The sequence below is a fragment of the Bradyrhizobium sp. NBAIM14 genome (assembly GCF_020193895.1).
Lineage (GTDB): Bacteria > Pseudomonadota > Alphaproteobacteria > Rhizobiales > Xanthobacteraceae > Bradyrhizobium > Bradyrhizobium yuanmingense.
The window spans coordinates 164,912-277,671 of the sequence record NZ_JADYVQ010000007.1; the positions used below are offsets into that span (position 1 = coordinate 164,912).

General features: G+C 63.6%; 104 protein-coding genes, 1 tRNA gene and 1 pseudogene (1 of these 106 cut by a window edge). 37 read left to right on the plus strand and 69 right to left on the minus strand.

All coding sequences use genetic code 11. The features are described 5' to 3' along the window. On the plus strand, positions 1-47 hold the final stretch of the coding sequence (locus I6F28_RS19480; protein ID WP_225140538.1) for an LLM class flavin-dependent oxidoreductase. It extends 961 nt beyond the left edge of the window; the window shows 47 of its 1,008 coding nt (coding positions 962-1,008); its start codon lies off the left edge, out of view; it ends in the stop codon at positions 45-47. A 48-nt stretch (positions 48-95) separates the two neighbouring features. Here I6F28_RS19480 and I6F28_RS19485 read toward each other — a convergent pair whose 3' ends face one another. Genes I6F28_RS19485 through I6F28_RS19510 form a run of 6 tightly spaced genes read right to left on the minus strand, consistent with a single transcriptional unit; the run spans position 96 to position 4,711 of the window. Further along, a complete protein-coding gene (locus tag I6F28_RS19485) occupies positions 96-971 on the minus strand; it encodes an amidohydrolase family protein (protein ID WP_225140539.1) in 876 nt (291 codons plus the stop codon). A gap of 12 nt (positions 972-983) precedes the next feature. Then, on the minus strand, positions 984-1,379 hold the full coding sequence (locus tag I6F28_RS19490) for a RidA family protein (protein WP_225140540.1): 396 nt from the start codon (positions 1,377-1,379) through the stop codon (positions 984-986). A 25-nt stretch (positions 1,380-1,404) separates the two neighbouring features. Then, positions 1,405-2,208, minus strand: coding sequence for a 2-oxo-hept-4-ene-1,7-dioate hydratase (hpaH, locus tag I6F28_RS19495; protein WP_225140541.1), 804 nt, complete (start codon positions 2,206-2,208; stop codon positions 1,405-1,407). 3 nt (positions 2,209-2,211) lie between these two features. After that, a complete protein-coding gene (locus tag I6F28_RS19500; protein WP_036026966.1) occupies positions 2,212-3,072 on the minus strand; it encodes a fumarylacetoacetate hydrolase family protein in 861 nt (286 codons plus the stop codon). A 52-nt stretch (positions 3,073-3,124) separates the two neighbouring features. Then, a complete protein-coding gene (locus I6F28_RS19505) occupies positions 3,125-3,742 on the minus strand; it encodes a flavin reductase family protein (protein ID WP_036026965.1) in 618 nt (205 codons plus the stop codon). 3 nt (positions 3,743-3,745) lie between these two features. Beyond that, positions 3,746-4,711 carry a Bug family tripartite tricarboxylate transporter substrate binding protein gene (locus I6F28_RS19510; RefSeq protein ID WP_036014388.1) on the minus strand — a complete coding sequence of 322 codons (966 nt, stop codon included), beginning with the start codon at positions 4,709-4,711 and terminating at the stop codon, positions 3,746-3,748. A gap of 129 nt (positions 4,712-4,840) precedes the next feature. On the opposite strand from I6F28_RS19510, the gene I6F28_RS19515 reads away from it, so the two are divergent. The 4 genes from I6F28_RS19515 to I6F28_RS19530 all read left to right on the plus strand — a co-directional run bounded on the left by I6F28_RS19515 (position 4,841) and on the right by I6F28_RS19530 (position 8,633). Beyond that, entirely contained in the window at positions 4,841-5,641 is an 801-nt protein-coding gene (locus I6F28_RS19515) for an IclR family transcriptional regulator (RefSeq protein WP_036026964.1), read from the plus strand. A gap of 278 nt (positions 5,642-5,919) precedes the next feature. Then, positions 5,920-7,215 (plus strand): O-acetylhomoserine aminocarboxypropyltransferase, encoded by a 1,296-nt coding sequence (locus I6F28_RS19520; protein WP_036014390.1) that lies wholly within the window; start codon positions 5,920-5,922, stop codon positions 7,213-7,215. A gap of 4 nt (positions 7,216-7,219) precedes the next feature. After that, the gene (locus I6F28_RS19525; RefSeq protein ID WP_225140542.1) at positions 7,220-8,002 is read left to right on the plus strand and encodes an alpha/beta fold hydrolase; all 783 of its coding nucleotides are present in this window, start codon (positions 7,220-7,222) and stop codon (positions 8,000-8,002) included. Positions 8,003-8,129: 127 nt separating this feature from the next. Then, on the plus strand, positions 8,130-8,633 hold the full coding sequence (locus tag I6F28_RS19530; protein ID WP_225140543.1) for a DUF6496 domain-containing protein: 504 nt from the start codon (positions 8,130-8,132) through the stop codon (positions 8,631-8,633). 14 nt (positions 8,634-8,647) lie between these two features. Here the strand turns inward: I6F28_RS19530 and I6F28_RS19535 are convergent, their stop codons facing one another. Together I6F28_RS19535 and I6F28_RS19540 are read right to left on the minus strand one after the other, a co-directional pair. Next, the gene (locus tag I6F28_RS19535; RefSeq protein WP_225140544.1) at positions 8,648-9,601 is read right to left on the minus strand and encodes an aliphatic sulfonate ABC transporter substrate-binding protein; all 954 of its coding nucleotides are present in this window, start codon (positions 9,599-9,601) and stop codon (positions 8,648-8,650) included. Between the two features lie 22 nt (positions 9,602-9,623). Further along, a complete protein-coding gene (locus I6F28_RS19540; RefSeq protein ID WP_109145393.1) occupies positions 9,624-9,845 on the minus strand; it encodes a hypothetical protein in 222 nt (73 codons plus the stop codon). Between the two features lie 392 nt (positions 9,846-10,237). Between I6F28_RS19540 and I6F28_RS19545 the strand changes: the two genes are divergently transcribed. Beyond that, the gene (locus tag I6F28_RS19545) at positions 10,238-10,969 is read left to right on the plus strand and encodes an SDR family NAD(P)-dependent oxidoreductase (protein WP_109145989.1); all 732 of its coding nucleotides are present in this window, start codon (positions 10,238-10,240) and stop codon (positions 10,967-10,969) included. 184 nt (positions 10,970-11,153) lie between these two features. On the opposite strand, the gene I6F28_RS19550 is transcribed toward I6F28_RS19545, so the two are convergent. From I6F28_RS19550 to phnG, 9 genes are read right to left on the minus strand one after another with little or no spacing between them, the layout of a single operon-like run. Next, positions 11,154-11,765, minus strand: a complete 612-nt coding sequence (locus I6F28_RS19550) for a pyridoxamine 5'-phosphate oxidase family protein (protein WP_225140545.1) — start codon at positions 11,763-11,765, stop codon at positions 11,154-11,156. A gap of 28 nt (positions 11,766-11,793) precedes the next feature. Beyond that, complete coding sequence (gene phnN, locus I6F28_RS19555; protein ID WP_225140546.1) at positions 11,794-12,390, minus strand: phosphonate metabolism protein/1,5-bisphosphokinase (PRPP-forming) PhnN; 597 nt, start codon at positions 12,388-12,390, stop codon at positions 11,794-11,796. After that, positions 12,387-13,535 (minus strand): alpha-D-ribose 1-methylphosphonate 5-triphosphate diphosphatase, encoded by a 1,149-nt coding sequence (locus tag I6F28_RS19560; RefSeq protein ID WP_225140547.1) that lies wholly within the window; start codon positions 13,533-13,535, stop codon positions 12,387-12,389. Before I6F28_RS19560 ends, phnN begins: the two co-directional genes overlap by 4 nt. 12 nt (positions 13,536-13,547) lie before the next feature. Next, positions 13,548-14,246 (minus strand): phosphonate C-P lyase system protein PhnL, encoded by a 699-nt coding sequence (gene phnL, locus I6F28_RS19565; RefSeq protein WP_193760573.1) that lies wholly within the window; start codon positions 14,244-14,246, stop codon positions 13,548-13,550. 22 nt (positions 14,247-14,268) lie between these two features. Further along, a complete protein-coding gene (gene phnK / locus I6F28_RS19570) occupies positions 14,269-15,066 on the minus strand; it encodes a phosphonate C-P lyase system protein PhnK (RefSeq protein ID WP_036014398.1) in 798 nt (265 codons plus the stop codon). Continuing rightward, positions 15,059-15,955, minus strand: coding sequence for an alpha-D-ribose 1-methylphosphonate 5-phosphate C-P-lyase PhnJ (locus I6F28_RS19575; protein WP_225140548.1), 897 nt, complete (start codon positions 15,953-15,955; stop codon positions 15,059-15,061). The genes phnK and I6F28_RS19575 overlap by 8 nt, the downstream gene beginning before the upstream one ends. After that, the gene (locus I6F28_RS19580) at positions 15,952-17,055 is read right to left on the minus strand and encodes a carbon-phosphorus lyase complex subunit (RefSeq protein ID WP_225140549.1); all 1,104 of its coding nucleotides are present in this window, start codon (positions 17,053-17,055) and stop codon (positions 15,952-15,954) included. The genes I6F28_RS19575 and I6F28_RS19580 overlap by 4 nt, the downstream gene beginning before the upstream one ends. A gap of 4 nt (positions 17,056-17,059) precedes the next feature. After that, entirely contained in the window at positions 17,060-17,668 is a 609-nt protein-coding gene (phnH, locus tag I6F28_RS19585; protein ID WP_225140550.1) for a phosphonate C-P lyase system protein PhnH, read from the minus strand. Positions 17,669-17,672: 4 nt separating this feature from the next. Then, positions 17,673-18,137: a phosphonate C-P lyase system protein PhnG gene (phnG, locus tag I6F28_RS19590; protein ID WP_225113388.1), complete on the minus strand. Its 465-nt coding sequence runs from the start codon at positions 18,135-18,137 to the stop codon at positions 17,673-17,675. Positions 18,138-18,256: 119 nt separating this feature from the next. On the opposite strand from phnG, the gene phnF reads away from it, so the two are divergent. Then, positions 18,257-18,988, plus strand: coding sequence for a phosphonate metabolism transcriptional regulator PhnF (gene phnF, locus I6F28_RS19595; protein ID WP_109145402.1), 732 nt, complete (start codon positions 18,257-18,259; stop codon positions 18,986-18,988). A 136-nt stretch (positions 18,989-19,124) separates the two neighbouring features. On the opposite strand, the gene phnE (I6F28_RS19600) is transcribed toward phnF, so the two are convergent. The 4 genes from phnE (I6F28_RS19600) to phnC form a co-directional block, all read right to left on the minus strand. Continuing rightward, entirely contained in the window at positions 19,125-19,979 is an 855-nt protein-coding gene (phnE, locus tag I6F28_RS19600; protein ID WP_225140551.1) for a phosphonate ABC transporter, permease protein PhnE, read from the minus strand. Then, complete coding sequence (phnE, locus tag I6F28_RS19605) at positions 19,976-20,863, minus strand: phosphonate ABC transporter, permease protein PhnE (RefSeq protein WP_225127160.1); 888 nt, start codon at positions 20,861-20,863, stop codon at positions 19,976-19,978. The genes phnE (I6F28_RS19600) and phnE (I6F28_RS19605) overlap by 4 nt, the downstream gene beginning before the upstream one ends. Positions 20,864-20,930: 67 nt before the next feature. Continuing rightward, positions 20,931-21,839, minus strand: coding sequence for a phosphonate ABC transporter substrate-binding protein (phnD, locus tag I6F28_RS19610; RefSeq protein WP_109145405.1), 909 nt, complete (start codon positions 21,837-21,839; stop codon positions 20,931-20,933). 75 nt (positions 21,840-21,914) lie between these two features. Further along, complete coding sequence (phnC, locus tag I6F28_RS19615) at positions 21,915-22,730, minus strand: phosphonate ABC transporter ATP-binding protein (protein WP_225140552.1); 816 nt, start codon at positions 22,728-22,730, stop codon at positions 21,915-21,917. A gap of 174 nt (positions 22,731-22,904) precedes the next feature. On the opposite strand from phnC, the gene I6F28_RS19620 reads away from it, so the two are divergent. The 3 genes from I6F28_RS19620 to I6F28_RS19630 are packed head-to-tail and all read left to right on the plus strand — an operon-like array spanning position 22,905 to position 25,480. Next, positions 22,905-23,573: an LbetaH domain-containing protein gene (locus tag I6F28_RS19620; RefSeq protein WP_036026920.1), complete on the plus strand. Its 669-nt coding sequence runs from the start codon at positions 22,905-22,907 to the stop codon at positions 23,571-23,573. Continuing rightward, positions 23,570-24,763 (plus strand): alpha-D-ribose 1-methylphosphonate 5-triphosphate diphosphatase, encoded by a 1,194-nt coding sequence (locus I6F28_RS19625; protein WP_225140553.1) that lies wholly within the window; start codon positions 23,570-23,572, stop codon positions 24,761-24,763. Before I6F28_RS19620 ends, I6F28_RS19625 begins: the two co-directional genes overlap by 4 nt. A gap of 18 nt (positions 24,764-24,781) precedes the next feature. Continuing rightward, entirely contained in the window at positions 24,782-25,480 is a 699-nt protein-coding gene (locus I6F28_RS19630) for a DUF1045 domain-containing protein (protein ID WP_225140554.1), read from the plus strand. A 3-nt stretch (positions 25,481-25,483) separates the two neighbouring features. On the opposite strand, the gene I6F28_RS19635 is transcribed toward I6F28_RS19630, so the two are convergent. The 14 genes from I6F28_RS19635 to I6F28_RS19700 all read right to left on the minus strand — a co-directional run bounded on the left by I6F28_RS19635 (position 25,484) and on the right by I6F28_RS19700 (position 44,087). Then, entirely contained in the window at positions 25,484-26,077 is a 594-nt protein-coding gene (locus I6F28_RS19635) for a hypothetical protein (RefSeq protein WP_225140654.1), read from the minus strand. 83 nt (positions 26,078-26,160) lie between these two features. Further along, positions 26,161-27,561, minus strand: coding sequence for a selenium-binding protein SBP56-related protein (locus I6F28_RS19640; protein ID WP_225133966.1), 1,401 nt, complete (start codon positions 27,559-27,561; stop codon positions 26,161-26,163). A 356-nt stretch (positions 27,562-27,917) separates the two neighbouring features. Then, positions 27,918-28,856, minus strand: a complete 939-nt coding sequence (locus tag I6F28_RS19645; RefSeq protein WP_036026912.1) for a dihydrodipicolinate synthase family protein — start codon at positions 28,854-28,856, stop codon at positions 27,918-27,920. A gap of 125 nt (positions 28,857-28,981) precedes the next feature. Continuing rightward, positions 28,982-31,063, minus strand: coding sequence for a methyl-accepting chemotaxis protein (locus I6F28_RS19650; protein WP_225140555.1), 2,082 nt, complete (start codon positions 31,061-31,063; stop codon positions 28,982-28,984). A 111-nt stretch (positions 31,064-31,174) separates the two neighbouring features. Next, entirely contained in the window at positions 31,175-31,945 is a 771-nt protein-coding gene (locus I6F28_RS19655; RefSeq protein ID WP_036026870.1) for an enoyl-CoA hydratase, read from the minus strand. A 14-nt stretch (positions 31,946-31,959) separates the two neighbouring features. Then, positions 31,960-32,409, minus strand: coding sequence for a MarR family winged helix-turn-helix transcriptional regulator (locus tag I6F28_RS19660; protein ID WP_036026867.1), 450 nt, complete (start codon positions 32,407-32,409; stop codon positions 31,960-31,962). A 49-nt stretch (positions 32,410-32,458) separates the two neighbouring features. Beyond that, entirely contained in the window at positions 32,459-34,120 is a 1,662-nt protein-coding gene (locus tag I6F28_RS19665) for a tannase/feruloyl esterase family alpha/beta hydrolase (protein WP_225140556.1), read from the minus strand. A 92-nt stretch (positions 34,121-34,212) separates the two neighbouring features. Then, the gene (locus I6F28_RS19670) at positions 34,213-35,667 is read right to left on the minus strand and encodes a GntP family permease (RefSeq protein WP_225140557.1); all 1,455 of its coding nucleotides are present in this window, start codon (positions 35,665-35,667) and stop codon (positions 34,213-34,215) included. Between the two features lie 3 nt (positions 35,668-35,670). Beyond that, positions 35,671-36,690 carry a patatin-like phospholipase family protein gene (locus I6F28_RS19675; RefSeq protein WP_225140558.1) on the minus strand — a complete coding sequence of 340 codons (1,020 nt, stop codon included), beginning with the start codon at positions 36,688-36,690 and terminating at the stop codon, positions 35,671-35,673. Between the two features lie 108 nt (positions 36,691-36,798). Then, positions 36,799-38,043: a phosphoglycerate dehydrogenase gene (serA, locus tag I6F28_RS19680; RefSeq protein ID WP_036026910.1), complete on the minus strand. Its 1,245-nt coding sequence runs from the start codon at positions 38,041-38,043 to the stop codon at positions 36,799-36,801. A 125-nt stretch (positions 38,044-38,168) separates the two neighbouring features. After that, entirely contained in the window at positions 38,169-39,401 is a 1,233-nt protein-coding gene (locus I6F28_RS19685; RefSeq protein ID WP_225140559.1) for a rhodanese-like domain-containing protein, read from the minus strand. Between the two features lie 76 nt (positions 39,402-39,477). Continuing rightward, entirely contained in the window at positions 39,478-40,674 is a 1,197-nt protein-coding gene (locus I6F28_RS19690) for a PepSY-associated TM helix domain-containing protein (RefSeq protein ID WP_225140560.1), read from the minus strand. A gap of 2 nt (positions 40,675-40,676) precedes the next feature. Then, entirely contained in the window at positions 40,677-43,010 is a 2,334-nt protein-coding gene (locus I6F28_RS19695) for a TonB-dependent siderophore receptor (protein ID WP_225140561.1), read from the minus strand. Positions 43,011-43,202: 192 nt separating this feature from the next. Beyond that, on the minus strand, positions 43,203-44,087 hold the full coding sequence (locus I6F28_RS19700; protein ID WP_225140562.1) for a dihydrodipicolinate synthase family protein: 885 nt from the start codon (positions 44,085-44,087) through the stop codon (positions 43,203-43,205). A 165-nt stretch (positions 44,088-44,252) separates the two neighbouring features. On the opposite strand from I6F28_RS19700, the gene I6F28_RS19705 reads away from it, so the two are divergent. Then, positions 44,253-45,665, plus strand: coding sequence for an FAD-binding oxidoreductase (locus tag I6F28_RS19705; protein WP_225140563.1), 1,413 nt, complete (start codon positions 44,253-44,255; stop codon positions 45,663-45,665). A 7-nt stretch (positions 45,666-45,672) separates the two neighbouring features. Continuing rightward, positions 45,673-46,337: pseudogene (locus I6F28_RS19710) on the plus strand (GntR family transcriptional regulator). A 6-nt stretch (positions 46,338-46,343) separates the two neighbouring features. Here I6F28_RS19710 and I6F28_RS19715 read toward each other — a convergent pair. The 6 genes from I6F28_RS19715 to I6F28_RS19740 all read right to left on the minus strand — a co-directional run bounded on the left by I6F28_RS19715 (position 46,344) and on the right by I6F28_RS19740 (position 52,093). After that, positions 46,344-46,481, minus strand: a complete 138-nt coding sequence (locus I6F28_RS19715; protein ID WP_162130853.1) for a hypothetical protein — start codon at positions 46,479-46,481, stop codon at positions 46,344-46,346. Positions 46,482-46,641: 160 nt separating this feature from the next. Beyond that, positions 46,642-48,207: an ABC transporter substrate-binding protein gene (locus I6F28_RS19720; RefSeq protein ID WP_225140564.1), complete on the minus strand. Its 1,566-nt coding sequence runs from the start codon at positions 48,205-48,207 to the stop codon at positions 46,642-46,644. Between the two features lie 25 nt (positions 48,208-48,232). Next, positions 48,233-49,261 carry an ABC transporter ATP-binding protein gene (locus I6F28_RS19725; protein WP_225140565.1) on the minus strand — a complete coding sequence of 343 codons (1,029 nt, stop codon included), beginning with the start codon at positions 49,259-49,261 and terminating at the stop codon, positions 48,233-48,235. Beyond that, a complete protein-coding gene (locus tag I6F28_RS19730; RefSeq protein ID WP_225140566.1) occupies positions 49,258-50,247 on the minus strand; it encodes an ABC transporter ATP-binding protein in 990 nt (329 codons plus the stop codon). Before I6F28_RS19730 ends, I6F28_RS19725 begins: the two co-directional genes overlap by 4 nt. Beyond that, positions 50,244-51,152 (minus strand): ABC transporter permease, encoded by a 909-nt coding sequence (locus I6F28_RS19735; RefSeq protein WP_225140567.1) that lies wholly within the window; start codon positions 51,150-51,152, stop codon positions 50,244-50,246. The genes I6F28_RS19730 and I6F28_RS19735 overlap by 4 nt, the downstream gene beginning before the upstream one ends. Continuing rightward, positions 51,152-52,093, minus strand: coding sequence for an ABC transporter permease (locus I6F28_RS19740; RefSeq protein ID WP_036014490.1), 942 nt, complete (start codon positions 52,091-52,093; stop codon positions 51,152-51,154). Before I6F28_RS19740 ends, I6F28_RS19735 begins: the two co-directional genes overlap by 1 nt. 202 nt (positions 52,094-52,295) lie before the next feature. Here I6F28_RS19740 and I6F28_RS19745 point away from each other — a divergent pair, with 202 nt between their 5' ends. The 5 genes from I6F28_RS19745 (at position 52,296) to I6F28_RS19765 (ending at position 59,007) form a co-directional block, all read left to right on the plus strand. Beyond that, positions 52,296-53,330 (plus strand): LacI family DNA-binding transcriptional regulator, encoded by a 1,035-nt coding sequence (locus I6F28_RS19745; RefSeq protein WP_225140568.1) that lies wholly within the window; start codon positions 52,296-52,298, stop codon positions 53,328-53,330. Between the two features lie 2 nt (positions 53,331-53,332). Further along, positions 53,333-54,745 (plus strand): amidase, encoded by a 1,413-nt coding sequence (locus I6F28_RS19750; RefSeq protein WP_225140569.1) that lies wholly within the window; start codon positions 53,333-53,335, stop codon positions 54,743-54,745. 84 nt (positions 54,746-54,829) lie between these two features. Continuing rightward, on the plus strand, positions 54,830-56,851 hold the full coding sequence (locus tag I6F28_RS19755; RefSeq protein ID WP_225140570.1) for a YgiQ family radical SAM protein: 2,022 nt from the start codon (positions 54,830-54,832) through the stop codon (positions 56,849-56,851). A 355-nt stretch (positions 56,852-57,206) separates the two neighbouring features. Next, the gene (locus I6F28_RS19760; protein WP_225140571.1) at positions 57,207-57,749 is read left to right on the plus strand and encodes a DUF3325 family protein; all 543 of its coding nucleotides are present in this window, start codon (positions 57,207-57,209) and stop codon (positions 57,747-57,749) included. Between the two features lie 304 nt (positions 57,750-58,053). Then, on the plus strand, positions 58,054-59,007 hold the full coding sequence (locus I6F28_RS19765; protein ID WP_225140572.1) for a tetratricopeptide repeat protein: 954 nt from the start codon (positions 58,054-58,056) through the stop codon (positions 59,005-59,007). 1,039 nt (positions 59,008-60,046) lie between these two features. Here I6F28_RS19765 and I6F28_RS19770 read toward each other — a convergent pair. Next, positions 60,047-60,400 carry a hypothetical protein gene (locus tag I6F28_RS19770; RefSeq protein WP_157786011.1) on the minus strand — a complete coding sequence of 118 codons (354 nt, stop codon included), beginning with the start codon at positions 60,398-60,400 and terminating at the stop codon, positions 60,047-60,049. Between the two features lie 1,508 nt (positions 60,401-61,908). Here I6F28_RS19770 and I6F28_RS19775 point away from each other — a divergent pair. From I6F28_RS19775 to I6F28_RS19785, 3 genes are all read left to right on the plus strand, one after another. Further along, on the plus strand, positions 61,909-62,904 hold the full coding sequence (locus I6F28_RS19775; RefSeq protein ID WP_057028272.1) for a methyltransferase: 996 nt from the start codon (positions 61,909-61,911) through the stop codon (positions 62,902-62,904). Positions 62,905-63,224: 320 nt separating this feature from the next. Next, positions 63,225-64,223, plus strand: coding sequence for a glycosyltransferase (locus I6F28_RS19780; protein WP_225140573.1), 999 nt, complete (start codon positions 63,225-63,227; stop codon positions 64,221-64,223). Positions 64,224-64,576: 353 nt separating this feature from the next. Next, positions 64,577-65,623 carry a lysozyme family protein gene (locus I6F28_RS19785; RefSeq protein ID WP_225140574.1) on the plus strand — a complete coding sequence of 349 codons (1,047 nt, stop codon included), beginning with the start codon at positions 64,577-64,579 and terminating at the stop codon, positions 65,621-65,623. 100 nt (positions 65,624-65,723) lie between these two features. On the opposite strand, the gene I6F28_RS19790 is transcribed toward I6F28_RS19785, so the two are convergent. Both I6F28_RS19790 and I6F28_RS19795 read right to left on the minus strand, forming a co-directional pair. Continuing rightward, positions 65,724-66,425 (minus strand): formylglycine-generating enzyme family protein, encoded by a 702-nt coding sequence (locus I6F28_RS19790; RefSeq protein WP_036014475.1) that lies wholly within the window; start codon positions 66,423-66,425, stop codon positions 65,724-65,726. 72 nt (positions 66,426-66,497) lie between these two features. Further along, a complete protein-coding gene (locus I6F28_RS19795; protein WP_036041701.1) occupies positions 66,498-67,616 on the minus strand; it encodes an aldo/keto reductase in 1,119 nt (372 codons plus the stop codon). A gap of 194 nt (positions 67,617-67,810) precedes the next feature. Between I6F28_RS19795 and I6F28_RS19800 the strand changes: the two genes are divergently transcribed. Continuing rightward, a complete protein-coding gene (locus I6F28_RS19800) occupies positions 67,811-68,686 on the plus strand; it encodes an AraC family transcriptional regulator (RefSeq protein WP_225140575.1) in 876 nt (291 codons plus the stop codon). A 171-nt stretch (positions 68,687-68,857) separates the two neighbouring features. Here I6F28_RS19800 and I6F28_RS19805 read toward each other — a convergent pair whose 3' ends face one another. Continuing rightward, on the minus strand, positions 68,858-69,151 hold the full coding sequence (locus I6F28_RS19805; RefSeq protein WP_036014479.1) for an NIPSNAP family protein: 294 nt from the start codon (positions 69,149-69,151) through the stop codon (positions 68,858-68,860). 239 nt (positions 69,152-69,390) lie between these two features. On the opposite strand from I6F28_RS19805, the gene I6F28_RS19810 reads away from it, so the two are divergent. From I6F28_RS19810 to I6F28_RS19840, 7 genes are all read left to right on the plus strand, one after another. Next, entirely contained in the window at positions 69,391-71,484 is a 2,094-nt protein-coding gene (locus I6F28_RS19810; protein ID WP_225140576.1) for a LuxR C-terminal-related transcriptional regulator, read from the plus strand. Positions 71,485-71,672: 188 nt separating this feature from the next. Then, positions 71,673-72,536 (plus strand): L,D-transpeptidase, encoded by an 864-nt coding sequence (locus I6F28_RS19815; RefSeq protein WP_225140578.1) that lies wholly within the window; start codon positions 71,673-71,675, stop codon positions 72,534-72,536. A gap of 286 nt (positions 72,537-72,822) precedes the next feature. Further along, the gene (locus I6F28_RS19820) at positions 72,823-73,239 is read left to right on the plus strand and encodes a hypothetical protein (RefSeq protein ID WP_225140580.1); all 417 of its coding nucleotides are present in this window, start codon (positions 72,823-72,825) and stop codon (positions 73,237-73,239) included. Positions 73,240-73,293: 54 nt separating this feature from the next. Continuing rightward, on the plus strand, positions 73,294-74,316 hold the full coding sequence (locus tag I6F28_RS19825; RefSeq protein ID WP_225140581.1) for an LLM class flavin-dependent oxidoreductase: 1,023 nt from the start codon (positions 73,294-73,296) through the stop codon (positions 74,314-74,316). A 159-nt stretch (positions 74,317-74,475) separates the two neighbouring features. Further along, positions 74,476-74,874: a DUF2846 domain-containing protein gene (locus I6F28_RS19830; RefSeq protein WP_225114314.1), complete on the plus strand. Its 399-nt coding sequence runs from the start codon at positions 74,476-74,478 to the stop codon at positions 74,872-74,874. Positions 74,875-74,902: 28 nt separating this feature from the next. Then, entirely contained in the window at positions 74,903-75,976 is a 1,074-nt protein-coding gene (locus I6F28_RS19835) for a M48 family metallopeptidase (protein ID WP_050995992.1), read from the plus strand. Between the two features lie 153 nt (positions 75,977-76,129). Further along, positions 76,130-76,528: a VOC family protein gene (locus I6F28_RS19840; protein WP_225126981.1), complete on the plus strand. Its 399-nt coding sequence runs from the start codon at positions 76,130-76,132 to the stop codon at positions 76,526-76,528. A 27-nt stretch (positions 76,529-76,555) separates the two neighbouring features. On the opposite strand, the gene I6F28_RS19845 is transcribed toward I6F28_RS19840, so the two are convergent. After that, complete coding sequence (locus tag I6F28_RS19845) at positions 76,556-77,875, minus strand: aminotransferase class V-fold PLP-dependent enzyme (RefSeq protein WP_225140583.1); 1,320 nt, start codon at positions 77,873-77,875, stop codon at positions 76,556-76,558. Between the two features lie 491 nt (positions 77,876-78,366). Here I6F28_RS19845 and I6F28_RS19850 point away from each other — a divergent pair, with 491 nt between their 5' ends. From I6F28_RS19850 to I6F28_RS19860, 3 genes are all read left to right on the plus strand, one after another. After that, a complete protein-coding gene (locus I6F28_RS19850; RefSeq protein WP_036026829.1) occupies positions 78,367-78,711 on the plus strand; it encodes a DUF1236 domain-containing protein in 345 nt (114 codons plus the stop codon). Between the two features lie 72 nt (positions 78,712-78,783). Next, complete coding sequence (locus I6F28_RS19855; RefSeq protein ID WP_225140585.1) at positions 78,784-79,176, plus strand: hypothetical protein; 393 nt, start codon at positions 78,784-78,786, stop codon at positions 79,174-79,176. 206 nt (positions 79,177-79,382) lie between these two features. Beyond that, positions 79,383-79,883, plus strand: a complete 501-nt coding sequence (locus I6F28_RS19860) for a hypothetical protein (RefSeq protein WP_225140587.1) — start codon at positions 79,383-79,385, stop codon at positions 79,881-79,883. A gap of 112 nt (positions 79,884-79,995) precedes the next feature. On the opposite strand, the gene I6F28_RS19865 is transcribed toward I6F28_RS19860, so the two are convergent. Continuing rightward, positions 79,996-80,274, minus strand: coding sequence for a hypothetical protein (locus I6F28_RS19865; RefSeq protein WP_192893365.1), 279 nt, complete (start codon positions 80,272-80,274; stop codon positions 79,996-79,998). 42 nt (positions 80,275-80,316) lie between these two features. On the opposite strand from I6F28_RS19865, the gene I6F28_RS19870 reads away from it, so the two are divergent. Beyond that, positions 80,317-80,745, plus strand: coding sequence for a hypothetical protein (locus tag I6F28_RS19870; RefSeq protein ID WP_036026530.1), 429 nt, complete (start codon positions 80,317-80,319; stop codon positions 80,743-80,745). An 87-nt stretch (positions 80,746-80,832) separates the two neighbouring features. On the opposite strand, the gene I6F28_RS19875 is transcribed toward I6F28_RS19870, so the two are convergent. The 7 genes from I6F28_RS19875 to I6F28_RS19905 form a co-directional block, all read right to left on the minus strand. Next, complete coding sequence (locus I6F28_RS19875; RefSeq protein WP_225114321.1) at positions 80,833-81,291, minus strand: hypothetical protein; 459 nt, start codon at positions 81,289-81,291, stop codon at positions 80,833-80,835. Between the two features lie 10 nt (positions 81,292-81,301). Next, the gene (locus I6F28_RS19880) at positions 81,302-81,520 is read right to left on the minus strand and encodes a hypothetical protein (protein ID WP_036026528.1); all 219 of its coding nucleotides are present in this window, start codon (positions 81,518-81,520) and stop codon (positions 81,302-81,304) included. Positions 81,521-81,625: 105 nt separating this feature from the next. After that, the gene (locus I6F28_RS19885; RefSeq protein ID WP_225140589.1) at positions 81,626-83,185 is read right to left on the minus strand and encodes a hypothetical protein; all 1,560 of its coding nucleotides are present in this window, start codon (positions 83,183-83,185) and stop codon (positions 81,626-81,628) included. A 56-nt stretch (positions 83,186-83,241) separates the two neighbouring features. Then, positions 83,242-84,405 (minus strand): glycoside hydrolase family 5 protein, encoded by a 1,164-nt coding sequence (locus I6F28_RS19890; protein WP_225140591.1) that lies wholly within the window; start codon positions 84,403-84,405, stop codon positions 83,242-83,244. Positions 84,406-84,407: 2 nt separating this feature from the next. Continuing rightward, a complete protein-coding gene (locus I6F28_RS19895) occupies positions 84,408-86,552 on the minus strand; it encodes a GumC family protein (protein ID WP_225140592.1) in 2,145 nt (714 codons plus the stop codon). A gap of 201 nt (positions 86,553-86,753) precedes the next feature. Next, positions 86,754-88,364: a gamma-glutamyltransferase family protein gene (locus I6F28_RS19900; protein ID WP_225140593.1), complete on the minus strand. Its 1,611-nt coding sequence runs from the start codon at positions 88,362-88,364 to the stop codon at positions 86,754-86,756. 20 nt (positions 88,365-88,384) lie between these two features. After that, positions 88,385-89,695 carry an aspartate aminotransferase family protein gene (locus I6F28_RS19905; RefSeq protein WP_225140594.1) on the minus strand — a complete coding sequence of 437 codons (1,311 nt, stop codon included), beginning with the start codon at positions 89,693-89,695 and terminating at the stop codon, positions 88,385-88,387. Positions 89,696-89,796: 101 nt separating this feature from the next. Here I6F28_RS19905 and I6F28_RS19910 point away from each other — a divergent pair, with 101 nt between their 5' ends. Beyond that, complete coding sequence (locus I6F28_RS19910; RefSeq protein WP_225140655.1) at positions 89,797-90,660, plus strand: LysR family transcriptional regulator; 864 nt, start codon at positions 89,797-89,799, stop codon at positions 90,658-90,660. 30 nt (positions 90,661-90,690) lie between these two features. Here the strand turns inward: I6F28_RS19910 and I6F28_RS19915 are convergent, their stop codons facing one another. Together I6F28_RS19915 and I6F28_RS19920 are read right to left on the minus strand one after the other, a co-directional pair. Beyond that, on the minus strand, positions 90,691-91,734 hold the full coding sequence (locus I6F28_RS19915) for a zinc-binding dehydrogenase (protein WP_225140595.1): 1,044 nt from the start codon (positions 91,732-91,734) through the stop codon (positions 90,691-90,693). Positions 91,735-91,749: 15 nt separating this feature from the next. Beyond that, positions 91,750-92,415 (minus strand): class I SAM-dependent methyltransferase, encoded by a 666-nt coding sequence (locus tag I6F28_RS19920; RefSeq protein ID WP_036014038.1) that lies wholly within the window; start codon positions 92,413-92,415, stop codon positions 91,750-91,752. A gap of 275 nt (positions 92,416-92,690) precedes the next feature. Between I6F28_RS19920 and I6F28_RS19925 the strand changes: the two genes are divergently transcribed. Together I6F28_RS19925 and I6F28_RS19930 are read left to right on the plus strand one after the other, a co-directional pair. Further along, on the plus strand, positions 92,691-93,017 hold the full coding sequence (locus I6F28_RS19925; RefSeq protein ID WP_036014049.1) for a hypothetical protein: 327 nt from the start codon (positions 92,691-92,693) through the stop codon (positions 93,015-93,017). A gap of 184 nt (positions 93,018-93,201) precedes the next feature. After that, positions 93,202-93,993, plus strand: a complete 792-nt coding sequence (locus tag I6F28_RS19930; RefSeq protein WP_225140596.1) for a phytanoyl-CoA dioxygenase family protein — start codon at positions 93,202-93,204, stop codon at positions 93,991-93,993. 90 nt (positions 93,994-94,083) lie between these two features. Here the strand turns inward: I6F28_RS19930 and I6F28_RS19935 are convergent, their stop codons facing one another. From I6F28_RS19935 to I6F28_RS19970, 8 genes are all read right to left on the minus strand, one after another. Further along, positions 94,084-94,725: a hypothetical protein gene (locus I6F28_RS19935; protein WP_225140597.1), complete on the minus strand. Its 642-nt coding sequence runs from the start codon at positions 94,723-94,725 to the stop codon at positions 94,084-94,086. A gap of 101 nt (positions 94,726-94,826) precedes the next feature. Beyond that, the gene (locus I6F28_RS19940; RefSeq protein ID WP_225140598.1) at positions 94,827-95,729 is read right to left on the minus strand and encodes a hypothetical protein; all 903 of its coding nucleotides are present in this window, start codon (positions 95,727-95,729) and stop codon (positions 94,827-94,829) included. A 59-nt stretch (positions 95,730-95,788) separates the two neighbouring features. Further along, positions 95,789-97,654, minus strand: coding sequence for a tetratricopeptide repeat protein (locus I6F28_RS19945; protein WP_225140599.1), 1,866 nt, complete (start codon positions 97,652-97,654; stop codon positions 95,789-95,791). A gap of 237 nt (positions 97,655-97,891) precedes the next feature. Next, positions 97,892-98,248, minus strand: a complete 357-nt coding sequence (gene queD / locus I6F28_RS19950) for a 6-carboxytetrahydropterin synthase QueD (RefSeq protein WP_225140600.1) — start codon at positions 98,246-98,248, stop codon at positions 97,892-97,894. A gap of 236 nt (positions 98,249-98,484) precedes the next feature. After that, positions 98,485-102,285 (minus strand): hypothetical protein, encoded by a 3,801-nt coding sequence (locus tag I6F28_RS19955; RefSeq protein ID WP_225140602.1) that lies wholly within the window; start codon positions 102,283-102,285, stop codon positions 98,485-98,487. A 174-nt stretch (positions 102,286-102,459) separates the two neighbouring features. Continuing rightward, positions 102,460-103,419 carry a hypothetical protein gene (locus I6F28_RS19960; protein ID WP_225140604.1) on the minus strand — a complete coding sequence of 320 codons (960 nt, stop codon included), beginning with the start codon at positions 103,417-103,419 and terminating at the stop codon, positions 102,460-102,462. Positions 103,420-103,532: 113 nt separating this feature from the next. Beyond that, positions 103,533-103,985, minus strand: coding sequence for a very short patch repair endonuclease (locus I6F28_RS19965; protein ID WP_225140606.1), 453 nt, complete (start codon positions 103,983-103,985; stop codon positions 103,533-103,535). Further along, positions 103,982-105,223 (minus strand): DNA cytosine methyltransferase, encoded by a 1,242-nt coding sequence (locus I6F28_RS19970; protein WP_225140608.1) that lies wholly within the window; start codon positions 105,221-105,223, stop codon positions 103,982-103,984. The genes I6F28_RS19965 and I6F28_RS19970 overlap by 4 nt, the downstream gene beginning before the upstream one ends. Positions 105,224-105,551: 328 nt before the next feature. Here I6F28_RS19970 and I6F28_RS19975 point away from each other — a divergent pair, with 328 nt between their 5' ends. After that, positions 105,552-106,175 carry a tyrosine-type recombinase/integrase gene (locus I6F28_RS19975; protein WP_225140610.1) on the plus strand — a complete coding sequence of 208 codons (624 nt, stop codon included), beginning with the start codon at positions 105,552-105,554 and terminating at the stop codon, positions 106,173-106,175. 119 nt (positions 106,176-106,294) lie between these two features. On the opposite strand, the gene I6F28_RS19980 is transcribed toward I6F28_RS19975, so the two are convergent. From I6F28_RS19980 to I6F28_RS19990, 3 genes are all read right to left on the minus strand, one after another. Continuing rightward, positions 106,295-108,226 (minus strand): DEAD/DEAH box helicase family protein, encoded by a 1,932-nt coding sequence (locus tag I6F28_RS19980; RefSeq protein WP_225140612.1) that lies wholly within the window; start codon positions 108,224-108,226, stop codon positions 106,295-106,297. 557 nt (positions 108,227-108,783) lie between these two features. Next, entirely contained in the window at positions 108,784-109,206 is a 423-nt protein-coding gene (locus I6F28_RS19985; protein ID WP_225140614.1) for a hypothetical protein, read from the minus strand. A gap of 154 nt (positions 109,207-109,360) precedes the next feature. Beyond that, entirely contained in the window at positions 109,361-109,558 is a 198-nt protein-coding gene (locus I6F28_RS19990) for a hypothetical protein (RefSeq protein WP_225140615.1), read from the minus strand. 203 nt (positions 109,559-109,761) lie between these two features. On the opposite strand from I6F28_RS19990, the gene I6F28_RS37810 reads away from it, so the two are divergent. Then, the gene (locus I6F28_RS37810) at positions 109,762-110,580 is read left to right on the plus strand and encodes a transposase (RefSeq protein ID WP_225140626.1); all 819 of its coding nucleotides are present in this window, start codon (positions 109,762-109,764) and stop codon (positions 110,578-110,580) included. A 46-nt stretch (positions 110,581-110,626) separates the two neighbouring features. Here I6F28_RS37810 and I6F28_RS20000 read toward each other — a convergent pair whose 3' ends face one another. Both I6F28_RS20000 and I6F28_RS20005 read right to left on the minus strand, forming a co-directional pair. After that, positions 110,627-112,510, minus strand: coding sequence for a site-specific integrase (locus I6F28_RS20000; RefSeq protein WP_225140627.1), 1,884 nt, complete (start codon positions 112,508-112,510; stop codon positions 110,627-110,629). Positions 112,511-112,596: 86 nt separating this feature from the next. Next, a tRNA-OTHER gene (locus I6F28_RS20005) sits at positions 112,597-112,678 on the minus strand. Positions 112,679-112,760: the final 82 nt, after the last annotated feature.

Below are 112,760 nucleotides of genomic sequence, written 5' to 3' on the forward strand. Positions count from 1 at the left end.
TCGCCGCGGAGGTGCGGGATAGGCTCGCGAAGCAGCCGGTGGGGTGAGGCGCAATCGCGCCCCGAGCGAGCTGCTCAGCCCAATCCTCTCATGCCCTAATCCGCAAAGCCGAACAGCTTGGCCGGATTGTGCACCAGGATCTTCTCCAGCTCCGCCTGGTCGGGCGCGTAACGGTACATCAGCTCTAACAGATCGGCATCGTTCGGCGGCTGCTTCACCGAGACCGGATGCGGCCAGTCGCTGGCCCAGACGCAGCGATCGGGAGCGGCCTCGATATAGGCGCGCGCGATCGGGATCACGTCGTCGTAAGGCGCGCCGGTCTTCGAGGTTTTCTCGCCGAGCGAGAGCATGACCCAGAAATTGCCCTTGGCGAGCAGCTCCAGCATCTTGCGCAGATTCGGATCGTTCCTGCCGGCCTCGGGGTCAGGCCGCGCCATGTGGTCGATCAGCACGGGCACGTCGAGGTTCTCGTATTTGGCGACGCTCGAGACGATGCCGTCCTTCTCCGGCTGGATCTTGACGTACCAGCCGAGCTCGCGGATGCGGGCGATGGCACGGGCGAAATCGGCATCCGACAACACGGCGCCGAGCTCCTGGCGGAAGCTGAAGCGCGCGCCGCGCACCCCTGCGTCGTGCAGCTTGGCGAGATAGGCATCGTTCGCTTCCGCGAACACCAGCGCATTGGCGCAGCCGCGATAGTTCGGGCCCATCGCGGCAAGGCCGTCGAGCACGACGGCGTGGTCGGCGCCGTAGGTCGTGGTCTGCACGATGATGCCGCGCTCGATGCCGAGCGTCTTGTGCATGCGCAGCGCCGCTTCCCAGGTCGCGGTCGGCATCCGATAGGCGGCGCCGGGACGCTCAGGATATTTCTCGATCGGACCCAGCACGTGAAACTGGCTGTCGATGGTCTTCGGCGGCGGCGCCTTGCTTGGGCGGCGCGGGTTGGGGTCGAACGGCAGATAGGTCGGCATGCGAGCGCTCCTTCAGTCGATCACGGCGGTGAAGTCGCACTGCACCAGCGCGCCGCCATCCATGTTGTCCATCGGCAGCGCGTGGCGCGCGGGGCGCGAATGCTCGTCCGGAAACATCTTCAGCCACTCGACATTGAGAGGGCCGCGGTTGCCGCGGTCCTTCAGCCACACCGTCATCTTGATGATGTCGGAGGTCGAGCCGCCAGCTGCCTCCACCGTCGCCTTCATATGCGCGAACATGTTGGCGCATTGGGCATCCAGGCTTTCGGGCATCGCATTGGTCGCGGGATCGCGGCCGAGGATGACGCCCGACATCACGAGATTACCGATGCGGCAGGCGTTCGGAATCGGGTTGACGTGCTTGAAGCCGCCGATGTGGACGCTCCTGCGCCGCGTTTGACCACTCATGGTGCGCTCCCTGCTCGTTATTGCTTCAGACGAATTGGCACGACACCGAGCCGAAGGCGCCGTAGTCGGCATGGAAAGTGTCTCCGCGGCGGATGTCGACGGGCCGCGTGAACGATCCCGCCAGCACGACCTCGCCGGCTTTGAGATGCTCGTCATGCGGTGAGAGGCGGTTGGCGAGCCAGGCGATGCCGTTGGCGGGGTGATTGAGCACGCCAGCGGCAAGCCCGGTCTCCTCGACCTCGCCGTTGCGGAACAGCAAGGCGCCGATCCAGCGCAGGTCCGCATCCATCGGGCGGATCGGCCGGCCGCCGAGCACCAGCGCGGCATTGGCCGCGTTGTCCGAGATCGTGTCCATCACCTTGCGGGTCCTGCCCGTCTCGGGGTCGACGCGGTGCATGCGCGTCTCCAGGATCTCCAGCGCAGGCGTGACGTAGTCGGTGGCGTTGAGCACGTCGAAAATGGTGCAATCGGGCCCGCGCAGCGGCGCCTTCAGCACGAAGGCGAGCTCGACCTCGATGCGCGGCGCGTGGAAGCGGTCGAACGGAACAGGCGTGGCATCGGGGTAAAACATGTCGGCGAACAGCACGCCGTAATCGGGCTCGTTGATGCCGACCGCGTTCTGCATCGCCTTCGAGGTCAGGCCGATCTTGTGGCCCTTGATGATGCGGCCGCGGCCGAGCTGAAGCTTGGTCCAGGCGCGCTGGACCGCGTAGGCATCCTCGATGCTGAACTCCGGATATTCTTTCGTGAACATCGGGATCAGCGTCTTGGTGCGCTCGGCTTCGTCGAGGCGCGCGGCGAGGCGTTCGATCGTGGCAATGTCCAGCATCGTTTACTGCTCCGCCGCCACGGTGTTGCGCAGCACGCCGATGCGGCTGGACTCGACCTCGACGACGTCGCCGTCCCTGAGCCAGCGTGGCGGATCGAACCGGGCGCCCGCGCCGGTCGGTGTGCCCGTCACGATCATGTCGCCAGGCTTGAGGGTCGCGAAGGTCGAGAGATAGGAAATCAGGAAATCGAACGGGAACATCAGCCGTTCCGTCGTGTCCTGCTGCCGCACCTCGCCGTTGACGCGCGTAGTGATGTCGTGAGGCCCGCGCGGATCGAGCTCGTCAGACGTCACGATCCACGGGCCGATGCTGCCGGAGCGATCAAAATTCTTGCCCTGCGTGACGTTGAACTTGCCGTGGCGCAGCCAATCGCGGATCGTGCCCTCGTTGCACAGTGTCATGCCGAAGATGTGCGACCACGCTTTTTCGCGCGGAATGTGGCGGCCGCCCTGCCCGACCACGATGACGAGCTCGCCTTCATAGTCGAGCTGGTCCGAAACCTTCGGCTTCTCGATCGGCTGGCCGGAGCCCGTCATCGAGGACATGCTGCGCACGAACAGGCTGGGATATTTGGGCAGGTCGGAATTGTCTTTATACTCCGCATTGCGCTCGGCGTAATTGACGCCGATGCACCAGAGCTTCTCCGGCGCCAGCACCGGCGGCAACAGGACGAGCTTGTCCAGCGCATGGTCCGGCTTTTGCCCCGCGACGGCCTCCTGCGCTTCGGCGAGTGCGTTGGCCGCGATCAGCGCCTTGACGTCCGAATAGTCGCGGCCGATGCGCCTGGTCAGATCGACCACGCCGCCGTCCACGGCCGCGCCGTAGCGCGCCTCGCCGTCCAGCAGATAGCTCAGCAGTCGCATTGTATGTCCTCCGATGATCTTGGGGCGGCGGCCGGCGATGAGGCCCGCACGCTCAGTCTTTCGACTTGGGAGTCTGGAACACGCTGCCCAGCGTCACGATCTCGCCGAGGCGGGCGTAGCGCGGCCCGCCGATGCGCGCGATCGGGTCGAGCGCCCTGGTCTCGACCTTACCGTCGTTGACGAGACCGTCGCGCAAATGGAACAGCACGACCTCGCCGACGATGAGCCGGCTCTTGGCGTCACCGAATTCGAGGCACTGCCGGAATCGGCACTCCATCGCGACCGGCGCGGCGGCAAGCCGCGGCACCTTGATGCGCTCGCTCGCGAGCGTCTCCAGGCCGAGATGCTCGACCTCGCTGATTTCAGGCGGATGCTCGACGGAGCTGTCGTGCACCGCATTCATCAGCGGCGTATCCGCGATGTGGATCACATATTCCTCGGTATCGAGGATGTTGTGCGCGGTGTCCTTGTAGTCGGCGCCCTTGCGGCCCACGCTGATGGCGAGCATCGGCGGCTTCTGCGAGACGAAGGTGAAGGCGCTGAACGGAGCGAGATTGAGCACGCCCGTAGCTGACAAGCTCGTCACCCAGGCGATCGGGCGCGGCACCACGATACCGGTCATCAGGCGGTAGATGCGCTCGGCGCCGAGCTCGGTCGGATCGATCCGCATCGATCAGTCCGCCCTGATATTGGCCTTGCGCACCACCGGAATCCACTTGGCGTCCTCGCGCTCGAGATAGGCCCTGAATTCGGCCGGCGTCATCGGCGTGGCTTCGCCGCCGAGCTTTTCGAACTTGTCGACCACGGCGGGGTCTTTGAGAATCGCGACCAGCGTCTCGTGCAGCTTCTCGACGATGGGCGCAGGCGTGCCAGCGGGCGCGAACAGGCCGGTGAAGGTCTGGCCGTCGAAGTCCTTGTAGCCGAGCTCGGCGAAGGTCGGCACGTCGGGCAGCGACTTCAATCGATGCGGTGAGGTGACGGCGAGCGCGCGGAACAGGCCGGCCTTGATGTGCTGGAGGCTGACCGTGAGCTGGTCGAAGGCGAACTGCACCTGACCGCCCAGGAGATCGTTGATGGCCGGCGCATTGCCGCGGTAATGCGCCGTGACCCATTGCAGGCCGAGATTCGACTGCATCAGCTCGCTGAGCAGATGGTTGGTGGTGCCGGGACCGGGCGAGGCCATGGTCAGCTTGCCGGGCTCGCGCTTGGCGAGGTCGAGAAACTCCTTGAGCGTGGTCGCCTGCACCGAGGGATGAACCTCGAGCACCAGCGGCGTCATCGAGATCGTCGAGATCGGGAGAAAGTCCTTCTTCCAATTATAGGCGTCGCGCTTGTTGATCTCGGTCGCGAACAGCACCGGGCCGTTGGCGCCGACGAACAGCGTGTAGCCGTCGGGCGCCGACTTGGCGAAGGCTTCGCCCGCGATCATGCCGCCGGCGCCGGCCTTGTTCTCGATGACGAAGGGTTGGCCGAGCTTCTCCTGGAGCTTGTCGGCGACGATGCGCGCGGCGCTGTCGACATTGCCGCCGGCGGGATAGGGCACGATCAGCTTGACGTTGCGCGCCGGCCATTGCTGGCCGGAGGCGGGTCCCGCCAACATTGCGGCTGCTGCAGCGATGGCAATCCAGATTAATCTCATGTTAACCTCCCGGCGGCGCTTCCAATTCCATATCGGGCGCAGACTTTCGTGCATGGCATCCCGATCGAAGCGCAATCTCCAGATGCGCGCTTGCCCTGTCGAGCGAATTGTGGCGTTCTTGTCCATATTATGGACAAACGACGCGCAACGAAATCCACCCGCAGCGCCGTGGAGCCGCGACATGGCGCGCAGGCGATCCGGCGCGCGCTCGCGGTGCTGCGCATCCTGGCCGCAGGGCGCGAGGACGGTGTGCCATTGGCAGAGGTGGTCCGCACGACCGGGCTCACCCGCCCCACCGTGCATCGCATCGTCCACGTGCTGATCGAGGAAGGCATCGTCGAGCGGCACGGCCGGAGCGGCCGCTACGCGATCGGCAACCAGGTACCGGAACTGGCGCTGGCGCGTCCGCGGCCATCGCGGCTCTTGGTCGCCGCAAATCCGTCGCTGCAGCGCGCGTCCGCCGCGATCGGCGACACGCTGTTCCTGACGGTGCGCACCGGCAACGACACGCTCTGCGTCGATCGCCGGATCGGCGTCTACCCGATCCAGGTGCTGTCGATCGAGGTCGGCGCACGCCGGCCGCTCGGCGTCTCCAGCGCCGGCGTTGCCATTCTCGCCGCAATGCCGGCGCAGGAGGCGCGAAAGATCGTCGCGGCGAACGAGAAGCGGTTCGAGGCCTACCGGACCGACGTCGCGACCGTGCTCGGCGAGGTCACCGCCGCCAGGCGGCTGGGATATGGCATGAGAGAGATCGGACTGGTGCAGGGGACGAAATCGATCTCGACCTGGATCAAGACGCCGGACGGGCAACCGGCTGCAGCGATGACGGTCTCCGCCGTTCGCACGAGGCTCGGGCCAAGGCGCGAGCAGGAGGTCGCGGAGATCCTGCTGCGGGAGGCGCGGATGATCGAGCAGGCGATCGGGGGGTGAAGCGCGGACGGCGCCTCTTCGCCTCTCCCCGCTTGCGGGGAGAGGCCGGAATTTGCGCAGCAAATTCCGGGTGAGGGGGAGCCTCCGCGAGTCCAGCTGCCACCATCTTCGTGGAGAGAGCCCCTCACCCCAACCCTCTCCCCGTAAGAACGGGGCGAGGGAGCGCACCGCCGGCGCGGCTGGAGCTCGCTTCAAACCCAGCGCTGTCAATGGGCTGACGTACCGCTCCGTTTTGTGGCACAACGGCCGCCATCGCCGACCGATCAACGAGGCCACGCATGCCCGCGCCGAAACCGCCTGCCTTCGAGACCCTGAGCCTGCATGCGGGCCAGCATCCGGATCCCACGACCGGCGCCCGGGCGGTGCCGATCTACCAGACCACGTCCTACGTGTTCCAGGATTCCGATCACGCCGCCGCGCTGTTCAATCTGGAGCGCGCCGGCCACATCTATACGCGCATCTCCAATCCGACCACCGGCGTGCTGGAGGAGCGGCTTGCGGCGCTGGAAGGCGGAGTCGGCGCGATCTGCACGGCGAGCGGCCAGGCGGCGCTGCACCTCGCCATCGCCACGCTGCTCAATGCCGGCGACCACATCGTGGCGTCGAGCTCGCTCTATGGCGGCACCATCAATTTGTTGGCGCACACGCTGCCCCGCTTCGGCATCACCACGACGTTTGTGAAACCACGCGATCTCGACGCATTCCGCGCGGCGATCAAACCGAACACGAAGCTCGTGATCGGCGAGACCATCGGCAACCCCGGCCTCGAGGTGCTCGACATCCCGAAGGTTGCGGCGATCGCGCATGAGGCCAAGATTCCGCTTCTGATCGACAACACCTTCGCCACGCCCTATCTCAGCCGTCCGATCGAGCTCGGCGCCGACATCGTGATGCATTCGGCGACCAAATGGATCGGCGGCCACGGCATCGCGATCGGCGGCGCCATCGTCGACGGCGGCCGCTTCGACTGGCGCTCCTCCGGCAAGTTCGGCGTGCTGACCGAGCCCTATGGCGGCTATCACGGCATCGTCTTCGACGAGCAGTTCGGCACCGCCGCCTTCATCATGCGCGCCCGCACCGAAGGCCTGCGCGATTTCGGCGCCTGCCTGTCGCCGACCAACGCGTTCCAGCTGCTCCAGGGCGTCGAGACGCTCGGCGTGCGCATGGACCGGCATATGCAGAACACGCATCTGGTGCTGGAGGCGCTGAAGTCCAACAAGGCCGTGGACTGGGTGCTGCACCCGTCGCTCGAGGATCATACGGACTACCAGCTTGCCAAGACGCTGCTGCCGCGCGGTGCCGGCTCGATCGTCTCCTTCGGCATCAAGGGCGGCCGGCCTGCCGGACGCAAGTTCATCGAGAGCTTACGCATGATCAGCCATCTCGCCAATGTCGGCGACGCCAAGACGCTGGTGATCCATCCGGCCTCGACCACGCATCAGCAGATGGACGCCGAGCAGCTCAAGGCGGCCGGCATCGGCGAAGAGCTGGTGCGGCTCTCGGTCGGCATCGAGACCGCAAGCGACATCATCGACGACCTCAACCAAGCGCTGCGCATCTCGCAAAAGGCCTGACACCATGAAGCTCTCCGTCAACGGCACCGATGTGTTTGTCGCAACCGGTGGCCGCGACTTCGACAAGTCCCTGCCCGCGGTCGTCTTCATCCACGGCGCCGGCTTCGACCATTCGACCTGGGCATTGCATACGCGCTGGTTCGCCCATCACGGCTTTGCCGTGCTGGCGCCCGACCTGCCCGGCCACGGCCGCTCTACTGGGCCTTCGCTCGGCAGCATCGCCGAGATGGCCGACTGGACGGCGGCGCTGCTCGATGCGGCGGGCGCCGCAAAGGCGCATCTGATCGGTCACTCCATGGGCTCGCTGATCTCGCTGGAGACCGCCGCGCGACATCCCGACAAGGTGTCAGCGCTGAGCCTGATCGGCACCGCCGCGACCATGACGGTGGGTCCGGATCTGTTGAAAGCCGCCGAAGCCAACTCGCAGGATGCCAACGACATGGTCTCGATCTGGGGCCTCGGCTTCAACGCGGAGCTCGGCGGCAGCCTGGCGCCGGGCCTGTGGATGCATGGCGGCGCGCAGGCGGTGCTCAGGGCATGCGAGCCGGGCGTGCTGTTCAGGGATCTGTCGGCCTGCAACTCCTATACGAATGCGCTTGCCGCTGCGGCGACCGTGAAGGTGCCGACGACGCTCATCCTCGGCGAGCGGGACATGATGACGCCGGCGAAGGCCGGCAAGGCGCTCGCCACGGCGATCCCGCATGCAAAGACCGTCGTGGTGCCCGGCGCCGGCCACATGATCATGGCCGAGCGGCCGGACGAGCTGCTGGCGGCGCTGAGGAACTAAAGTTGTCTACGCATGATCTTTCCGGAAAACCGCTTCGCACTTTTCCGGATCATGCTTTAGGCGGATCAATCTTCCGTCTTGCGCGTTGCGGTCAGACATCCCTCTCACTCAAGAAGGGAACTGGACCATGCCGAGACAGGAAGTCATTCGCAAAGCCAGGCAAGACAAGCGCGCCGGCAAGTCGGCCAGCACGCAGGCCGGCGAATTCGTCAAGGACGAGATCGACAGGATCCGGAAAGGCAAGCACGGCGCACGCTCGACCAAGCAGGCCATCGCGATCGGCCTCTCCGAAGCGCGTCGCGCCGGTGTCGATCTGCCGCCGCCGCGCAAAGGGCGCACCAAGAAGGCGACGCGCCGCAGCGCCAAATATGCCTATGAGGTCGGCCAGGGCAAGCGCACGTCGAAGCGGAGGCCGAAAGTATCGCGCGCTGTCGAGCGTGTTCTCAAGAAGGAACCGCGCTCGACCGCGTCGCGCAGTGCGCTGTCGAAACAGGCCAAAGAAGCCGCAAGCCGCCGACCCGCAGCATCCCGTTCAGCCGCCGCGCGCAAGGCAAGCCACACCAAGGGTGCCAAGGTCCGCTCCGCCGCCGGCAAGAAGGCGGCACGCACCCGCGCGCGCCGCCGGAGTTGATCAGTTGCGCCGGTTCAGGAGCCTGGATTCCATTTCCAGACGATGTCGGAGACGCTGACGGGCTTCGGGATCAGGCCGAGCCTTGCAAAACGGTCGGCGACCGCCTGCTGGCTTGCGATGATCTCGGCATCCAGCGGCACCACGCGGAAGTTTGAGCGACCCACGAAGCGCCTGACGGCCTCGATGTCGACGCCGGTCGCGTCCGCCTGGGCTTTGGCGACGTCCTCGTGGTGCTCGTTGGCCCAGACGCCTTCAGAGGCGAAGGTGGTGTTGAGCTTCGCCACCAGCGAAGGGTATTTATCAACGAAATCCGTGTTGGCGATGTAGAACGCATTCGGCTTGTGCACGTCCTTGTCGAAAGCGATGACCCGCGCCTTTTCCTTCAGCTCGGCGAGCGCGAGATAGGGATCCCAGATCGACCAGGCATCGACCGAGCCCTTGACGAAGGCGGCGGTCGCATCGGCGGGCGCGAGCGGCGCCGGCGTGATGTCGGACCAGGACAGGCCGGCCTTTTCGAGCGTGGCAACCAATAGATTATGCGCGCTCGATCCCTTGCCGAAGGCGACGCGCTTGCCCTTGAGATCGGCCAGCGTCTTGATGGCCGAGTCCTTCGGCACGATGATCGCCTGGGTGTTGCCTTCCGATTTCACCGCGGCGGCGTAGCGGATCTTGGCGCCGCCGGCCTGCGCGAAGATCGGCGGGGAGTCGCCGACATAACCGAAATCGACGCTGCCGACATTGATGGCCTCCAGCAGCGGCGGACCGAACTGGAAGTCGACCCACTTGATCTCGATGCCGAGCGGCTTGAAGGCGTTCTCGAGCGTCTGGCGCTGGCGCACCGCCGGGAAGAAGCCGCCCTTCTGCGTGCCGATGCGGATTTCGGCCGGCTTGTCCTCGGCGTGAGCGGGTGCAGCAAGGGCGGTTGCAAGCAGGAGCGTCGTTGCCAGAATGTGTCGTCGGGTGATCATGACGCGGGTCCTTTCGGTGGGATCAGTTGGGGAAGAGTTGCGAGCTTGCGCGCCCGCTCCGCGCGGAGAAGACGGCACGGGCGGCACGCTCGGCCTCACGGGCCGAACGGAACTGGCGGCCTTCGAGGCTGTCGAACAGGCGCTCGGAGGAGAAGAAGCGGAAGCCACGCTCGTCGCGCGTGATGATGCCGGCGGCGCGATCCTGGATCTCGATGATGTAAGCGTTCGACTGGGGCTGGGACATGACTGCTCGTCCGCCGGAAATTCGGCGTTCCTGTCTTGGGATTTCGATGTGAGGTGCTGCTAGGAGACGGTCAGCAACAACAACAGGCGCCCGTTGCCGCCGAGAAACAGCGCCGCGTCATGCACGCATGCATGTCGTTCTGATTGCGCTGGTGATCGGTTTTCATCGTGCGGCTTCAGGCTCGAGGAGCAGTTTCGATGGCTCGAATATCAAGCGATCGGCACGATTGGTCAATGAAATGGCTATCCATATTTGGGGCGCGCGCGCTCGGGCGCTTCTCCCACCGCAAGCATTGACAGACGGATTCATCTCGCGATGAGTTCAACGCGCGCGAAAGGCAGGCATGCTACGCTCGACGCATCACAAGGCCCTTGATTTGGGAGGTTCCAGGCATGGCGGATGCTTTGAGGGGGCGCACGGCGCTCGTCACCGGCGGCTCGCGCGGAATTGGCGCGGCCGTCTGTCGCGCGCTGGCCGACTCAGGCGCGGCAGTGGCGATCAATTGCCGCGAGAGAATTGGCCAGGCTGAACAACTCGCAGGCGAGATCGGCAAGCAGGGCGGCCGCGCCATCGTGGTCGCCGCCGATGTCTCGCAGCGCGAGGCCGTGGCCGATATGGTCGAGCGCGTCACCGCCGGGCTCGGGCCGATCGACATCCTGGTCAACAATGCCGGTATCGCCATCACGCGCGGCGTCGACGATCTCACCGAGGACGATTTCGATCGCACCATCCTGGTCAATCTGAAATCCGCCTTCCTGTGCACGCAGGCCGTGCTGCCATCGATGCGCGCGCGGACATGGGGCCGCATCGTCAACATCTCCTCGGGTGCAGCGCGCGGTGCCGGCTCGATCGGGCCGCACTACAATGCGTCCAAGGCCGGCATGGAGGGCCTGACGCGCGGCTATGCGGCGCGGCTCGTAAAGGAGGGTATCACCGTCAACGCGGTGGCGCCGTCGCTGATCGAGACCGACATGATGAGCGGCCAGCCCGCACTCGTCGGCCGCATCCCGCTCGGCCGCTTCGGCACGGCGGATGAAGTAGCCAAGGCCGTGATGCTACTGATCGACAATGCCTACATGACCGGACAGACCATCGCGCTGAGCGGCGGGATGGCGTTTAATTGAGGGCACTGTCATTCATAGCAGGCTCCCTCTTCCTTCTCCCCTTGTGGGAGAAGGTGGCGCGAAGCGCCGGATGAGGGGTTCTCGCCGCACACTACTCTCATTGTGAGGAAAGATACCCCTCGCCCGTCTCGCCGCTGACGCGGCGATCCACCCTCTCCCACAAGGGGAGAGGGGAAGAAAGAACTCACCACATCGTCGCGGCGGCGCGCTCGGGCCAGATGCGGTCGTATTCCGCGCCGCCGACTTTGTTGTCGCTCATCTCCGCAAGAATCTGCCCCGGTGTCGGCAGCGTCTTCGGATTGACGCGCTTGTCGGGATTCCAGAGGTCGGAGCGAACGATGGCGCGGGCGCACTGGAAGTAGATTTCGTCAACGTTCATCACCATGACGCTGCGCGGCGCCTTGCCCTCGACCTTGAACGAGGCCAGCAGCTCCGGATCGATCGACAGATGCGCGCGGCCGTTGGCCCGCACCGCATTGCCCGAGCCGGGGATCAGGAACATCAGCGACACGCGCGGGTCGCGCACGATATTGCGCAAGGAATCGACCCGGTTGTTGCCGCGGCGGTCGGGCAGCATCAGCGTCTTGGGGTCGTGGATGCGGACAAAGCCGGGCAGATCGCCGCGCGGCGAGCAGTCGATGCCTTCGGGCCCGATGGTGGCGAGCGCGGCGAACGGCGCCTTCTCGATGAAGATGCGGTAGAGCGGGGTGACGTGGTCGGCAACTTTGACGGTCGAGGCATCGTTCGTGACGCCGTAGATGGCCTCCAGCTGCTCGACCGTTTCAATCACCGTCATTCCACTCTCTCCGTGTTATTGCCCGCAACTAATCTTGCCAGCCTTGATTCCTGATCACGCGCACGAGCTGGCGGCTGTGATAGTCGGCGCTTCCGGCATTGAGGATGGTGACATCGGCGTGTGCCGAGGCGTCATCGACGCTGCGCGACAGCCGCTCGGCGATGTTGCCATCGCTTGTCCGGGCGCGCGCGGCAAGCCGCTGCGCCAATACGTCCGGCGGCGCCGTGATCGCGACCACCACGACGTTGGCATAGGCGCGGCGCAAGGCAGCGATCACGGTGCGTGAGACGTTGGCAACGATGGTGCGGCCCGCGCGGACGTCGTCGCTGATCTCGAGCGGCAGTGCATAGGAATGCCCATGCGCCTCCCAGTGCACGGCAAAGTCGCCGTGCTCGCACGCGCGGCGGAATTCGTCGGGACTGACTGCGATATTGTCTTCATCGGCCGAGGACGCACGCGTCACGATGCGGCGCGGGAAGACGATGTCGGGATCGTCGCTGCAAGCCGCCTGGGCCAGCCGCAGCAAGGTATCCTTGCCGGCGCCGCTGGGGCCGACCACGAGCACGAGCCGGCCGGGGCCGATCGCACCCGTCTCGCCTTCGCCCGTGGCCGCCATCTCGCTCATGCGACGCGGTGTCCTTCGCGCCAGACGCTGCGGACCACGGGAACGTGGCCTGCGACATGGACGCGGATCAGATCGGCGCGCTTGCCGGTCGCGACCTCGCCGCGGTCGGTGAGGCCGACCGCTTCGGCGGGCGCTTTCGTCACGGTGCGGACCGCGGCCGGAAGGCTGATCGCGGGCACATGCTCGGGCAATTGCAACGCGGCCATCAAAAGGCTCGACGGGATGTAGTCCGACGACAGGATGTCGAGCAGGCCCTCGCGGGCGAGATCGACCGCGGCGATGTTGCCGGAGTGCGAGCCGCCGCGCACCACGTTCGGCGCGCCCATCAGGATGTCGATGCCGGCCTGGTGCAGGCCGCGCGCGGCCTCCAGCGTGGTCGGGAATTCCGCGACGGAGACGCGGTCGCGCACGGCGTCCGCGACGTTCTCCTCGGTGGTGTCGTCGTGGCTCGCTAGCGGAATGTTGTACTGATGCGCCAGCGCTACGATCTCGCGCATGTTGGCCGCGGCATAGAGCCTTTGATATTCGAACCGCTTTGCGAACAGCTCGTCGAGCTCGGCATCGGTCTTGCCGCCGCCCTTGCCGCGATAATAGTCGCGCAGCTTGACCTCGTCGCGAAACTGGCGCTGGCCCGGCGTGTGGTCCATCAGCGACATCAGCTTGACGTCGGGACGGTCGATCAGCTCCTTGGCCTCCTCGACCACGCTTGGCATCGGGATCTCGCAGCGCAGATGCAGGAAGTGATCGGCGCGCAGCAGGTTGGCCTCGCGCGCGGTGGTGATCGCGGCGGCGAGCACGCCGGCGCGGCCATCGACCTCCTCGGCGCCGTCCTCGCGCCAGACCCGGAGCGAATCCAACACGGTGGTGATGCCCGAGGTCGCGAGCTGGCCGTCATAGGAGATGACGGCGGCGACAGGATTCCAGAACACTTTTGGCCGCGGTACGTAATGCGCCTCGAGATGGTCGGTGTGGAGTTCGATCAGGCCGGGCATGATCAGATCGCCGCCGGCATCCTCGGCACCCGCGGGCGCCCTCCCCTCGCCGATCTCCGCAATGCGGCCGTCGGCAAGCGCGAGCCAGCCCTGTTCGATCACCCGGTCAGCCAGCACGATCCTGGCGTTGGCGATCACGGATTCCTTCTTCATTTCCCCATTCCTTCAGGCCGCGGCGGCAAAGCCGGTGACGTCGACGATGCGGTCGGCAATCAAATGACGGATTTCGTCGTCATGGACAATGGCGACCATGGCGACGCCCTGACGTTTCTTTTCAGCGACCAGCTCGACCACCACGGCGCGATTGGCCGCATCGAGCGAGGCGGTCGGCTCGTCCAGCAGCAGGATCGGCAGCTCCGAGATGAAGCCACGGGCGATGTTCACGCGCTGCTGCTCGCCGCCGGAGAAGGTCGCGGGGGGAAGCTGCCAGAGCCGCTCGGGGATGTTGAGACGATGCAGCAGCTCGCCGGCGCGCGCCTGTGCCTCAGTCCGGCTCATGCCATTCGCGATCAGCGGCTCCGCGACGACGTCGATGGTGGCGACGCGCGGCACCGCGCGCAGGAACTGGCTGACATAGCCGATGGTGGAGCGGCGGATGTTGAGCACCTGGCGTGGCTCGGCGGTGGCAAGATCGACCACTTTGCCGCGATGGCGGATGCCGATGCAGCCGCTATCGCAGCGATAATTGCCGAAGATCATCTTCAGGATGGACGACTTGCCGGCGCCCGACGGCCCCGACAGCACGACGCACTCGCCTGGATTGACCTGGAAGGTCACGCCACGCACGACAGGCAGCTCGATGCCGCCCTGCAGGTGCATCGTAAAGGTCTTGCCGGCGTCAGTGATGTCGATCATGGCGGTCATTGGAAAGCTCATATCGTAAAGTTCATGGCGGCAGGATCGAGGAGACGAGGAGCTGGGTATAGGGCTCGCGCGGGTCGTCGAGCACCTGGTCCGTGAGACCGGTCTCGATGACGCGGCCGCCTTTCATCACCATCACGCGGTGCGACAAGAGGCGCGCCACCGCGAGATCGTGGGTGACGATGATGACGGCGAGGTTCAGCTCGGCGACGAGGCTGCGCAAGAGATCGAGCAGGCGCGCCTGCACCGATACGTCAAGGCCGCCGGTCGGCTCGTCCATGAACACGAGCCGCGGCTCGGTAACGAGGTTGCGGGCGATCTGGAGGCGCTGGCGCATGCCGCCGGAATAGGTGCGCGGCGCATCGTCGATGCGCGCGACGTCGATCTCGACGCGCGTCAGCCAATCCGACGCGGTCTCACGGATTCGGCCGTAGTGATTCCACCCCACCGCCATCAGCCGCTCGCCGACATTGGCGCCGGCAGAGACCGCCATGCGCAGGCCCTGCGCGGGGTCTTGATGCACAAAGCCCCAATCGGTGCGGAACAGGAAGCGGCGCTCGGCCTCGCCGAGCGTCGTGAGATCGCGGGTGACGCCATCACGCATCCGATAGGACACATGGCCTGCACTCGGCGCGAGCTGGCCCGACAGCATTTGCAGCAGCGTCGACTTGCCCGAGCCGGATTCGCCGACGATCGCCAGCACCTCGCCGGGATAGAGCGAGAACGACACGTCGCGACAGGCATTGATGCGGCCGAACGACTTGCTGAGGGATTTTGCGACCAGCAGCGGCTCGTCGTTCTCGACCAGATTCTGATCAGCCATTCGCGGCCTCCTGCGCCTTATCCTTGTACGGCGCGGCACTGAGGCTGCCGTGATGGCCGGCGGCCTGGCGGCCCTCGCAATAATCGGTATCCGAGCAGACGAACATGCGCCCGCCCTTGTCGTCGGTCACGATCTCGTCGAGATAGGAATTCTCCGCGCCACAGAGCGCGCAGGGCGCGTTGAAGCGGTAGGGCTCGAACGGGTGATCCTCGAAATCGAGCGACACCACCTGGGTGTAGGGCGGGATGGCGTAGATGCGCTTCTCGCGGCCGGCGCCGAACAATTGCAGCGCCGGGGAATTGTCCATCTTGGGATTGTCGAACTTCGGCGTCGGCGACGGGTCCATCACGTAGCGCGCGTTGACCTTGACCGGATAGGCATAGGCGGTGGCGATGTGGCCGAAACGGGCGATGTCCTCGTAGAGCTTCACATGCATCAGGCCGTATTCGGCTAGCGCGTGCATGCGCCGCGTCTCGGTCTCGCGCGGCTCGAGGAAGCGCAACGGCTCGGGGATCGGCACCTGATAGACCAGCACCTGGTTCTCGTTCAGCACCGTCTCGGGGATGCGGTGACGGGTCTGGATCACGGTTGCCTCGTCCGTCGCCGTCGTGGTCGCAACGCCCGCGGTCTTGGCGAAGAATTTGCGGATCGAGATCGCGTTGGTGGTGTCGTCCGAGCCCTGGTCGATCACCTTCAGCACGTCCTGAGGCCCAAGGATCGCGGCGGTGACCTGCACGCCGCCGGTGCCCCAGCCATACGGCATCGGCATTTCGCGACTGGCGAACGGCACCTGATAGCCGGGGATGGCGATCGCCTTGAGGATCGCGCGGCGGATCATGCGCTTGGTCTGCTCGTCGAGATAGGCGAAGTTGTAGGCGGGCGCGTTCATTCCGCGGCCTCCTTCATGGCATCGGGCGCATTGGCATCGGCAAACTCTTGCCGCAACTTTCGGAGCAGGCCGAGCTCGGACTGGAAGTCGACATAGTGCGGCAGCTTTAGGTGCTCGACGAAGCCGGTCGCCTGGACATTGTCCGAATGCGACATCACGAACTCCTCGTCCTGCGCCGGGGCCAGCGCCTCCTCGCCGAGCTCACGGGCGCGCAGCGCGCGATCGACCAGCGCCATCGACATGGTTTTGCGCTCGCTCTGGCCGAAGGCGAGGCCATAGCCGCGGGTGAAGCACGGCGCCTCGGTCGCGGAGCCCTTGAACTGGTTGACCATCTGGCACTCGGTCAGCTCGATCGCCCCGAGCGGCACGGCAAAGCCGACATCTTCCGCGACAAATTCGACCTCGACCTCGCCGAAACGGATCTCGCCGACGAAGGGATGGTTGCGGCCGTAGCCGCGCTGGGTGGAATAGCCCATCGCGAGCAGAAAGCCTTCGTCACCACGCGCGAGGTTTTGCAGGCGCAAATCACGGTCCGCGGGGAAATTCAGCGGCTCGCGGGTGAGATCGCCGACGCTGGCGCCGTCCTCGGCTTCCGGCGATGCTTCGATCAGCCCGTCGCGGCCGAGAATGTCTGTCACGCGCGGCGTCGGCGCGGTGGAGGCTTCGGCCGCAGCCGGCCTCTCCGGCACAAAACCTTGGGCGAGCGATGGATCGAGCAGGCGGTGCGTGTAGTCGAAGGTCGGCCCCAGGATCTGGCCGCCGGGAATGTCCTTGAAGGTCGCCGACACCCGCCGCTGCACCCGCATGGTGCCGGTGTCGACGGGCTCGCTGGCACCGAAGCGCGGCAGCGTGGCGCGGAAGGCGCGAACCAGGAAGATCGCCTCGATCAAATCGCCGCGCGCCTGCTTGATCGCAAGCGACGCGAGCTCGCGGTCATAGAGCGAGCCTTCGCTCATGACGCGATCGACGGCCAGGCCGAGCTGCTCCGAGATCTGGTCGAGCGTGATTTCCGCAACGCTCTGGTCGCCGCGCCGCTTATGCGCGAGCAGGCGATGGGCGTTCTCGATGGCGCGTTCGCCGCCTTTGACTGCGACATACATGCTTCTAGCTTCCCTTGCTCACGATTCGCGTTGTGCGGGGGATCGCGACCACAGCGTCATCGGCGACCAGCACCACATCGATGCCGCGCGGAAACAGCGCCTCGTTGATATGCAGGCGCTCGAACAGGTCGAAAGGCTTGATCGACGCCTGCAGCGTGGCGACACCGTCAATGCCGGGGCCGCGCAGTTCGAAGCTGCGCCCGGCGGCGAGGCTGTCGACCTGGATGACCACCGTGGTCGAACGGTCCGGATACTCGCTGGTGCCGAACGCGAAGCGCTCGAGCGCAGGCAAGGCGCCGCCGTCACTGATGAGCGCGAAGGAAGCGATCGACGAATCCTGCACGACCGGCGCGCCGGTGTGGAACTTCAGCCACTTCGTCACGTCCGCGCTTTCCGCCATCCGTGCGTCGAGCCAGAGCGGCGTGTCGTGGTCGAACAGCGTCAGCGCGATCGCGGCGGTGCCTCGCATCATCGTATCAGGCGCGCCCGCCATCGGAACGATGCGCTGGACCGAGCCCGGCCGCGCCATGGCGTCCATGACCGAGCGAAAGGTCGATTGCGCCGACAGCACCTTGTCGGCGAAACCGGGCGGCAGCTCCGCAATCGTGGTCATGATCTCACCCCTCACCGCGCACCATGGTGTAGAAATCAACCTTCGTCGCGGCGGCCGCTGCCGCCGCCTGCTTGCGCCTGACCATAAGCTGCTCGCGCAACGGCGCGATAACGTCGCGCTCCACCGCTCCGCCGAAATCGCGGGACTGCACCAGCGCATCGCACAGCGCGATCAGCCGCGCCTTCTCACCGTCGCGGCCGAGCGTGTAGCCGAACCCGACCTCGCCGCTCGCAAGCCGCACCGCGGCGCGCGACACCGTCGCTTCGCCGAGATTGAACGGCGCGCCGTCGCCGCCGACCCGGCCGCGCAGCATGACGAGGCCGTTCTCGGGCGTGCGCAGATCCTGATGGTCCGGGAGGGCCAAGTTGCGGAGGCGAGCGGCGATCTCGCCCGCCTCCGCGTGCGCCAGCACCGCCATTGCGGCCTTGCGCTGGGCTTGCTGGTCGTTGTGCTGGGTCACTTGGTCCATCGAACCTTCTACAGAACTTGCCGCACCGAAGTTGTCTATGATAATAGACAACTTCATACGGACGCGCCATGACTGTTTCGTGACAATGCTGTGATTTCTGGAGTAGGGTTTCCCGCGACATGAGCATGCAGGACACAGCCTCCTCGGGCGTCGCGCTATGGCGCCTCGTGGCCGATGGCATCGAGCGCGGCATCGCCGACGGCCGCTTTGCGGCCGGCGACAAATTGCCGGGCGAGATGGAGATCGCCGAAACCTATCGCGTCAACCGCCACACCGTGCGGCGCGCGTTGGCAGCCCTCGCCGAGCGCGGCCTGGTGCGCGCCGAGCGCGGCAGCGGAACCTATGTCGAGGCGCAAAAGCTCGCTTATCCCTTGCGCTCGCGCACGCGCTTCTCCGAGATCGTCGGCGCCGATGGCCGCGAACCGCATGGCCGGCTGATCGAGGCGACCGATGACGTTGCGACGCGCGAGCTCGCACGAGAGCTGGGATTGAAGACCGGCGCGCCGCTGGTGCGGATCGAGGCGATTCGCCTCGCCGACCGCACCCCGATCTGTGTTTCCACCACCTGGCTCTCGGCTGACCTGTTCCCGGATGCAGGCGCCGTGTTCGCGGCAACGCGCTCGATGACGAAGCTGCTGGAGCATTTCGGCGTCCGCGATTATCGCCGTGGCGCAACGAGAATCACCGCGGGGATTGTCGACGCGAGCGACGCCGCACGGCTCGACCTGGCGCTGGGGCGGCCGATCCTGGTGGTCGACGCCACCGACCACGATCTCACGGGCAAGCCGCTGGTGACGAAGCACTCGCGCTTTGCGGCAGAGCGGGTGGAGTTTTTGGTGGAGAACGCTTAGATCAGAGCGTTTTCCAGCGAAGCCTGCCCTCGGACTTGATCCGGGGTGGAAACGATTTGCGTCGAGAAAACGCGTCAGAACAAAAATCAGAGCTCCGTTCCGATCCAATCGGAACGGATAAGACTGCAGCACGACGTTAGGCGACCGTCCGCTTGCCGATGATCGCGAAGCGCAGCTTGCCGGAAATCCAGTCGATCGACGATACAGTTACCAGGATCAGCAGGATCAGAAACGATACCTTCTGCCATTCCAGCACCCGGATCTGTTCGGCAAGCTGAAGGCCAATGCCGCCAGCGCCAACGATTCCGATGATCGTCGCCGATCGCGTATTCGACTCGAAATAGTAGAGCACCTGGCTCAGCAAGACCGGGAACACCTGCGGCAGCAATCCGAAGCGGACGCTGTGGAGATGGTTGCCGCCCGATGACCGAACGCCTTCCGCGGGGTTCTTCTCGGCGACCTCGATCGCTTCCGAGAACAGCTTGCCGAACGTTCCGAAATCGCTGCAGATCACGGCCAGGATGCCGGCAAACGGCCCCAGCCCCACGACGCCGACCCAGATCAGTGCCCAGATCAAAGTGTCGACTCCACGGATGGTATCGAGGCCACGACGCGTCAATAGGCGGATGATCCGGTTTGCAACCACGTTGCGCGCCGCCAGCAGGGATACCGGCAGCGCGAGCAGCGCGCCGCCCAGGGTGCCGAGAAACGCGATCGACACCGTCTCTCCGAGCGCATGCAGATATTTCAGAACCTCCGCCCAAGAACCCGGGTTGGGCGGCAACATGAGCTGGACGAATTCGCCCAGCCTGACCATGCCCAGGGAGAGCCGATTAAAGGGAATATCGAGCTGGACGATCCCGAACAGGAACAGCCCGACCGTCCCGCCGACGAGTATTGCGATCCTTCCCCGCTGCCACCAATCGGTCCGGAAGACGTCGGGATACCGATGGGCAATGCCGGCCCGGTTTTCAAAACTGAAGGAGCTCATCGGGTGCTTCCCTCCAGCCCGAGCAGGCGGTGTCGCAACCGTTCCGTCAGGAAGTCGATCAACATGACGGTAAGGACGATGAGCAGCAGGATGGCGCTGACGTCGGTGAAGTAGAACTTGCGAACCGCCTCGATCAGATCCTGGCCGATCCCGCCGGCGCCGACGAAGCCCATCACGGCCGCGCCACGCACGTTGATCTCGAACCTGAGCAAGGCATAGCTCACGAAGTTCGAGAGGACCTGAGGCAACGCGCCGAACCGAACAACCTGAACCCAGCTGCCCCCGCTTGCCGCCACCCCTTCGACCGGCTTGCTGTCGATGTTCTCGACAACCTCGGCGAATTGCTTGCCCAACGCTCCGGCGGTATGGATTGCAATCGCCAGAACGCCCGGCAGCGGCCCGAGACCAAAGGCCAGCACGAAGATCAGGGCAAACACGATCTCCGGCACGGTCCTGAAAAACTCCAGAACGCGCCGGGTGACGAAAACAGTCGTTCCTGATTTCACGAGATTGGCCGAGGCGAGGAAGCAAAGCGCAAAACCGCACAGCGCACCCGAGAGGGTGCCCATATAGGCTATCAGCAACGTATCCCCGAGAAGCCGTGCCCAGCGCGGCAATCCCCACAGCCACTCCGCCAAATCGCTCCATGCGGTCGCGAACGAAAATTTGGGTGCGATGCTGAGGAAATAGGCCGGGAAGCGCCAGAAATTCTCGACAAAATTTCCGAGACTGACCTCGCCCATCCAGCCCGCGGCAATGGCAACGGCGATCAGGACGGCGGCACCGAGCCATACGCGGCGGCGCTTGGCGGCAATTGCGGCCGCATAGCGATCGCCAAGCTCACGCAGCCTGGCTTCCGGAAATTCGGGAACTGCTGTTCGCATGGGATGTTCGCGAGAGCCGACGGGCAGATCTTGCGATCTGCCCGACTTGTCCAACGCTTCGTTTCCCTCAGGATTTCTGCTTGCGAATGCTGTCGACAAACTTGGTCAGTTCGATCACGGCGTCATACGCCTTGTGGTCGACCTCGACGTAGGGCAATTGCTTCCCCTCGTAAATCTTGTCGAAAGCCGCCTTGTCCTTCACCGCAATTTCCAGCACTGCTTTCTTGATCGCCGCCTTGAGGTCGTCAGGCAGGCTGCTGAGATAGGCCATCGGCGAGTTCACGATCTGCTCGGACTTCATGATGATCTTGAAATCAGCGGCCTTCGCCATGCCCTTCCGTTCCATCCGGAGCAGGTTCGATTCCTTCTCGTCGTTCCACCAGTTGAACGCCGCGTCGCAGGTGCCCTGGGAAAGCCCGATCACCGCGTTTTCATGGCTCCCCGAATAGACCACCTTGGCGAAGAACTTTTCCGGGTCGATGCCCATCTTGTTCATCGCGAAACGCGGCACGTTGTTGCCGGAAGTCGAATTGGGATCGACGAGGCAGAGGTTCTTGCCTTGCAGGTCCTTAATGTCCTTGTAGCTCGAATCGCTTTTGACATAGAGAACCGAGTAATAGCCTTTGGTGCCGTCGCCGTTCACCTCGATCGCGAACGGTTCGACCTTCGCGCCAATGATGTAGGCACGCGCGTAGGACGCCGGGCCGTACATCGCAATGTGAATGTTTCCTGCACGCTGACCTTCGATCACCGCGGCGTAGTCGTTGGCGATGCGCAGCGTGACCTTGGTTCCAAGCTCGCGGGACAGGTACTCCGTCAGAGGCGTCCAGCGGTTGGTGGTGCCGGAGGCATTCTCGTCGGGGACTTTTGCGAAGATCAACTCAGGATATTTTGCCTTCCAGTCCTGCGCCGCAGCGGCTGAAACTGAAAATGCCAGGGCCGCCGCAGCGGCAACGATCGTACGACGGTCTATCATGACGTCTCCCATTTCAAGGTTATGAAACTGTCGAGTTCCGGCTCTACGACCAGGCTCGATTTAAAGAAGCAGCGATCAGGCCACGGCAACCGTGCGGAGGGCAGGAACTGCCGTGCCGACCGATGCATCCGCGGGCGCAACATCCATGACTTCATTCGCCTCGAGATCGTACAGCTCGCGCGCGATATGATCGGTCAAGGCCGCCGGCGCGCCGTCGAACACCACCCGCCCCGCGGCCATCCCGATCAGGCGGTCGCAATAGCTGCGGGCGAGATCGAGCGAATGCAGGTTGCAGAGCACGGTGATACCGAAATGCTTGTTGATGCGCAGAAGCGCATCCATCACGATCTTGGTGTTGCGGGGATCGAGCGAGGCGATCGGCTCGTCGGCAAGGATAATGTCGGGCTGCTGAACCAGCGCCCGCGCGATCGCCACGCGCTGCTGCTGACCGCCCGAGAGCTGCTCGGCGCGCTGGGCCGCGATGGCAGCCATGTCGAACTGCTCGAGCGCCGACATCGCGATGGCCTTGTCTTCTTCGGGCCAAAGCTGCAGCAGCGACCGCCATGTCGGCACCGTCGACAGCCGCCCCATCAGCACATTGGTGAGGACGTCGAGCCGGCCGACGAGGTTGAACTGCTGAAAAATCATCGCCGACCGCGCACGCCACTGCCGCAGCTCCTTGCCGCGCAGCGCGGTGACGTCGACGCCTTCGAACAGGATGCGGCCTTCGGAGGGCTCGGTGAGGCGGTTGATGGACCGCAGCAATGTCGACTTGCCGGCGCCGGATCGCCCGATCACCCCGACGAAGCCGCCAGGGGAAACTTGAAACGAAGCATCGTCCACAGCGGCCTTCGCGCCGAAGCGACACGTCAGACCTTCAACCACCAGCATCGAGGGGCTCCAGAGTAGCTGGAGCCAACCGCTAACGCCCGTGGTTAACACTTGTGTGACAAGGCTGCTGCAGTGCGGCCATCCTACGCACGTCATCCCCTGTCATCTCATTGTCACGACACCGTCATCCGGCCGCTCGAAGAAAGACTCCCGCCCTCGCACTTCGGATGCAACATGGCCAAAGCTCTTTCGGTTCAGCCGACCGTCGATCCCTCGGCCAAGCTGCATGAGACCAGGCTTGGCGCCTACACCGAAGTCGGCGCGCGCACGATCCTGCATGAAGTCGCGATGGGCGATTATTCCTATGTCGTGAACGATGCGCAGATCACCTACGCCACCATCGGAAAGTTCTGCTCGATCGCGGCGATGACCCGCATCAATCCCGGCAACCATCCGATGCATCGCGCCACTCAGGCGCATTTCACTTACCGATCCAGCGCCTATTTCGAAGGTGAGAGCGACGATCTCGAGTTCTTCGACTGGCGCCGCCGGCATCACGTTCATATCGGCCATGACGTCTGGATCGGCCATGGCGCGATCGTGCTGCCGGGCCGCAACATCGGCACCGGCGCGGTGATCGCCGCCGGCGCGATCGTCACCAAGGACGTGCCGGCCTACAGCATCGTCGCCGGCAATCCGGCCCGCATCGTGCGGCGGCGATTCTCGGAGGAGATCGCCGGACGGCTTGCAAGGCTTGCTTGGTGGGACTGGGATCACGACAAGTTGCGCGAGGCGCTGCCCAATTTCCGCAAGCTCGGGATTGAAGATTTCCTCTCGGCATACGAAGCAAAAGCGAGCTCACTCGCCAATTCTCCTGCCAGCAAACGAAGCGCGGTCGCGTGACAGACATATTCATCGAAGGCGGCCGGGCCCTGATCGGCGCCGAGCTCGTCGAAACCTCTCTTCTCGTCTCCGGAACAGACATTGCAGAGGTCGATGCTTCTCGCGGCCGGGCGCGGCTGGCACTGGATGCCCGTGACCTGCTGGTGCTGCCCGGCATCGTCGATCTGCATGGCGATGCCTTCGAGCGGCAGATGATGCCGCGCGCCGGCGTCGACTTTCCGATCGACGTCGCGCTCGCCGACAGCGACCGCCAGGCGATCAGCAACGGCATCACCACCGTGTTTCACGCCACGACCTGCTCGTGGGAGCCGGGCCTGCGAAGCGCCGACAATGCGCGCGGCCTGATGGAGGCGATCGAGCGGCAGCGTCCGCAGTTCGCTGCCGACACCCGCTTCCACCTGCGGCACGAGACCTTCAATCTCGATGCCGAAGCGGAGATCGCACAGTGGCTCAGCGAGGGCCGCGTCGACCTGTTCGCCTTCAACGATCATATGGACGGCGTCGTTGCCGACATCTCCAACCCACGCAAGCGCAACCGCATGGTGGAGCGCACCGGTCTGTCGAGTGAAGAATTCGACCGGCTGGTCGAGCGCGTGGTCTCGCGCGCCGACGAGGTGCCCGCCTCGGTGTCACGCCTGGCCGCCGCGGCCCGCGGGGCCGAGGTGCGGATGCTCTCGCACGACGATTCGAGCCCGGCGATGCGCCGGGACTTTCGCGAGCTCGGCGCCTTGATCGCGGAGTTTCCGATCAACGAGGAGACGGCGCAGGCTGCGGCCAGCCACGGCGATGCCATCGTCTATGGCGCGCCGAACGTCGTGCGCGGCGGCAGCCACACCGGCTGGACCAGGGCCTCCGACATGATCGCCAAGGGGCTCTGCTCGGTGCTGGCGTCTGACTATTATTATCCCGCGCAGCTGCTCGCCGCGTTCCGCCTGGCCGCCGATGGCGTGGTGCCTCTGGCTCAGGCCTGGGATCTGGTCTCCGCCGGCCCGGCGCGCGCGACCGGCCTCACCGATCGCGGCCTGCTCGCGGAGGGACGCCGCGCTGACATTCTCCTCGTCGACGACAACGTGAAGCTGCGGCCGCGGCTGATCGCGGTGATCTCAGGCGGCAGGCTCGTGCATCTCACCGACGCGACGCGGCTGCTCACCGCAGTGGCGGCCCCGCGCGAGACTGTCGTCGCGGCGTAAATTGGTTATGCTGAGGCAATGACAGGTTTCCCCCGCTACGCGATCTATTTTGCCGCAGGCCGCGACAGCGCCCTCTCCCGCTTCGGCGCCGAGCTGCTCGGCTATGACGCCTACAGCGGCGGCGAGATTTCGTTTCCAGAGCAGGCGCTGCACGCCGCGCCCGACTGGCGCGAGCTCAGCGCCGATCCCCGCAAGTACGGCTTTCACGCCACGCTGAAGGCGCCGATGGCGCTGGCGCCCGGCAAGACCGAAGCCGAGCTGCTGGCCGCCTGCGAGGCGTTCGCGGGCAAGACACGGCCTATCCCGGCAATCCGACCGATGGTCGATGCCATCAGCGGCTTCATTGCCGTTATTCCGGCCGAGCCGATGGAAACGCTCCAGCAACTTGCCGCTGATTGCGTTCGCGAGTTCGACCCGTTTCGCGCCGCGCTGACGGCGGAAGATCGCGCTCGGCGCAAGCCGGAGAAGCTCAGCGAGCGGCAGCGCGATTATCTCGACCGCTGGGGCTATCCTTACGTGATGGAAGAATTCCGCTTCCACATGACGCTGACGGGGCGGCTGGATGCGGAGCGGCGCGGGCCGATCCTTCAGATGCTGCGAACACGGTTTGCGGCGCTGGGGATCGAGACGCTCGCGATCGATCGCATTGCCCTGTTCAAGCAGGATGATGCCAAGGCGCGGTTTCGCATCATCGGCGAGTGGGCTTTGGTGCGGTAGACCTCAGCGCGAGGTCGCAAGATTGAAAGCGAGCGCCACCGCGCCAACCAGAACGAGGCTGATCGCCCAGGCTGCATCCAGGTTGAACCAGCTTCGCGAGACGAACGTCAGTCCCAGATGGCGGTAGACCAGCCACGCCAGACATCCGCCGGCGCCGACCATCGCGGCAACGTGCACCAGCGACACCAGCACCGCCATCCCGAGATTTGCCGTCATCAGCGCGCCCGCCGCCTGATGGCCGGCATCGAGCTTGAAGGCCTGGCAGAGCCCGAGATAGATCGGCACGAGCATCAGGGCAGCGCCGTGAGCGATGGCGACGGCAAATGACCAGAGCACCAATTGCGTCGGCGGAATTCGTGCCAGCGCGCGCGGATGACGCCGGTCGATCAGCCGGTAGACGCCAAAGCCGATGACGAGAAGACTCGCGACGATCTGGATTGGACGCTGCCATTCGGCCAGTACGAGCAGGAAGGCGAACGGCAGCAGCACGAGAAGTGTTGCCAGGAGGTGCCCGGCCGCCAGAGCCCACAATGCACGGAAGAGCGCGAGGGGGCTCTTGTCCATGAGCCCGGCCGAAACGGCGAGCGGCCATCCCATTCCCGGATTGACCCCGTGGTAGAGACCGCTCGCAACAAGCGCGAGCCACAGCCAGCCAAGGGCCGGGCTCGCCTGCGTGCCATCTAGACCGACGGGTAGCAAAATGAGTCCGTCGAACAGTCGCCGCCCTCGAGCCTGATCTGGTGCGCACGATATCCGTCGGGGAAGCTCACGAAATAGTCCTTGTCGAGCTCGAGGCCGCCGTTGCGACCGACATTGGCCATGACTTCCACGCCCGGAACCCCGTCGGGATAGAACTGGTCGTCCCAAGTGGAATAAAGCGAATTGGTCCAGTACACGCGCCGGCCGTCGCGGCTGATCTCGACCATCTGCGGACCCGCCGCAAAGGGCTTGCCGTTCGGATGGGGCGTGCGGCGCGCGATGCCGCCGATGTGGACTGAGCCCGCAAGCTTCGGCTTTCTGGGATCGCTGACGTCGTACTGGCGCATCTCACCCGTGCCCCAGCACGAGACATAGAGAAACCGGTCGTCCATCGACAGGTCGATGTCGGTCACCAGCGGCGGCACGGCGCCAAATCCCTGCAGCAGCGGCGGCAGCTTCTCCTTGGGCGCGGGTTCGGGAGGGATCGTCGCCGTTTTCTCGGCATGGAATTTTCCGCCCTCGCGCCACCAGGTCCAGATCGACGCTTCGAGGTTGGTGGTGTCGACCACGACACCGACGAAGCCGTACTCGCGAACCGGATCGTGCGCGGGGCGCACCTCCAGCGCCATCTGATGATTGGCGCCGAGGTCGATGGTCTGGACGTTGCGACGGGCGCGAAGGTCCCAGAAGTGGAGACGATGGCCATACTTGTTCGCCAGCAGATCTTCCGGGACGATCCCGTTCTCGAACTGCGGCGGTAACGCCCATTCGCTCGTCACCATGTAATCGCGCGGCAGATTCCACCAGAAATCATAATGCAGCGTTTGCGGGCCACGGTCGATCTCCCATCGTCCAAGAACTTCGAACGTCTCGCAATCCATGATGAAGACGCCCGGAGGTCCGTTGGTGCCGTCCTTGCCGCCGCCACCCAGCGTGCTCACGTAAATGCCGTCCGGCCCGCAATGGATCGTGTGCGGCCGCGAGTAGCCGGTTTTCTTGAAGACCTCCTCTGGCTCGATGATCTTGTGAATCTTGGCCTTCGTCGGATCGGGCTTGGTATCGATCACGTAGATCCGCGACGAGCGCAGCCCCGGGATGATGAGATAGCGCCGCTCGATGAAGGCGTGTCCGGCGAGCGGCGACAGGGCGGAGGAGCAAGCATTCCAGCCGAAATGGTGAAACTCATCACCCTTGTTGGGCATCGCTACGGTATGGACGATCTGGCTATAGGTCGGCGATCCCGGCTTGACGTCGATGACCGCGAGAGCATCCGGCTTTGAGAAATCCGGACTGAGCAGCAAGGTGTAAGCAAAGTTCTCCGCAGGCGCTTCCATCGCAAGCTTGGGCGAGGCGTGAAAGGTAGGATCCGGCCTCATCGTCATGGCACTGCCTCCCTGTTCTGTCGGTTTGCACCAACCTGGCTCGGGATAGTGGCAAAAGAAGAGCTGTTGCGCGATGTCCTGAGAATCTCCGCAAGGCGCCGGTTGGCGCGCGTACATTATGCCATCGCGGGGCTATGGGGAACGGCCCGGCACGCGCTAATTCGACGCCTTCAGGCGAAATGGGCATCCCTCGTTCATTTCGAGCGAGGGCGCACAAGTCGCTCCTCGCAGCCTTCGTAGGGTGGGCAAAGGCGCAAACCGCCGTGCCCACCGCTCTTCCCGCGGGCGCGCAAGTTGGTGGGCACGCTTCGCTTTGCCCACCCTACGACAGCTTCACGCAATGACGGGGGAGAGAATTACTTCCCCCACCTGAGCGCCAACGCGTCGCGCTCCTTGGCGAGCTCCAATAGCCCGGCGCGCGTCGCCGGATGCAGCGGCTGCAGCGGATGGCGCACCGCCTCCGACTTGATCACGCCGCCGGCCTGCATCATCACCTTGCAGGCGATCAGGCCGCATTGGCGGTTCTCGTAGTTGATCAGCGGCAGCCAGCGCTCGTAGGCGGCCTTCGCCTTTTCGCGATCGCCCGCGAAATAGGGATCGATGATCTGGCGGATGCCGTCGGGATAGCCGCCGCCGGTCATGGCGCCGGTGGCGCCGGCGTCGAGATCGGCGAGCAGCGTGATCGCCTCCTCGCCGTCCCAGGGGCCCTCGATGTCCTTGCCGCCCGCCTCGATCAGGCTGCGGAGCTTCGAGGCCGCGCCCGGCACCTCGATCTTGAAATAGCGGATGTTGGAAAACTCGCGCGACAGCCGCGCGAGCAACTCGACCGACAGCGGCGTGCCGGCAACCGGCGCGTCCTGGATCATGATCGGGATGTTGATCGCGCCGGAGAGCACCTTGAAGAATTCGACGATGCCTTTCTCGGGGACGCGAAAGGTCGCGCCGTGATAGGGCGGCATCACCATCACCATGGCGGCGCCGGCCGCCTCGGCCTGCTTGCTGCGCGCGGCGCATACGGCCGAGCTGAAATGGGTGGTGGTGACGATCACGGGAACCCGGCCGGCCACATGGTCCAGCACCGCATGCATCACCGTGTCGCGCTCGGCATCGGTGAGCACGAACTGCTCGGAGAAATTGGCGAGGATGCAAATGCCGTGCGAGCCGGCGTCGATCATGAAATCGATGCAGCGGCGCTGACCCTCGAGGTCGAGCTCGCCGCGCTCGTCGAAGATGGTGGGCGCGACCGGGAACACGCCGCGATAGGGGCGTTGGGCCTTGTGTGGGGTGACCGGCATCGAACTCTCCATCCCTGATGTCTTGCGTCTGCCGCCGCGCCCGCGGGAGCGAGGCGGCACAGATGTACCCGCAGTGCCGAGCTGCGGCAATGCCCGCGCGACGTCCGATGGAAAGAGTACGAAAATCAGGCGCTCTTCACGGCGCCCAGGAAACCCTCGACCGCGACGCGAAGACGATCGGCATCCGCCGACATCTTCTTGACGGACTCCGACAGCACCGTGCCGGCATTGCCGGTCTCCTGGTTGAGCCTGGCGACGCTGCCGATGGTATCGGTGACCTCGCGGGTGCCCTGGGCCGCCTGCTGGAAGTTGCGCGAGATCTCCGTCGTGGCCGCGCGCTGCTGTTCGACCGCGGCGGCAATCGCCGTCATCTTCTCGTCGATGCCGCCGATGGCGCCGCCGATCAACCGGATCGCGGCGACCGCCTGGCCGGTCGCGCCTTGGATCTCCTCGACCTGGCGCGAGATCTCTTCCGTCGCCGTCGCGGTCTGCGCCGCAAGGCTCTTGACCTCGCCTGCAACCACCGCGAAGCCGCGGCCGGCCTCGCCGGCGCGCGCGGCTTCGATGGTGGCGTTCAATGCCAGCAGATTGGTCTGGGCCGCGATCGCGTTGATCATCTTCACGACCTCGCCGATGCGGCTCGCCGTCTGATCGAGGATCTCGACCGTCGCATTGGTCTGCTCGGCCTGGGCCACGGCCTCGCGGGCCTCGCGGGCGCTCGACTGCACCTGCGCGGAGATCTCGCCCACGGATGCGGAGAGCTCCTCGGTCGCGGCGGCGATGGTCTCGAGATTATTGGTGGCCTGCTCGGCTGCCGAGGACACCGCCGCGGTCTGGCTGCTCGATTCCGTGACCAGCGAGCGCACGCCGCTTGCGGTGGCGTCGAGCTCCCGCGTCGAGGCCGCAACGCTCTGGATGACCGCCTGCACCGTGTCGTCGAAGCTGCGGCAGGCGGCGTCGACGGTGCCGGAGCGGGCGAGCTGAAGCGCCTGCTGCGATTCGCGTTCGTTACCCAGCCGCTCCGCGGTCGCCGCGCTCTCGCGCAGGCTTTCGAGCGCAGCCGCCATGGTGCCGAACTCGTCGGGATGCCGCGATTGCGGCACCGGCGTCGCATAGTCGCGGGCGCCGATGCGGGCGATGGCGTCGAGGATGGCGCGCACCGGGCGCATCAGCCGGTTGCGCACCACAAACACGCCCGCGACAGTCACGGCCAGTGCAAGCAGGAAGCCGAAGGATTGCACGATGAGATTGGTGAGGGCCTTAGCCTGAACCGCCTCCGCGTGCGCGATCGACAGGTCGAGCGCCTTGCTCGCGACCGCGACGATGGAGGCGAACGGAGCCTGGCACAACGCGTTCCATTCCGCGGCGGGCATCGCGGGCCGGCCGCTGCCGTCGAAGCCCTTGGTGATCTCGCCGATCTGCTTGAGGGCGCCGTCAGTCTTGGCCCTCGCCTCCTTGGCCGTGTTGACGAGGTCGGCCGGCACGTCAGGCGCAGCCAGCAGCTCCTCCATGCCGGTCCAGCCGGCGGTGACGACGCCGTTCCATCCGGCCACGGTCTGCTTCTGGGCATCGTCGAGCGGCTTGCTGGCGTTGACGTTCGGCCGCAGGGTCGAGCACTGGATGCCGTAGCGGTCGCGCACCTGCCAGGCGAGGCGGCGGGCCTGGATCATGCGGGCGATGTAAGGATCGTTCATCCAGGCGCGGTTCGACACCGCGGTGGATGCGAGATTGGCGGTCTCGATCACCTTGGTGACCGCATCGTACCAGGGCGCGGTCCGCTCCAGCTTGCGCTCGGCGCGCGGCAGCTTGGCCTCGTCGTAGAACAACTGGAATTTTGGCGCGGCCTCGCTCCAGCGCTGCTTCAGCGTGCTGGCGAGTTCGTCGCGGCGGGCGAATTCGACGGTGGGGAGCGCCGCGCTGATGGCGTCGAAGCCGGCCTGTTCCGCCTTCTCGGCAATGCCGAGCTTGGCGCGCGGGTCGTCCTCGCCGAGCAGGGCGCTCTGGGCATCGCCACGGTTGCTGCGCAGGGCAACCACGCCATGGAAGATCGACTTGTCGGCATTCGCGAGCCGCTCGGTCTCCAGACTGTCGCTATAGCGGCCGAAAGCCCCGACCATCTGGATGGCCGTGCTGGTCAGCGCGCCGGCCGCCAGCAGCGTCATCAGGACCAGGAGGAGCGTGCTTACCGATTTCTTAAAAATGGACATGGGTCGAGGGATCTAACTCTCAGGAGAGGCCCACCTTGCACCGCCACGTGCCAATGTTTCGTTAAGGTTTGAGTTGAATCGAAGCGATCCAACCTGCACGCATTCGGAATACTATCCTATTCTGGTGAAATCCGGCGGGCGGCGCTCCGCAAACGCCGTAAACGCCTCGCGCGCTTCGGCGGTGCGCAGGCGCTGCGCAAACTGCTCGCCTTCGGCCTGCATCTGCGCGACCAGCGCCTCGCCGTTGCGCATCAGCCGCTTGGTCGCGATGAGGGCCCCGGCCGGCTGGCGGGCGAGACGCTGCGCCAGCGCAAGCGCTTCGGCATCGAGCCTATCGAGCGGCACCACACGGTTGGCGAGTCCCCATTCCAGCGCCGACCTGGCCGGCACGGTTTCGCCAAGCGCGAACATCTCGTAGGCGCGGGCATAGCCGATGCGCGCCGGCATCAACAGGCTGGAGGCGGCTTCAGGCACCAGCGCGAGGCTGACGAACGGCGTCGACAATTGCGCGTTGTCGGCGAGCACGACGAGGTCGCAATGCAGCAGCATCGTGGTGCCGACGCCGACGGCACGGCCCTGCACGGCCGCGACCAGCGGCCGGGTGCAACGCGCCAGCGACTGGATAAAGCGCACCACGTTGCGGCTGCCTTCGGACTTGCCGGCCGCGACCGCCGCAAACTCGCCGACGTCGTTGCCGGCGGTGAACATGTCGCCCTCGCCGCGGATCAGAATCACGCGGGCGGACGGGTCGAACTCGGCGGATTCGATCGCGTCGGCGAGCTTGCCGTACATCGCATCCGTCAGCGCGTTCTTCTTGTCGGGACGTGCCAGCGTGAGGGTGAGGATTCCGCCGCTATTCTCGATCCGGACGTGCTCGGTCATTAGTCTGCTCCGTGTTATTCGTCTGAACGTCTTGGAAACTTGTCCTGAATGCTCGTCAGCCAGCGTGCGACGATGTCGATTTCCGCGGCCGTGAAACCTTCCGTCAGCGCCGCATTGACCTCCGCCGCGCTAGTCTTGGCCTGCGCCAGCGCGGTGCGCCCCTTCGGCGTCAGCCAGATGCGAAAGGCGCGGCCGTCCTCGCGATCGGCCCGCCGCTCGACCAGCTTCGCAGCCACCGTCCGGTCGACGAGACCCGAAATGCCGGCCGGTCCCATGTCGAGCGCCGCCCCAGCCTCGCCCATCAGCGCGCCATCCTGCTTGCCGAGAATGAACAGCAACCCCGCCTGCGCCGGCGTCACCGCGCTCTCGGGCCGCGCCGCCATCCAGCGCTGCAGCCGGCGCTGGGCGACACTCAGCAAGTAGATCAGCCGATGGTGCTGCGCGCCGGCGCCGTTATTTCGCATGCGAAATAGATAGTGAAACGCAGGCGCGTTGTCAAACGGGCCCTCTTGGTTACGGCGCGCAGGTGAAGCTCGCCGCTTCCGTCACCGGGCCGCTCTTGTAGTGCGGCCAGGCCGGCCAGCGGCACAGCGGCAGCGCGCGCGTCGCGGCAAACGACGGCGCCTCGACCTTCTGCTCCCTGACCTCTAAGTCGCCGGGCGCTTTGCCATTCTCGACCCAGTCGACCAGAACGCTCAGCATATCGACATTGGCGGGCGCGCCGGAGCCGACATGGTCGACGCCGGGCGCGGTGTAGAGGCGCGCGAACTCCGCGGTCTCGGCCTTGCCCATCTTGCGCTCGACGCTCTCGAAGTAGCGGATGCCGGCATAGGGGCTCTGGGCGTAGTCGGCCATGTGCTCGAGCACGATCAGCCGGCCGCCCCGCGCCCGGAACCGACTGAGATCGGGATCGGTGGAATCCATCAGGCTGGACACTTCGAGCAGCCGCGCCTTGTGCTCTTCCACCTTGTAGGTGGTGACGTCGAGCTTCGGATCGCGCGCGAAGACATATTGGATGCCGCCGGCGCCGTAGATCCAGGCGATGCCGTTGTTCGGCGCGGGCGGCTGCGCCGGCGGCGCGGTGCCGAGCCACCAGGAGACCCAGCCGCCGGTCGGCCCGACCGCGGGGATGTCCTCGCCGGAGACGCCCCAGCCCGGATAATCGTCGAGGCCATTGGCGAGCGCGAAGGGGAATTTATAGGTGGAGTGCAGCGTGTTCACCGCCTTGATCTGTGCATCGGTGAGACACTGGTCACCGCTCTTGCCGGCCGCGCAGCGCAGCGTCTCGACCTTGAAGGCGGCCTTGCAGCCGACGGGATCCTGCACCAGCGCATCGTCGGAGCCGTCGGGCTTGTCGCAAGCCGCGCGCACGGCCTCGCCTACGAGCTTGACCTGCGCCGGGTTGATCCAGCCCTCGCCCATGGTGACGAGACCCGAGCGCGTACCGGCATGCTGCAGTCCGACCCAGTTGATCACGGGCACGCGGGCGAAGATTCCGTCGAAATCATCGGGATAGCGCTGCGCCATGGCGAGGCCTTCGCGGCCGCCCTCTGACGAGCCCATGAAGTACAGCTTCTCCGGCTTCCTGCCGTAGGCACGCTGCATCAGCCCGACCGCAGCGTCGCGCACCTTCTTGTAGGCGCGATGGGCGAAATTCTCGAACGCTTCGTCGTTGAGCGCAAAGACCTGCGGCGGCTCGCCCTGCTTGGTCTCGTGGCCGGAGTCGGTGCCGTAGGTGACGAAGCCGCGCGCCAGCGGCGAGGGCTTGTCGAAGGGGTAGGCCGGCGGCAGCGCAAGGCCCGTGATCAGCACACCATTGAAGCCGCCACCGCCATATTGCAGCGAGCGACCGTTCCATTCGACGGGAAGGTTGACCTGGAATTTGATCGGGGGCGCCGTGGGATCGGTGGGATCGATATGGCCGAGCACCTTGCAGAAGCGCGGATTGGCCGGCGTGATGCGTGCCGATGGCGTCGGCCCACGCTCGGCGACGGCCAATTGGGATGGCGCCTGCAAGGTCGCGGAATCGATCTTGACGGCGTCAGCGCCGCCGACGAGGCCTTTGCAGACGGTCTCGGCGTCTTCGGCCAGCGTTGCCGCTGAGGCACCACTCGCGCTCATTGCGGCCCCAGTGCCCACCAGCCATGCACACAGCTTCGCTCTGTTGCGCTTCATCGTTTCCACCCGGCTTGTCCTGTTGCGTTCGGCACTTGGCCGCATTCAATGCAACCTTCGCCCGTCCGTCAATCGCTGACGCCGGCTTTCCGTCAGAACGAGCCCAGCGCAGTGCCCAGGGCGATCACCGCCAGCAGCGCCAGGAGCGAGGTCACGATACCGACCATGACGATATCGAAATAGCTGTCGCGATGGGTCAGGCCGCAGATCGCGAGCAGGCTGACCACCGCACCGTTATGCGGCAGGATGTCCAGCGTTCCCGCGCCGATCACCGCCACGCGATGCATCAGCGCAAGGTCGATGCCGTGGCGCGCGGCAAGTTCGACATAGGTCGGGCCGAGAGCATCGAGGGCGATGGTCAGGCCGCCCGATGCCGACCCGGTCAGCGCGGCCAGGATGTTGGTCGCGACGGCGAGCGAGACCAGCGGTCCCCCTTCGATCGCCAGCACCCAGTCGCGCACGATCGTGAACGCCGGCAGCGAGGCCACGACGGCGCCGAAGCCGACGAGGCTGGCGACGCTGAACGCAGGCAGGACCGACGCATTGGCCCCGGCGTCCATGGTCCGGCGCAGCACCGGCAGGCGCGCCCAGTTCAGCGCGATGGTCGTGACGATGGCGGCAGCCAGCGCCACCGCGACCGACCACACGCCTGCGACCGCCGCAAGCGTCGTGTCGCCAAAGCGCGGCTCGGCGAGATAGCTGACATCGAGCCGCGGCAGCACCACCAGCGACATCACCAGGTTGACGGTCACGACAACGACGAGCGGCGCCATGGCGTTCAGCACGGGCGACGGCCGCTCGCTGCGATGACCGTGCTGTAGCTCCGCCGGATCGAACTCGCGGGCAGTCGTCGCGCGCTCGCGCACGAGCTCGTCAGCAGCGGCCTGCTCGATCGCGCCCTCGGCGTCGTCGCCATAGCCTTCACCGGCGCGGCGCGCCGCAGCTTCGGCGCGATGCAGCCACCACAATCCCGCGCCGAGCATGATGAGCGAGCCGACGATGCCGAGGCCCGGCGCGGCAAACGGCGTCGTGCCGAAGAACGGCATCGGAATCGCATTCTGGATCGACGGCGTGCCAGGTAGGGCCGACATGGTGAAGGTCGACGTTCCCAGCACGATCGCGGCCGGGATCAGACGACGCGGAATCGAAGCGGCACGAAACAGCGAGCGGGCCATTGGAACGATGACGAAGAACGCAACGAACAGGCTGACACCACCATAGGTGACCAGCGCGCCGGCGAGCACGACCGCCAGGATCACGCGGCGTTCGCCGAGGCGCTCCGCCATGAAGCCGGCGACCGACGTCACCGCGCCACTGTCGTCCATCAACTTGCCGAAGACGGCACCAAGCAGAAAGATCGGAAAGAACTGCGCCAGAAATCCCGCCGCGTTCACCATGAACACCTGGGTCAGGTTCGCGAGCAGCGGCTCACCGCCGAACAACGCAGCAATGAGTGCGGCGAACGGCGCGAGCAGCAGGACGCTCCAACCGCGGAAGGCGAATAGGACGAGCAGACCGAGTCCGACGAGGAGGCCGAGGAGACCCATGCCTCAGCACTCCGACAGCAGGACATCGAGATCGGCGGTCGAGCGGCGGCCGATCTCCGCGCCGTGCTCGGCGAGGAAGTTGTCCGCGGCCATGCGTCCCTCGGCGCGCAGCATCGAGACGAACTCCCACTCCGCGTTGAGCTTCGAGGAGGCCCCGAACTTCGCCAGCATGTCGCTCTTGATCCGGTGCGTGCGCATCTTCGCCCAGCGCGCGCCCTCGCCGCTGCCCGGATCGGCCGCCTGGCGCAGCAGCGCGATCATGCGCAGCTCCTTCATCAGCGGCGAGTTGAAGGAGATTTCGTTGAGACGGTTGAGGATCTCCGCAGCCGTCCGCGGTTGCTCCGGCCGCTCGGTCGGATTGATCTGGACGAGAATGGTGTCATGCGCGTCGCTTTCGCGGACCAGCGGCGTGATGGTCGGGTTGCCGGCATAGCCGCCGTCCCAATAGGGCTCGCCGTCGATCTCGATCGCGCGGAACATGGTTGGAAGACAGGCCGATGCCAGCAGCACGTCGGCCGTGATCTCCGCGTTGCGGAAGATACGTCCGCGCCCGGTGCGTACCCGGGTCGCGGTGATGAATAGCTGGATCGGCGAGCGCACGAGCCGTTCGAAATCGATGCTCTCGGCCAGCACCGCGCGCAGCGGATTGTAACCGGTAGGATTGAGGTCGTAGGGCGAGAGCACACGCGACATCAAATCGGTGAGGATGTAGAACGGCGACGTATCGAGGGTCCAGCGCCCCATCAAGCGGTCGAGCGGAGAGCGCTGTAGCGGGCTGAAGGCCGCGGCCTTCGAGATACGACGCCAGTATCGGTCAAGCGCCTCACGCGCCCCCTCGGCGCCGCCGGCCGTCCACCCGTCCGCCAGGACCGCCGCATTCATCGCGCCTGCGGAGGTTCCGGAGATCGCGGTGATCTCCAGCCATTTCTCTTCCAGAAGACGGTCGAGCACACCCCAGGAGAAGGCGCCATGCGAACCGCCGCCCTGCAGCGCGAGATCAATCAGTACGGCGTCCCGTTCCATGGCGGACACTCACGCAACTGAAGCTCAAATTCGACGCGATTGGAACACGTCGAATTCGACCGCAGTGTGGGAGCACCGGCCGCAAGATGCAACCGGAACGTGGGCGGTTTAGTGCTCAAATACCAGCCGCGCCCCGACCGTTCCCTCGAGGCCGCGGATCTGCCGCAGCAGCTCGCCGGAATCCTGACCGCCGAGATCGGCGTCGAGCACGACGTAGCCGAGGTCGCCGGCGGTCTCCAGATATTGCGCGGCGATGTTGATGTCGCGCTGAAGGAAGACCTCGTTCAGCCGCCGCAACATGCCGGGCACGTTGCGATGGACATGGCTGAAGCGTGCACCGGAGGGACGAAGATGCAGCTGCACCTCCGGGAAGTTGACCGCGCCCATCGTCGAGCCGGTAATGAAATAGTCGACCAGTTTTCGCGCGACCTCGCCGCCGATGCGCTCCTGCGCCTCCTCAGTCGACCCACCGATATGGGGGGTGAGGATGACGTTCTCGATGCCCTGAATGGGACTATTGAAACGATCGGCATTCGACGAAGGCTCGACGGGAAAGACGTCGACGGCCGCACCGGCGAGATGACCGTCGCGCAAGGCACGCGCCAGCGCATCGAGATCGACCACGGTGCCGCGGCTGTTGTTGATCAGAAACGAGCCCGGCTTCATCGCCCGCAGCTCCCTCTCGCCGATCATGCCCGCAGTCTCCGGCGTCTCCGGCACGTGCAGGCTGACGACGTCGCTCTGCGCCAGCAGATCTTCCAGCTTCTCGACCGGCTCGGTGTTGCCGTGGCGAAGCTTGTCGGTGCGGTCGAAATAGATCACGCGCATGCCCATGGCTTCGGCCAACGTCGAAAGCTGCGAGCCGATATTGCCGTAGCCGACGATGCCAAGCGTGCGGCCGCGCACCTCGCGGCTGCCCGCCGCCGATTTGTCCCAGCCCCCGGCATGGGCCGACACCGAGCGCGGAAAGATCCGCCGCAGCAGCATCACGATCTCGCCGATGACGAGCTCGGCGACGCTGCGCGTGTTGGAGAACGGGGCGTTGAAGACGGGAATACCGCGCTTGCGCGCCGCCGAAAGATCGACCTGGTTGGTGCCGACGCTGAAGCAGCCGACCGCGAGAAGCTGGCCGGCCGCCCCCAGCACCTCATTGGTGATCTGCGTGCGCGAACGGATGCCGAGCAGCGACACGCCTTCGAGCGCGCGCCGCAGATCCGCGCCGTCCAGCGCCTTGGTCAGCCGCTCGACATTGGTGAAGCCCGCGCCCCTAAAAAGGTCGACAGCGCTATCATTGACGCCTTCGAGCAGCAGCGCCTTGGCGCTTCGCTCAGGGCTTTGGCCTGGGGCGGACATGGCATCTCCGTAGATGGCAGCTTTGCCTTCGCACATAGACCGCGGGCGGTGCGCAGCACAATAGGGAACGGATACGGGGAGAAGACGGCCGGAGCTGAGGATGCGCTTGGCATCCCAGAGCTCGGTCAAATCACATAGAACCCGTGCGTGCCGTCGCGGCGGAGCTGCTCGACGAGGCCGTATTCCCAATCGAGATAGGCCTGCATCGCGGATTCGGCCACATCGGTGCCTTCATAGGGCCGGCGATAGCGGTGGGCCGGGTCGGGCTTCGGCAAGACCTGCGGTGGACCGATTTCCAGCGCGCAATCATAGCCGCCCTCGAGCACATAGACTTCCCAACCCATCTGCGCCAGCCAGGACGCCGTCATGTCGGCGCGGACGCATCTGTCATCGGTCAGGACGATGCGCGCGCCGCGCACGGGCGCGGCCATGTCGGTTTCCTGCACGAGCTGGCCGCCGGGATAATGGCGGAAGCCGGGAAGATGCCCGGCCGCATAGTCCTCGGCACCGCGCACGTCGAAGCGATACAGCGTGCGATGGGTTTCTGCGACCAGCGCCGCCATCTCGTTCGCTCCGATATGGCGGACACCGGCGCGATAGGCGACGTCGCGGGCATTGGCCGGGCCGCCCTCGAACGGGCCGATCGCGCCGCGCCTGTCGGCGCCGTGATTGAGCCCGTGCCGCGCCAGGGTCCAGCCGATGGTGCCGTTGCGCAGCGCCCGCACCTTGTTGGGCACGCCGGCATTGATCAGCGACTGGGTGCCGATGATGGAGCGGGTGCGGCCGGCGCAATTGACGATGATCGTGGTTTCAGGGTCGGGCGCGGCCTGGCCTGCCCGCAGCACCAGCTCCGCGCCGGGCACGCTGACCGAGCCCGGGATGTTCATGGTCGCGTATTCGTCGAAGCGGCGGACGTCGAGGATGGCGATGTTGGCCTTGTCGGCGATCAGCTTTGCCACCTCATCGGCACTCAGCGAGGGCGTGTGGCGACGCGACTCGACCAGCTCGCCGAAGGCCTTGGAATAGGAATTGACGTCCTCGAAAACCTCGAAGCCCGCATCGCGCCACGCCTTCAGCCCGCCCTCGAGTGCGCTGACATTGCTATAGCCGAGTGCAGCCAGACGCTCGGCGCCGGTCGCAACCAGCCCCTCGCCGTCATCATAAAGCACGATCGCAACGTCCTTGCGCGGCAGCCGCACCTCGGCCTCGATCGCGATCCGGTCGGCGGCCATGTTGGCGGCGAACAGCGGATGGCCGGTGGCAAAGGCAGCCTCGTATCTGAGATCGAGCAGCGCGATCTCTTCGCGCAGGAGCAGGGCGCGGCGGATATCGGCGGGGGTGACGGTCGGAAGCTTCATGGCGAAAACCTGACAAGGACGTGCCACGGGCTTTTGAACGATTGTCGAGGTGTTGGCTAGCCTCTTCGGCTGCAACTCACTCGCCCGGAACGAGCCGCCCAAGCGGCGGCTGCGCCGGGCGCCGCAGCTTGCGGCGCGACAGATAGAGCAAAATGCCGGTGACCGAGAACAGCGGCATCAGGGCTGCGGCAATCATGAAGGCGAGCTTGCCGGGCCAGCCCAGGACCGCGCCGCGATGGATATCGAGCATGTTGGCGATGATCTTCTCGCCGAACGTCTTGTCGGCGTAACGTTCCGTGGAGGCGACCTGACCGGTGACGGCATCGATGCGGAATTCATCGCGCTTGGTGTCGAGCGTCGACTCCTTCCCCCACGACCGGATCCGTATCACCGTGCCAGGCCCCGGCGGCAGCGTCAGCAGAGCCCTGGCAAAGCGGTCGCCCTCCTCACGCCGGAACGTCGTCCATGCCAGGTCGAACCCGATCGGCTGGGCCGGCTCGGAACGAGCCGCCGCACGCGGCGCCTTCGCGGACATTCTTGGCTGCATCTTCGCGGCAGAGACTTCTGGACGCGACAGCAGCCAGACGACGCCGTCCTTGTACCAGTCGAACGAGTACCACAGGCCCGTGAGCGTCATCACCAGATAGACCGGAAGAACCCAGGTGCCGATCACCGCATGCAGCGAGCGATGCAGCCCGCGTCCGCCGAGACCGAGATTGGGCTTGAGCCACATCTTCACGCTGCGCGCGCGACGTGGCCAGCGCAGCACGAGGCCCGAGACCAGCATGACGATCAGGCCGAGTGCGGCCACACCGGTGATCTGGCGGCCCCAGCCCTTGGCATCGCCAGGGATCAGCAGCCAGCGATGCAGCTTCCGAACCGTCGCGAAGAACGCCTCGCCGCGCGGCGCACCCAGCACGCGCGCATCATAGGGGTCGACATAGAGCGAATTCGGCCGCTCGCCCTGCTCATCGCGCGCGAAGCGGACCCGCACGGCCGCAGTCGGATCGCTCGACAACATGACGGCCGAGACCTGACCGAAATTTTGCCCCGCCCCCAGCCGCGCGACCAGCTCGTCCGGCATCAGCGCCGGCATCTCGCGCGGCACGACGTGCATGATGCCGGCGTTGAGATGATCGACGATCTCGTCCTCGAAACTCATGATCGCGCCGGTCAGCGCGATCAAGGCTAGCAGCAGCGCGAGCACCAGGCCTGCGATGGAATGGACCTGGAGCAGGACAGTTTTGATCATGTGCCCGGGCCGCGCGGCCATGGCTAGAACTTCACCGTCGCCGAGAGAGACACCCGGCGCGCGTCGCCGATAGCGACGTTTAAATTATTCACGGCTGAGGGATAGTAGACCGTGTCGAACAGGTTCTTGACGTTCACCTGGTACACCACCGGAAACTGCTCGTGTTTCGTCTCGTAAGTCGCAAAGAGGTCTGCGACGACATAGGACGGCAGGAAGAAGCTGTTGATCGAATCGCCGGGACGATCGCCGACATAGCGCGCCCCGCCGCCGAGACGGAGCTGGCCGGGCAATGCGGTGCCGAAGTCGTGGACCAGATAGAGCGAAGCGGTGTTCAAGGCGACGTTTTGCAGCTTCTTGCCGAGCAACGTCAGATCCTCGGAGGCCGTCACGCGGGCGTCGGTATAGCCATAGCTCCCAATCAATGCCCAACTGTCGGTGAGCCTGCCGGTGACGTCGATTTCGAGGCCGCGCGAATGAGCGCGGCCGACGGTGTGAAGCTCCACCACGCCCGCGCTGTTCGTCTTCGTCGTTTGCACATTCTTCTTGTCGAGGTCGTAGAATGCGACGGTTCCGGAGATGCGCTGGTTGATGTCGAACTTCACGCCGGTCTCGTACGACACACCCTCCTCGGGCGCGACCCTGGAGTCGATCACCACGCCGATCGGCGCAATCGTCGAATTCGGCTTCAGCGATTCGGTGTAGCTCGCATAAAGCGAGATCTGATCGGTCAGCTTGAAAATCGCGCCGCCAAGCGGGAGCACCTTGTCTTGCGACACGTTTGTGTTGGTGTTGAACGGCTTTCCGCGTCCGGCGATCTGATCGTAGTCCATATAGCGCACACCACCGACCAGTGCGAACCGCTCGGTCAGATGCAGCGTGTCCTGGAAGAACAGCGACCACTGGCCAAGCTTGTCGGTCTGGGCGCTGTCGGGGTTCGACACCCTGGTTCCAGGCCCGATCAGCCCATAGACAGGATCGTAGACGTTGAAGGCGGGAGTTGTCTGCCGGATCAAGACGTCGCGATAGATCGTGCGATACTGACCGTCGCCGCCGAATAGCACCTCGTTGCGCATGTCGCCGAGCCAGAAGCCGCCCGAGACATAGGATGTCCCATAGCTGACATTGCTTAGCGAGCTTCCCGTGCCGTCGTTGCTGCGCGTCTCGACGCCGGTCGTGAAATTGATGCCGGTGATGCGGAGCTGGTTGGCGCTGAAGGTTTCGGTGTTGTAGCTGTAGCCTGCGTAGAGCTTCCAATCCTGGTTGAAGCGGTGCTCGACCGAAGCCTGGATCAGATCGGACGTGCCCCAGGTGTTGTTGAAAGGCTCATCCAGCCGGCGCGTAGCGGGCACGGCCAGCGGCGCCTTCGTCACCGGATTGAACGCGGTGCCGCGGTCGAACGGATAGATGAACTCGCGGTGCTCGTAGTTCAGCTGCACCGTGGTGTCCTGGCCGTACCACGCGAGCGAGGGCGCAACCAGCATCTCGCGGTGACGACCGAAATTCCGCCAATAATCCTCGCTGACGCCGTAGCCAATGAAACGATAGGCGAGCCCCTGGTCGCCGATCGGACCGGTGACGTCGAGCAGGCCGTCGGCACCGGTCTTGGAGGCACTGAAGGCCGAGCCGAGCAGCGTGACCGAGCCATGCTGATAGAGCTCGGGCCGCTTGCTGATGGTGTTGACAATGCCGCCGGGATCCATGATGCCGTAGAGCAGCGAAGCCGGACCTTTCAGCACCTCGACGCTTTCGACCGCAGGATTGAGACTGCGGCCCTGCACCAGCGGCATGCCGTTGCGCATGATCGAGCCGTCGCGGTTGTCGCCGAAGCCACGGCGGATCACCGCGTCCTGGCTGCCGGCGAGCGTGTTGGTCTGGGTGACGCCGGAGACGTTGCTCAGCGCGTCGTCGATGTTGCGCGGGAGCTGGTCCTTCAGCACCTGCGCGGGCACGACGTTGACGGCCTGCGAGGTGTCGAGCGGCGAGGCGCCGCTGCGCAGCGTGGTCGCGCTCGGCATCGCGCGGTAGCCGAGCTTTGCGGCTTGCTGTGCGGCGGCTACGGCAGCGGCGCGCTCCGACAGCGTCGGCGCCGCGGGTGCGGGATTGCGGCTGGGCTGGCGGCGCGCCGCCGTTTGCGCGCGGCGTGACGACTGCTCCGATGCACGTGCCGGCTTCGGTCGTGGCGCCGGCGCCTCCACCGTCACCGGCGGCAGAGCCGATTGCGCCTGTGCGCTCGTCGTGGTGAAGGGATATTCGATGAGCAGCACCGCTGCTCCCATGAGAAGACCTGCACGGCTCTTGCCGGCACCGGTTCGATGGCCGTTGTCACGTTGGCCATCCACGAAGGCACGCACTTTCATTCCACTTCAAGTCAGGAGCATTGAAGTGTGCGCCTGTAACAGCCGCCGAGATCGAGGAGAACCGTAGCCGAGCTTGAATCGCTCTAGTGTTGAATTGTTCTAAGAGGAGGCGGATGCTGAACAGCAATCATGAATTGCCGGTGCACCGCGCATGACACGCTGCACGCGAAATCGTGGCCCGATATTTCACGATCACGCGATGGCGGGAGCGATCAACTCGTCGAGCTTCCGCTTGAACGCACTGCCGTCCGACAAAGCGCGGAGCGGCGGACGCACGCGCAACCAACCTGCATCGCCGGTCTGCGCCGCAAGGATCGCCTTCAGCGTTGCGACAAGGGAGGGCGTCTTCAGCACGACGTCGACCGCCGCCTGCATGCGCGCTTCGACGTTCTTGCCGTCAACCATCGCCTTGACCAGCTCCGGCGCAATGTTGGCCATGCCGCAGATGGTGCCGGCGCCGCCCGCAGCGATCGCGCGGGCGATGTCGGGTTCGTTGCCGACGGTGATGGCGAGCTCGGGCGCGGCGGCACGGAATGCCTGGAACTGCTTGAAGTCGCCGCTGGAGTCCTTCAGACCGGCAACCACTTGGCCGTAGCGCTTGCGCAGGCTTGCGGCGACTGTCGTCGGGATCGCAACGCCCGAGACTTGCGGAATGTGGTAGAGCGAGGCGCGCAGGCGATCGTCGGCAACACCGTCGATGACGGCCGCAAAGGCGTCCTCGATGCCTTCATGCGTGACACTCCGATCGAAATAGGGCGGCAGCAGCAACACGTGGCGCAGGCCGAGGCCGAGCACGGCGCGCGTCAGCGCAATGCTGTCGGTGATGGCCGGAAAGCCGCCGCCGATTCCGATGCGCTCCGCCGCGACCCCGGCCTTGAGCATCGCTTCGATCGTCGCAATCCGTTCGGCGGCGTTGAATGAGGTCCCCTCGCCGGTGGTGCCGAACAGCACGACGCCGTCGACGCCCTTGCCGAAGAGGTGCTTGGCGTGAGAGGCGAGCTTGGCGGCGTCGACACTGCCGTCCGTCGCCAGCGGCGTCGCCGACGCCACCCAGAACCCGCAAATTGCCTCGGCCATCACACCACCCTTTGCTGCCGCACCCGGCCAAGCCGCTGATATCGAACGATCTTTCGCGCTTGCCGAGACCTTGTTTTCACTTTACTTTTGCTCTTGTACCTTACATACAACGTTCATGCAAATCCTCCGCGCCATGTGCGCGGCCAGATCTTGAGGAGGTCTCGCATGAACATGGTGACCCCCACCGGACGCCCCGACCAATTGCTCGGCGCGTTGCGCGACAGGCTCGGCGCGCTGGCAGTGCTTGTTGGCACAGATGTGCCGGCGCGCAATTGCAACGACTGGAGCGCGAGCCTGCCGCAGACGCCGCGCGCGGTGATCCGCCCCGTCGATGCGCAGGGCGTTGCCGACGCGATTACGACTTGCCGGCAGGCGCATCTGCCGTTCGTGCCGCAGGGCGGACTGACCGGACTGTGCCGCGGCGCTTCGCCCGAAGCGGGCTGGGTCGCGATCTCGCTGGAGCGCATGACCGGCATCGAGGAGATCGATCGCGCCTCGATGACGATGACGGTGAAAGCCGGCACGCCGCTGGAGACGATCCAGAAGGCGGCCGACGAAGCCGGCTTCTTCTTTCCGCTCGATCTCGGCTCGCGCGGCTCCTGCGCGATCGGCGGCAATCTCTCGACCAACGCCGGCGGCAACCGCGTGATCCGTTACGGCATGACGCGCGAGCTGGTGCTTGGTCTCGAAGTGGTGCTGCCGGACGGCACCATCATCACCAGCCTCAACAAGCTGATGAAGAACAATGCAGGCTATGACCTGAAGCATCTGTTCATCGGCTCGGAAGGCACGCTCGGCATCATCACCCGCGTGGTGCTAAAACTGTTCCCGAAGCCGCGCTCGACCATGGCCGCGCTCTGCGCGCTGAAGGATTATGCCGCGGTGATCGCGCTGCTCGATGCCGCACGCTCAGGGCTCGGCCCGCTGCTGTCCGCCTTCGAGGTGATGTGGCCGGATTATTGGGAGGTGATCACGGCGCGCGCCGGCGTGAAGCCCCCGGTCGCCCCAGGCCACGGTCTCTACGTGCTGGTGGAAGCGCAGGGCACCGACGAGAGCATCGATGCGCCGCGCTTTGAGAGCTGGCTCGAGGAGCTGATGGAGCGCGGGCTGCTGGCGGATGCCGCGGTGGCGCAATCGCTGGCGCAGACGCAGGCCTTCTGGCGCGTGCGCGACATCTGCGCCGAGTTCGGCCAGGTGCTGGGGCCGCACATCTCCTACGATATCGGCCTTGCCGTGGCACGCATGAACGAGTTCGTCACGCGCTGCAAGACGGCGCTCGCGACCGGCATCGAGGGCTGCGAGAGCGTCTATTACGGCCATATCGGCGACGGCAATCTGCATCTCGTCTCCTGGGTCACCGGCCTTTCCGTCGCGCAACAGCCGAAGGAGGAGATGGACGCGATCATCTACGGTCTGGTCCGCGAGCTCGGCGGCAGCGTCTCCGCCGAGCACGGCATCGGCACCTTGAAGAAGCAATGGCTGGGCCATGCGAGGGGCGAGGCCGAGATCGCGCTGATGCGCACGCTCAAGGCGGCGCTCGACCCCGATCACCTGCTCAATCCCGGCAAGGTGATCTGAACGCACCATGCGATCGCTCAAGCTCGATACGCCGAAATCGCTGTCGCAGCGGGTGATGCTGCGGCTGCGCCAGGCCATCATCGACGGCGAGTTCGCGTTAGGCGCTGCCATCTCCGAGGAGATGGTGGCCAATTCCTTCGGCGTCAGCCGCACACCGGTGCGCGAGGCCATGGGCCAGCTGCAGGCGCAGGGACTCGTGGTGATCCGACCCCAGGTCGGCAGCTTCGTCTTCACGCCGAGTGCGGACGACATCCATGCGCTCTGCACCTTCCGCATTGCGCTCGAGCCCAAGGCCGCCGAGCTCGCCTTCCGCAATGACCGCGACGGCGCGATTGCGTCCATGAGCGCGGCGATCGCGGCGATGGAGCCGGCCGTCGCGGCAAAGGACAACATCGCCTATGGCCGCGCCGACACCGCTTTTCACGAGGCGCTGTTCGCCCATTGCGGCAACCGCTATCTCGCCGAATCCTATCAGCTCGTCTCCGGCCGCGTCGCCGCGCTGCGCACCAATCTGACCTCGCCGATCGACGTGCGCACCCGCACGTCCTTCGACGAGCACCGCAAGCTGCTCGATCTGTTCGCGCGCGGCGAGTTCGCCGCCTTCGAAGGCCTGATGACGACGCACATCACGATTCGGGAATGGTCTATGCTAGGGCGTTGAAGGTGGATTGAGCGCCTCTACCGCTCCTCCTTCGATCCCGGCCTGTCGAGAAAATCGAGCGCGGTGTTGATTTGCTCGAGCTGGTGCTCGATTCGGTCGCGATCCTCCACCGATGGCGCCTGTTCGAGCTGTTCCACCAGCTTCTGCTTCCGCATCAGCAAGTTCTCTATGACCGTACCCACGATTCCCCCATCGCCAGAGGCGACGTCACGGACGCCGAGACGATGGAGGCGCGCGCAACCCGGGCCCGCGTCGAACCCTCAATTTGAATGTTGCTGGGAGCGATTGGTTCCTCCGGCGCCGTGCCGGATCGCACTACTTCTTGGTGATGTTCCAGTAGACCGGGACCGCTCCCTTTACGAGGCCGTCAACGTTGCTGCGTACCGCCCGCACCAGATAGAGCTGTGCAGCAGGCCAATACGGCACATAGTCGACGGCGCGGAGCTGGAGGTCGGCTGCGATCTTCTTTTTCTGCTCGGGATCTGTCGCCAACGCGAATTCGTTGCGCAGCTTTTCGATCTGCTCGTCGCAAGGCCAGCCGAACCAGGCCTTGTCGCAGTTTGCGCGCAGCCCAAGGTGGCCGACCGGCTCGAACATGTCGGCGCCCGTCGGTCCCGACATGAACAGCGACCAGCCGCCCTTGTCGACGGTTTCCTTGGACGCGCGGCGTCCAACCAGCGTGCCCCAGTCCATCGCCTGCGGCTCGACCTTGAGGCCGATCTGGCGCATCATCTGCTCGGCGACGAGGCTGAACGTATTCGTCGGCCCGCTTTCGGTGGCATGCAGCACCACGACGGGCGTGCCGTCATAACCGCTGTCGGCGATCAGCTTCTTGGCCTTTTCGATATCGGGCTTGGTCCAGCCGGCAGCCGTGAAATAGGGTGATGAGCACATGTAGAAGCTCGGGCAGCTCTTGTAGAGCTTGGGGTCGCTGACATAGGCTCGCGCGAACTTGTCCTGGTCGATCATGTAGCTGATCGCCTGCCGGACCTTTGGATTGTTGAACGGCGGGACCGAAATGTTCATGCGGAACACCATCTGCATGCCGAGCGTGTCCTGCGGCATCGTCTTGATGTCGGGATTGCCGGCAAGCGTCGGCAGGAAGTCCGGCGGCACCTCCTCGAAAATGTCGATCTCGCCGGCCTGGAGTGCATTGAGCGCGGTCTGCGCATCCGGGATGTAATGCCATTCGACCCGGTCGACCTTGGCGAGCTTGCCGCCGGCAAGCCCGCTCGCCGGCTCCGCGCGCGACTTGTAGGACGGGCTCTTGACGTAAACGACCTTGGAGCCCGGAACCCACTCGTCCTTCTTCATGATGAAGGGACCCGAGCCGGTCGCATCCGTGATGGCGGTGTCCGCCGGCGTCGCAGCGATCCCCTTCGGCATGATGAAGGGCACATTGGAGCTCGGCTTGGAGAGCGCGTCGATCACCAGCCCCCAAGGACGTTTGAGCTTCAGCTCGAAGGTTTTTTCGTCCTTAACGGTCAGGCTGTCGCTGACGGAGGCAAGCTGTTGCCCAAGGCCGTCACGCTGCCACCAGCGCTTCAGCGAAACGACCGCGTCTTCGGCGGTGACCGGCTGCGCGTTGCTGAAAGTCAGGCCGCCGCGCAGCGTGAAGGAATAGGTGAGTTGATCGCCGCTGACCGCGAAGGACTCCAGCATTTGCGGTTGCGCGACGAGCTTCTCGTCCAGCGAGAACAGCGTGTCGTACACCATATAGCCGTGGTTACGAACCATATAGTCGGACGTGATCACGGGATCGATCTGCTTGAGATCGCCAAAGGGGCGGATCTTGAGCACCGTCTCCGCAACGGCAGGCGATATTGCACCCAGCCAACCTGCCGCCATCATGACCGCAAATGTTCCGTTCGGCGATCTCATTTGGTACTCCTCCCGTTTTCTGTTTCTAGGCAACTGCGTCGGGGGCTACGGCCCGGCCCGGACCCGGCGCGTCGAAGCGTGGCAGCGATCCTGCGTGATGACAGGCGACGGCATGGCCGGGCGTGACTTCAGTCATCGCCGGCGCCGCTTGCGCGCAAATGTCCGTCGCGAACGGACAGCGCGTGCGAAAGCGGCATCCGGACGGCAGCGAAGCGGCACTCGGCACCTCGCCTTCGAGAGCCGCGCGGCGGCGCCGGTTGCGCGGGTGGACCGCAGGGACGGAATCGATCAACGCCCGCGTATACGGATGCACCGGTGCAGCGAACACGGCTTTCGCCGGCCCCTGCTCGACGATGGCGCCGAGATACATCACCGCCACGTCGTCCGCGAGATAGCGCACCACGGCGAGATCATGCGAGATGAACAGATAGGAGATCCCGATCTCGCGCTGGACATCCTTTAGGAGATTCAGGATCTGGGAGCGGATCGACACGTCCAGCGCCGCGACCGCCTCGTCCGCGACGATCAGCGCGGGATCCGCGGCGAGCGCCCGCGCGATGCCGAGGCGCTGCCGCTGTCCGCCCGACAGATGATGCGGCAGACGTGCGCGAAAATGTTGGGGCAGTCCGACCTGGTCGAACAGACGCGCGACCTTCCGCCGTCGCGACACCGCATCGCCGATGCCGAAATTCTGCAAGGGCTCTTCGACGATCTCCGCCGCGGTCATGCGCGAGTTGAGGCAGGCGAAGGGATCCTGGAACACCATCTGCACCTGCTGGCGCTTCCTGCGCAGCGTCTCGCCGGAGAGATTGCCGAAGTCCTCGCCATTGATGTGGACCGAGCCGGCCGTCGGCCGCAACAGGCGCACGACCATGCGGCCGATCGTGGTCTTGCCGCAGCCGCTTTCACCAACGAGGCAGAAGGTACGTCCGCGCGCGACGACGAAGCTGACGTCGTCGACGGCGCGAAGATCGCGCCGGCCGAACAATCCGAACGGCCCCTGCCGTGAGGTGAAGATCTGGGTCAGACCTGAGACCTCGAGGACGGCGCTCATGCCGGCACCATCGCGCCGGCCTTGCCCAGCCAGCATGCCGTCAGGTGCTCGTCAGCGCCCGACAACAACGGCGGCTCCGAGTGACACACCGGCATCGCCGCGCCGCAGCGCTGGCGAAAGGCGCAGCCGGTGCCGAGCGAGACCGGGCTCGGCACGCTGCCGGGAATCTCGACGAGACGATCGCGGATGCCGCTGTTGAGCTGGCCGATCGCCCCAAGCAGGCCGCGCGTATAGGGATGGGCCGCGGCATCGAAGATGCCGTTGACGCCGGCCTGCTCGACGATGCTGCCGGCGTAGAGCACGACGACCCGGTCGGCCATTTCCGCGACCACCCCGAGATCGTGCGTGATCAGGAGCACGGACGTGCCGAACTCGCGACGCAGATCGTCGATCAGGGTCAAGACCTGGGCCTGGATGGTGACGTCGAGCGCGGTGGTCGGCTCGTCGGCGATCAGCAATGCAGGGCGCAGGGCGAGCGCCATCGCGATCATCACGCGCTGCCGCATGCCACCGGAAAGCTGGTGCGGAAATTCGGAGGCCCGTCGCCGCGCATCCGGAATGCGGACGAGATCGAGCAATCCGACCGCCTGCCGCCGCGCGTCCGCCTCGGACACGCCACGATGCTCGACGATCACCTCCGCGATCTGCTCGCCGACCCGCAGCAGCGGATTGAGCGACGTCATCGGCTCCTGAAACACCATCGCGAGACGGTCGCCCCGGAGCTTGCGCAGTTCCTCGGCCCCGAGCGTGACGAGATCGCGCCCCTCGAAGAGGATGCGACCGGAAGCGACCTGCATGACGCTTCGGTTGAGCAGGCCGATGATGGAGAGCGCGGTCAGGCTCTTGCCGCAGCCGCTCTCGCCGACGAGGCACAGCGTTTCACCCCGATCGATCGCAAACGAGACGTTGCGGACGAGCGGCACCGGGGTGCCTCGCCTGTTGAGTGTAATGGAGAGGTTCTCGACGGAGAGCAGCGGCGTACTCATCGCATCTCGCCTCCCGCAAAGCTCGGATCGAGCAGGTCGCGAAGCGCATCGCCGAGCAGGTTGGCGGCGAGCACCGTCATCGCCAGCATCAAGGCTGGGAAGCCGAGAATCCACGGCGCGATCTGCAGGAACTGCCGTCCCTCCGACATCATGTTGCCCCAGCTCGGCACGTCGGGCGGCGTGCCTGCACCGAGAAACGACAGGATCGATTCCAGGATCATCGCGGAGGCAAAGACGTAGGTCGACTGCACCATGATCGGCCCGGCAGCGCCGGGCAGGATGTGACGATGCAGGATGGTCACGGGACGCCCGCCACAAGTGATGGCGGCCTCGACATAGACGCGTTCGCGCAAGCTGAGAACGCTGGCGCGCACCACGCGCGCCATGCGGGGAATTTCCGGGAGGCTGATCGCCGTGACGATCACGATGGGCGAAGCGCCAATCAGCGCCACGAGTGCGATCGCGAGCAGGATCGCGGGGATCGCCATCACCGCATCCATCGCGCGCATTACGATCTTGTCGACGCTGCGGAAATAACCGGCGATGACACCGATGCACACGCCGATCAGCGTGGTGAGAACCGCAACGGCAATGCCGACCGACAGCGAAACCCGCGTTCCCACCAGCGCGCGGGCAAACACGGAACGTCCGACTTGATCGGTGCCGAAGGGCTCCGCCGGCGACGGCGGCTGAAGCCGGTTCAGCGGGTCCAGCGCAGCGGGATCCGCGGTGATCCACGGGCTCACGACGGCCGTCACGCCAAAGGCGAGCAGCAGAACGCAACTCAGAGCCAGTATGGGCTGGCGAACCGGCAGGCTCGCGATCTGCGCAAACCGGTTGACACCGATGTCCGGCGCATCGAGCCCTTCAGCTGCGTGGGTCATCGCCATCGGCTCGTCCTGCATCAGTACCGGATCCGCGGATCGACGACAGCGTAGAGAATGTCGACCACGAGATTGACGACGACATAGACGAAGGCGAACAGCAGGATCAGGGCTTGCACCACCGGATAGTCGCGCCGGAGAATGGAGTCTGCGGTCAGCCGGCCGAGGCCGGGAATGGAAAACACGGTCTCGGTAACGACGACGCCGCCAAGCAGCGCGGCAAATCCGATGCCGACGACCGTGATGATCGGGACTGCGGCATTGCTGAGCACGTGCCGTACGATGATTTTGCGGGCCGCGAGCCCCTTGGCATGGGCGGTGCGGACATAATCTTCGCGCAGCACCTCCAGCACCGCAGCGCGCGTCACCCTCGCGATCAAGGCGATATAGAGGAAGCTCAGCGAGATCGCGGGCAGCACGAGCGAATGCAGGCAGGCCAGCACGCCCTGCGACAGCGGCTTATAGCCCTGCACCGGAAACCAGTGCAGGCCGAGTGCGAGCGTATAGACAAGCGCGAAAGCGACGACGAAGACCGGCAATGAGAAGCCGAGCACCGCCCCCGCCATGGTCAGGCGCGCGACGAGCCCCCTCGGACGATAGGCGGCGACGAGGCCGAGCGGCACGGCGACGACGACCGCGATCGTGATCGTCATGAGAGAGAGAAGCAGCGTCGGCTCGATCCGCTGGGCGACGAGCTGCGAGACCGGGATGCGGCTGAACAGCGACAGGCCGAAATCGCCGCTCAGGATGCGGCCGGCCCATGCGAGGAAACGCGGCAGCAGCGGCAGATTGAGTCCGAGCGCCTGGCGCACCGCCTCCACCTGTGGCGGCGAGGCGAAGTCACCGGCGATCAGCACGGCGGGATCACCCGGCACGAGGCTGAGCAGCAGAAAGACGAATACCGCGACGGCGAGCAGCACGGGGATGGCCGCGAACAGCCGACCGACCACATAGCCGGTCATGCCGAGCGCCTGCAAATGCAGACCGGCGATCGCCGGACGCCATCCAGCCCACGCACCATTGCCTCCCTGGTCTTAGTTAAACGTTTTTCTAATGAAGCACGGAAGCTGGTCTATCGCAACGGTATTGTACACTTGTCATGCTCTTTTGGCTTGCCTCCAGTCAATTCAACCAATACAAAAACGTTTAACAGGAGAATGGTTGATGCCGGCAGGGCCATTGCCCACTATCCACGAGGTCGCCCGGCTCGCCGGTGTCTCCGTGGCCACCGTGTCGAAGACGCTCAACCGGTCGGGCAAGGTCAGCGAGCTCCTCCAGGCGCGCGTCAATGCGGCAGCACGCAAGCTCGGCTATGCACCGCATGCCAGCGCCCGCAGCCTGCGCAGCGGCGCCACGCGCATCCTCGGGCTGCTCGTGGCGGATCTCGCCAATCCCTACTTCCTGAAGCTCGTCGAAAGCATCGAGTGGCTGTCGAGCGCCGCGGGCTATTCCGTCATTCTCTGCAACAGTGCCGAAGACCCCGGGCGCGAAGAGCGGCATCTTGCCATGCTGCTGTCGCAGCGCGCCGACGGCGTCATCGTCATCCCGACCCGGCGCGGCTGGAGCGGACGCCAGGCCGCGCTGGCGGACTTGCCGATGCCGGGCATTCTGGTGGACCGACGCATCGAGGGGCTCGACCTCGACTCCGTCACGACCGACAACGTTGCGCTGGGACGGCTCGCGGCCGAACATCTCGACGATCTCGGCCATCGCCGCATCGCCGTGATCATGGGATCGCCCGAGCATCAGATCGCGCGCCACCGCCTCGATGGCCTCCGAAGCGGCCTGGCCTCGCGCGGCACCACCCTCGACGAACGGCTGATCGAGAAGGACAATTTCTCCGAGGCCGCCGGCCATGCCGCCGCAATGCGGCTCCTGCGGCATGCGCAGCGACCGACCGCGATCTTCGCCACCAACAATCATCTGTCGCTCGGACTGCTTCGCGCCATTGCCGAGCGCGGTCTCTCGATTCCCGACGACCTCTCCGTCATCGCGGTCGACGAGCCTCCGTGGGCCGGCTTGGTGCGGCCGGGCATGACCATCGTGACGCAGCCATCCGAGGCGATTGCCCAAACCACGGTCTCGACCCTGCTGTCGCGAGTTTCGGAGGGACGTTCCGGCGTCGAGGGAGAGGCGAGATCGATCCAGCTTCAGCCGGCGCTGGTGGTGCGCGGGTCCACCGCCGCGATCCGGACATAGAGATGAGTGATGCGCCCGGCCTTGCGCCTTCCACCGGCATTCTTGCGCTGTCCGCCGTCGACGCCATTGCCGAGATTCGCAAAGGCCATCTGTCGCCGCTCGACGTGGTCGATGCCGCGATCGACAGGATCGAAGCGACGGATGCGGGAATCAACGCGATTCCGGTTCGCTGCTTCGAGGCCGCACGGGGTGAAGCACGGCGGCTTATGGAGAAAAAGGCGGCCGGTGAGGACTGGCCCCTGCTCTGCGGACTTCCGCTCGCGGTCAAGGACAACACCGATGTCGCAGGCGTGCCGACCAGCGGCGGCAGCGCGCTGACGGCCCGCGGCGCCCCCGAGATATCGACTCCCGCGATCGATCGTCTCCAGCGCAATGGCGCCATCGTCGTGGGCAAGAGCAATCTGTCGGAGCTCGGCGGCGCCAACACCACCAACGCGCTGTTCGGCGCGACGCGCAATCCGTTCTTTCCTGCGCTGACCGCGGGCGGCTCCTCCGGCGGATCGGCAGCGGCGCTGGCCGCGCATCAGGTCTATCTCGCCCATGGCAACGATGTCGGCGGCAGCCTGCGCACGCCGGCCGCATTTTGCGGTGTTGCGGGGCTGAGGCCCACACCGGGCCTCGTGCCGAGAAAGCCGCTCTCCGATCCGTTCGACACCGTTTTCGTCGAGGGACCGATGGCGCGGACGATTCCCGATCTTGCCTTGATGCTGGATGCGATGGCCGGCTTCCATCCGCCCGATCTGTTGTCGCGCAAGCATCCCGCATCGTTCCGCAACGCCGCCGCACGACCCGGATGGGCGGAGCGAATAGCGGTGTCCGAGGATCTCGGCCTGCTGCCGGTCGATCACGACATCCGTTCCGCCTTCCGCGGCGCGATCGACCGGCTTCAACCCGCCGGCTGCAGGATGAGCGAGACCGCCCCTGATCTCGCCGGGCTGCCGCGCGTGATCCGCGCGCTGCGTGGTCTCGCCTATCTCGCCACCTGGGGCAGGCTTTGGCCGCAATCGCGCGAACGCTTCACGCCTGAGGTCGCCGGCGACATCGCCCATGGCGAAAGCCTGTCCGCGAGAGACATCGCGGCCGCGATGGAGCAGCGGGCGGCGATCTATCGGCGCATGCAGACCTTCTTCAGGGAGTTCGACATCCTGATCTGCCCGACCGCGCAGGTCGCGCCCTTTCCGGTCGAGATCATGTGGCCGACCGAGATCGAGGGGACCGCATCGAAGATCTACATAGACTGGATCATGATCACCTATGTCTGGTCGATCCTCGGCTGCCCTGCGCTGGCGGTGCCCGCCGGCCGCGATGGGGCCGGCATGCCGGTCTCCTTGCAGGTCGTCGGCCCACCGCATAGCGAGGAGCGCCTGATCTCCTTCGCGGCGCGGATCGAGCAGGCGTTTTCCTCGCCATCCTGAGGGAAAGGCGATGTCCCGCGGAACCTGATCTTTCACGCGCCCGTCGGTTGAATTCATGGCCTCGGAGCCCTATGCGTAGGCGCCATGGACACCCAGATGACCACCGCCGAAAAGCCGCTGATGGCCCAGGCGCGCCCGCGCAAGCCGGCGCCGTTCCTCCCGATGAGCCGCGCCGAGATGAACGCGCTCGGCTGGGACGCCTGCGACATCGTGCTGGTGACCGGGGATGCCTATGTCGACCATCCGAGCTTCGGCATGGCGATCATCGGCCGGCTGCTGGAGGCGCAAGGGTTTCGGGTCGGCATCATCGCGCAGCCGGACTGGCATTCGGCGGAGCCGTTCAAGGCGCTCGGCAAGCCAAGAGTGTTCTTCGGCGTCACCGGCGGCAACATGGATTCCATGGTGAACCGCTACACCGCGGACCGCCGCATCCGCAGCGACGATGCCTATACGGCGGGCGGCGAGGGCGGCAAGCGGCCGGACCGCTGCACGATCGTCTACGCCCAGCGCTGCCGCGAGGCGTTCAAGGATGTGCCGATCGTGCTCGGCGGCATCGAGGCCTCGCTGCGCCGGATCGCGCATTACGATTACTGGTCCGACAAGGTGCGCCGCTCGGTGCTGGCCGATGCCAAGGCGGACTTGCTGCTCTACGGCAACGCCGAGCGTGCCGTGGTCGAAGTGGCGCACCGGCTCGCGGCCGGCGAAGCGCCGCGCGAGCTCGACGACATCAGGGGCGTGGCGCTGTTCCGCAAGGTCCCGGACGATTACACCGAGCTGCACGCCGACGATCTCGAGTCCGCCGACGAGGGCGCATCGCGCCAGAAGGGCGCTACAGTGATCCGCCTGCCGGCGCTGGAGCAGGTCGAGCAGGACAAGGAAGCCTATGCGCGCGCCTCGCGCGTGCTGCACCGGGAGAGCAATCCCGGCAATGCGCGGCCGCTGGTGCAGCGCCACGGCGACCGCGACCTCTGGCTCAACCCGCCGCCGATCCCGCTCAGCACGGAAGAGATGGACGCGGTCTACGACCTGCCTTACGCGCGCGCGCCGCACCCGTCCTATGGCGATGCACGCATCCCCGCCTGGGAGATGATCAAGTTCTCGGTGACGATCATGCGCGGCTGCTTCGGCGGCTGCACCTTCTGCTCGATCACCGAGCATGAGGGCCGCATCATCCAGAACCGCTCGGAAGGCTCGATCCTGCGCGAGATCGAGCGTATCCGCGACAAGACGCCGGGCTTCACCGGCGTCATCTCCGACATCGGCGGCCCCACCGCCAACATGTACCGGATGGCGTGCAAGGACCCGAAGGTCGAGGCGGCATGCCGCCGTCCCTCCTGCGTCTTCCCCGAGATCTGCCCGAACCTCAACACCTCGCATGACGATCTGATCCGGCTTTATCGCAAGGTGCGCGAGACCAAAGGCATCAAGAAGGTGATGGTCGCCTCCGGCGTGCGCTACGACCTCGCCGTCGAGAGCCCCGAATACATCAAGGAGCTCGTCACCCATCACGTCGGCGGTTACCTGAAGATCGCCCCTGAACATACCGAGCGCGGCCCGCTCGACAAGATGATGAAGCCGGGCATCGGCGCCTACAACAAGTTCAAGCGCATGTTCGACGAGGCGGCCGAACGCGCCGGCAAGAAATATTACCTGATCCCCTATTTCATCGCGGCGCATCCGGGCACGACCGACGAGGACATGATGAACCTCGCGCTGTGGCTGAAGAAGAACCGCTACCGCGCCGACCAGGTGCAGACCTTCCTGCCCTCGCCGATGGCGACCGCGACTGCGATGTACCACACCGGCGTCAACCCCTTGCGCGGCGTGCGCCACGGCGGCAGCGACAAGGTCGAGGCGATCAAGGGCCTGCGCCAGCGCCGCCTGCACAAGGCGTTCCTGCGCTACCACGACCCCGACAATTGGCCGCTGCTGCGCGAAGCCTTGATCGAGATGGGCCGCCGCGACCTGATCGGCTCGCAGCCGCATCAGCTCGTGCCAGCACATCAGCCGCCCGGCACCGGCAAGGCCGCCGGCACCAAGCGGCCAATGCGGCCCGGCGGCAGGACGCAGCGGTTCACGACCAAGGGCCTGCGGGTGATGAAGTAGCGGGCGTGAGCCGGATCTGGCACGGTTTGGTGTGGCGTCTTCGCGTCGTCAAAACGGAAGTTCGAAAACAACCCCATGCACAGTAGCCGGGGGTAGCAAGATCAACGGCTTACGAGCGCGATGAGATCGGCGCGAACATCGACCGCAAATCGAGGCATGATCGGCCCGGGGAAACGGTCAATTTTCTGTTTTTGCGAAATTCGCTTGATCGTCGGGCAAAACAGGCGTATGATGCCACCATCGCGGAACGTGGATGAGACGAACCCGTCCTGCTGCTCCGTATCGATAGCTTGAGCTCACCGCGCCGCGCCCGAATTTCTCCGGCTTGGCTTGCAGGTTCGCCACAAGCGCCCTCTTGCCCGTCCTCAACGCGCTGACGACGCAGCGGCCGCTGTGGCACAGCCTGGCGCAAGGCGACTGGGGGTTCGCCGGCATCGACGTGACGTGCTGCACTCGCATTGCTCCATGTTGTTCTGGCTGTTCGCACCGCCCGGAACCGATCCATTGTGCAATCGAAGCGCATGCCGCAGGTGCCGGTCACCATTGCTTCAAGCGGTGCGGCAGAATGATCCATCTGCTTGCCCTTGGGCTGTGTCTGGCGGGCTTTGCTGCGCTGGCTTTCGCCACGCACCGCCAGCAGCGCGATATTTTCGGCAAGGCGCTGCCGCGGGTGACGACCTATGGACTTCGGGCTGCCGGTGCAGGGGTGCTGCTGCTGGCGCTCGGCATCCTCGTGGCCGCAAAGAGCTGGAGCGTGGGCCTCGTGATGTTCAGTGGTCACACCACGATGGCTGCCGCCATCGTGTTTTGTGCGCTGATCGGGTGGGGAAGACTGGCTGCCCGCACGGCGCGACGTCGACAGAATGATGCTCGCGTCCGCTCCGTCACTCGACGTTGAAGGTATTCGTTTCGTGATCAAGCTGGCCAGAAACGGTCGTGGATGCGGCAAATAGATGGTCGTGACTTTGTCTGCTTCTGGTCCAAAGCTGACCTTGCCGCGCTGCCTGCCTAGCGTCAGCTTTTGACCCGAAGCGGACATCCGCATCGCCCTGTATCATGCTCTTCTTTACCGGCACACGAGCGAAAGCGTAATTTCCTAGGGGCTTGCGCATTCATTGAGTGTCCCCGCTTTGGGGATTCATCGTTAATCAACCCGAAAGTGTCGCTTGCTTGTTTACCGGTCGCGATTAGACTTTTCCGCCATGACGCCCCGCCGCTGGATCATTGTCATCGCTGCGTTCATTCTCATGATGGTGATATCTGCGGGCATTCTGCGTACTGCCCTGCATTTTTGGCATCAGTGGCAACTCGCAAGCCTCTTGAATGGACCTCCGCCTAGCGACGAGGTCCTGACGACTGACGATTCGCTGACGGCCCTTAACAAGCGCGCCAGTCAGGCCGAGCGCTCACATGACTACCAGCGTGCGGTTGACCTTTACACTCAAGGATTGGAGGAGAGCTCGTATCGCGCCGACGCTCGCCGCGCCCTGCTGCGCCAGCGGGCCTTCGCCTATGAGAATTTGAAACAGTACGACCGCGCTGAGGCCGACTACAACGCGTCCTTGCAGATCGAGCCGCTTGATCCCTCCTTCTATGCCAAGCGCGGCTTCTATCTTATCAGGCGCGGACGTTACGACGATGCGCTAGCCGATTTCCGCAAGGGTGGGGAACTTGTTCCTAGCGACGGCACCTTCCCGTTCGGCGAAGGCGAAGTCTATGCAAAGCTCGGGCAGCATGAAAAATCGGCCGAACGGTACAGCGAAGCGATACGATGGACCCCTCAAGCCGGGCGCTATTATCGCGAGCGCGGAAGTGCCTACAACCGTCTCGGCAAGTTCAAGGAGGCCAAGACCGACTATGACAAGGCTCTGGCTCTCGCTCGCGGCTATATCCAGCGCGAAGCTGCCGACTCCAATCTTGGACGCGGCTACGCGTCGTTGCGTCTCGGTCACTATCAAGACGCGATCGCCGATTTCGACGCGGTGTTGAGGGTCATGCCGCGATCGAGCGCTGCGCTGGCGTGGCGCGGTACAGCTTACCAGAGCCTTGGCAAGAGCAATGAAGCGGTTGCCGACTTCAAGGCGGCGCTGGCGATTGATCCAAAGAACGCGAATGCAATGGACGGACTCAAGTCGTTCGGCGTGCCGGCGCCCTAGGCTTCATATCGGCGCCGGTTTGGCTCGCTCTCGTCGGACATATGTCCGGCTTTGGCCCGTAGCCGTCCTCCCGAGCGTCGCCCTCCGAGGACCGCTTTTGACCCGGAGCGGAAGTCGGCCCTCTTGGCCTATTCAATGGCATAAGGGTTGAGCTTCGGAACGCCCTGCTTCCAATTCACCCATTCTTCCGCGTCACGGAGGGACACAAAGTCGGCAACACGTCTCCTTGTGGCCCATCGGCGAAGATGCGCGTCGGCCACGGAGGTCCGCTCGTTGCGGCAGAGCGGACGAGATTTGCTGAACTTCAGTTCTTCGTGTTTCGGCCCGAAGCGGAAGGTAGCGAGCGGTCGCCAATGGCGTGGCATTCCCCGAACTTGTCGTCCTTACTGTCCATCAGGTCCCGGCCTGGAATCTTCTATCCGGGCCTTGAGCCGAAAGAAACTCTCGGCCAGGATCCTGTTTTCCGCCGTCTGCAGTCCTTGATTGAGGTAGGACATATGATCCTCGCCCTCGAGCGATTTCGGATCGCTGGTAAATCCCCGCGCGTGGGGACGCGCGAGAGCCGGCGAACGCATGACTTATTATCACCAAGCTTTGGCGTGCTCGCGGAGACTGGGTCTTGTTCTCCAAGGAGTTGGGAGCGAAGTCAGCTTGCAGTGAGACCGATAGCTCGGCCTGAAGATAAGGCTCGGCGTTCTCCTGCCGAGCCTTCTTCCTATTTGTCTATCCGTCGATTCCGCTCTCGAAAAAGACAAGACGATCTTTACCTATTTAGCGGCTATCACACGGCAAACGGCCCGTGTTTCTCGGTCGTAGTGACCCGGCTGTTTCAGGACAGCTGCACAGCGCCGCAACACCCGCTGCTGCTCTGCGACCTCCAATGTCGCGAAGGCTGTGCCGACGTTGGCAGGATTGAGGCCTGCCAATCCAGAGCTGTTGTTTGCATTGGCAACGCCACTATTTGAAGTGCCCACGGCTCCCGCGGCACCAGGACCAATGCCAACAGTGCCAAGCCCGCCGGTGCCGATCCCCCCAGTAGCTACGCTGCCAGAACCGACACCAACTCCCGCGCCTGCCCCACCAACTCCTGCAACACTCGCACCTGCGCCAGCTCCCGCCGCGCCTCCGCCGACACCCAGGCCCCCCGTAGCGCCAATTCCGCCAACTCCGGCGCCCGCTCCAGCACCGACGCCAGCACTGCCCACTCCGACGCCAGCACCCGCGCCGACACCACCAACTCCGGCGCCAACGCCGGCACCCACGCCACCATCGCCCACTCCGGCGCCGGCACCCGCGCCAACGCCGCCAACCCCGGCACCAACACCGGCGCCGACGCCACCGCTACCCACTCCCGCACCAGCACCTGCACCGACACCTCCAACACCGGCGCCAACACCCGCGCCCACCTGGGCTTGCACGAGTGGTGCTGCTGCGGACAATGCAACGCAGAGCGTGGCCGCATAGAAAAGCTTCATTCGCATACACGCCTCCATGAATTCCCGGCGCCCGCAAAGGGACGCCTGCAACAAGATTCTTGTCCAGGAGGAAGCGATGATTTGTCGGCCCGTTCCTCAACCGGCTCCAAGTAGGTTAACGGGACGAAAAGAGCATTCTGAGAATTTTGCGATTGCGGAATCAGCGCGCAGTCGCGAGGCTATCGAGTTCGCAATTCATCTCGTCGCTTGTGGGGAAGCGTTCGGTGGCTTACGCGCGGTTTCGTAAGCTCCGCTTTATGGCCCGTGTTAGACCACAGCTCGGGCGCCGCGAGGTCAGCTGTCGGGCGTTGAACCGCCAAAGTTATGACCGGTCAAGGCAGCCTTTGACCCGGAGCGGAAGTCGGCCCTCTTGGCCTATTCAATGGCATAAGGGTTGAGCTTCGGAACGCCCTGCTTCCAATTCACCCATTCTTCCGCGTCACGGAGGGACACAAAGTCGGCAACACGTCTCCTTGTGGCCCTAAGCGGCGGTTGAAAGATGTCTGCTAGTCCGCCGCTGTCGGGATACAAGCGGACATCTCAAGTCCGGGCCGAAAATGGTGCGATTGACCCGAAGCGGACTCTTCGTGATCATCGCCTCCAGTTCGCTTGGAAATGCCTGCGTCAGTCGATCGATACATTTAGAATGGAAGCGGTTAGCCTTTACGAGATCTGGCGTCGCGTATAGGTTGTGCAAACCAACATTTAGCGGGATTCGGATGTGCGTGCCTTGTGGTCTTTGGCTTTGATGGCACTGATTGTCGCAGAAATTCTTCTTTTCGCAGCCCAGCCCGATTGCGGCGACGGGCATGTGCCCGTGCCTGGATTGTCGGGATGGCATTGTAGGCTGAAAGGCGATGGTCCGAGACCCTGAGGTCGTGAACCACCTGGTCTCCCAAAGGCGGACCGAACGTCCGCGACGGTGGTCGACTTCGTTAGGCTTGACCCAAAGCGCTCTCGGTCGAGAGGTGGATAACCACCTTACGCAACCACATAAGTCACACATCCGCAGCGCGAGACCAGATGTCGAAAGGTAAGAAGAAGTTTTGACCATGCACATGCACCTGCGCTTTTCGTCAGCAACTGAATTGCATCAGGTTCAAATTGGGCGAATGCGACCAGAAGCCGATTCCGGGGACATTTACTGATCCTAACGCCAGATTTGGACATATCAGACGCCCATTGCCCGTAGCGAAAAAGAAGCCGCCGCGCACTCAGGACGACGATCCAGCCTAGGTGATCTCTGCCCGATAGAGGATTACCCGAGTCGATTATTGACCCGAACCGGACATCGACCTGAGCGGGATGTCTACATCGAACGACAAACACTGCACCCTCGGCTAAATTATCATCCCTTACCGGCACTTCAGGTCGTGATATTGAGACCACGGGCGCCGTGAGGCGGCGGCTGTTTGAAAGGAAAGCTATGTATAGTCCTTCTCAACAACTCATTCACCTGGGCCTTGGCTTCATGGTCTCCCAAGCCTTGCGCGTTGCGACAGATCTCAACGTTGCGGATCGCTTGGTCGCCGGAGAGCGGAGCGTCGACGATCTGGCGGAGGAAACGCATTGTCACTGCGATGCGCTCTATAGGATTATGCGGCTTCTCGCCGCCGAGGGGGTCTTTAGCGAAACCTCGGCCCGCCGTTTCCAACTCACCGAATTGGGCGCAGCCTTGCTTTCCGACGCGCCCTCAAGTCCCCGCGACCTGATCCGAATGATGAACAGGGAGCCCTATCTCGCCTTCGCTCAGCTCACTCATTCAGTGCAAACGGGTTTGCCGACGTTCGAAACCGTATTTGGAAAGCCAAGGTTCGATTGGCTGGCGGACCATCCGGACGCGGCTTCGCTATTCCAGCAGGCGATGATCGCGCTTAGCCAAGGCGCCAATGAAGCTGTAGCAGAGGCGTGTGATTTTGGTGCGTTTTCTCAGATTGTCGATGTCGGCGGCGGCCATGGACAGCTGCTTTCGGAGATCCTAAAGAGACACCCTCACCTTTCCGGCATATTGTTTGACCTACCGGCGGGGGTTGAGGCAGCGCGGGCTGATGCGGCAAGTTTCCCGCCGCAGACCTCGTTCGTGGCCGGCAATTTCTTCAACGCCGTTCCAGCCGGTGCGGACGTCTATATCATGAAAAAGGTCATTCACGATTGGAATGACGAGCAAGCGGTACGCATCCTGCGCAATTGCCGAGAGGTAATGAAACCCCACGGACGAGTGTTAATTGCGGAGACTATTATTCCCCCGGGAAACGAACGAAATACGATCAAGCTAATCGATGCGAACATGCTTGTCGTTACGGGGGGCGTCGAGCGAACCGAGAGCGAATTTGCCGCTTTGCTTGCCGCCGCAGGTCTGCGGCTTGAGCGGGTCATTTCGACCGCCCGGGCGATCTCAGTTCTTGAGGCAAGCCGAGCCTGAAGTCTTCGAAAAAGCATCGGGTCATACATGCGCAACGAACCTTTAGATCGTCGGCCTCTGCATGTCAGCCTTTGGCCCATCGCTGCGGCATTCCATGACCGAGGATATGTCGGCTGTCAGAGGTAGACCGGGCCTAACCTAAGCCGGGCCGGATCGCCGCGATTGACCCATTGCGGCCTCCGTGTTGCCAAGGAGGGGATGTGCCATCGGCAGCGTTGGACCGGATGAGCTGGCCGGTGCCAGCCGGCCCGGAACCCTTTCAATAGTATTTTCTTGAACAGATGGATCGAGGCTCGATCGTCGGTGGAATCCGACAAAAAATGAGCTCCGTAGACGTCGTTGTTCCCTGCTTCAGGTATGGGCACTTCCTGCGAGAGTGCGTCGAGAGCGTTTTGACGCAATCCGGTCCCGAGTTGCGCGTGCTCATCATCGATGATGCGTCACCTGACAATACCGCGGAAGTTGCGCAAGAGTTACGGTGCTCCGATCCCCGCGTCGATTACCGCAGGCACATCTGGAATCAAGGTCTCATCGCGACCGCCAACGAGGGCATTGCCTGGGCGAGCGCCGACTATATGCTTCTGCTGTCTGCGGACGACTACCTGCTGCCCGGTGCCCTGTCGAGATCGGTCGATCTGATGGACAATCACCCTTCTGTCGCTTTCACCTTCGGAGGCGCGGTTGTTCTAGACCAGCGCGGGGATCATCCATTCTACAGAAGCTATTATGGAACGGAAGTGGATCTCCGAACGCGCATCTTGTCCGGACTCGAGTTCATCACTCTTAGTCGTGCACAATGTATTGTGGTGTCACCGACCGTCGTGGTTCGCACGAGCCTGCAGAAAAAACTGGGCGGGTATCTAGCAGACTTGCCCTACGCCTCCGACATGGAAATGTGGATGCGGCTCGCCGCACATGGCAACGTCGGATTCATTGGTGCGGACCAGGCCGTGTATCGATACCACTCAGTCAACATGTCGAGTGAGCCTTCACCGGAGCTAAACCTGCTCCAACGCAAGGCGGCTATCGAACATTTCCTGAATGGCGGCGCCGCGATGCTGGCAAACGATCTCAGGAACTGGTTGACCCGCCAATTGGCACTTGACGCGATCGTCCGCGCAAGCATTGCCTTCAACGAAGGAGCGATAGACACCTCAGCACGCCTTGCCGAACTTGCGTTGAGTATTGACCCAAGCGTTCAACATTCACGTCGTTGGTGGTTTCTTGCCTGCAAGAAGATTCTTGGATTGCGAGGATGGCAGCTGGTGCGGCCTTCAGTTGAGTTGTTCAGATCCATCTTCCGGAACGAGCGGCGCTGAGTAGCCGAGCTCGCTGCGACGCATAGGCTGCCCGCTAAAACCACTGGCGCATCATTTCCGCTTCTGGCCCGTAGCCGACGGTTCCGGTGGCTGTCGGCGCATCGGTTGCGGGGTGTAGCGCGGAAGCCGCTGAGATCGGATCCCATTGGCAGCATATGCGCCCATGGCCGACCCACGAGCGTCCTCCGCCAGGAGCCGCTTGTGGCCCAAGAGGGACATATCGGGTTGCGAAGCAGAATGCCTGCTCTCGTTCACCACATTTAAACCTTAAGATTGTACGAAGAGTGCTCACCCACAGGTCGCAGGAACATGCGAACAGCCTTCCTACAGAAGCCGTCATTGGACTTCGGGCAATGAAGGCCTGGCAGACCAGCTGCATCGTGGCTGTTCTCGCATCCGCGGGACTCTTTCTGGCCGCCGCTAACAGACCGGCCGCGACGGTGCCCGATGTCATGTCGCAAGCGGCAGCGAGCATACCGGCTGCAGCGAGCATGGCGGCTCCCACGAACGTGGTGACGCCGGCCGCCTACGCAGAGGCATCCGCCAGACTTGCGGCAGCGCTTCGGGAAGAAAGAGCAGAGCCGGGCGCGGTGATGTCGGCAGGTTCGGCACCGCTACGCACCGAAGCCGAGATCGTCGATCAACCCGTCGCGCCGAAATTGGCCTCGTTGGGACAGGATGTCGTCCAATCGCTGCCGCCGGAACGCGATGCGTCCAACGGTGCGCCGAAAGCGGCGTCGACGCGGGATTTCCGTCATCTGGCCTACTACGTCTGGTCCGAACTGCCGCCCGCCGAGAAACCGGCGGAGATCGTCTTGCGTGCGTTCAGGGACATTCCGCTGGGAACGCCGACCGAAGAAATCAAGCGCGCTGCCGACGCGTTTGGTCTCGATTTCAATTTCATGATGGCGGTTGCCAAGATCGAATCCGGTTTCAACCCCAATCAACGCACCGGGTCCTATATCGGGCTGTTTCAGCTGAGCTATTATGAGTTCGGGAAGTTCGGCTTCGGGCAGATTCGCAGTCCGCGGGATAACGCCGTCGCCGCCGCCTACAAGATCATTACCGAGGGCGTCCTGTTCGAGTGGATCACCCACCGTAAGCCGGACATGAGCGATCTCTACCTGATTCATCAGCAGGGCTGGGAAGGCGCCGCCGAGCACATCAGCCGGCCCGCTCGCGCCGCGTGGAAATCGATGTGCGCCACCAGCGAAGGCAAGGAGAAGGGTGAGCGGTGGTGCAAACGCGCGATTTGGGGCAATGCACTTCCGGCCTTCAAGCGCACCTGGAAATCGGTCGACAACGTGACGTCAGAAGCGTTCGTCGGCATGTGGCGCGGCCGGGTCGCCGAATTCTACACGAAATATGTGGCGACTGCTGCGGCGGCGGCAAACCAATAAGTCGGTCGTCGGCAGCGCCGCGCATGCTTGCTTTGTCTTTAGCGCAACTCGCCGGCCGTCGGCCTTTACCCAGGGTGTGTTGGGCCCTCACCTGAACGGGTTATTGGGCCGTGTAAACGCAACGAAACCCGATATAGACCGCGTGAAAGTCGGCCGATTTCCACTGTACGGCTGACGCTTTTGTCTTGTCCGCACCATACCACCACGATCCGCCGGCCGTCAGTGCCTCATCGCCCCGCCGATCCGCGAGCCATTCCCAGACATTGCCACCCATATCGTACAGACCGTTGACACCCCGCTTGGTGGTACCCACGGCTGCATGCCGCGGCCAGCGATCTCTATCGGATGTGTTCATGCCGTCAGGTCTATCGCCGACAGGATAAGGATAGGTGCGTCCATTTACGAAATCGTCGGTAGGATTCGCACGCGTTTCGGTATAGGCGGCTCTTTCCCATTCTTCCAGGGTCGGCAAGCGTCCGCCCACGGCTAAGCAGTAGTCACGAGCTTCGTTCCACGACACATGCACCGCCGGCTCATCGTCGCTGCCCGGTTCTCCGAAAGGTGTCGCCCATGTCCAGCCGCGGCGACGGATCCAGCCGTCCGCGAATTCGTGTCCGCCTCCCTCCTGTTCGGCCGCGGTCTTCAGAGCTTTGTCAGCCGCGAAATTGCGAAACTGGCCGATCGTGACCTCGGTCCGGTCGATGGCAAACTTGCCCAGATTCTCGCGTTGGGCAGGATCGGCGAATGCAACGCCGGTAACGGCCATCAAGCCACATCGCAAAGCAATCGAGCGCCATTTCATGTATGAACTTCTCCTGTATTGCTTCCAGGTGAGAAGGGCAGGCGTCGACCCTGCGCGCCTGCCATTCATCGATCAACTCATGCGCTGACGCAATGCCGCCTGCGAACGGCGGATGACGCCCTGGTACATGCTCTGCTTGTCAGGATACCATTGCATCGACGCGAGATTGGCGAAGCCGGGAATGCTTTCCATATGCCGTGCCATCCGCTGCCGCATGGATTGATCCGGCTGAGGACCGCGCAGCGCGCCGACATTCTCGGCCGCGTGATCCGGGTTCGATGTCGCGGCAAGAACGGTCGTCACCGCCGGATGGCCCATGACCCATTTGATGAAGAACTGCGACCAATTCTCCGCAGCGATATCGCGGGCAAAATCGGGCAGCGGCCGGCCCTCGACGATCTTGTGCAAGCGGCCTTTTTCGAGCGGCATATTTGTGAGCACGCCGACGCCCTTGTCGCTCGCCGCGCGAAGGACGCGCTCCTCGGCGTGACGATTGAAGATCGAATAGTTGACCTGGATGATGTCCACCAGATCCTTGTCGATCAAGCCTGCGAGAATGTTGTGATAGTCATTCTCGTGGACCGAGGCGCCGACATAGCGAATCCTGCCCTCTCTCTTCCATACGCGCAGCAGTGGCACGATCGCGTCGACATTGACCAGGCTGTGGCAGTGGAGCACGTCGATCTTGTCGCGCCACAGCCGAAGCCTCGACTGCTCCATGCTGGCCAAGGCGTGGCTTTCGTCGGCCAGGTAGTCGCCGGTCGACCAGATCTTGTTGCTGATGAACATCTGGTCCGTCACGCCCATCGCGCTGAGAAATCCACCGACGCTGACCTCGCCGGTACCGTAGAGCGGCGATGTATCGATCACCCGGACGCCGGCATCTATATATTTCCTGGTGACCTCTCGCAGCGCGTCGCGATTGCTGCCGGGCAGCAGGTCAAAAGTCAGAAACGTTCCCAGTCCGAGCGCGGGCAGACTTTCGTTGGTGCGGCCGATCGTTCGGGTGAGTACCGGCCCCGCCGCAGGCGCACGCGATGCAGTGCCGGCTGGCGCTTGCGCACTGGCGCTCGAAACGCCGACCGCAGTTGCGTGAACAGCTGTCGCCGCGATGGCGCCCATCGCGGTGGCGGCGCCGAGAAACTGGCGGCGATCGGTCGCCGTCGGCCAATCCTGTGGTGTCTTATCCATTGCAAATCTCCGTGATTTCGCCTGCGGCACTTGTCGCCTGCCAATAGAAAGGATCGACCTCTCGCTTTGTCGCGCGGGATTCTGACCAAATCACTCGGATCCTGACGCGACGATGCTCCCTTTCCGGCCTGCAAGGAATTGCGGTTCCAAGCTTGAATGTGTATTCAGGCGACATCGCTTCGCAGGAGGTCGCGATGCACCGTGTCATTGAGAATGCGTCGACAATCGATCGCTTGAGCTCCCGGCCGGATGGCTGGCGGCGCACCCAATGGGCGAACGGCGCATTCGAAACGGCGTACCGGCCGATGACCTCCATCGTCGAAGGACGCATCCTGTCGCCAAATCACCTCATCATGGCGACCCTGTCCGGCGGCGCCGAGCGACATGAAATCTCGGCCGATGGCGGGCATCGCTATGACGGGCCCGATCTGCCGTCGACCGTTTCATTTCTCCCGGCTGGCTGCGAGCGACGGCTTCGGCTTCACAATGTGGGTTGGCGATGGGCAGCGATCGCCCTCGACCCCGCCAGGATTTCAGCAATCGCCGGCGCATCGATCGAAGGACTGGGCCCCCTGTCGGGCTCGGAAGACAGCTTTGTCTGGAACATGCTCGCGGAGTTCGAACGAGTTGACGCGCTGGAGGGAGGTCTCGACGCGATCTATTGCGACACGATGAGCCTTGCTCTCGTTGTATACCTTGCACGCCGATACGGTGGTGCAAGAGCGAAGGATACATCGATCAAGCTGCCGGCGTGGAGGTTACGGCGCGTCACCGAATTCATCGACGCGCATTTAAGCGCGACAATTCGGATTGCCGATCTCGCTGATCTTGCGCAGCTCTCGGAAGGCCATTTCCATCGCGCATTCAGGGCAGCGACGGGGCAGACGCCGCTGGCATTCGTCCATGCGCGGCGAGTCGCAATGGCAAAACAACTGCTGGCGAGCAGCAAGCTTTCGGTCGCGCAGATGGCGCTACGCGTCGGTTTTCTCAGTCCCGCGCATTTTGCCCGCGTCTTCCGGTCAATGACCGGCCAGAGCCCATCCCAATATCGACGCTCATTCCATCTTTGACAGGGGAAAGTAACGCCTGACGGCCAATGGCGGACAACGGCAGCCGGCAAATAGCTGACGACACGCCTCAACCCTGCGTCATGTTCCGACGAGCCGGTGGCCCCGGCGTCAAGACGCAGCGGTTCACGACCAAGGACCCCTGCGGGTGATGACGTCGCGGCGCTGCCCGCGCTACAGCGCGAGCACGACCTCGCCCGACACCGCGTCCGTCACGCCGCGTCCGTTGCCCTGGTCCTCGAGCACCGGCCTGAAACTGTCGAGGGTCTTGATCATCGCCGAGCGGGCCGCGACCAGCGCGTCCTGGCTGGACCACGTGCCGATGAGGCAGAAGGTCTGATCGCCGGTCCTGATGATGACGCCGTGCTCCAGTCCCGGCCATTTGGCCTTGCCGTCTCGGTGCGCATCGAGAAAGGCGCCTTCCTGGCCCGGCTTCACCTTGAACTTGACGACGTTGTAAACCTGCATGACGCGCCTCCGGAAAATGATTGGATGAAAATGCGAGCGCCGTACCAGATCGGGTTCGGACCGATATCTTTGCACCCCCGCAACAAAAAGTCGAAAACAACCCCACGCACGGGCTTCACACCTCGTGGAACCAACGAGGGTGTCGCGCGTTGCCGCGCTGCTCTCGAAGGTGACGCGGCTGAAGCCGGGCCGCCTTTGCTGGGCCAATCAAGACGGGAAAGCCGGGCGAGCCAAACCAGATGCGTCGTATCCGACTCGTGATCGCAGATCGCCGTCCGATCGTCTTGCAGGGTTTTGCCACGCTATTTGCGACCGAACGTGACTTCGAGATCGTTGCGTCCTGCATCAATGGAGCCGATTGCCTCGAAGCCGTCCGGACGTTGGCGCCGGACGTCGCGCTTGTCGAGGATGGATTTCCCGATCTGACGGCCGCAGCCATGCTGGCCGCCGTCAACGCCGAAAGCCTTCGCACACGGCTGGTCTTCTACACCGCATCGATCGCACGCGGCGATCTCGCTGCGGCCGTCGCAGCGGGTGCCTGCACCGCCATACCGATGCGCGAGGAGCCCGAAAACCTGTTGCAGTCGCTGCGGCTGGTGGCGCCGGCTGCGGACCGCAAGACCGGCAGTCGCGCCTTTGGCGAAAATAGCCTGGCAGCACTGACGGACCAGGAGCACAAGATTATCCGCCTGGCCGCCAGCGGCATGTCGAACAAGGAGATTGCGCGCCAGATCAAGGTCGCCCCAGCCAGAGTTGAGGCGCGAATCGAACAGATATCTGCGCAGCTTGGCATCAAAAACCGAACGGAGCTCGCAAGGTTCGCCCTGTCGCGGCTTTACGGCGGGGTCGGCGCGCTTGCAGCTCTGATCTGGGCCGTGCTCGACGACCTTCAATCCGCGAACGCGGCCGCGGCCGATCATGCGGGTGCCGATAACGTCACGGTCATGACCGCAGATGGCACCGGCGCGGTCGTGACGATCAAGATCACCTCCGCAAAAACGGCCCCTGCTCCGGGCAAGATGGCCAGAGCCGTCCGTATCGAGAACTCCCCGACGGACATGCCGACGCGGGCCGCCAAGCTCATCGAATCCCGAGCCGATATTGCTGGCAGCACGATCACAGTGCCGCCACTCAACCCTGCAAGGCCGGGCTTGAGCAGCGCCGGCACGTTCATGATGACGGCAGTCGGAGTCTCGCTCCTGAGCAGTCACGCCCAGGCGTTCACTGCTTGGGAAAGACCGAGCGATGTCTTTGCGTGGGCTGACGCGAACGCCCCCCGCGAGTTGGTCGCCCTCGGTAGTCCCGGCAGGCCCGATCTCGACGGCTTCGACAAGCTGCCCTGGTTCGATCCCGACACACACCATGAATCATTCGCGTTGGAAGCTGCCCGAGGCGACGCCATGGCCAGAGCCGACGAGGTTCAGATCATCGATGCGGCCGCGCGCGAGGACGGCTTCGGCGACAACGGCAACCCTCATATCGGATCCGGCGCCATCGACGCTCTGAGTGATCATGGCGGCTTGGAACAGGCGGCCGCAACGGGCGCGAGGAATGCCGAACGCGGCACGACACAGGCAGCGGCGATCGACGCACGCGATCATGGACAAGCGCAGCGCGATTTGCACGCTTCGGAAGACGGCGCAGCAGCCGGCAAGCCGGAGACCGAGCACGGGCCACCCGACCACGCATCAAGCCAGGGAAGATCGCACGCTTCGGAGAAGGATGCAGCAGCCGGCAACAAGCATGCCGAGCTCGGCCCGCCGGAGGGCGATTCCGCTCGTGGACAATCGCAGCGTGATTTGCATGGTTCGGAAAACGGTGCAGCGGCCGGAAAGCATCAGGACAAGCAGGGCTCGACCGGGCACGACCCCCATCATGGACAATCGGATCACGCTTCGGAACCCGGTTCCGCAGCTGCCAAGCAGCTTGCCGACGATGACGGACCCGCAAGCCATGCCAATTCCGGCCAATCGCAGCGTGACTTGCACCAGGCGCATCCAAACGCTTCTCAAAATCCGCATGCAGAGCCGGGCCAAAAGGCTGACGGCCACGACCCGGCGAACCACGGCGCCGGTGCAGCACAAGCGGCTGCCGCGCCCGGGGCCGGAGATTCCTTTCATTTCAGGAACGATATGCCATCGGCCAAGGGTTCGGATCATCGCGAGAGTGGCTATGGCACCGACACGGCAGAACACGGCCCGCACCGCGCCGGACATCCCGAACTGTCGCTGATCCCAGATGCAGACCTGATTGGCCATTCGCACGCGGAGCAAAGCGCCGTTGATCACGCGAGGGGCGTTGAGCATCATCCAGTGCATGATTGGTTTGTGTAGCTGACCAAGCAGAAGCTGCCAAAGCAAGAGGACGAATGACGCCGCTTCGCTCGACGGTCTCCCGCGCGGCCGCCGCGGGCTCAGCCGGCGTTAACCATGGTCGACGGTTCCGGTCCTAGCGAAATCGCTTCGAAGTTTCTTAAATCTTGCTGGGTACTCCTCCTGGGCGTGGCGACCTGGGAGAAGACATGAGCAAGCGGGCCAAACGCCGGAAGGTCGAGACGATCGCACTGCCGATGGCAGCGAGAGTCGGAATTGGCGCCGTGGCCATCGCAGCATTGGGGTATGGCCTGCTGGCTCGCCCGGGAAACGTGCAACCGGTGCGGAAGCCGTCCGCGCCCCAGGCCATGGCATCGTCAACGCCGGTCTACGTGGCACCGCAGGTTCACGCAGCAGCGCCCGCGCCGCCCCCGGTTCCTACTCCGGCGCCGCTGGTCGAACCGCCCAAAGCCGACGCCGAAATTCCCGGAGCCTTGGTCCGGCAGGTGGTCGACTATGCCAGCCGCCAGACGCCGGGCACCGTGATCATCGATACCAACAACACGTTCCTCTATCTCGTCCTGAGCGACACGCAGGCGATGCGCTACGGCATCGGTGTGGGCCGCGAAGGTTTTGCGTGGTCCGGTGAGCAAACCGTGGCGCGCAAGGCAGAATGGCCGGATTGGCGCCCGCCTGCGGAGATGGTCTCGCGTCAGCCTTATCTGCCGCGGTTCATGGCGGGCGGTCCCGGCAATCCGCTCGGCGCCCGGGCGATGTATCTCGGCGACACCGAATATCGCATTCACGGCACCAACAAGCCCGAGACGATCGGCAAGCGGGTGTCGTCCGGCTGCATCCGCCTGACCAACGAGGACGTCGTCGACCTCTATGAGCGGGTGAAAGTCGGCGCGAAGGTGATCGTGCTTCCGACGAATGCGGCCCGTCGACCGTCCCAGGGTACGCCGCCCGATGCCGCATCCCGATCTCCGGACCCGGCCTCGCCGTCGAACCGGCCGTCGGCAACGAGCGCACAGGTGCCATCACCCGGACCGAAGATCGCCGAGGTGCAGTAGTTCGGTCCTTCCTCCTGGCTCTGCCCCGAGGACAAAGAGCAATTCAAGTCGTCACTTCACGTCGATAGCCACGGCCGAACAGACCATCTTGCGCGACCAAAGCCGGTCTGCGTTGGCAAGATGCGGCACCGAATTAACCCTATCGACAAATGATTGCCGTTGGGCGGCGGCCGCCGGCAAAGTTGCCTCATTGACGCGCAGAATTTTCAGCGGCGCTAACCTGGGTCAGAGGCGCGTTATGCTGAGAATGGCGTTGTTGGGCCTCCTCATCCTGTTGAGTGTGGGAATGCTGTCGGCCATGGAGCTGAGCGCTCCACCGCGTCGCATCGCCGCCACGGTCCAGCCGCCTGCCGAGCAGAACGCAAGCATCCCCGCTTCGCACGATGCGCTGGCGAAGGCCGATCGCCTCGAGGTTGCCGCTGAGAGCCGCGCGATGCCGACACAGACCGCTTCGATGGATAACCCGGTTGCTCCGCAGGACGTGCATGTCCGTTCATTCGCGCCGACGCCGATCGTCCGTCCGCGAAGCAAACCGAAACGGATCGCGACCGCTGAACCTCCCAAGCCGAAGCCAAAGGCATTTGTCGTCAAACGAGCCGCCACTGTTCAGCGCGAAAAGGCGGCCAACGAGACCGAGCAGTGTCGCCTCAAGGCGTTCGGCGGCCTGCTCAAGGCTTTGAACTTGACCGGCTGCGAAATCTGAGGCCGCCTCCAGGAACGTCTCGCAAACTCTTCCGATCAGCCATATGTTGCCCGCATGAAGAAGATCGGATTTCTCTCCTTCGGGCACTGGACGCCCTCGCCGCAATCCCGGACGCGCTCGGCGGCGGATACGCTGCTGCAATCGATCGAGCTGGCGGTCGCGGCCGAACAGCTCGGGGCCGACGGCGCCTATTTCCGCGTGCATCATTTCGCGCGGCAGCTGGCCTCGCCGTTTCCGCTGCTCGCGGCCGTCGGCGCCAAGACCAGCCGAATCGAGATCGGCACGGCCGTGATCGACATGCGCTACGAGAACCCGCTCTACACGGTGGAGGACGCCGGCAGCGCCGATCTCATCGCCGGCGGACGGCTGCAGCTCGGCATCAGCCGCGGCTCGCCAGAGCAGGTGATCGACGGCTGGCGTTATTTCGGCTATCGTCCGGCCGAGGGCCAGAGCGATGCCGACATGGGGCGGCGCCATGCGGAGGTCTTCCTCGATCTCCTGCGCGGCGAAGGTTTTGCCGAGCCCAACCCGCAGCCGATGTTTCCCAATCCTCCCGGGCTGTTGCGCCTGGAGCCGCATGCGCCGGGCCTGCGCGAGCGGATCTGGTGGGGCGCCGGCTCGAACGCCACCGCGGTGTGGGCGGCGCAGCTCGGCATGAACCTGCAGAGCTCGACGCTGAAGAACGACGAGACCGGCGAGGCCTTTCACGTGCAGCAGGCGGCACAAATTCGCGCCTATCGCGCGGCGTGGAAGGAAGCCGGCCACAGCCGCGAGCCCCGCGTCTCCGTCAGCCGCAGCATCTTCGCGCTGATGGACGAGCGCGACCGCGCCTATTTCGGCGGCGAGCGCGGCAGCGAAGACCAGATCGGCTTCATCGACCCGCGCACGCGCGCGATCTTCGGGCGGAGTTATGCGGCCGAGCCCGACGTGCTGATCGAACAGCTGCGCCAGGACGAGGCGATCACCGAAGCCGATACGCTGCTGCTGACGATCCCGAACCAGCTCGGCGTGGATTATTGCGCGCATGCGATCGAGGCGATCCTGATGCATGTCGCGCCGGCGCTGGGGTGGCGGTGACCTGAAAGGCGTGACACGACCGCAAGTCGTGATTGACTTCATGCACCACCGACGCCAATGATCCCCCGGGGCATTGTTGGACTGATCGGGGGTTGAATGGGCTTGCGTCCAGGAATTTTCGTTGCAGCATTCTTGCTAGCGGGGTGTGCGTCAGGGCCGATGGGCAGCTCGGCGCTGACAGAGAACGTCAAGGCCAACACTGCGCGGCTTGTCATCTATCGCTCGTCCGCCCTTGGTTTTGCGATCCAGCCAAATTATGCGGTCGATGGAAACGTCGTTGGAGGCAGCCAGGCTGCAGGGTTCGTCGCCTGCGAGCTGCCTCCGGGCCGCCACGAGGTTGCGGTCAACAATCTTCCACTGAGTACCAACCTGTTCGGGCAGGGAAGCGAGAAAGTGAGCCTCGATCTGCGCGCCGGCAGCACCACCTACCTCTCCGCCCAGCCACAGGTGGGAATCATCACGCCCGGTGCGATCACGTTGGTTCAGGTCACGGAAAGCCAGGGTCGTGCCGACGTCGCCAGCTTGCATCAGAGCAACAGCTCATGTGGCAAGGCGTGATCTGAGGCTCTCCGCGGCCGAAACGCGGATGAAACGCCTTATTCTGCAAATCGTCTTGCGCCTTGGTCGCTATGCGGTGCTTCCCGTCGTCGCGCTGGCATGCACGATTCTCGCCATCTGGCTGATGATCATGGACCGCTACACGATTGCGGCGCTGGCCACGGCACCGATTGTGTTCACAAGCTCCATGGCCACCATAGCACTCGCAATTGGGCTCCTGTTCCTGCCTTCGCGCAAGCATGGCGGTTTCGAAGCCGACGAACAGACCGCCCCGGGGCTTTGGGCCGCATGGAGGGAGCTCGATCGCAGTTTTGTCAGATCGAACCGCACTCTGCTGGTCGACACCGATTTCAACGCTTCGATCTCGGAAGAAAGCCGGTATGCGGGCGTGTTCGGGCAGCATGTCACGATGACCATTGGTCTGCCATTGTTGATGATCCTGGACCAGCGATCGGTTCGTGCCGTTATCGCTCATGAAGTGGCGCACGCCCGGCTTCGGCACACTTCGGGAGGCACCAACCTCGCCGATTTCATGGCGGCCGCGGAGAACGTTTTCTTCTACGCCGATCCGGAGCACACGATTACCGGATACATTGCTCGCATCCTACTCCATTCCCTGCTCGAAAGGCTGGAGAAGGAATACAAGGCATTGTCACGGGAGAACGAGCTTGCCGCCGATCTGGAAGCGGCCGAGCAGGTTGGACGCGAGGAGATGGCACGCGCGCTGGTGATGATGGAGGTTTGTGGAGCACGTCTGGCCGATCTCGTCTTCGCTCCCCTGCAGAAGGAGGTGCTCGGCGCAATCAAGGCGCCATCGCCGCCATTCGCGCGAATCTTAGATCAGATTCCAGCTATAAGAGCGCCCGGATTCATGACCGCCGCCGTCGCCAGTCTGAGCCGCCAGCACGATCCCGATTCGACACATCCGCCTTTTGGCCAACGGTTGGCCAGCCTCGGATACATCGACGTACCTGACGTTGGCGAGATACAAATGTCCGCGGTTGACCAACTTCTCTCACCGGACGCTGCCAACCAACTCACCTTACGATTCGATGAGGAATGGCGGAAGAAGGTCCAGGAGTGGGTCAGCGTCGGCAGATGAACGTGCGGGCTCTGGCCGAGCGAACAATTGCTCGACGATCTTCGTGTGTCCGTGCTAGCTCTTGGGACCGGCGGCAGGATCACGCGAGCTGGACAGTGTTATGCTATCCTGTCTCCTCCACAGCGAGCTTGCCGCCATTCGCCGGGTCGCGCGATGAATCAGCGTCTGTCACTCGTCAGTCTCGTGGTCGCCGACTATGATGAAGCGATCGCCTTCTTCACGCGCGCTCTGGATTTCGAGCTTTGCGAGGACACGCCGCTCGGCGGCGGCAAGCGCTGGGTGGTGGTGCGGCCGCGGGGCAATCCTGGTTCTGGCCTGCTCCTGGCGCGAGCAGACGGGCCGGCGCAGACGGCGCGCATCGGCGACCAGACCGGCGGGCGCGTTTTCCTCTTCCTGGAAACGGATGATTTCGAGCGCGATCATGCGCGCATGGTTGCCGCCGGCGTGCGTTTCGTCCGGCCGCCGCGGCACGAGGCCTATGGCGTCGTCGCGGTTTTCGAGGATCTGTGCGGCAACCGTTGGGACCTCATCCAGCCCTCCAGCCGCAGTTGACGCCCGACGACGCCGCTTCCGCGACGCTCACCCCGTCTTCGTCCCCGTGATGACGGCCAGCGCCTCGACGAGGCGGTCGAGATCGGCCTCGTCGGTGAAGAGCGCCGGAGTCACGCGGATGCACTGGCCTTTGGCGACGCCGGCGCGGCGCACCGTCATGATCCGGTAGCTGTCCCGAAGCTTCGCAACGATGGCCTCGTTGTCGGTCTTGCCGGTCTTGCCGGCGAGGCGGAACGACGTGATCGCGCCATATGAGCCGGCCTCATCCGGCGTCAGGATCTCGATGTCCTTGAAGCCGCGGACGCGGCTCACCCAATAATCGCGCAAGTGGCGCAGGCGCGCTTGCTTCGCCGCCGCGCCGATCTCTTGATGCAGCGCCAGCGCCGTGGGCACCGTCAGCATCGTGGCGAAATTGACCGTGCCGGTATGCACCCGCGAGCGGATATCGCTTTCCGGAAAATCCTCGTCGCACATGTTGCGGTCGATGGCGGCGAGGCGATCCTTCTTGATGTAGAGGAAGCCGACGCCGAGCGGCGCGCCGATCCATTTGTGCAGATTGAAGCCGACGAAATCGGCCTCGAGCTCGCTCACCCGGAAATCGAGCTGCCCCCAGGAATGGGCGGCATCGACGATCGTGTCGATGCCTTTGGCCTTGGCCATGCGGGCGATCTCGGCGACCGGCATGACGAAGCCGGTGCGGTGGCTGACATGGGTCAGGAGCAAAAGCCTCGTCTTCGGGTTCGCCTCGATGGCGCGGGCATAGGCGTCGAGCACAGCCTGGCGGGTGGCGGGCTCCGGCACGTCGAACTTGACCACTTCGACGCCACGGCGCGCCTTCAGCGCGTTCATCGCATATTGCATCGAATCATAATCGAGATCGGCATAGAGCACGCTGTCGCCCGGCTTCAGCCTGTTGTAGCCGCCGATGAGGAGCTGGAGCGCTTCGGTGGCGCCGCGGGTGAGCGCGATCTCAGCTGGAAGCGCGCCGACCGCCTCCGCCACCTTGGTGCGCACCGCCTCGAAATCCGCACCCGCACGCAGCCGCGCGTAATAGGTGTTCTGATAATTGACCATGTCGGACTGGCGGATGAACTCGCGCCGCACGGGCTCGGCCATGATGCCCCAATAGCCGTTCTCGAAATTGACGATGTCCGGCGTCACGGCATAGAGCCCTTTCACGGCCGCCCAATAGGACTTGTCGGTGGCGATGGCAGCCACTGAGCCGGTCGGCTGCGGCGGAAGTCCCTCGGCGGCAAAGGCCGGCCCCGCAAGCGGCGCCACGGCTGCTGCCGCGAGGCCCTTGAGCATCGCGCGGCGGTCCGCTGAAAACGTCCTGATCAGTTGCATGTCAGCTCTCCCCAGAGCGTTTTCGAGCGAAGCGGCGTCGGGATCGCATCGCGAAAACGCCAAACGACGATCCAGAGCTCCGTTCCGACGTCACCGGACGAAGCAGGCTCTGGCGCGCGGGACAAGAGCAACGGACGATGCAGCGGAGATGACCGGAGCGTGACAATGCGATGATCGGAAGCCGATGGCGACGGCGCGGCCGGAGCACCGGCCTCGACGCGCGCGAGCGGATGTGGGGTCCGGTTTCTTCCTTTGTCCGGAAACCGGAACCTTCACATTCATTGCAGGTAGCCGATGAGATAGATGCCGCCGCCCAGGACGATGAGCGCGGGCACCGCCCAAAGAATCAACACAGGCATTTTCCTCTCCTCCAGTTGAGTGCTCCCGGTGAGAGAACGGGAAAAAACGGCAAACGTTCCGGGTTTTGCCGGAACGGCGCAGCTGATGGCGAGTTCATTGCAGCGCCGCATGCAGCGGCGAGGGAGAACGCAATGAAGAAGCTCATGTTGATTTCGGCCGCCGCTCTGCTCGTGTCGACGGGCGCGATGGCACAAACCACCGTCACCACCACGACCGGAGCCGGGCACGGCGCGGCCGTGCAGATCGAACCGGAGTACCGCACCAAGATCCGGTCCTACGTCACCGAGCGCAAGATCCGTCCGGTCGAAACGCGCGAAAAGATCGTCGTCGGTTCGCCCGTGCCGAGCGACGTCGAGCTCGCAGCCGTGCCGAGTGACTGGGGTCCCTCGCTCACCAAGTACCGCTACGTCTACTCGGGCAACCGCGTGATGTTGGTCGATCCCGGCAGCCGCATGGTCGTCCAGGAGATTGACTAAACCGCCGCACGGCGGGTCGTCGAGGCGGCCCGCCCGTGCATTCTTTCGACAGCTCGTTTGGGGTAGCGCCTGATGCCGATCGTTCGATATTTCGTGTTTGCAAGCAGTTTCGTCGTGGCGCTGCTCTTGTTGCTGGATCGCTCTCTGCCGGAGCCCGCGGAGCGTGCTGCCGGCCCGGAGGCCGCTCGGGCCACCATTCGCATCCACTCCGCACGGGCGCTGCCTGAAAAAATCATCTTCGACACATCCACTCGGATCGCCGCCACCGTCTCCACTCCCCTGCTCGCCGCCGACGCGCCTGATCGCGGTACGAGCGGCGCATTGACGATGCTTGAAACGCGAACGCCGGACGTCGCGGCATCTCGGCGCGACACGGCGCGCGCAGCCGGTCTGCATTCGAATCGGAATGGCCGCGCGGCTTCCTCTCGCCTCTCCACGCGTCAGGTGACGGCCGGAGCATTCTGAGAGCCGGCGATCGTAGCGAACGCGACTCCATGGCCGCAGCACCAGATGAACGCTGAATGAATAAAAGCTGTGCGCTTCGCGTCGCGGAACTGTCTCAGGCTGAATCGAAGCGTCAACGTGTCCGACACAAGGAACGTTTCCGCGATTGCCAATTTATCCCGGGCCTGATTGGCGATTTGATTTTTGGAAACCTGGAGGAAATGCACATGAGGATCCTGAAGCTCTCTGCGGCTGCGGCCGCGCTGCTGGCCGGCACGGCGCTCGCCGTTGCGCAATCGAGCTCGACGGTCGGCACCGGCGGTTCATCGGCCGGCGGCGGCACCAGCTCTTCGACGGTGGGCACCGGTGGCTCTTCGGCTGGCGGCAGCGGGTCAGGCTCTGCTTCGACACTCGGCACCGGCGGCTCTTCGGCCGGCGGCGGCACCAGCTCTTCGACCGTCGGCACCGGCGGATCGGCGGCCGGCAGTGGCTCGGGCAGCGGCTCGGCCTCGACGCTCGGCACCGGTGGTTCATCGGCGGGCGATGGCAAGAGCTCATCCAGCGTCGGCACTGGCGGCTCGGCTGCGGGCGGCTCGACCGTTGGCCAGTCCGGTTCGTCGAAATCGCCCGGCATGGGCGACGGCAAGTCCGGTAGCCACGCCAGCGACATGGGCCTCGAAAAGGGCAAGGGCCATAACAAGGACGAGTGGAAGAAGGACAGGAACTAGTGCCTTGACCAGGAGCGGCAGCGATGCCGCTCCTTCGTCTTTGTTGGAGGAGAACTCGCATGAACAGATCAATCATTGCGATCGCAGCGTTGGCACTGACGTTTAGCGCAGCTCAGGCGGCTACCATGGAAAAGACCGGCAAGACGGCGTCGGGCGAGACGTGCAAGGTGACGGTGGTGAAGCATGCGGACGGCAGCATCACGGCCGCGGGCGCATCGGGTTCAGGCACGACGGGCTCGACCGCATCGAGCGGCTCGCTGTCGAGCTCGAGCTCTGCCGGCGGATCGTCGGTCAATGTGCAAGCGGGCGGCGGCCACGTCTCGAGCTCCTCGTCGACGGCGGGTGGGCCCGGCTCCACCAGCGCCAGCACCATCACCGTCAACGGCTGCACAATCTCGACCTCGTCGCCTTAGGGTACAGAAAGGATTGAATCATGAGAACGCTCGTTACGACCTCGGCGGTCGCGCTTCTGCTTGCCGCCACTTCACCATTGCTGGCGCAGACCAGCATCACCGGCGGCAGCGGCGGCTCGGCTGCAGCAGGCGGCACCTCCGCCTCCACCGTCGGCACCGGCGGAACGTCCACCTCGGCGACGGGCCGCACCGGCTCTTCGATCGCGGCCGGCGGAAGCGCCGCTACCGTCGACGGCAAGACCAAGACCGGCGTCAGCATGAACAAGGGCAACGGTCCGGTACTGAACTCCAACGCCCGCGCGCAAGCCCATGATGGCGGCACGTTCAGCCGCTCGCACACCCGCACCAAGGTCAAGGCCGGCGAGCAGGTCGGCTCGACCACCAAGACGATGTCGCATGTGCCGGGCTCGAAGCCGACAATGTCGAGGACGACGACGACGGCGCGCTAGAATCGCGCGGCTCTATTCCTCACCACCTGCTGCCCGGCTTGGCCCGGGCAGCTTTTCCGTTTGCGACTTTCCGTCTTGCGAGCCGGCTCAGCCACCACGCAGGCTGTGGCTGATCCGGGTGACGACGGCATCCCATCGCCGCTTCTGGGCGGCCGGATAATTGATCAGAACGCAGTGCACGTAGCCGCGCGCGAAATTGCAGCGGTTGTACCAGATCTTGTCGCGCTTGATGCTCGAGACCACGAAGAAGTTCGAGCTGATCCGTTTGTAGATGATCCCCGTCGGCGGATTCTTGCTGGCGAGGAATTCGGCCGGCGACAGACCTTGCCGGTTCTCGACGGCCTGAACGGTGAAGTCGGCATTGCCGTCGGAGCTGCGGAAATGCTGCCCATATCCGTCAGGCTTGCCGGCCGGTTCGGTGAAGATCGCGGCGGGAATGTCGACCGACGTTCCGGATTCCGGGATGCGGTAAGTCCTCCAGCCGCTTGCCGAGGCGATCGAGGATGTCGCACAGAGCGCGATGATTGCGGCAAGCAATGTCTTCATGTCCGCCTCGTCATTTGCGCGGCGCCAGTTGCAGCTCCATCAAGGCCATCCTTTGCAGGTTGGAGACGTCCCGCTCGCCAGCGCCGGCGGTGCGCAGGATGGATTCGGCGAGCGCGTTGACATGCGAGGAATGCACAGGATCCGGCAGGGTCGCAACCGCAGCTTCCAGCGCGGTCGTCATGATCTCGATCACCTCGGGAGAAAATTCGGCGTTGGAAAAATTCTTCATCGCGTGCGTCGGCCGCTTGTGCGGGTCGTGTTCAACGCCGGGAAAAACCGGAAGTTCCTGGATGGGCACGGTCCCGAGTACTGGGACCGTCGGCAGGTCGGCAGCTCACGCAGCCGGCTGGTAGCCGGTGAGCCGAGCGGGCTCGGCATGCTCGTTTGCAACGCTCTGCACCCTCGCATGGCTGCCGATGACGAGACCGGCGAGCGAGAGCATCAGGCCCAGCGCGAGCGGCGCGAACAGGGCCTCTTCCTGAAATAATCCGTTGAGCAGAACGACCAGGATTCCGAAGCTGGCGAGGCCCTGCGTCAGATATCCCGACGACGCGTACAGGCGCCAGGCCTTGAGCGCCATCGCGAAATAGAAGGCCAGCGGCACGAAGGCCGCAATGCCCATCTGGTACAAGAGGACGCCGATCGCGCTTTCGACCGCGCCGTCGATCGTGCCGGCCGCCTGCGCGGCGCTCCAATCGATCGAAAAATAGCTATCCGACAAATTGCCGCCGATGCCGAGGCCCCGGCCGTAAGGTCTCTGCACGAATCCGTCGAGGCCGCCCATCAGGCCGATGACGTGATAGTCGCCGATCTGCAGGCCGATGCGGATCGCCAGGATCGCAAAGGCGATCATGCCGGCGAACCCCAGCAACAATGTCGCTACGGCACCGATGAGGCGGGTCCCGATCCAGCCCGCAGCCACGAAGATGACGGTGATGAGCGCTCCCTTCACGCTGCAGAAGACCAGCAGCGGCAGGGCTGCCAGGGCGAGCAGCGGGCGTCCGACCGAGAACAGGAACAGGGCGAGAAAGCCGATCCCGTAGGCGAAGCTGATCGGGTGCATGTTCGGGCCGTGAATGCGCAGCATCTTCGACAGGCCGAAGCCTTCGAGCAAGGGCGTGTTCAGGAAATCGAAGCTGAAACGATCCTTGAGTGTGACGGGCACGTTGCCGGTCTGCCGCATCTGGGTTTCCCAGACGCCGGAATGGGTCGCCTTGAGCTCGTCGAAGCCCCAGAACGTATGGCCGTTGGTGACGGCCAGCCAGACATCGCGCAAGACGAGCTCGACATAGCCGCACAGCATGAGGATGACCGCTAGCGCGACCAGGAACGGCGTGATGCGCACCTCAAAGGTTGCCGCGGTCAGGAGCGACAGCTGAAACAGAAACAGCGGCAGAACGATGTTGCGCAAATAGACCGCCGCCGGCTGTCCGTCCTGAACGAAGCCGATCGCGAAATAGAGCGAGACGACGGCGAGGGTGACGACGCCCCAGCGCATGATCTGATTGATTTCCCTCGACTGACTCCTCTGGCCCAGCACGTAGAGCGCAAACGTCGCCAGCCACATCACGGAGCAAATCAGGAAATTGTAGCCCTTGATGAAATCGAGATCGGAGGGGAGCGGGACCAGCGGCGACAGGATGGAGACGAACAGGTTCTGGAAGAACAGGACGAAGATCGCGACCGCCGGGGCCCAGGTCGGGACCGCAACGACGATGGCGATACCGATCAGGACCTCGATGATGATGGCCAGCGCGGGATTGGCGAGATGCAGAACCGGCGCAGAGCTGATCGTCGCGATGGCGATGCAGAAGGTCGCGGCCAGCTCGCGCCAGGCCGGAGGCGACGGCGCGGCCTGCACGCTCTGGCCTTGCGGTGAGTACCCGGCGCTCATCAATCGTCCTTTGCCATCGCGCCGGACACGATAGCCGCGCGAGGGGTAAGGATCCGTTAACGATCGCGGCGCACAGCGGGAGCCCGTTCAGGCCGGCCGGGCGCGCCGAGCAGCGCCCGCATCACGTCGGGATCGGGCTTGCCGGTTGCGGCATCGACGAGGCCAAAGCCTTGCTCCAGTTCCCAATGCGCCCAGCCCCAGCAATGCGCGCGAGCATAGGCAGTGACCTCCGCCAGCCAGCGCAACCGGCTCTGCCGGGGGGCGCCGGCTTTCAACACGCCGAACTCATTGACGACGATCGGCCGCGAAAATTGCTGCTGCCATGCGAGCGCGGGCGCGAGCCAGCGATCGGCTCCCGGCTTCTCCTTGGTGGCGGCAATCGCGGTATCGAGCATGGCGAGCGCCTTGACAGCGGCCCTAGCCTGCAAATCCTGCCGAAGCGCCTGAACCTTGGGATCGCCGGCATTGATCGGATAAGGCAGATCCATGATGTCGTGCAGCGGATCGCGCGCGTCCCAGTGGCCCTGGTGGGTGAACACCATCGGATCGTAGAAATGGATGGCGTAGATGACGTCAGGGTCCGCCAGGGGGCGAAACCGCGGCAGCGAGTCCGCGCGCTGCCAGTTGACAGGGCCGACGATGAGGGTGGTTGCGGGCAGCAACCGGCGAACGAAGGCGGCGAGCGCCTCGACCTCTCTTTGCCATCTGTCCGCTTCGATATCGGGCTCGTTGAGCAGCTCGGCGAAGACTAGATCGGCAGGATAGGATCGAATGACCCCTGCAAGCGCGCGCCAGGCCTCCTGCATCTCGCCCATCGCCGCATCCGGATCATCCTTGTGCAGGCGATTGAAGCGCTCGCCCGGATGAAGGTCGACGGAGCTGGAATAGCCGAGCGAGGTCAGCTGCTTCAGCGCGCTGTCGAGCACGCGCAGCGTCGCCTGGCGCTCGTCCTTTGCGGCAAAGCGCGGCATCACGCGTTCCGCCGGCACCGGCAGGCGGACATGGCTCATGCCCGCCTTGCGCAGCTGCTGCAGCAGCGCGCGGCTCGGTGGCGCACCGTTGATCCAACCGTCGGCGTTGAAGCCGCGCGAGAGGGCGGCCAGCCGCCCGGGCGAAACCGTCGACGGCAGTGGCACGCAATCCTCGGCGAATACCGGACGGCCGACCGCGATCGACAACAGCATCGCCGCAGCCAGCAGACGGCGGCGCAAGACTGTCATCGTCACACCGCAAGGCCCAAAGCGCCACCGTCGGGCTGAGGCGCCATCGAATCGGCGGGCACGTGATTGACGACGAGGCCGGTCGGCACCGCCGCGTATCTCGCCAGCGCCGCGGTCACCCTGCGCATCGCGGACGAGTCGAGCTCGCCGGCGCGCGCCACCAGGACGATCAGGTCGGCATGCGCGGCGAGCGCAATGGCGTCGGGCTGCAAGGCGAGATTACCGGCGTGGACGACGATCAGGTCGAACTCCGAGCGGATATCGTCCTCGGGCCGAGCATCGGGCTTGCGGCCGGCACTCAGCAACTCGTCGATCGACTGAAGTCCCGCCGTGGTCGAGCCGTCCTGCCATTCGGTCACCGGCGGCTGGGAGCCTGCAAATTCCGGCTGGAGCCGGATCAGCACGCTCATCATGCCGCGGTTGACGGCGGCGCGATTGAGGGAGCGCGCCACCGTGTTGCCGCCGGCGCTCTTACCGACCGACAAGACCAGCGCGACCTTGCAGCCGCGCACCGGCACGCGGTCGATGCGTTCGAGCAGCGGCCGTAAGTGGGGGCCGAGATCGAGCTCGGCCGACGCGCTGACCGGTCTTTGCCAGACCGTGTTGATCCCGCCTCCTGGCGCCAGCTCGGGGATGCGAGCCCAGACAGGAAGGCGGGGCATCGCCTCGGCTGGGCGCGCGGCGGCGGCAGGAGGGGAAACTTGCCGGTTGGGCGTCTCCTCCGCTTCACGTGAGACAGGCGCCTCAACGGATTCGGGCTTGTCGGCGGACAGGCTGGTCGTCACCGCAACGGCGGCGGTCGACGTCAGCAGCGAGCCGATCGCCAGCGCCGCGAGCAGCAAGGCGAGCGGCGGACGCGTCGAGCGCAACGGCGGAATGGCAACGGATGCGATCTTGGTCTGGGACGCCTGCAGCTGACGCTGCTCATTGGTGGTCTTGAACCGCGACAGGAACTGCTCGTAGATGTTGCGGTTGGCATCGGCGTCGCGCTGCAGCTCCTGCAGCTTCACCAGCGCCTGGCCGTCGCGCAGCATCTTGGTCTCGACCGCCTTGAGCTGCTTTTCCAGCGCGTTCTGCTGCTCCAGCTGAGCCTCATATTCGGACTTGGCCGTATCGATGTTCTTCTTCCGCTCGATCTCGATCTGCCGGTTGATGTCCGCCAGCTGGCTGTAGGAGATCGCAAGGTCGGGATGGCGGTCGCCATAAACCGCCTTCTTCTGCGCGATCTGGTCGTTCAGCGCCGAGCGCTGCGCGCGCAGCATGCTGAGGAGATCCTGCTTCACCGGCCCTTCGACATTGGCCTTGACGTCGCGCTGCACCTGCTCGTAGCGCGCCTTGGCCTCCTCGGTGCGGGCGCGGGCGGCGGAGACCTGCTGGGTCAGGTCGGTCACCCGCAATTGCTGCGTGGTGGATTCCTTGCCGGCATTGACGATGTTGTGCTCGAGCCGGAAGGCGGCGACGGCGTCTTCCGATGCGCGCAGGCGCTCGCTCAGCGTTTTCAGCCGGTCCTGGAGCCAGCCGGCCGCCTCGTCCGTCGCCTCGGTGCGGACGCGGCCCTGGCTGGCGACGAAGGCCTCGGCGATGGCATTGGCGTAGTAGGCGGCGCGATCCGGCCGGTTGGAGGTGAAGGAAATCGCGATGACGTAGGTCAGCCCGCGCCGGGTGATCTCGAGGCGGTTGCGGAATCTTTCGAGCAGGCGCGTCATGTCGGTATAACCGCCCGCGATGTCGTCGTCGTCCGCGATCTTGAGCTGCTCGATCAGGGGGCGGAGGAAGCCGTCGGATTTGGCGATCTCGATCTGGCTCTGCAGCGCCGCGGCATCCTGGCCGATGCCGGGCAGCACGTCCTGCTCCGAGGTCACGCGCAGCTCGCGCGGATCGAGCACGACCAAGGCCGTCGCGGCATAGCGGACCGGAAGCACCATCAGGGCGACGACACCGAGGGCGAACAGCGCCAGCGTCAGCGTCAGGATGCGCCGGCCGTTCTCGCGCAGAAAGGACAGCGTCCCGGAGACGGTCAGCGATCCCTTGGTCAGTCCCGGCGAGGCGCCGTCAGGCTTCGCCTTCGCAGCGCGCGGCGCTTCCCACGAAGCCGCTTGCTCCGTCGGGGCGATGCTTCGCGGAGATGCGCGGCTACCGAACGCCATGGGTTGGACTCGAAATCAACTGACAGTCATAGCTCTGAGGCTTGCTACACCGTAAATATCCATGGTTAACCGGCGGTTACGGCTGGGCCGGGCTGGGATGGTCTTGGGCGGTGAACGATTCGTTAACGCGACGCGGCCAGCCATTCAGGCGCGGCGCACATCGGCGGCGCCTGCCTGCGCTCGCCTCGATGTGCAGACCGCTCACAAGGCGATGACATACCCGTCCCGCCTCGGATCGGCGGCACCCGTCATCACGCCGGTTACCGGATCGAGCGCGACGGCCTGCATGCCGCCGCAGAGCATGGTCCATTCGGTGTCCAAGATCTCGATCTCGTGGCCGCGGCGCTTCAGTTCGGCGATGGTCTCCGGCGCGATGCGGTTCTCCGCCTGAATGAAGCGGCCGTCCCACAGCCGTGAACGCGGCGCCTCGATCGCCTGCTGCAGCGGAAGGCCGAACTCGAGGTGCTGCACATAAGCCTGGGCCTGGGTTTGCGGGATGCCGTAGCTGCCGGGCGTCCCCAGCGCGAGCACCGGGCGGCTGCCGCGCGTCGCAATCGACGGTGCCAGCGTCACCGGCAACGCATCGCCCGGCTTGGCGAGGTTCGGGCTTCCCGGCTGCACGTCGGCCCAATGCAGATGATTGTTGAGGCAAACGCCAGTCCCCGGCACCACGACGCCGCTGCCGAACGGGCTGCCGAGACTTTGCGTCATGCAGACCAGATTGCCTTCGGTGTCGGCGATTGAGAACGAGGTGGTGTGGCCGGGATCGGCACGATCCTGCGGCATCCATTGCTCTGTCGGGCCCGTGATCGGGCGGCCGTCGCTCACACGCTGGCGAAGCCGCGCGATCGTCGCCTCGGACATTGCTCCAGCGGCTTGATCCGGTCCCAGATTGCCATGGGCGATGCGCTCGCCGGCGGCGAGACGGATCGCGCGATAGACCGTGTCGAGATGATCGGCGCCGTCCTTCGGCAGACGCCCGAGGTCAAAGCCTTCAAGGATCTTGAGGGTCAGGGCGAACTGGAAGCCGCCGCATTGCTGCGCCGGGACGTGAAGCTCGAGCCCCCGATAGGACACGGTCAGGGGATCGAACCAATGCGGCTTGACGGCGATGACATCGTCCAGCGTCAGGCTGCCGCCGAGCGTGGCGAGATAGTCCACGATCCGCCGGCCGAGCTTGCCGCCATACAGATGCTCGGGCCCCAAGTCGGAGATCTCGGCAAGAGTCTGCGCAAGATCAGGCTGCGCGACGATGCTGCCGAGCTTCACCGGCATTCCATCCGGGAGATAGTTCCTGACCAGTGCGGCGTGCAGCTCCGGCCAGGGTTCGAGCAGCGGCACCTGCTCGTTGATCTCATCAACACCGAAGTCCGAGAGCGCAAAGCCGCCCTGCGCCAGCGTGATCGCCGGCGCAAAGACGTCTGGAAGCGATTTGCGTCCATAGCGCGAGAGCAGCTCGCACCAGCCCGCGAGATTGCCGGGCGTCGAGGCCGCCTGCGCACCGCGCTCGAGCTCGAATCTGCTGGTGTATCTGCCGACCGGGAAGCTTGCGGGCACCGGCGGAGCGAAGTCGAGCACGCGAATGCGCTGCTCGATCGCCACCCAGATCGTGGCCAGTCCAAACCCGGCAAGCCCCGACATGAACGGCTCGACCACGTTGAGGGCGGCCGCCGTGGCGACGGCCGCATCGAACGCATTGCCGCCCTGCATCAGGATTCGTGCACCGGCCTGTGCCGCGAGCGGATGCGCGGCGGCGACCATGCCGTGCCGGGAGAACAGCGTCGGACGCCCATATGTCCTGGCGAGTTGCATCCGGAAAAGGCCTTTCCCGATCAGTGCGTCGTCGCAGCAGCCTGGATCGCCTCCGACATGATCTCGAGACCGCGATCGATTTCGGCCTCGGACACCGTGAGCGGCGGCGCGATGCGGAATACGCCGCCCATGCTGGGCAACTTGACGATGTTCATGCTGAGACCGCGACGCATGGTCTCCTCCATGATCCGCGCGCCGAGTTCAAACCCCGGCGTCTTGGACTGCCGGTCGACGACGATTTCAAGACCAAGCAGAAGCCCGCGGCCCCTGACGTCACCGACGCATTCGAACTTTTGCTGCAGCGACAGCAATCCATCCCGGAGCCTGTTGCCCCTGGCGGTTGCCTGCGCCACCAACCCGTCGCGCGCGACAACGTCGAGCACCGTGACGCCGATCGCGGCGGGCAAGGGATCGGAGACATGCGTGGTGTAGAACAGGAAGCCGCGCTCGAACGCGGTCTGCTCGATGGCCTTTGTCGTCATGACCGCGGCGAGCGGCAGACCGGCGCCGAGCGTCTTCGACAGCGTGAGAATATCAGGCACCACGCCGTCACGCTCGAAGGCAAACATGTGCCCGGTGCGGCCGATTCCGGTCTGAGCTTCGTCGAGGATCAGCAGCATGCCGCGCTGTTCGCATTTTTGCTTCAAGGCCGCGAGATAGCCGAGCGGCAGTTCCAGAATGCCGCCGCTGGAGAGGATCGGCTCGGCGATGAAGGCCGCCAGACTACCGGTCGACTGGCTGTCGATCAGTGCGAACGCATCGTCCAGCTCGGTCTGCCAGTCGTTGCTGCCGTCAACGTTCCTGAAGCGCGGCCGATAGGCGTTCGGCGCGGGAATGACGAACGATCCGACCGCGGCCGGCCCATAACCGCGCCGGCCCGCGCTGTAGGTCGCCGACGCCGCCGCGCCGGTCATGCCGTGCCAGCTTTGCGCGAAGGCGACGATTTCGTGCCGGCCGGTGACGAGCTTGGCCATCCGGATCGCCGCTTCATTGGCTTCCGCGCCTGTCGTCAGCAGCTGCACGCGGTCGAGACCGGGCGCAAGCGCAGCGAGACGCTCGGCCAACGTCACCACCGGACGCGAGAGCATGCCGCTGAAGAGATGAGCGACCGCACCCATTTGCCGTGCGACCGTGGCGACGATGTCGGGATGCGTGTGCCCCAGCACGGCGCTCATCTGACCCGAGGTGAAGTCGAGGATGGCGCGCCCGTCGGCGTCGTAGACGAAACTGCCGGCCGCACGATCGATGATGACGGGTTCGAAACTCGGCCCATAGCGGGTCAGATGCGTGTTGGCGGAGGCCCAGAAATCGGGATCGGCATTCAAGGTCATGACAGCCACCTCTCGCTTGGGGGACGTCCGACCTCTAGTCAAGAATTTGACTTCAGGCTAATTGATATAATTCAATCTGGATATCAATCTTCTTGATGTCGATGCTGGATCTCAACCTTCTGAGGAATTTCGTCGTCGTGGCCCGCACCGGCTCGATCAGCCTGGCGGCCTTGCAGATTGGCCGGACACAGTCCGCGCTCAGCATGCAGATGCAACGGCTGGAACAGACGATCACGCAGCCGCTGTTTCACCGCAGCGGATCCGGCATGAGGCTGACCGCGGCCGGCGAGAAACTGCTCGCCCACGCCGAGACGCTGCTGGCGCAGCACGACGAGATTCTCGCCGACATGAGCGGCGAGAGTCTCAAGGGGACGCTGAGCCTCGGCTGCCCGGAGGACTATTCGATCGCTTTCCTGCCGGCGCTGCTGAAGGGGTTCTGCGCGCTGCATCCCAATGTCGAGCTGCGCATGGTCTGCGCACCGACCTCCGAGCTGCGCCCGATGCTGGCGCGGCGCCAGATCGAGATGGCGCTGGTCTCGCTGTCCGATGCCGGAGCGCGCGAGGTGATCCGGGAGGAGCGCTTCGTCTGGGTCGCGAACGAGGCCGAACCGAAAATACTGACGCAGGATGTGCTGCCGCTGGCGCTGGCGGCGCCGATGAGCCTGGACTACCGCGCCGCCTGCGCCGCGATGGACGCGGTCAATCGGCGCTACAGGGTCGCCTACGCGAGCAACAGCCTCGCCGGCCTGATCGCGATCGCGCGGTCCGGTCATGCGATCAGCGTCCTGACACGAACCGCCGTCCCGTTCGATCTACACGTCGTCTCGGCCGGACTGCCCCTGCTTCCGACCATCGGCATCGCGCTCGAATTCTCGGAGGCGAGGCCCTCGCTGCTGGCGACGACGCTGGCCGAGCACGTCCGCACCGTATTGCCCGGACTGAAGACCAAGGCGGAGATCGATTAGTGACCTGCGCGTGTGCGGCGAGCGCAGCGCTCAGCTGATGTTCAGGAGAATCCGTCCCGATGTGCCGCTGCGCATCAGATCCAGGGCGTCGTTGATGTCGTCGAGCGCGAACTCGTGGGTGACGATGCCGCGGTAGCTCACCTTGCCGGCGTCGCTGAGTCGCACCAGGCGCGGGATATCGCGCGCGGGCTGGCATTGCCCGCCTTCCGAGCCCTTCAGCACCTTCTCGAAGTGCAACGGCAGGGTATAGATCTCGGCCTTCGCGCGGGGCACGCCGACCAGGATGCAGCGGCCTTTCTTAGCCGTGATCTCGTAGGCGAGCTCGATCAGGTTCTTGACGCCGGTGGTCTCGACGACCTTGTCGGGGCCGTCGGCCCCCGTGACGGACCGGACCTCGGCGGCCACATCCTTCACGGTCTCGGAATTGACGATGTGGGTGGCGCCGAAATCCTTCGCCATGGCCAGCTTGTTGTCGAGGCGATCGATCGCAATGACCGGCCATGCGCCGACCATCGCGGCGAATTGCACGATGTTCAATCCGACGCCGCCGACACCGAATACGACGACGGCTTCGCCGATGGCGATCTGCGCATCGTTGTTGACGACGCCGAGCGCGGTCGTCACCGCGCAGCCGAGCAGCGGCGCACTGGTGCGGTCGATCGTATCAGGAACGGGCGTGACGCGATTTTCCGACACCACGGCATATTCGTTGAAGGTGGTGACCCAGCCCGCATTGAGGCGCTTGCCGCGCCAGGAATAGACCGGCGTGTTGGACTGGATGCCCTTCCCCGGCCGCCAATGCATGACGACGGTATCGCCCTGCTTGCAGGAGACGACGCCGGGTCCGGTTTCGACGATGGTCGCCAGCGCCTCGTGCCCCAACAGGTGCGGCAGGAACTTGTCGACGCCCTTGACGGCGTCGATCTCGTTGATCTGTGCGCCGCAAATGCTCGACGTGTGCACATGGGCGAGCACCTGACCATGCTCGAGCCTGTCGGGCAGATTGAACTCGTCGACGATCAGCGGCTTGCCGGATTCGACGAGGATCGCGGCCTTCGCGGTCTTGATGTCCATGGATCGCGCGCCCGGTCACTCGAAATAGATGAATTCGTAGTCGCCGGTGTAGCCGAGCTTGCCGTAGAGCCAGATCCATTCCGAGGTGTGCAGGATGGATTCTGCCGTTAGCGCCCAGCATTCGAGGTTGTGCAGCTCGGTGACGTTCCGGTAGCCCTCGACCATGACGTATTTGTTCTTGCCGACCCGCTCGATCTCCTTGAGCGCGGCCTCGAGCTCGTAGAGCCTGAGATTGTGCAGGGTGCCGAGCGAGATGACGAGGTCGAAGCTGTCGTCGCCATAGGGATAGACGTCCTGGGCGCGATAGTTGAACAGATACGGCTTCACCTGCTCGTGTGCATTGGCAAGACCATGCTTGGAAATGTCGAAGCCGGTGACCTTCAGACCCGGCAGGATCTTCTGCATCTCGTACAGCAGAAAACCCTTGCCGCAGCCGACGTCGAGCACGCTCGACCCGTCCTTCAGGCCATAGGTCTCGATCAGCGCCTTGGCGACGGGGGCCCAGCGCCCCTCGATGAAGCGGTAGCCGCCATAACCGAAACGGCGATCGCCGTCCCAGTAATCTGCCTCGTACTCCCGCGCCTTCAGCGAGCAGCCGATCTTGTCGTCGTTCATGCGGCCCATGTAGTCGCGCTTGGTCGCAGTGTGCAGCGGCGTTACGATATTCAGCAGTCGTCCCATTGAGCCCTCGGATTTCATCACGCGCGGAGATTGTCTTGACCGGCCTGGGGAGCCTCGCACGTGACCTGCGACTGGCCCTAGCATTTGTGGCGAAGACCATCATTGTTTCAGATCAATGATGTGGAAATGCTGCCGCGGCGCCGGTCAAGATCCGGCCCATGAATCGCCAGTGCCGACCAAGCGCCAGGTTCCAGCCGCGGCTGCCGGCGGCCGTGACATGGCGACGCTGGAACGAGATGCGCCGCACGGCGTTCGGCAGCGAGGAGAATCCTGCCATGCCGACCAAGCCGACCATCGCCCGCGTCTGGCGCGGCCGTACCCGCCGCGACCTCGCCGACGCCTACCAGGCCTATCTGCAGGCCGAGGGCATCCCGCCGCTGCGAAAGACCGCGCTCGGCGTGCAGCAATTGCGCGAGGACCGCGACGAGGAGACGTGGTTCACCACCATTTCCTATTGGGCGGACATCGCAGCCATGACGGCTTTCACCAAGGGCGAGCCGACCAAGGTCCATCATCTCGCGCGCGACGCGGAGTTCCTGATCGAGCTGCCGGAGCGTATCGAGATCCACCGCATCCTGATCGACGAGCAGGGCCTGCGGTGAAGGCCTCGCCCATCCGCTTGTCCGTGTCTTGATTCCGCGCTCCGCCGCGCTATACGTTCCCGCCATGAAGTTCATCTCCACATTCTTCCCGCTGATCTGAACGGCCGAACGTCGTTCCGGCGCTCCTGCGCCACTCAGATCAAACGGCTACGCGCGCTGCGGTAGCCGAACGGAGAGATGTGCAATGCCCAAGACCGAACAGGTTGGCCTGACGCCCCGTCAGGTCCAGACCTTCATCGACGACGGTTTCGTCAAACTCGAGAATGCCTTCAGCACCGACCTTGCCAAGCAATGCAGGGACGAGCTGTGGGCCGATATCGGCCTGTCGCCGGACGAGCCCGAACATTGGACCCAGCCCGTTGTCCGGGTCGGCGCCAAAGCGACGCCCCCCTTCATTGAAGCCGCGAACACGCCGCGTCTGCACAAGGCCTATGATCAGCTCGCCGGCGAAGGACGCTGGCTTGCGCCCAGGGGCCTCGGAACCTTTCCGATCCGCTTCCCGTCATCGCAATCGCCAGGCGACGATGGCTGGCATGTGGACATGAGCTTTGGCACAGCCCATGCCGACTTCATGGAATGGCGTGCCAATGTGAAGAGCAGCGGCCGTGCGCTGCTGATGCTCTTCCTGTTCTCGGACGTCGGAAACGATGATGCGCCCACGCGAATCCGGAAAGGCTCGCATGCGGCCATCGCGCGGGAGCTACTGCCCCATGGCGAGGCGGGCGCAACGCTCCGGCAACTTGCTGCCGGCGACTGGGCGTCGACAAGGGATCGCGAGGTTGAACTTGCGACCGGCAAGCCAGGCACCGTCTATCTGTGCCACCCGTTCCTGGTTCATGCCGCGCAACCCCACCGCGGGAAAGAGCCGCGCTTCATGGCACAGCCTCCGCTGCTGCCGAAGCGCGAATTCGATCCGGCGCTGCCACCTTCGCCGATTCAGATCGCGATCCGGCGGGCTTGCGGGCTGACGGTGTAGGCGGATGGCATCCGGGGCCGCTGGGCGGTCCCGGATGTTGCTGTCGCCTTGTGTCGTTTGCGAAACCGCATCACGCCGGCAGCGGCACGCTCAAAGGCACGGATTCTTCACCGGTGGTCGCTTGACGGACAAGAGCGTGTTCAAAGTTGAAACTCGCAAGTCGTGCGAAGCGGACCGCAATGCAATGCTCATGGGACGAATAGGGTTGGCTTCGCACAGCTTGCGGCGATCGTCGTCGGATTGCCCGCGCACCACGTCCCCGACGTGCTGCTTACGTTGCCGAATGGCATCCTGAAGCTCCGATTTGGTCACGGGAACGATGCTGTTCTCAACGATGAACTCGTTCATGCGAGCTATCGCATCGTCCAGATCGGCTTCAAAGGCTTGATCTTCGCCCGGCTGGCAAACTTCGGTGTAGGCTCGAACCCCGACATAAATCTCCCAACTGCATTGCACGGCTCCGCGTCCGCTATTGTCGAACCCGGTACTCATGATCCGGTCGCCATCGCGCTCCAAAAAGAAGGACACCCCCGAGGAGAGATCTATACGTCGCGTCGCCTTGCCCTTGTCATTGACGCCATCAACCACCTTTGCGTCGGACCGCTTCGTCAAGGCATCCCACAACGGAGACCACTGTGCCTCCTGGGCATCGGCGGTGAGGGCTGATAGCAGCAGCGCGGCAGCGACACAGATCAAGTCACTGGCTGCGGACCATGTGCGACGCTTAGACATCAAGGGCTTTCCAGCAGACCGTGCGGTGTGGGACGATAGCTGCGCCCGCGGCAAACGCAATCCAGAATTGCGCGACACAAGTGTGACCCCGACCACCGTCGTCACAGTTTCCCATACACCCGCGCGGCAACCGCCTTCAGGCGCTCGACCGAGCCGGACTGCGGATGCGGCTTGACCGGGGCGAACAGGATCGAGGCCTGGCGGCCGTTCTTCCAGACATGGATGTGGACGGCGTTGCCGTTGCCCTTGGTGCAGGAATGCTCGCCGAAGGCTTCGCGGCCGAGCTCGGGGATCGCCACGTGCGTGCATGGCCCTGCACGCTTCATCATGCCGATGGCGGTATCGCGCGAGGTCGTGATCACCGCGACGGTCATGGTGTTGGCCTCACGATCGAACATCATGCAGCTGCCTGCCCCGGTCCGCTGCACCGTCAGCGTGCCGTTGTCGAGAAAGCCGTCGGCATCGGCGGCCGTGAGCCACTCGCAATTGCCGAACCGCTCGCTGCTCCTGCTCACATTGCCGACGGCAACGCGCGCGGCCTCAGTGATCGGCGCGAGCAGCGCATCATCGGCACGCCGGCCGACCGGATAGACGCTGATCTGCAGAATGTAGTCGCCGGACAGGGCGACGACCGAGGCCTCCTGGCGTTCCGCGCCCGCCGCGCTCGTTCCACCCTGGCCTTCGTCGCCGATTCCGGACACTGCGCTCAGCGGCATGCGTTCGCCAAGCGTCTTGACGAAGGTCGCGTACAATTCCCCGGCGCGGTCCTTGTCGGGATTGCGGAACACGGAGAGCATCATCGTGTCGCCGCGCCCGGCCTGGTAGATGCAGCCGCGGCCGTCCTGGTTCGAAATCAGCGACCATTTCAGCGCCGGCATCGCCCGGGCGAGCTCCTGGGCGCTGATGAACGGGCAGGTTTCGGCCGCGCGCGCGGGAAGCACCGGGGCGACTGCGATGGCAAGGAATAAAACGAAGCGGGAGAATAGATGATCGATCGTGCGCATCGGACGAACTTACTATCGAAACGGTGCGCCCGACGAGATGAAACTGAACAAAAATCCTATTACGCAGCCCCCGGTGCCTTCGCCACCGTCAGGTCCTTCAGGAACTGCTCCATGAGCGGCTTGTTGCCAAACCGGCGATAAGAGCGCTCTGCCTCCAACGAAAATGTCGGTTGGGCCCCTACCAAGCTTGCCATCGTCAGCTGCGCCGCTTCTATATCACCGCGCCGCCCTTGCAGCGCAGCCTGGATGAGCAGGCAGTTGGCATCGCGCGGCGCCCTTACAAGGCATTCGGAGATCACGGTAGCCGACTCATCGCGACGATCAGCGGCGTAAAGAGCCTGGCCGTGCACGTAGGCGTAATATTCCGGTGCCATGGGATGGAGGCGACGTGCCCGTTCGGCATTGGCAACGGCGTCCGCGTAGTCCCCGAAACGGACTTGTGCTTTTGCCAATGCCATCATGCTATCCGGGTCATTGGGATTCAGTTCGACGGCGCGCTTGGCGGCCTGCAAGCCACCCGCATAATCGCCCTGCACCGCCAGCCCGAAGCTGATCACCTGATAGCCGAGCGAGAGATTGGGATCGAGGCGCACAGCCTGGCGCGCTTCGCTAAGACCTAGTTCCAGCTCATGCGCTGTCGCCCGACCACTCGACCTCTTGGCCACATCCGCGATGTAAGTGAGCGCCAAGCCCGCACGAGCGGCGGCATAGGCCGGGTCCATTTCCAGCGCGCGCTGATAGAGGCCGCGTGCCTCCATGAGTGCTTCCGCATCCTGGACGCCATGCCGGTATCGATGACGGGCCCGCAGGAGAAGATCGTAAGCCTGGAGGTTGTCGGTCGGACGTTGCGCGGCAGCGATGGCTTCACTTCGGCCGATATACGGCGCGAGCTGGGCGACGATTTCCGTGGTCAGCTCGCTTTGTACGGTGAAGACGTCGGCAACCTGCCTGTCGAAGCTGCGCGACCAAAGGTGCGCGCCCGATTTCACGTCGATCAGCTGCGCCGAGACGCGAAGCCGGTCTCCCTCGCGGCGCGCGCTGCCTTCCACCACGTAGGAAACGCCCAGCTTTGCCCCGAGCTTGCGCATATCGCTGTCTTGCCCGCGCACGGCATAGGTGGAGTCGCGCGCGATGATCTGAAGCTCGGAATTCCTTGCGAGCGCCGTGGTCACATCCTCGGTCAGCCCGTCTGCAAAGTACGACTGGTCCCCGCCCATGGTCGCAAAGGGCATGACCGCAACTGACGGGCGCGGGTCGGCGCGGGTCTGGTCGAAAGATAGCGCGGCCGGGAGCCGGCTGACCATCGCCGCTAGGGAAAGCGGTTGGATTTGGGTGCCGATGAGGACAAGGGCTACGGCGGCGACGCCATATGACCAGCGCGCAGCGGTACCGCGTAGAACGCGCGGGACTTTTCGCCAGCGAGACCACGAGGATTGCGCGCGTCGGACCCGGTAGACGTTAAGACGGTCGGGAATGTTTTTGGCGCGCCTGCGGCCCACACGCGCGAACACATCGCCGCGATTGCGGTCTGCGGCCATGACGACAGCGCCGCTAACAAAGATGCTGCCGGGATCGGCCATCGTCTCGAGCCGTGTGGCGACATTAACGCCGTCGCCGTACATGTCGCCATTATCCTCGATGACATCACCGAGGTTGATGCCTATGCGCAGCTCAAACGGGGCGTTGTCGAACCCTTGCTGGATGGCAGAGCCGGCATCAACGGCTTCGTTGACGCTGGGAAACATCGCCAGAAACCCGTCGCCGGTCTTCTTGAAGATGCGTCCACCATGCTGCGCGACTGTGGGCTCGATCAGATTGTCGAAGACCGTGCGCAGCTCTTTATAGGTGGAGGCCTCGTTTTCGGCCATCATCAGGCTGTAGCTGACGATGTCGGCGGCCATGATCGCGGCGAGCTTGCGTTCCATCAACGGTTTCCCTGTACAGGGGCCAAGCACAACTGGCATTGCGGACATTCTACGCCAGCTTGAAATTAAACCTTCCAACCCGCATGCGGTTATCAACACAGCTCATATATTCGTGAGCAATGAGACCCGTCCGGCGGCGCGCAAGCAGCACCACTCCGCTCATACGGCTGATCCAGAGTTTCCCTGCGGGTTCCCATATGGCGTCGGTGAGACCGGCGCTGGGTCAGCGGGCCGTCGTCACCGCCCCTGATATTCGGCCCAGCAATCCGTCGTTTCATAAACGCGGACCGCCCACAGCAGCGGCAGGCTGGGCTTCAAGCGGTCCCAGATCCAGACCGCGATATTCTCGGCGGTCGGATTCGCGAGGCCGTCGACCTCGTTCAGGCACTGGTGGTCCAGCGTCGCCATGATGCCGGCGAAGCTTTTTTCGATATCGAAGAAATCAGCGACGAAGCCGGTGTGCGGGTCAACCGGCCCATCCAGCTGGACCTCGACCCGATAGGAATGACCATGCAGCCGGCTGCACCTGTGAGTCTCGGGCACGTTTGGCAGCCGATGCGCCGCCTCGAACTTGAACGCCTGCGATATCCTCATCCAGCTCCCCACACGGCATGGCCATCCGGTCTCGGGCCGGTCTGGCGACCAGATGCTGTCCTGTCCTGACCTTTCGGCAAAGAATGGCGCGCCCGGAACGAGGCGAAGCGCAGCCCAACACACCATTGATTTGACTTGGGAAATCGCTTTCCTGCCGGCTCTGGTGATACCACTACGATGTACCAGACAAATAGGCAAGCGATCCGGCCATGCGGCTTCACTCAGGAGCCGGCGCTTCAGCCACGCCGCACAGTCTCCTCTTCCTCGTCCCTGAGTTCTCGCTCGATCTGGCCGTGCAAAATTTTGAGCCTCTCGCGGGCCCAAGAACGCACCTGCCGCACAGGGTGATCCTTGAGCTCTTCCAGAGGGGAAACGAAGGAGCGCAAGTGAGCAGAAGTGGGGCCACTCCATCCCCCCGTACCGATGTTCATCGAAAGCGCATCCTGTATGTCCTTCCTGGAACCAAACTCACTAAGCATGGCGGAGCCAAGCTCGGTCCAAGTCTTTCGTCCATCGTGGGTAGCAAAAAGCGGCGCCATTTCCGCGACCATGCGAGCAAAGTTTTTCGGATAGGTCTTACATGTTGATACGATTGTAGCCGCATCCAATTGAAACAGCGGGCCATCCACTTTTCCCCTGAAGCTAAACGGCGATCCAAGGATGTGAGCGAAATGCCATCGATCCCCTCGGTCGGCCTGCTCTATGTAGGATGCGAACATCGGAAGCACCGTTGGTGCATACTTTACCATTATCAGCTCGGTGAGCTTTTGGAGAAGATCGTTGCTCGCTGCTCGATAGTCCTTAGATGCGGCAATCAACTGCTCTGCCAAGTACCTTGCGAGCGGGGCACCGAGCACAGGATCTCCCAAAAGCATCTTCACTAAAGTCTCATAGTGATGCTTGTCCATGGCCGCGTTGTGTTTGGGGAAAGCAAACGGCGCCCCTCTCACCGCATGATCGATTTCTTCGCGAACCGTTCCAAACTTTGTCTTGTCACCGTGCATGTACATCGAGAGCAGATCGACGGCTACCCACGCACCCTCTTCGCCCCGACGAACGAGACTGTTCATCAGGCGCTTTATTTCCCTTGCTGGCATCGACTGCAGAACGCCACCCGAGCCGAAGATACCTACGGCCTCTGGGGCGAGCTCATCCTTGTCAATCAAATCGACAACCAAGTTGAGACTTTGCGGAGTGAGATTTAAGGCCGCGAAATAAGGAACAAACTTCCGTAGAGGAGGCGCTTGAGCAATACGGCTAAGCAACGGGTAGACTGCCTGCTCGTCTCTTGCGAAAAGCGCGTGGATCATCCCGCCAAGCAATGACTCGTTTGGCCTTTCAGCTGCTTGGAGGCTTTCAGTGGCAAGTTGAATAGCATCGAAGGGCCTATCAGTGAACTTCAAGAACGATCTACCGAAGGCAAAGCTCTGTCTGGTTTCCCCCTCGCTCAATGGCCCGATTACTTTCTCAAAGACACCCCAATGGTGGGTACACTCCTGTCCTAATTCGGCAGCTCGCCGACTGTTCTGCTCGAAATCGTGTTCATCACTGTCGAGCTCCCTGAAGTGGTAGGGCACGCTCTTAACATAGAACAGTATCCTATCTTCGAGAGAGGTCGGAAGGAGGCGGGTGAACAGTTGCGTCACCCTCTCACGTCCATCAGCGTGGTCTTCACCTTCAAGCCGATAGTTCAATTGCCAAGAGAGATGCTCCAGAAGTTGACCCCAAGTAACTCCTTGGGGCCTTAGGAAATCGACAAGAGCCTCATAGTCAGGGAACACGGCCTCGGAGATTAGCATGCTGGCGTCGATGGCGGCGAATGCTTGTCGGACCGTGACCAAAGCATGCTCACTTCGTTCTGAGAGCGTCCTGAGCAGCCTAAGCACACCCTGAGCGTACGAAAAAATCTCTCGCCAAGTCTTAGGCCGATAGTCCGAGTAGGTTTTCCGTGTGCCATGGTTTTCGGAACCAATCGTCCGACTTCCTCCATGGGCATCTACGGCCTTGCACAATGCAGAAATCAAAACCGGCAATTCCCCGTCCTCAGCGTTTCCAACGAGAAATTTCAATGTATCCAAGCGCTCCGCCAGACTTGCGCTGGTACCCGGAAGCTGAACGCGAAAGCGCTGAACAAATTCGCCGGTTGCGTTGTTGGACCACGTCTCATTTTCCGCAGCGGCCAGTCTCAGAAGCAAGCGCATTGTCCGCTGAAAAATGGACGGCTCCCAAGCCAGCGCGTCGAGGGTCCAGACAAGCCAGCGCCGTCCAGGTCCAACTGTTTCCTGCAGCGTTGGTAGATCAAGCGAACCAAACTCGCGCTCCACAGTAGTCACAACGTCTTCCGGGGCGACCTCTGCCAATCTGCGAAGGCACCGCGCCCCAACGTCAGTATTTAGCGCCTTCGCCGACCCGAAAGGGCCAGATGAACCGCACAGCTGCGCCGCAACTGCTCTGGCGTCCGTGAGGTAGTTCAAATCGGAAAGTCTATCGCACAAAGCTTCCTTTAGCTCGTCTGGCATTGAGCCTTCCAGCAAGGACTTTCTCTGGTCGTTGGTCGCGTAACGCCAGAATGCCGCGGCGAGTTGCGCCGCCAATGGGCGCGGTGTAACCAAAATAGAGTAGCCTCTACGCTGGAGAATGCGGCGCGTGAAGAAATGTTCGAGCCGAGCCTCCAGCTGACCCGCCGTCATTTCAAGAAGATTTTCGGCAATCCATTTGATTTGTTCGTTCTTAGGTTCAATGATCCCCACGGCCTCGAAGAGTGAGATACAGCGGAGACAACGCAAGAGTTCCGCATCAATCGTACCCCGACCCCATACAAGCTTGCTTGTTATGTTTTCTGGATCTTGGAAGTCCGCAAAATGCTCGGCACCGCTTTTCAAACCTGCCGCCACGAGCACGGCTATCAACGGGAAGCCCGAGCAAAACTCCGTAGCTCTCTCTAAGTCATCAGGAGGCAGGATTGCACCTGAGCTTCTTAGGATTTCTTTGATACCGTCGTTGGGAGCCGCATCGATGATGATTTCCTGATCCTCAGGCGGCGGCTTATCGAAATCGAGGTCCAACGTGACCATACTCAGGAGACTGTCTGCTCTATGCACTTCTTGACTTAGTTCTCGGTGATGAGCGGGTGGGCAGTCATCGACAATCAGAATGACGCGACGCTGGTTCTGGATGAAGTCTCGAACCTGATGAATTAGATTGGCCGAGAACTTCCTTGCATAGGCGACGATAGGAGCCAAATCGCAACCGCCACCGCTTGAGCGAACAGCTTCGTATGCAAGCCGTGACTTACCAAGCCCCGCATGTCCGAGGAGACGAATAACCTCACGAGGTTGGAGCAACGATTGCTGTATCGCGCTCAATTGCTCGTTAAATGAGGGCCACGAAACAAGTTCGTTCGAGAGGTCTCGGTAACTCGACCAATTTTCCAGCGTTTGAAATGCAAAGTCAGCGGAGGCTTGACCAAGTAACTGCTTCATCCAAACGGCTACCATCGGATGGGTATTCACCCAACCGGCAATTCTGTCTGGGCCGTAGACATCAACGCGCGCATTATCGACCCGCTTGTCAATTTTGCGAATGGCCGAACGCAAAATACTGCGGACTTCTGTGCGACGGGGGACCTTTGAGCCTCGCTTGGGTGTTGTGAGATTTGTTTTGCTGGTTACGATGATGTACGTGCCTCCTCGCGCCAGCACTTCTGTCACAGCAGGTTTCAATCTCTTTCCGTTGGCTTCAATTGGCTCCTTCCGCAGCTTGGCATCGGTTAGCTTTTCTGCCTTCATCTGGAATACTGTAAAGTAGTGATCGGTTGCGCCTGTCGTGCTCGAAGGCTGGCTCCAGGCTACCCTGAGATCCTCGCCACCATCCGGGACGTTGATTTTGAGCGTTCCTTGGATGGCTGAGAGGGGCGCGCCCCACTGCTGTAGGTCGGCTTCAACGAGCCTCTTGATAAGCATAACGAGTTCTGTGGGCCCCAAACGGCCGACGTCGTCCTCGGACACCTCGAACGGCTTCAAAATTCCTTTAACCATGTCACACCCCCCCGCTCTATCTATCTGCGATAAGGAGAAGGGCTGCAACCTCCCAGAACGAGGACAGCCGCACCGCGGCGCAGCATCAACCGGGGGCCGAGGGGCCACGTTGGTGCGTTCGAACGTTAGGCGACAGACAATGTCGGCAGCGCGGTATACTGCCCTGAGCGGGTCTCAGCTCGTCGTGTCGAGCGGGCCATCATCGGGCGCGTCATCGCCGACCTCCACCGATGGAGCCGAGGCGTCTAGCGCGGGTAGAATGACGGTTTCATCAGCTGCTTCCGCAAACGACGTTCCAGCTGCCGTACCGCGCACGGCATGCGCAACGAGTAACCGGAGCAGTTCGTCAAGCGTCAGTGTGGTAGATAAAACCGGCAAACCTCGTCGCGGAGGTCGGTTGGGGAGGCCCTCGGCATCAATCACGGGGAAGTACCTGACTACTCCCCTCGGGAGGCCATTCTGGACTTCTTCGGGCTCGCCCGATCCATAAAGTCCAACCGCTGCGAAGTCACACTTCCAGTTCTGTGCTGGAACCGATGGGTCTAAGCGTCCCGAACGTGACCGCAATTGGGCGACGGTGTGCGCAAACGAGCTGGGACCGACGCTCTTGTCAAAACAACCCGCTGCCGGCACGAAGAATAACCCGGCCATGAACGCTCGGGGTAAGTAGTCATGCACCGTGCTGACTTCGTCTCGCAGCTCATAGAGGCGTCCAGTCAAGTTCTTGTCAAAGTTTCCCCCGGCCCCATCTCTGAAGTTGATGCCCTTCAGCGACACTCCGATCTGCAAGCCAAGCAATTCGCGAGAGACGACAACGTCTATCCGCTTACCTCTTTTGTACCCGAGGGGTGTGAAGGATTCTTGATTGCCACCGGACGCGTCTGGGGTGATGTGAAATCCCGAGCCGATGTCAGGTATTGCTCTCAGCCCATTCGCGACCATAGTTGCACATGCGCGAGCGAATTGTTCCGACCAACGCTTCCGCATTTTTTGAAGCGGCGATAAGTCGGGATTGTCCAAGCTGAGAAGACGGATAAGCTCGTTCCTGATCGCTTCCCGAGAGGTCGGGTCGTCAGCTTGATCGAGAGCATCCACCATGGCCTGATCTGGCGACAGGGCGTTCCACGTCGTCATGGTCTTCCACAATCCGAAATCGTCTTACCTACCGTAAGAAGAAACCGATTCTTCGGTTCTGTCATAGCGGTAAATCGACGGCCCGATGGCGAAGGCAGCAAGCGAACGGAAGGTCAGTTTGACGGCGGACGAGACTTCAGCTTGCGAACGAAGCGGTTCAGAACCGATGAATGGCCTGTTTTGACGAGATGCTTGATTTCGCAGCCCCACACCGTGATCACTAAAAAACCTTGGGCCCGCAATTGCTTAACCTTGGCAGCATCTCGTCTGCGGTTGTCATCGACTTTCCGAGACCAGAACGCTCGATTGGTGTTCGGAAGCCGGGCTAAACCGCAGCCTTCATGTCCATGCCAAAAGCAGCCGTTGATGAAGACAGCCCATCGGCGGCGCCGGTTGGCTATGTCCGGCGAGCCGGGAAGACCACGAGTGTTGACAGAAAAGCGAACTCCTTGTTGCCAAAGGTAGCGCCGCACGAGCAATTCGAGATCAGTCCCCTGCCGCCGAACCCGCTTCATTCGAGCGGATGTGGTCGGGGAGACTTTCTCTGATCGCTTCCCGGAGTTCACTCGGCGGCTTCTGCCTGGAGCGGCATGAGCGTTCTACGACCGGACTTCTTGCTCGGGTGCGACTTAGCTTGCATTAGGCCGAGGTGCTTCGCGACGGCCTCCTTAAAGCCCTCGGGGAAACGCAAAGAGGACGCCGAAATCCTCGCGTGGAAACCGGCCGTCGCCCGCTCAGAAAGGGGGGCCGGCGGATACTTAAGAAAAGTGGCAAGCGCCTTCGGTTTGCGAGCCACGGGCCAATGACCGATGTCTACCCGCCACCGGCGCTTACCGTCGCCCCAAGCCGCTTCCGGCCACGGTTTGCCCTTCTCCAGCAATTCCTCTGACAGCAAGGGGGTTTCCGGGCGTTGAGACAATTGTCTGCCAATCCAAGCCGAAACACCGACATTCACCGCGTTGCCAACTTGCATCCATCGCCGTCTATGACGGAATGGCAAGACGTTAGCTTCCCTCCGCGAGTGCTCTACGTTCGTCCAGCCGGCAGCGAATCCTTGAAGCCGTTCGGCATCGCGAATGTCGGGGGTCACGATGTTGCCATCAGGCATCAAGATGGCTGGTGGAGAAGGGATGGAAATAGCTGAACCGCCCTTGAGTGTCGGCACGCAGTCCTCACCCCACCCAAGGCCTCGCGTGCCCTCGGTCCAATAGAAGCCATGGGCGCAGTCTGTTATTGGCCGCCTCGCATCGGCTTCCGGCACATCGCCCTGAAAAAGCACAGACCGAGGGTCGTCCACTTTGGTCGCATATAAGAAGACCCGGAGCCGACGTTGAGGGAGACCGAACGCGCGAGCGTCTATAGTTCTATAGGCCCAGTGATAACCTAAGCGCTCCAACTCGCTGATTACCTCTTCGAGATACTGGCCCCGATGTAACTTGCGCCAATTCGGAACGTTCTCAAGCAGAACGTGGTCGAACTTCCGGCGCTCAAGCAGCTTCAACGTATCACGGACGAGCACCGATTGACTGCCGGCGAAACCCTGAGTGCGACCGGCTTGGCTGAAGTCAGTGCAGGGAAATCCAGCAGTAAGCAGATTTGAACGCGGTGAGATGTTCTCAAGCAGTTCATCCGTGTCCCGGACGTCGGGAACTATCTTGGTCTTCGGAAAGCGTACAGAAAGGACGGCCGCCGCTTCTCTATCGTTTTCGCAAAACAAGGAAGTCTTGTGTCCTGCTCGGTGAAGGCCGAGCTCGAAACCTCCTATCCCCGCAAAGAGGGCCGTTATGTTCAACGCCCGTCCCATAACCATCTTCCGAATCGACCCTACCCAACCATTTCGCTACCACGACGCTGTCGAAAACTCGAGTACAATCTGCGCCCCACCCAAGCCCCTCTGTGGGAAAGAACCTGCTCCGCTGGAGCAGAGGCTTTCCTTGAGTGCTGCCGCAACTCGGGCGGAGGCGGAGGCGGCTTTAAGCCTCGTTTTTGAAATCCCCCACCAGACTTTTCCGTAAGGGGCCCCACTTGGGCAAAGGGGACCCGTTCGCGAGCACGCATCAAAATCCAAGTTGCTGACTGTTCGTAATTGGGTCATTATACGAACAGTTACACCCGCAGCGACGCAGGAAACCATGGCAAAATCGCATCTCCGCCTGATCACCCCGCCCATCGAAAAACGAACAGTTACACCCAAGCGGCTCCCGAATGCCGACCTTCGAACCCGCGAGTACCTCACTGAGGCCGAAGTCGAGCGGCTGCTTGAGGCCACCAAGAGCAACCGTTGGGGCCACCGCGACGGCACCATGATCCTCGTAGCCTACCGTCACGGCCTGCGGGCGGCCGAGCTGGCTGACCTTCGCTGGGATCAGATCGACTTCACGACAGCCACCCTGCACGTCCGCAGGGTCAAGCAGGGCAGCCGGAGCACCCATCCCATCCTCGGGGACGAACTGCGGCGGCTACGGCGGCTGCAACGCGAGCAGCAGCCCAAGTCGCCCTTCGTGTTCACTTCCGAGCGTGGCGCGCCGTTTACCACTGCAGGCTTTGCCCGGATGATCGAGCGGGCGGGCGCACAGGCGAACCTGGGGTTCAAGGCTCATCCGCACATGTTGCGGCATGCCTGCGGGTTCGCGCTGGCGAACAGAGGACACGACACGCGTGCCTTACAAGCGTATCTCGGTCACCGGAACATCCAGCACACCGTGAAGTACACGGAACTCACGTCGGCGCGGTTCAAGGATTTTTGGCGGAGCTAAAATCGGTAAGGAGGCGCAAGTAAGCCAGCTGAGCCTTAGGTGAAATTAGCGGTCGTTGGCGAGGCGGAGGCCGCACCGGAGGCTCGGACTGATAAGCCTTGGTGCGGCCCTAGTGCTGGTTACGCGACTTTCACGAGATAGCCTTTCGTGGCGGAGCCGCGCCCTTCGACCCTGTAGAGAACTCCCATCTCACGAAGCGCGGCGGACAAGTTACTGGCGACCTTCGCAAGGTCCTCCTTGAGCCTTCCGAACTGCCTGCCTGTCAGTGAGAGCTGAGTGCGAATGTAGGAAAGAGGCGTTTGCCCCGGCTCGCGTGTCCGCATCAGTTCGATAACCGCTTGAGCGACCGAATTGCTGCGTGGCGCATACACCTTCGGGCCATCAGGCTCGAAATCCCACGCAACCTGCTTCAGGCCCGGCATGTTGGTATGGATGTCTCTTAGGATAGCCTCTCCACGCCAGTCCTTCGGCAAGACGATGTACACATCCGCCTCTGCGCATCCCCCGTCAGCATCCGTTACGCGCCTGATGCAAATGCGATTGATGGCTTGGATCACTGATGCCGAAACGTCCTTCTGAGAGATCACGGCCAAGATGTTCTCGTGTGTGCCGTGGCGGGGAGCCTTGAGCCAAGAGGCATCCTTCGGCCCATCGATGGCAAACACGTTGTTGATCGGACGCGTCGGGTCCTGCCAGTAAAGCCCGTAGATCACAGCCACGTTGCAATGCTGCCAATCATTCTTCCCGTCCACAGCGCCCCAGTAGCCGACGTGAAGCGGGAGCTCTTTTGTGCTGTAGGTGCCCGCCAAGTCTTTGGCGCACTTGTGGACGCACAAGAAGACATTTTTCCCTTCCGGGAGTTCCTTTCGTAGTTCAGCAGTGAGCCGAGGCAGGCGCGAGTGCTTAGCTTTCTCCATCTTTGTCTTGCCCATGCCCGAAGTCGTGCGTGCAACGTGAAGGGTCACGCGCTCGTAGTTGCGAATGCCGGAAGGGACATCGGCGATCATGACACCGCCTCCCAATAGCTCATAGGTCATGTTGGAGCGGGCGGTGGCGTCCAATACGAGAACACCGGGCATGCCCTTGGGAATAATGTACCGAGCGGAGTTCAGTGTGTGTTGAGCACCGCTGCGATGATAGTATGCGAACTCTTCGAGCATGACCTGCACGGCCTCAAGCACGGTCGAAACGTTGTGTGCGGCATCCTCGGCGAACAGGTCCGGGTCAAACTCGGCGGAGCCCAAAGCCTCGTGAAGAGCTTCAATCTCAGTGGCCTGCTCGGGGAAGCCCTGAGCCCACAGAGGCTCCGTCTGAGCATCGCCGCGAGCCTGCTCTTGTTCCCGCGTGTCGAGGTAGCGCCGTAAATTCGTCAGTGTGTCGATGGCACCTCCGAACTTGTCCCTGTCCTCGTGCGGGATCGCTCGCAACACCAGTTCAATGTCCTTACTGCTCACCCGATGGTGGCTAACTGAGTTCAGCAATGCTTCGTCCACCACGACGAGATGGCGCTGGCCTCCAGCCCACGAGTAGAACGAATTCCAACGCTCCTCTGAGCCCGACCCGAAGGACCAACAGGCGCGCATAAAGGCGGCGTGGGTGATCACCAGGACGTCCGCCGCGGCCATTTCGTGAGCCTTGAGTTTGCACTCGGTGTGACTGGTGACCGCCACGGTACGTCCAGCGATTGCGTTGATCTTCTGCACTAAGCTGTCAGCGTCCTTGATAAGCCGTGTGACGATCAGAGCGCCGATTGGTGTCCCTTCGCCCTTCGCGTTGGCCTCCGCTTGGAGAGCTGCGTAAACACAGGTGCCCTCGGTCTTACCCGAGCCCGTTGGAAGGGGAAGCACCACAGAAGGCTTGAATGGACTGTCACTCGCATTGTTGATGATCAGTTCTCTGGACCTGCTCTCGAAGACGCACCAAGCCTCCTTGAGGGCTGGTGTGGCCGGCATGTTGCCGTCAGAGATTTCGGACCAGTGTTGAACCATACGGTTCAGGAAGATTTGCGACGGCACGAGAGCAAGCCCGTGCTGGTCGATAGAGGTCTGCAAAGCAGAATCGTCCTGGAATTGAACACGACCCCTCGTCCCCAAAGGACGGTTAGAAGTGTCATGTTTGATGATTGTTAAAACCTCCCCCTTTTTCTCCTAAGAGAACCATCAAGGTGGAGCTAGAGGGGGAGATTGGGTGTGAGAGAGCTGACGGTGAAAAGCTCGAACCGCAGCGGTCTTGGAGCTTGCCTTGTGGGCCACAGGGAGCCCGTAAGGTTCGTTTCGGCGTCTGGGTGCGGCAACTGCCATCACCCATCAAGAGGGCCTCAGTGGAGTCCCTGAGCCCTCACCGGGTATGTCGTGGTTGGGTTGTTTATTGGTGTTACTCCAAGGCGTCCAGAAGCTCGGAAGGTGACATCAGCTATAGGATGTGGTCAGCGAGACAACACCTAAACGTAGAGATAAGTTGATCTCGGTCTACGGCGTTCTCCTCTCGTGCAGGCCATCGGGCTCGCGCCTTCAACTTATCCGCCGGCCAAGGCTCACCAGAGGCTTCTATGGTCTCCCATTGTGGCCTCTGGTGCTCGCCTTGCGCGGCTGGCGCCGCTTGCGTCTGCTTAGTCCTCCGAGCCGATAATCGTATTCAGAAAGTCTTCGGGCCTATCCCGCAGAAGCGCGTCCTTGCTGGTTGGCTTGGCCTTGGTGTACGTGAGGACGATGTTGATGGCCTGAGCTTTCACTCGGGGCGTCGATGGTCCAACTGCGAGCACGAAGGCTTCCCGCAGGGCACCCTCGGCCTTTCCTTCGTCAGTAGGTGGCACGAAGATCCCACCGTCGCTGTTGTTGGCAACCTGGCGGGGCAGGTCAGGCAGTTCACCTTTCGCCTTCAGGCCTTCGATAAACCTATCGGCAAGCTCGTGTGCTCGTGCCCACAGGTGTTCTGCTTCGGCTCGGCGCATCCCATCGGGCACACCGTATCTGTAGAACTTGGTCGGGTCGGCCTTCGCAGCCGCGATCCGCGCTTGATCTCGGCGCTTCATCTTCTCGCGAAACCCGGGGGTGGCCCAAAGTTCCTTGAGGCGTGCTGATGTAGCTTGAGTGGCCCTTGGGGCGCCCTTGCCCCGTGTGGACTTCTTCCGGGGGCGTGATTTAGTCGTCGTTGTCATTTCTCTTTTTGGTTTCTGTTTTGGTCGCTTAGTGCAGGGTTTCGCTCGGGTCGCGCCCGATCAGGTGCGAGAAGAAATCGCGGAGTGCGGTTTCGTAGCCAACCTGCCATTCGTTCTCGGCAGGATCGCACTGGCAGAGTTCAAGCTCCCCGTAGAGCCAATCGAGCGCATCATCCCAGTTCAGTTCTTCTTGTTCGAAGTCGGTTTCGTTAGTCGGAAATGTCATTTGAGTTCCTTGCGTAGTAGCGTTGTGGTCGACAGGGAGTTCCGCCTCCTGCCTTTTCAGAGCAATGAAAGCGCCTTCCTATCATTGAGGACGGGCCATCACCCATCAGCTTCGGTCATGTTGTTGATTTGCCTTCTACTTCGCGCCTAGACCTGCCGAAATTAATGGACTTAACAAAACAGGTCCGTTAATGACCCGCCCCAATGAAGACTTTCCCTTCCGATCATCCCGTCTTCCACGACGAACACGCGGCGAGAGCCGCTGTAGAAGCGTTGAGATGGCCAGACGGCCCCGTCTGCCCGCACTGCCACGCGAAGGCTCAGAGCTTTGAAATTGGGGGAGAGAAGAAGTCCCATCGTGCGGGGCTGCGTCACTGCCGAGAATGTCGCCGGCAATTTACAGCCACTGTTGGCACGGCGCTCGAACGAACCCGAGTGTCCTTCGTGAATTGGATACGCTTGGCTTACGTTCTTAGTCGGACCAACAGTCGTAACGTTGGTGTGCCCGAGGTGGCTGAGGCGCTCGATGTGCCTTACAAAACAGCGGCCCGCATGTTGGAGCGCGTGGCCGATACGCTGGTCACTTACAAGGGATTACTGGACAAGCGAAGGTTTGGGCCGCCCGCCACTGAATTCGTCGTGAAAGCTCGGGGGTCTCAGCCTCGACTTAGGTTCCCGAAGCATCCCAGCAACGCGAAGCACAGAGCAAACGTGGGGCAAAGATACTTGCGATGGAAGGAGCGGTTAAAGCTGGACGCATCCGCCACACCTATCCCGACCGGTGTACTTCGTTCGAAGGACAAGACATCGGTGTCACAGGGTGACCTTGATAGGGTCGAGAGGCTCCTCATGGTGGTTCTAAATGCTGACCAAGCTGAAACTAACGCGGCTAGGAAGAAACGGAGTGGATGGGACTGGCACCGGTCACGTTTCCAGAGGGTCCGAATACGTCTTCCAAATGGTGCAAGTGCTCGCAAAAGGCTGACCTCGTCGAAGTTTTCTTCGAGAGATGCAGAACCGTGACCGCGACAAAAATGCGTCGGGCGTTCAGCGCCCCCCTCAATCCGGTTCAGCGCGCTCGCAATGGCTTCTTGTTCCTTGCGGATGACCTATCCGGTCCTTTGATGGGGATTTGAGCTGCCGTCCAATGGATGTGGGTGAGGTCGAGACCGGGATAGGTTACCTTTTCCACCGCAGCATACAGGGTAGGGAAGCCAAACCGGCGCACCATGTCTCTCCACCCGTAGCCACGGGCAACTGCATTTCCGCCGCTGTGGCCGGTGAGCGCATCATTAACATCCTCCTGTACGCCGGCCGCGCGCAACGCATCCTTGAAGCCGTGCCGAAAGGAATGGAAGACGCTGCTCGGGTTCTCGACGCCCAAGGTCCGCTTGTAGCGGCCAAACCACTTGGAGAATGCTTCGCCGAAGCCGCCTTTCGGGCCGGGTGTGAGCAGCGGGAACAGACGCGCCGAGGCCCCACCGCACGCGCGAACGCGATGCACAAAATCAACGAGCCCAATCCGCACCAATTCCGGGTGAACCGGAACGGCCCGCACCGATTGCTCGGTCTTGACACCCCTGCCTGCTTCTTCGTCTTCGATGATTGTCATGAAGCGCACCCCGGAGGCTGCATCAACCTTCAGGTCATCGACAGTCAACGGCGCCAATTCGCTCAGCCGGGCGCCGCTAAACAGCGCAAGGAGCGGCAGCCAGAATGCAGCTTCACCTTTGCCTCCGATTGGCCGCTCGCCTCCGAGATACACGGGTGATCCAAAGAGCAACCTAAGTTCTTCGACTTCCCAAGGCTGTCGGTTGCTTTTGGCCTCCGTGAGCCGCATGCCAGATACCGGATCGGACCACGGCACCTCATCAGGGATGAGCCCATTCTTGCGCGACCAGTTCAGCACGGCTCCAAGGCAATTAAGCCATTTGTTGATGGTCGCCGCCTTCAAGCGTGGCTCGTCGGGATGCCTCCGTGAGTATTCGGCAAGCTCGGGGAGACCGGCCTTCAGGAGCTTCCCACTCCTCCGAGCAGGTACAAGCTGGGCCGCGTCCCGAAATTCGCGTATATGGCGACGGTTGATCTGAGAGACCTCAAGATCCCCGTGAAGCTCAATGAAGCGGTCAATCCCGCGAGCAAATTCGAGTTGAGTGGATTTCTTGCGCGGTTCGACTTTGACCCACCCCTCGTAAGCAGCGCGCAAACGCCATCCATCCGAAGAGGCCGCAAAGGCTGCTCCAGGTTCGACCAGCTTGGGGCTCTCAACCGGCTCGCCTTGGTGCCGGGCGTGGATGGCCTCAAGCGCTCGAACCTCAGCTCTCATCACGGCGAGCGCCAGCTTACGAAAATCGGAGCTGTTCGGATCGAGATTGATGCCGAAGAGCTGAAGCAACTCGTTCACTTCGTAGCGGATGAAATCAACATTGCCACGTGCCAAGGCCTTCTTGACCGCAGGCAGCACAATCGAAGTGTCCTCTTCAATCTTGTGCATCATCCGGTCGGAGAGACCCGAGGAAGTCTGCGGGACTTCGAACGGGCTCTTGAACTCGATACCGGCTTCGGTGAGCTGACGGTGAACGTCCGCAAAGATCGGATCGGTGCCGACGCCCTCCTCGCGAAGCTCTTCATCCGCGCCCAGCTCATGCGCATAGAAGTAGTCGCTTATGGTCTTTATTTCGGCTTCGGTCAGGGACGTGCGAACGGGACGCTCGACAAGCAGAGCCTCGGCCTGCGCAAGAATGCGGTCGAACTCCATCATGATCGGCTTCGCAAGGATCTTGGCGCGCTTCTCGTCCTTGGTGCGCAATGAACGCTTGAGCCATGGCTGCCGCGCTCTCGGCGCTCCCTGAACTCTTGCCACGGCTTCTTCGAGACGCTTGGGCACCTTCCGGCGCACACACCAAACGCCATGCTCGTTCTGTATCAGACCAAGTCCCACGACACGCACCATTGATCCCACCGCTTGATACCAGTGCGGCAGGACGAAGCTATTGATTTGTCGATTTATTCCCGAGAAACAATGGCTTCGCGAGATGATGGCGCGCCCGGAACGATTCGAACGTCCGACCCTCAGATTCGTAGTCTGAATTCGGGACTTTTCACCCGTTTTCACAGACACGTTGCCATACTCTCGCCTCCTCTACAAGCTATTGATTAATACGAATATTTAGCGCTGTAGCGTACCGCAGCGTGGTCCCCCC

What these genes read in the sequence shown, in the direction of transcription:
- I6F28_RS19485 (WP_225140539.1), bottom strand. Translation starts at nt 971, where the DNA reads ATGCCGACCTATCTGCCGTTCGACCCCAACCCGCGCCGCCCAAGCAAG.
- I6F28_RS19620 (WP_036026920.1), top strand. Translation starts at nt 22,905, where the DNA reads ATGGCCAAAGCTCTTTCGGTTCAGCCGACCGTCGATCCCTCGGCCAAG.
- I6F28_RS20000 (WP_225140627.1), bottom strand. Translation starts at nt 112,510, where the DNA reads ATGGTGCGTGTCGTGGGACTTGGTCTGATACAGAACGAGCATGGCGTT.
- I6F28_RS19970 (WP_225140608.1), bottom strand. Translation starts at nt 105,223, where the DNA reads ATGGGACGGGCGTTGAACATAACGGCCCTCTTTGCGGGGATAGGAGGT.
- I6F28_RS19755 (WP_225140570.1), top strand. Translation starts at nt 54,830, where the DNA reads ATGGACACCCAGATGACCACCGCCGAAAAGCCGCTGATGGCCCAGGCG.
- I6F28_RS19815 (WP_225140578.1), top strand. Translation starts at nt 71,673, where the DNA reads ATGAGCAAGCGGGCCAAACGCCGGAAGGTCGAGACGATCGCACTGCCG.
- phnE (WP_225140551.1), bottom strand. Translation starts at nt 19,979, where the DNA reads ATGAGCTCCTTCAGTTTTGAAAACCGGGCCGGCATTGCCCATCGGTAT.
- I6F28_RS19810 (WP_225140576.1), top strand. Translation starts at nt 69,391, where the DNA reads ATGCGTCGTATCCGACTCGTGATCGCAGATCGCCGTCCGATCGTCTTG.
- I6F28_RS19635 (WP_225140654.1), bottom strand. Translation starts at nt 26,077, where the DNA reads ATGGGATGGCCGCTCGCCGTTTCGGCCGGGCTCATGGACAAGAGCCCC.
- I6F28_RS19675 (WP_225140558.1), bottom strand. Translation starts at nt 36,690, where the DNA reads ATGGAACGGGACGCCGTACTGATTGATCTCGCGCTGCAGGGCGGCGGT.
- I6F28_RS19870 (WP_036026530.1), top strand. Translation starts at nt 80,317, where the DNA reads ATGAGAACGCTCGTTACGACCTCGGCGGTCGCGCTTCTGCTTGCCGCC.
- I6F28_RS19765 (WP_225140572.1), top strand. Translation starts at nt 58,054, where the DNA reads ATGACGCCCCGCCGCTGGATCATTGTCATCGCTGCGTTCATTCTCATG.
- hpaH (WP_225140541.1), bottom strand. Translation starts at nt 2,208, where the DNA reads ATGCTGGACATTGCCACGATCGAACGCCTCGCCGCGCGCCTCGACGAA.
- I6F28_RS19530 (WP_225140543.1), top strand. Translation starts at nt 8,130, where the DNA reads ATGCCGAGACAGGAAGTCATTCGCAAAGCCAGGCAAGACAAGCGCGCC.
- I6F28_RS19840 (WP_225126981.1), top strand. Translation starts at nt 76,130, where the DNA reads ATGAATCAGCGTCTGTCACTCGTCAGTCTCGTGGTCGCCGACTATGAT.
- I6F28_RS19895 (WP_225140592.1), bottom strand. Translation starts at nt 86,552, where the DNA reads ATGGCGTTCGGTAGCCGCGCATCTCCGCGAAGCATCGCCCCGACGGAG.
- I6F28_RS19650 (WP_225140555.1), bottom strand. Translation starts at nt 31,063, where the DNA reads ATGTCCATTTTTAAGAAATCGGTAAGCACGCTCCTCCTGGTCCTGATG.
- I6F28_RS19670 (WP_225140557.1), bottom strand. Translation starts at nt 35,667, where the DNA reads ATGGGTCTCCTCGGCCTCCTCGTCGGACTCGGTCTGCTCGTCCTATTC.
- I6F28_RS19545 (WP_109145989.1), top strand. Translation starts at nt 10,238, where the DNA reads ATGGCGGATGCTTTGAGGGGGCGCACGGCGCTCGTCACCGGCGGCTCG.
- I6F28_RS19515 (WP_036026964.1), top strand. Translation starts at nt 4,841, where the DNA reads ATGGACAAACGACGCGCAACGAAATCCACCCGCAGCGCCGTGGAGCCG.
- I6F28_RS19690 (WP_225140560.1), bottom strand. Translation starts at nt 40,674, where the DNA reads ATGGCCGCGCGGCCCGGGCACATGATCAAAACTGTCCTGCTCCAGGTC.
- I6F28_RS19795 (WP_036041701.1), bottom strand. Translation starts at nt 67,616, where the DNA reads ATGGATAAGACACCACAGGATTGGCCGACGGCGACCGATCGCCGCCAG.
- I6F28_RS19885 (WP_225140589.1), bottom strand. Translation starts at nt 83,185, where the DNA reads ATGAGCGCCGGGTACTCACCGCAAGGCCAGAGCGTGCAGGCCGCGCCG.
- I6F28_RS19685 (WP_225140559.1), bottom strand. Translation starts at nt 39,401, where the DNA reads ATGAAGCTTCCGACCGTCACCCCCGCCGATATCCGCCGCGCCCTGCTC.
- I6F28_RS19925 (WP_036014049.1), top strand. Translation starts at nt 92,691, where the DNA reads ATGCCGACCAAGCCGACCATCGCCCGCGTCTGGCGCGGCCGTACCCGC.
- I6F28_RS19790 (WP_036014475.1), bottom strand. Translation starts at nt 66,425, where the DNA reads ATGAAATGGCGCTCGATTGCTTTGCGATGTGGCTTGATGGCCGTTACC.
- I6F28_RS19655 (WP_036026870.1), bottom strand. Translation starts at nt 31,945, where the DNA reads ATGACCGAGCACGTCCGGATCGAGAATAGCGGCGGAATCCTCACCCTC.
- I6F28_RS19785 (WP_225140574.1), top strand. Translation starts at nt 64,577, where the DNA reads ATGAAGGCCTGGCAGACCAGCTGCATCGTGGCTGTTCTCGCATCCGCG.
- I6F28_RS19860 (WP_225140587.1), top strand. Translation starts at nt 79,383, where the DNA reads ATGAGGATCCTGAAGCTCTCTGCGGCTGCGGCCGCGCTGCTGGCCGGC.
- I6F28_RS19990 (WP_225140615.1), bottom strand. Translation starts at nt 109,558, where the DNA reads ATGACATTTCCGACTAACGAAACCGACTTCGAACAAGAAGAACTGAAC.
- I6F28_RS19945 (WP_225140599.1), bottom strand. Translation starts at nt 97,654, where the DNA reads ATGGAACGCAAGCTCGCCGCGATCATGGCCGCCGACATCGTCAGCTAC.
- I6F28_RS19740 (WP_036014490.1), bottom strand. Translation starts at nt 52,093, where the DNA reads ATGACCGGCTATGTGGTCGGTCGGCTGTTCGCGGCCATCCCCGTGCTG.
- I6F28_RS19705 (WP_225140563.1), top strand. Translation starts at nt 44,253, where the DNA reads ATGAACATGGTGACCCCCACCGGACGCCCCGACCAATTGCTCGGCGCG.
- I6F28_RS19920 (WP_036014038.1), bottom strand. Translation starts at nt 92,415, where the DNA reads ATGGGACGACTGCTGAATATCGTAACGCCGCTGCACACTGCGACCAAG.
- I6F28_RS19640 (WP_225133966.1), bottom strand. Translation starts at nt 27,561, where the DNA reads ATGACGATGAGGCCGGATCCTACCTTTCACGCCTCGCCCAAGCTTGCG.
- I6F28_RS19725 (WP_225140565.1), bottom strand. Translation starts at nt 49,261, where the DNA reads ATGAGCGCCGTCCTCGAGGTCTCAGGTCTGACCCAGATCTTCACCTCA.
- I6F28_RS19535 (WP_225140544.1), bottom strand. Translation starts at nt 9,601, where the DNA reads ATGATCACCCGACGACACATTCTGGCAACGACGCTCCTGCTTGCAACC.
- phnH (WP_225140550.1), bottom strand. Translation starts at nt 17,668, where the DNA reads ATGACCACGATTGCGGAGCTGCCGCCCGGTTTCGCCGACAAGGTGCTG.
- I6F28_RS19510 (WP_036014388.1), bottom strand. Translation starts at nt 4,711, where the DNA reads ATGAGATTAATCTGGATTGCCATCGCTGCAGCAGCCGCAATGTTGGCG.
- I6F28_RS19960 (WP_225140604.1), bottom strand. Translation starts at nt 103,419, where the DNA reads ATGACGACGTGGAACGCCCTGTCGCCAGATCAGGCCATGGTGGATGCT.
- I6F28_RS19665 (WP_225140556.1), bottom strand. Translation starts at nt 34,120, where the DNA reads ATGAAGCGCAACAGAGCGAAGCTGTGTGCATGGCTGGTGGGCACTGGG.
- I6F28_RS19575 (WP_225140548.1), bottom strand. Translation starts at nt 15,955, where the DNA reads ATGAACGCGCCCGCCTACAACTTCGCCTATCTCGACGAGCAGACCAAG.
- phnL (WP_193760573.1), bottom strand. Translation starts at nt 14,246, where the DNA reads ATGACCGCCATGATCGACATCACTGACGCCGGCAAGACCTTTACGATG.
- I6F28_RS19720 (WP_225140564.1), bottom strand. Translation starts at nt 48,207, where the DNA reads ATGAGATCGCCGAACGGAACATTTGCGGTCATGATGGCGGCAGGTTGG.
- I6F28_RS19550 (WP_225140545.1), bottom strand. Translation starts at nt 11,765, where the DNA reads ATGACGGTGATTGAAACGGTCGAGCAGCTGGAGGCCATCTACGGCGTC.
- I6F28_RS19855 (WP_225140585.1), top strand. Translation starts at nt 78,784, where the DNA reads ATGCCGATCGTTCGATATTTCGTGTTTGCAAGCAGTTTCGTCGTGGCG.
- I6F28_RS19800 (WP_225140575.1), top strand. Translation starts at nt 67,811, where the DNA reads ATGCACCGTGTCATTGAGAATGCGTCGACAATCGATCGCTTGAGCTCC.
- I6F28_RS19500 (WP_036026966.1), bottom strand. Translation starts at nt 3,072, where the DNA reads ATGCGACTGCTGAGCTATCTGCTGGACGGCGAGGCGCGCTACGGCGCG.
- I6F28_RS19955 (WP_225140602.1), bottom strand. Translation starts at nt 102,285, where the DNA reads ATGGTTAAAGGAATTTTGAAGCCGTTCGAGGTGTCCGAGGACGACGTC.
- I6F28_RS19750 (WP_225140569.1), top strand. Translation starts at nt 53,333, where the DNA reads ATGAGTGATGCGCCCGGCCTTGCGCCTTCCACCGGCATTCTTGCGCTG.
- I6F28_RS19835 (WP_050995992.1), top strand. Translation starts at nt 74,903, where the DNA reads ATGAAACGCCTTATTCTGCAAATCGTCTTGCGCCTTGGTCGCTATGCG.
- I6F28_RS19735 (WP_225140567.1), bottom strand. Translation starts at nt 51,152, where the DNA reads ATGCAGGACGAGCCGATGGCGATGACCCACGCAGCTGAAGGGCTCGAT.
- I6F28_RS19830 (WP_225114314.1), top strand. Translation starts at nt 74,476, where the DNA reads ATGGGCAGCTCGGCGCTGACAGAGAACGTCAAGGCCAACACTGCGCGG.
- I6F28_RS19630 (WP_225140554.1), top strand. Translation starts at nt 24,782, where the DNA reads ATGACAGGTTTCCCCCGCTACGCGATCTATTTTGCCGCAGGCCGCGAC.
- I6F28_RS19880 (WP_036026528.1), bottom strand. Translation starts at nt 81,520, where the DNA reads ATGAAGAATTTTTCCAACGCCGAATTTTCTCCCGAGGTGATCGAGATC.
- I6F28_RS19820 (WP_225140580.1), top strand. Translation starts at nt 72,823, where the DNA reads ATGCTGTCGGCCATGGAGCTGAGCGCTCCACCGCGTCGCATCGCCGCC.
- phnF (WP_109145402.1), top strand. Translation starts at nt 18,257, where the DNA reads ATGAGCATGCAGGACACAGCCTCCTCGGGCGTCGCGCTATGGCGCCTC.
- I6F28_RS37810 (WP_225140626.1), top strand. Translation starts at nt 109,762, where the DNA reads ATGAAGACTTTCCCTTCCGATCATCCCGTCTTCCACGACGAACACGCG.
- phnC (WP_225140552.1), bottom strand. Translation starts at nt 22,730, where the DNA reads ATGCTGGTGGTTGAAGGTCTGACGTGTCGCTTCGGCGCGAAGGCCGCT.
- I6F28_RS19845 (WP_225140583.1), bottom strand. Translation starts at nt 77,875, where the DNA reads ATGCAACTGATCAGGACGTTTTCAGCGGACCGCCGCGCGATGCTCAAG.
- I6F28_RS19695 (WP_225140561.1), bottom strand. Translation starts at nt 43,010, where the DNA reads ATGAAAGTGCGTGCCTTCGTGGATGGCCAACGTGACAACGGCCATCGA.
- phnD (WP_109145405.1), bottom strand. Translation starts at nt 21,839, where the DNA reads ATGATAGACCGTCGTACGATCGTTGCCGCTGCGGCGGCCCTGGCATTT.
- I6F28_RS19730 (WP_225140566.1), bottom strand. Translation starts at nt 50,247, where the DNA reads ATGAGTACGCCGCTGCTCTCCGTCGAGAACCTCTCCATTACACTCAAC.
- I6F28_RS19890 (WP_225140591.1), bottom strand. Translation starts at nt 84,405, where the DNA reads ATGACAGTCTTGCGCCGCCGTCTGCTGGCTGCGGCGATGCTGTTGTCG.
- I6F28_RS19930 (WP_225140596.1), top strand. Translation starts at nt 93,202, where the DNA reads ATGCCCAAGACCGAACAGGTTGGCCTGACGCCCCGTCAGGTCCAGACC.
- I6F28_RS19490 (WP_225140540.1), bottom strand. Translation starts at nt 1,379, where the DNA reads ATGAGTGGTCAAACGCGGCGCAGGAGCGTCCACATCGGCGGCTTCAAG.
- I6F28_RS19940 (WP_225140598.1), bottom strand. Translation starts at nt 95,729, where the DNA reads ATGCGCACGATCGATCATCTATTCTCCCGCTTCGTTTTATTCCTTGCC.
- phnE (WP_225127160.1), bottom strand. Translation starts at nt 20,863, where the DNA reads ATGCGAACAGCAGTTCCCGAATTTCCGGAAGCCAGGCTGCGTGAGCTT.
- I6F28_RS19900 (WP_225140593.1), bottom strand. Translation starts at nt 88,364, where the DNA reads ATGCAACTCGCCAGGACATATGGGCGTCCGACGCTGTTCTCCCGGCAC.
- phnN (WP_225140546.1), bottom strand. Translation starts at nt 12,390, where the DNA reads ATGAGCGAGATGGCGGCCACGGGCGAAGGCGAGACGGGTGCGATCGGC.
- I6F28_RS19985 (WP_225140614.1), bottom strand. Translation starts at nt 109,206, where the DNA reads ATGAAGCGCCGAGATCAAGCGCGGATCGCGGCTGCGAAGGCCGACCCG.
- I6F28_RS19905 (WP_225140594.1), bottom strand. Translation starts at nt 89,695, where the DNA reads ATGACCTTGAATGCCGATCCCGATTTCTGGGCCTCCGCCAACACGCAT.
- I6F28_RS19715 (WP_162130853.1), bottom strand. Translation starts at nt 46,481, where the DNA reads ATGCGGAAGCAGAAGCTGGTGGAACAGCTCGAACAGGCGCCATCGGTG.
- I6F28_RS19540 (WP_109145393.1), bottom strand. Translation starts at nt 9,845, where the DNA reads ATGTCCCAGCCCCAGTCGAACGCTTACATCATCGAGATCCAGGATCGC.
- phnG (WP_225113388.1), bottom strand. Translation starts at nt 18,137, where the DNA reads ATGGACCAAGTGACCCAGCACAACGACCAGCAAGCCCAGCGCAAGGCC.
- I6F28_RS19745 (WP_225140568.1), top strand. Translation starts at nt 52,296, where the DNA reads ATGCCGGCAGGGCCATTGCCCACTATCCACGAGGTCGCCCGGCTCGCC.
- I6F28_RS19520 (WP_036014390.1), top strand. Translation starts at nt 5,920, where the DNA reads ATGCCCGCGCCGAAACCGCCTGCCTTCGAGACCCTGAGCCTGCATGCG.
- I6F28_RS19910 (WP_225140655.1), top strand. Translation starts at nt 89,797, where the DNA reads ATGCTGGATCTCAACCTTCTGAGGAATTTCGTCGTCGTGGCCCGCACC.
- queD (WP_225140600.1), bottom strand. Translation starts at nt 98,248, where the DNA reads ATGAGGATATCGCAGGCGTTCAAGTTCGAGGCGGCGCATCGGCTGCCA.
- I6F28_RS19775 (WP_057028272.1), top strand. Translation starts at nt 61,909, where the DNA reads ATGTATAGTCCTTCTCAACAACTCATTCACCTGGGCCTTGGCTTCATG.
- I6F28_RS19875 (WP_225114321.1), bottom strand. Translation starts at nt 81,291, where the DNA reads ATGAAGACATTGCTTGCCGCAATCATCGCGCTCTGTGCGACATCCTCG.
- I6F28_RS19525 (WP_225140542.1), top strand. Translation starts at nt 7,220, where the DNA reads ATGAAGCTCTCCGTCAACGGCACCGATGTGTTTGTCGCAACCGGTGGC.
- phnK (WP_036014398.1), bottom strand. Translation starts at nt 15,066, where the DNA reads ATGGCTGATCAGAATCTGGTCGAGAACGACGAGCCGCTGCTGGTCGCA.
- I6F28_RS19825 (WP_225140581.1), top strand. Translation starts at nt 73,294, where the DNA reads ATGAAGAAGATCGGATTTCTCTCCTTCGGGCACTGGACGCCCTCGCCG.
- I6F28_RS19560 (WP_225140547.1), bottom strand. Translation starts at nt 13,535, where the DNA reads ATGAAGAAGGAATCCGTGATCGCCAACGCCAGGATCGTGCTGGCTGAC.
- I6F28_RS19935 (WP_225140597.1), bottom strand. Translation starts at nt 94,725, where the DNA reads ATGTCTAAGCGTCGCACATGGTCCGCAGCCAGTGACTTGATCTGTGTC.
- I6F28_RS19700 (WP_225140562.1), bottom strand. Translation starts at nt 44,087, where the DNA reads ATGGCCGAGGCAATTTGCGGGTTCTGGGTGGCGTCGGCGACGCCGCTG.
- I6F28_RS19805 (WP_036014479.1), bottom strand. Translation starts at nt 69,151, where the DNA reads ATGCAGGTTTACAACGTCGTCAAGTTCAAGGTGAAGCCGGGCCAGGAA.
- I6F28_RS19915 (WP_225140595.1), bottom strand. Translation starts at nt 91,734, where the DNA reads ATGGACATCAAGACCGCGAAGGCCGCGATCCTCGTCGAATCCGGCAAG.
- serA (WP_036026910.1), bottom strand. Translation starts at nt 38,043, where the DNA reads ATGTCCGCCCCAGGCCAAAGCCCTGAGCGAAGCGCCAAGGCGCTGCTG.
- I6F28_RS19580 (WP_225140549.1), bottom strand. Translation starts at nt 17,055, where the DNA reads ATGTATGTCGCAGTCAAAGGCGGCGAACGCGCCATCGAGAACGCCCAT.
- I6F28_RS19660 (WP_036026867.1), bottom strand. Translation starts at nt 32,409, where the DNA reads ATGCGAAATAACGGCGCCGGCGCGCAGCACCATCGGCTGATCTACTTG.
- I6F28_RS19505 (WP_036026965.1), bottom strand. Translation starts at nt 3,742, where the DNA reads ATGCGGATCGATCCGACCGAGCTCGGCGCCGAGCGCATCTACCGCCTG.
- I6F28_RS19780 (WP_225140573.1), top strand. Translation starts at nt 63,225, where the DNA reads ATGAGCTCCGTAGACGTCGTTGTTCCCTGCTTCAGGTATGGGCACTTC.
- I6F28_RS19975 (WP_225140610.1), top strand. Translation starts at nt 105,552, where the DNA reads ATGGCAAAATCGCATCTCCGCCTGATCACCCCGCCCATCGAAAAACGA.
- I6F28_RS19850 (WP_036026829.1), top strand. Translation starts at nt 78,367, where the DNA reads ATGAAGAAGCTCATGTTGATTTCGGCCGCCGCTCTGCTCGTGTCGACG.
- I6F28_RS19645 (WP_036026912.1), bottom strand. Translation starts at nt 28,856, where the DNA reads ATGCCGGTCACCCCACACAAGGCCCAACGCCCCTATCGCGGCGTGTTC.